The 115343-nt window shown below is 63.3% G+C and carries 99 protein-coding genes, 1 other RNA gene and 1 pseudogene (2 of these 101 cut by a window edge); 35 read left to right on the plus strand and 66 right to left on the minus strand.

Annotated features, from left to right (window positions below):
• The 9 genes from pepB to trmJ all read right to left on the minus strand — a co-directional run.
• Positions 1–802 carry the 5' portion of an aminopeptidase PepB gene (pepB, locus tag OC537_RS07800; RefSeq protein WP_262110674.1) on the minus strand. 503 nt of this gene lie to the left of the window's left edge, so only the first 802 of its 1305 coding nucleotides appear in the window; its start codon is at positions 800–802; the stop codon falls past the left edge of the window.
• Between the two features lie 158 nt (positions 803–960).
• Positions 961–1299 carry an ISC system 2Fe-2S type ferredoxin gene (fdx, locus tag OC537_RS07805; protein ID WP_005324284.1) on the minus strand — a complete coding sequence of 113 codons (339 nt, stop codon included), beginning with the start codon at positions 1297–1299 and terminating at the stop codon, positions 961–963.
• Position 1300: 1 nt separating this feature from the next.
• Complete coding sequence (gene hscA / locus OC537_RS07810) at positions 1301–3163, minus strand: Fe-S protein assembly chaperone HscA (RefSeq protein ID WP_262110678.1); 1863 nt, start codon at positions 3161–3163, stop codon at positions 1301–1303.
• A gap of 28 nt (positions 3164–3191) precedes the next feature.
• Positions 3192–3710, minus strand: a complete 519-nt coding sequence (gene hscB / locus OC537_RS07815) for a co-chaperone HscB (RefSeq protein ID WP_025327239.1) — start codon at positions 3708–3710, stop codon at positions 3192–3194.
• Positions 3711–3796: 86 nt separating this feature from the next.
• Positions 3797–4120: an iron-sulfur cluster assembly protein IscA gene (gene iscA, locus OC537_RS07820; protein ID WP_005324290.1), complete on the minus strand. Its 324-nt coding sequence runs from the start codon at positions 4118–4120 to the stop codon at positions 3797–3799.
• A gap of 15 nt (positions 4121–4135) precedes the next feature.
• Complete coding sequence (gene iscU, locus OC537_RS07825; protein ID WP_005299770.1) at positions 4136–4519, minus strand: Fe-S cluster assembly scaffold IscU; 384 nt, start codon at positions 4517–4519, stop codon at positions 4136–4138.
• Between the two features lie 54 nt (positions 4520–4573).
• Positions 4574–5788 carry an IscS subfamily cysteine desulfurase gene (locus OC537_RS07830; RefSeq protein WP_106886576.1) on the minus strand — a complete coding sequence of 405 codons (1215 nt, stop codon included), beginning with the start codon at positions 5786–5788 and terminating at the stop codon, positions 4574–4576.
• Positions 5789–5840: 52 nt separating this feature from the next.
• Positions 5841–6344 carry a Fe-S cluster assembly transcriptional regulator IscR gene (gene iscR / locus OC537_RS07835; RefSeq protein WP_025327241.1) on the minus strand — a complete coding sequence of 168 codons (504 nt, stop codon included), beginning with the start codon at positions 6342–6344 and terminating at the stop codon, positions 5841–5843.
• 93 nt (positions 6345–6437) lie between these two features.
• Positions 6438–7169, minus strand: a complete 732-nt coding sequence (gene trmJ, locus OC537_RS07840) for a tRNA (cytosine(32)/uridine(32)-2'-O)-methyltransferase TrmJ (RefSeq protein WP_106886575.1) — start codon at positions 7167–7169, stop codon at positions 6438–6440.
• Positions 7170–7353: 184 nt separating this feature from the next.
• Between trmJ and OC537_RS07845 the strand changes: the two genes are divergently transcribed.
• Positions 7354–7770, plus strand: a complete 417-nt coding sequence (locus tag OC537_RS07845; RefSeq protein ID WP_106886574.1) for a hypothetical protein — start codon at positions 7354–7356, stop codon at positions 7768–7770.
• Here OC537_RS07845 and OC537_RS07850 read toward each other — a convergent pair.
• Positions 7735–8250 carry an SCP2 domain-containing protein gene (locus OC537_RS07850; RefSeq protein WP_262110683.1) on the minus strand — a complete coding sequence of 172 codons (516 nt, stop codon included), beginning with the start codon at positions 8248–8250 and terminating at the stop codon, positions 7735–7737. The two genes, OC537_RS07845 and OC537_RS07850, sit on opposite strands and share 36 nt — an antisense overlap.
• Positions 8251–8440: 190 nt before the next feature.
• Here OC537_RS07850 and OC537_RS07855 point away from each other — a divergent pair, with 190 nt between their 5' ends.
• Positions 8441–9436 (plus strand): peptidase U32 family protein, encoded by a 996-nt coding sequence (locus OC537_RS07855; protein WP_262110684.1) that lies wholly within the window; start codon positions 8441–8443, stop codon positions 9434–9436.
• Between the two features lie 12 nt (positions 9437–9448).
• On the plus strand, positions 9449–10321 hold the full coding sequence (locus tag OC537_RS07860) for a U32 family peptidase (protein ID WP_262110685.1): 873 nt from the start codon (positions 9449–9451) through the stop codon (positions 10319–10321).
• A 151-nt stretch (positions 10322–10472) separates the two neighbouring features.
• Here OC537_RS07860 and nlpI read toward each other — a convergent pair whose 3' ends face one another.
• The 7 genes from nlpI to queA form a co-directional block, all read right to left on the minus strand.
• The gene (gene nlpI / locus OC537_RS07865; RefSeq protein ID WP_316044148.1) at positions 10473–11405 is read right to left on the minus strand and encodes a lipoprotein NlpI; all 933 of its coding nucleotides are present in this window, start codon (positions 11403–11405) and stop codon (positions 10473–10475) included.
• Between the two features lie 90 nt (positions 11406–11495).
• Positions 11496–11864 (minus strand): rhodanese-like domain-containing protein, encoded by a 369-nt coding sequence (locus OC537_RS07870; RefSeq protein WP_163137803.1) that lies wholly within the window; start codon positions 11862–11864, stop codon positions 11496–11498.
• 106 nt (positions 11865–11970) lie between these two features.
• On the minus strand, positions 11971–12918 hold the full coding sequence (secF, locus tag OC537_RS07875; protein ID WP_262110686.1) for a protein translocase subunit SecF: 948 nt from the start codon (positions 12916–12918) through the stop codon (positions 11971–11973).
• 9 nt (positions 12919–12927) lie between these two features.
• Complete coding sequence (secD, locus tag OC537_RS07880; protein WP_139745031.1) at positions 12928–14781, minus strand: protein translocase subunit SecD; 1854 nt, start codon at positions 14779–14781, stop codon at positions 12928–12930.
• Positions 14782–14799: 18 nt separating this feature from the next.
• A complete protein-coding gene (gene yajC, locus OC537_RS07885) occupies positions 14800–15135 on the minus strand; it encodes a preprotein translocase subunit YajC (protein WP_025327251.1) in 336 nt (111 codons plus the stop codon).
• Between the two features lie 50 nt (positions 15136–15185).
• Positions 15186–16322: a tRNA guanosine(34) transglycosylase Tgt gene (gene tgt, locus OC537_RS07890; protein WP_025327252.1), complete on the minus strand. Its 1137-nt coding sequence runs from the start codon at positions 16320–16322 to the stop codon at positions 15186–15188.
• Positions 16323–16439: 117 nt separating this feature from the next.
• Positions 16440–17492: a tRNA preQ1(34) S-adenosylmethionine ribosyltransferase-isomerase QueA gene (gene queA, locus OC537_RS07895; RefSeq protein WP_262110687.1), complete on the minus strand. Its 1053-nt coding sequence runs from the start codon at positions 17490–17492 to the stop codon at positions 16440–16442.
• A gap of 276 nt (positions 17493–17768) precedes the next feature.
• Between queA and OC537_RS07900 the strand changes: the two genes are divergently transcribed.
• The 3 genes from OC537_RS07900 (at position 17769) to ahpF (ending at position 21154) form a co-directional block, all read left to right on the plus strand.
• On the plus strand, positions 17769–18215 hold the full coding sequence (locus OC537_RS07900; RefSeq protein ID WP_106886567.1) for a CBS domain-containing protein: 447 nt from the start codon (positions 17769–17771) through the stop codon (positions 18213–18215).
• A gap of 644 nt (positions 18216–18859) precedes the next feature.
• On the plus strand, positions 18860–19426 hold the full coding sequence (gene ahpC / locus OC537_RS07905; protein WP_005324327.1) for an alkyl hydroperoxide reductase subunit C: 567 nt from the start codon (positions 18860–18862) through the stop codon (positions 19424–19426).
• Positions 19427–19567: 141 nt separating this feature from the next.
• Positions 19568–21154, plus strand: a complete 1587-nt coding sequence (gene ahpF, locus OC537_RS07910) for an alkyl hydroperoxide reductase subunit F (RefSeq protein WP_262110689.1) — start codon at positions 19568–19570, stop codon at positions 21152–21154.
• Between the two features lie 76 nt (positions 21155–21230).
• On the opposite strand, the gene OC537_RS07915 is transcribed toward ahpF, so the two are convergent.
• On the minus strand, positions 21231–22523 hold the full coding sequence (locus tag OC537_RS07915) for an MFS transporter (protein WP_262110691.1): 1293 nt from the start codon (positions 22521–22523) through the stop codon (positions 21231–21233).
• A 116-nt stretch (positions 22524–22639) separates the two neighbouring features.
• On the opposite strand from OC537_RS07915, the gene OC537_RS07920 reads away from it, so the two are divergent.
• Positions 22640–22885: a hypothetical protein gene (locus OC537_RS07920; RefSeq protein WP_025327258.1), complete on the plus strand. Its 246-nt coding sequence runs from the start codon at positions 22640–22642 to the stop codon at positions 22883–22885.
• Positions 22886–23013: 128 nt separating this feature from the next.
• Here the strand turns inward: OC537_RS07920 and OC537_RS07925 are convergent, their stop codons facing one another.
• Positions 23014–24570: a sensor domain-containing diguanylate cyclase gene (locus OC537_RS07925; protein WP_262110692.1), complete on the minus strand. Its 1557-nt coding sequence runs from the start codon at positions 24568–24570 to the stop codon at positions 23014–23016.
• Between the two features lie 343 nt (positions 24571–24913).
• Positions 24914–25663 carry a class I SAM-dependent methyltransferase gene (locus OC537_RS07930; protein ID WP_171276311.1) on the minus strand — a complete coding sequence of 250 codons (750 nt, stop codon included), beginning with the start codon at positions 25661–25663 and terminating at the stop codon, positions 24914–24916.
• A gap of 218 nt (positions 25664–25881) precedes the next feature.
• Between OC537_RS07930 and OC537_RS07935 the strand changes: the two genes are divergently transcribed.
• Positions 25882–26367, plus strand: coding sequence for a VOC family protein (locus OC537_RS07935; protein ID WP_262110693.1), 486 nt, complete (start codon positions 25882–25884; stop codon positions 26365–26367).
• 87 nt (positions 26368–26454) lie between these two features.
• On the opposite strand, the gene gcvP is transcribed toward OC537_RS07935, so the two are convergent.
• From gcvP to OC537_RS07965, 6 genes are all read right to left on the minus strand, one after another.
• Complete coding sequence (gene gcvP / locus OC537_RS07940) at positions 26455–29331, minus strand: aminomethyl-transferring glycine dehydrogenase (protein ID WP_262110694.1); 2877 nt, start codon at positions 29329–29331, stop codon at positions 26455–26457.
• Between the two features lie 295 nt (positions 29332–29626).
• Positions 29627–30016 carry a glycine cleavage system protein GcvH gene (gene gcvH, locus OC537_RS07945; protein ID WP_025327266.1) on the minus strand — a complete coding sequence of 130 codons (390 nt, stop codon included), beginning with the start codon at positions 30014–30016 and terminating at the stop codon, positions 29627–29629.
• 77 nt (positions 30017–30093) lie between these two features.
• On the minus strand, positions 30094–31191 hold the full coding sequence (gene gcvT / locus OC537_RS07950; RefSeq protein WP_262110695.1) for a glycine cleavage system aminomethyltransferase GcvT: 1098 nt from the start codon (positions 31189–31191) through the stop codon (positions 30094–30096).
• A 387-nt stretch (positions 31192–31578) separates the two neighbouring features.
• On the minus strand, positions 31579–32799 hold the full coding sequence (locus OC537_RS07955; protein ID WP_262110768.1) for an FAD-dependent 2-octaprenylphenol hydroxylase: 1221 nt from the start codon (positions 32797–32799) through the stop codon (positions 31579–31581).
• Between the two features lie 99 nt (positions 32800–32898).
• Complete coding sequence (gene ubiH / locus OC537_RS07960) at positions 32899–34122, minus strand: 2-octaprenyl-6-methoxyphenyl hydroxylase (RefSeq protein ID WP_262110696.1); 1224 nt, start codon at positions 34120–34122, stop codon at positions 32899–32901.
• A gap of 207 nt (positions 34123–34329) precedes the next feature.
• Positions 34330–34899 (minus strand): UPF0149 family protein, encoded by a 570-nt coding sequence (locus OC537_RS07965; protein ID WP_106886558.1) that lies wholly within the window; start codon positions 34897–34899, stop codon positions 34330–34332.
• A gap of 173 nt (positions 34900–35072) precedes the next feature.
• On the opposite strand from OC537_RS07965, the gene zapA reads away from it, so the two are divergent.
• From zapA to OC537_RS08005, 8 genes are all read left to right on the plus strand, one after another.
• Complete coding sequence (gene zapA, locus OC537_RS07970) at positions 35073–35405, plus strand: cell division protein ZapA (RefSeq protein ID WP_025327271.1); 333 nt, start codon at positions 35073–35075, stop codon at positions 35403–35405.
• Positions 35406–35421: 16 nt separating this feature from the next.
• Positions 35422–35604: non-coding RNA, 6S RNA (ssrS, locus tag OC537_RS07975), on the plus strand.
• 202 nt (positions 35605–35806) lie between these two features.
• Positions 35807–36823, plus strand: coding sequence for a LacI family DNA-binding transcriptional regulator (locus OC537_RS07980; RefSeq protein WP_262110697.1), 1017 nt, complete (start codon positions 35807–35809; stop codon positions 36821–36823).
• Between the two features lie 48 nt (positions 36824–36871).
• Positions 36872–38359, plus strand: a complete 1488-nt coding sequence (locus tag OC537_RS07985) for a sugar ABC transporter ATP-binding protein (RefSeq protein WP_262110698.1) — start codon at positions 36872–36874, stop codon at positions 38357–38359.
• Positions 38340–39332: an ABC transporter permease gene (locus tag OC537_RS07990; RefSeq protein WP_262110699.1), complete on the plus strand. Its 993-nt coding sequence runs from the start codon at positions 38340–38342 to the stop codon at positions 39330–39332. The genes OC537_RS07985 and OC537_RS07990 overlap by 20 nt, the downstream gene beginning before the upstream one ends.
• Positions 39333–39447: 115 nt before the next feature.
• Positions 39448–40416 carry a substrate-binding domain-containing protein gene (locus OC537_RS07995; RefSeq protein WP_216366569.1) on the plus strand — a complete coding sequence of 323 codons (969 nt, stop codon included), beginning with the start codon at positions 39448–39450 and terminating at the stop codon, positions 40414–40416.
• Positions 40417–40566: 150 nt separating this feature from the next.
• Positions 40567–41664 carry a sugar phosphate isomerase/epimerase family protein gene (locus tag OC537_RS08000; RefSeq protein WP_262110700.1) on the plus strand — a complete coding sequence of 366 codons (1098 nt, stop codon included), beginning with the start codon at positions 40567–40569 and terminating at the stop codon, positions 41662–41664.
• Positions 41661–42806 carry a Gfo/Idh/MocA family protein gene (locus tag OC537_RS08005; RefSeq protein ID WP_262110701.1) on the plus strand — a complete coding sequence of 382 codons (1146 nt, stop codon included), beginning with the start codon at positions 41661–41663 and terminating at the stop codon, positions 42804–42806. The genes OC537_RS08000 and OC537_RS08005 overlap by 4 nt, the downstream gene beginning before the upstream one ends.
• Before the next feature lie 118 nt (positions 42807–42924).
• Here the strand turns inward: OC537_RS08005 and emrD are convergent, their stop codons facing one another.
• From emrD to OC537_RS08045, 8 genes are all read right to left on the minus strand, one after another.
• Positions 42925–44124 (minus strand): multidrug efflux MFS transporter EmrD, encoded by a 1200-nt coding sequence (gene emrD, locus OC537_RS08010; RefSeq protein ID WP_106886551.1) that lies wholly within the window; start codon positions 44122–44124, stop codon positions 42925–42927.
• A gap of 288 nt (positions 44125–44412) precedes the next feature.
• Positions 44413–45843, minus strand: coding sequence for an ABC transporter ATP-binding protein (locus tag OC537_RS08015; RefSeq protein ID WP_262110703.1), 1431 nt, complete (start codon positions 45841–45843; stop codon positions 44413–44415).
• Positions 45840–46646 carry an ABC transporter permease gene (locus OC537_RS08020; RefSeq protein WP_262110704.1) on the minus strand — a complete coding sequence of 269 codons (807 nt, stop codon included), beginning with the start codon at positions 46644–46646 and terminating at the stop codon, positions 45840–45842. The genes OC537_RS08015 and OC537_RS08020 overlap by 4 nt, the downstream gene beginning before the upstream one ends.
• 2 nt (positions 46647–46648) lie before the next feature.
• Positions 46649–47611, minus strand: coding sequence for an ABC transporter permease (locus OC537_RS08025; protein WP_262110705.1), 963 nt, complete (start codon positions 47609–47611; stop codon positions 46649–46651).
• The gene (locus tag OC537_RS08030; protein WP_262110706.1) at positions 47608–49134 is read right to left on the minus strand and encodes an ABC transporter substrate-binding protein; all 1527 of its coding nucleotides are present in this window, start codon (positions 49132–49134) and stop codon (positions 47608–47610) included. Before OC537_RS08030 ends, OC537_RS08025 begins: the two co-directional genes overlap by 4 nt.
• 210 nt (positions 49135–49344) lie before the next feature.
• The gene (locus OC537_RS08035; RefSeq protein ID WP_139746263.1) at positions 49345–50007 is read right to left on the minus strand and encodes a glutathione S-transferase family protein; all 663 of its coding nucleotides are present in this window, start codon (positions 50005–50007) and stop codon (positions 49345–49347) included.
• A gap of 31 nt (positions 50008–50038) precedes the next feature.
• The gene (locus OC537_RS08040) at positions 50039–50647 is read right to left on the minus strand and encodes a glutathione S-transferase family protein (RefSeq protein WP_262110707.1); all 609 of its coding nucleotides are present in this window, start codon (positions 50645–50647) and stop codon (positions 50039–50041) included.
• A 177-nt stretch (positions 50648–50824) separates the two neighbouring features.
• A complete protein-coding gene (locus OC537_RS08045) occupies positions 50825–51280 on the minus strand; it encodes a hypothetical protein (protein ID WP_111913227.1) in 456 nt (151 codons plus the stop codon).
• Positions 51281–51480: 200 nt separating this feature from the next.
• Between OC537_RS08045 and suhB the strand changes: the two genes are divergently transcribed.
• Positions 51481–52284 carry an inositol-1-monophosphatase gene (gene suhB, locus OC537_RS08050; RefSeq protein WP_106886543.1) on the plus strand — a complete coding sequence of 268 codons (804 nt, stop codon included), beginning with the start codon at positions 51481–51483 and terminating at the stop codon, positions 52282–52284.
• A 157-nt stretch (positions 52285–52441) separates the two neighbouring features.
• Here the strand turns inward: suhB and OC537_RS08055 are convergent, their stop codons facing one another.
• Positions 52442–53317, minus strand: a complete 876-nt coding sequence (locus OC537_RS08055; RefSeq protein WP_174218704.1) for a flagellar protein MotY — start codon at positions 53315–53317, stop codon at positions 52442–52444.
• 263 nt (positions 53318–53580) lie between these two features.
• Between OC537_RS08055 and rnt the strand changes: the two genes are divergently transcribed.
• On the plus strand, positions 53581–54243 hold the full coding sequence (rnt, locus tag OC537_RS08060; protein ID WP_262110709.1) for a ribonuclease T: 663 nt from the start codon (positions 53581–53583) through the stop codon (positions 54241–54243).
• 273 nt (positions 54244–54516) lie between these two features.
• Positions 54517–55839, plus strand: coding sequence for a Na+/H+ antiporter family protein (locus OC537_RS08065; RefSeq protein WP_262110710.1), 1323 nt, complete (start codon positions 54517–54519; stop codon positions 55837–55839).
• Positions 55840–55904: 65 nt separating this feature from the next.
• Here the strand turns inward: OC537_RS08065 and OC537_RS08070 are convergent, their stop codons facing one another.
• From OC537_RS08070 to OC537_RS08095, 6 genes are all read right to left on the minus strand, one after another.
• Complete coding sequence (locus OC537_RS08070; protein ID WP_262110711.1) at positions 55905–57110, minus strand: MFS transporter; 1206 nt, start codon at positions 57108–57110, stop codon at positions 55905–55907.
• Positions 57111–57214: 104 nt separating this feature from the next.
• Positions 57215–58132 carry a LysR family transcriptional regulator gene (locus tag OC537_RS08075; protein ID WP_262110712.1) on the minus strand — a complete coding sequence of 306 codons (918 nt, stop codon included), beginning with the start codon at positions 58130–58132 and terminating at the stop codon, positions 57215–57217.
• 210 nt (positions 58133–58342) lie between these two features.
• Entirely contained in the window at positions 58343–60223 is a 1881-nt protein-coding gene (locus OC537_RS08080; protein ID WP_162520224.1) for a DEAD/DEAH box helicase, read from the minus strand.
• A 180-nt stretch (positions 60224–60403) separates the two neighbouring features.
• Positions 60404–60865: a hotdog fold thioesterase gene (locus OC537_RS08085; RefSeq protein WP_139746270.1), complete on the minus strand. Its 462-nt coding sequence runs from the start codon at positions 60863–60865 to the stop codon at positions 60404–60406.
• Between the two features lie 108 nt (positions 60866–60973).
• Complete coding sequence (locus OC537_RS08090; protein ID WP_262110714.1) at positions 60974–61462, minus strand: hypothetical protein; 489 nt, start codon at positions 61460–61462, stop codon at positions 60974–60976.
• The gene (locus tag OC537_RS08095) at positions 61462–64524 is read right to left on the minus strand and encodes an FAD-binding and (Fe-S)-binding domain-containing protein (RefSeq protein ID WP_262110715.1); all 3063 of its coding nucleotides are present in this window, start codon (positions 64522–64524) and stop codon (positions 61462–61464) included. The genes OC537_RS08090 and OC537_RS08095 overlap by 1 nt, the downstream gene beginning before the upstream one ends.
• Positions 64525–64706: 182 nt before the next feature.
• Between OC537_RS08095 and OC537_RS08100 the strand changes: the two genes are divergently transcribed.
• The 4 genes from OC537_RS08100 to OC537_RS08115 all read left to right on the plus strand — a co-directional run bounded on the left by OC537_RS08100 (position 64707) and on the right by OC537_RS08115 (position 70006).
• Positions 64707–65633: a cation diffusion facilitator family transporter gene (locus OC537_RS08100; RefSeq protein WP_262110716.1), complete on the plus strand. Its 927-nt coding sequence runs from the start codon at positions 64707–64709 to the stop codon at positions 65631–65633.
• 381 nt (positions 65634–66014) lie between these two features.
• Positions 66015–66530: a hypothetical protein gene (locus OC537_RS08105; RefSeq protein WP_139746274.1), complete on the plus strand. Its 516-nt coding sequence runs from the start codon at positions 66015–66017 to the stop codon at positions 66528–66530.
• A gap of 647 nt (positions 66531–67177) precedes the next feature.
• On the plus strand, positions 67178–68728 hold the full coding sequence (locus tag OC537_RS08110; RefSeq protein WP_262110717.1) for a TerC family protein: 1551 nt from the start codon (positions 67178–67180) through the stop codon (positions 68726–68728).
• A gap of 156 nt (positions 68729–68884) precedes the next feature.
• The gene (locus OC537_RS08115; RefSeq protein WP_262110718.1) at positions 68885–70006 is read left to right on the plus strand and encodes an alkene reductase; all 1122 of its coding nucleotides are present in this window, start codon (positions 68885–68887) and stop codon (positions 70004–70006) included.
• Between the two features lie 70 nt (positions 70007–70076).
• On the opposite strand, the gene OC537_RS08120 is transcribed toward OC537_RS08115, so the two are convergent.
• Complete coding sequence (locus tag OC537_RS08120) at positions 70077–71096, minus strand: adenosine deaminase (protein ID WP_262110719.1); 1020 nt, start codon at positions 71094–71096, stop codon at positions 70077–70079.
• 200 nt (positions 71097–71296) lie between these two features.
• Here OC537_RS08120 and OC537_RS08125 point away from each other — a divergent pair, with 200 nt between their 5' ends.
• The 3 genes from OC537_RS08125 to asnB all read left to right on the plus strand — a co-directional run bounded on the left by OC537_RS08125 (position 71297) and on the right by asnB (position 74390).
• A complete protein-coding gene (locus OC537_RS08125) occupies positions 71297–72046 on the plus strand; it encodes an HAD-IIA family hydrolase (RefSeq protein WP_106886529.1) in 750 nt (249 codons plus the stop codon).
• Positions 72047–72164: 118 nt separating this feature from the next.
• A complete protein-coding gene (locus tag OC537_RS08130) occupies positions 72165–72533 on the plus strand; it encodes a cupin domain-containing protein (protein ID WP_171276342.1) in 369 nt (122 codons plus the stop codon).
• 192 nt (positions 72534–72725) lie between these two features.
• Positions 72726–74390 carry an asparagine synthase B gene (asnB, locus tag OC537_RS08135; RefSeq protein WP_262110720.1) on the plus strand — a complete coding sequence of 555 codons (1665 nt, stop codon included), beginning with the start codon at positions 72726–72728 and terminating at the stop codon, positions 74388–74390.
• Positions 74391–74888: 498 nt separating this feature from the next.
• On the opposite strand, the gene maiA is transcribed toward asnB, so the two are convergent.
• From maiA to OC537_RS08170, 6 genes are all read right to left on the minus strand, one after another.
• Positions 74889–75527, minus strand: coding sequence for a maleylacetoacetate isomerase (gene maiA / locus OC537_RS08145; RefSeq protein ID WP_111911478.1), 639 nt, complete (start codon positions 75525–75527; stop codon positions 74889–74891).
• A 72-nt stretch (positions 75528–75599) separates the two neighbouring features.
• Complete coding sequence (locus OC537_RS08150; RefSeq protein WP_262110721.1) at positions 75600–76598, minus strand: fumarylacetoacetate hydrolase family protein; 999 nt, start codon at positions 76596–76598, stop codon at positions 75600–75602.
• Positions 76599–76608: 10 nt separating this feature from the next.
• Positions 76609–77760, minus strand: a complete 1152-nt coding sequence (locus OC537_RS08155; RefSeq protein ID WP_262110722.1) for a homogentisate 1,2-dioxygenase — start codon at positions 77758–77760, stop codon at positions 76609–76611.
• A 50-nt stretch (positions 77761–77810) separates the two neighbouring features.
• Positions 77811–78944: a 4-hydroxyphenylpyruvate dioxygenase gene (gene hppD / locus OC537_RS08160; RefSeq protein WP_410050464.1), complete on the minus strand. Its 1134-nt coding sequence runs from the start codon at positions 78942–78944 to the stop codon at positions 77811–77813.
• Between the two features lie 236 nt (positions 78945–79180).
• The gene (locus tag OC537_RS08165; RefSeq protein ID WP_262110724.1) at positions 79181–79831 is read right to left on the minus strand and encodes a haloacid dehalogenase-like hydrolase; all 651 of its coding nucleotides are present in this window, start codon (positions 79829–79831) and stop codon (positions 79181–79183) included.
• Complete coding sequence (locus OC537_RS08170) at positions 79828–80472, minus strand: TIGR01621 family pseudouridine synthase (protein WP_262110725.1); 645 nt, start codon at positions 80470–80472, stop codon at positions 79828–79830. Before OC537_RS08170 ends, OC537_RS08165 begins: the two co-directional genes overlap by 4 nt.
• A gap of 87 nt (positions 80473–80559) precedes the next feature.
• Between OC537_RS08170 and OC537_RS08175 the strand changes: the two genes are divergently transcribed.
• On the plus strand, positions 80560–82152 hold the full coding sequence (locus tag OC537_RS08175; RefSeq protein WP_106886519.1) for a GGDEF domain-containing protein: 1593 nt from the start codon (positions 80560–80562) through the stop codon (positions 82150–82152).
• Between the two features lie 95 nt (positions 82153–82247).
• Here OC537_RS08175 and OC537_RS08180 read toward each other — a convergent pair whose 3' ends face one another.
• The 3 genes from OC537_RS08180 to OC537_RS08190 form a co-directional block, all read right to left on the minus strand.
• Positions 82248–83801 carry a methyl-accepting chemotaxis protein gene (locus OC537_RS08180; RefSeq protein WP_262110726.1) on the minus strand — a complete coding sequence of 518 codons (1554 nt, stop codon included), beginning with the start codon at positions 83799–83801 and terminating at the stop codon, positions 82248–82250.
• Positions 83802–83922: 121 nt separating this feature from the next.
• Positions 83923–85581, minus strand: coding sequence for a fatty acid--CoA ligase (locus tag OC537_RS08185; protein ID WP_262110727.1), 1659 nt, complete (start codon positions 85579–85581; stop codon positions 83923–83925).
• A 58-nt stretch (positions 85582–85639) separates the two neighbouring features.
• A complete protein-coding gene (locus tag OC537_RS08190) occupies positions 85640–86224 on the minus strand; it encodes an RBBP9/YdeN family alpha/beta hydrolase (RefSeq protein WP_163157143.1) in 585 nt (194 codons plus the stop codon).
• A gap of 316 nt (positions 86225–86540) precedes the next feature.
• Between OC537_RS08190 and OC537_RS08195 the strand changes: the two genes are divergently transcribed.
• Positions 86541–87593, plus strand: a complete 1053-nt coding sequence (locus OC537_RS08195) for an AraC family transcriptional regulator (protein ID WP_106887921.1) — start codon at positions 86541–86543, stop codon at positions 87591–87593.
• 83 nt (positions 87594–87676) lie between these two features.
• Here OC537_RS08195 and OC537_RS08200 read toward each other — a convergent pair whose 3' ends face one another.
• The 12 genes from OC537_RS08200 to OC537_RS08255 all read right to left on the minus strand — a co-directional run bounded on the left by OC537_RS08200 (position 87677) and on the right by OC537_RS08255 (position 103565).
• Positions 87677–90193 (minus strand): efflux RND transporter permease subunit, encoded by a 2517-nt coding sequence (locus tag OC537_RS08200; protein ID WP_262110728.1) that lies wholly within the window; start codon positions 90191–90193, stop codon positions 87677–87679.
• Between the two features lie 60 nt (positions 90194–90253).
• Positions 90254–91330 (minus strand): WD40/YVTN/BNR-like repeat-containing protein, encoded by a 1077-nt coding sequence (locus OC537_RS08205; RefSeq protein WP_262110729.1) that lies wholly within the window; start codon positions 91328–91330, stop codon positions 90254–90256.
• Positions 91331–91430: 100 nt separating this feature from the next.
• Positions 91431–92789 carry a DUF1329 domain-containing protein gene (locus OC537_RS08210; protein ID WP_262110730.1) on the minus strand — a complete coding sequence of 453 codons (1359 nt, stop codon included), beginning with the start codon at positions 92787–92789 and terminating at the stop codon, positions 91431–91433.
• 33 nt (positions 92790–92822) lie between these two features.
• A complete protein-coding gene (locus tag OC537_RS08215; RefSeq protein WP_262110732.1) occupies positions 92823–94748 on the minus strand; it encodes a DUF1302 domain-containing protein in 1926 nt (641 codons plus the stop codon).
• Positions 94749–95213: 465 nt separating this feature from the next.
• Positions 95214–95843 (minus strand): CoA transferase subunit B, encoded by a 630-nt coding sequence (locus OC537_RS08220; RefSeq protein WP_111911506.1) that lies wholly within the window; start codon positions 95841–95843, stop codon positions 95214–95216.
• A 94-nt stretch (positions 95844–95937) separates the two neighbouring features.
• The gene (locus OC537_RS08225) at positions 95938–96639 is read right to left on the minus strand and encodes a CoA transferase subunit A (RefSeq protein ID WP_262110733.1); all 702 of its coding nucleotides are present in this window, start codon (positions 96637–96639) and stop codon (positions 95938–95940) included.
• An 89-nt stretch (positions 96640–96728) separates the two neighbouring features.
• Entirely contained in the window at positions 96729–97748 is a 1020-nt protein-coding gene (locus OC537_RS08230) for a YeiH family protein (protein ID WP_262110734.1), read from the minus strand.
• Positions 97736–98725 (minus strand): DsbA family protein, encoded by a 990-nt coding sequence (locus tag OC537_RS08235; protein ID WP_197720888.1) that lies wholly within the window; start codon positions 98723–98725, stop codon positions 97736–97738. Before OC537_RS08235 ends, OC537_RS08230 begins: the two co-directional genes overlap by 13 nt.
• 290 nt (positions 98726–99015) lie before the next feature.
• A complete protein-coding gene (locus OC537_RS08240; protein ID WP_042652479.1) occupies positions 99016–100350 on the minus strand; it encodes an MFS transporter in 1335 nt (444 codons plus the stop codon).
• A gap of 189 nt (positions 100351–100539) precedes the next feature.
• Positions 100540–101592: a 3-keto-5-aminohexanoate cleavage protein gene (locus OC537_RS08245; RefSeq protein ID WP_262110735.1), complete on the minus strand. Its 1053-nt coding sequence runs from the start codon at positions 101590–101592 to the stop codon at positions 100540–100542.
• Between the two features lie 58 nt (positions 101593–101650).
• Positions 101651–102499 carry a TauD/TfdA dioxygenase family protein gene (locus tag OC537_RS08250; RefSeq protein WP_218329128.1) on the minus strand — a complete coding sequence of 283 codons (849 nt, stop codon included), beginning with the start codon at positions 102497–102499 and terminating at the stop codon, positions 101651–101653.
• 85 nt (positions 102500–102584) lie between these two features.
• Positions 102585–103565, minus strand: coding sequence for a quinone oxidoreductase family protein (locus OC537_RS08255; RefSeq protein WP_262110736.1), 981 nt, complete (start codon positions 103563–103565; stop codon positions 102585–102587).
• A gap of 356 nt (positions 103566–103921) precedes the next feature.
• Here OC537_RS08255 and prpB point away from each other — a divergent pair, with 356 nt between their 5' ends.
• The 4 genes from prpB (at position 103922) to prpF (ending at position 110030) form a co-directional block, all read left to right on the plus strand.
• Positions 103922–104806, plus strand: coding sequence for a methylisocitrate lyase (gene prpB / locus OC537_RS08260; RefSeq protein WP_262110738.1), 885 nt, complete (start codon positions 103922–103924; stop codon positions 104804–104806).
• Between the two features lie 75 nt (positions 104807–104881).
• A complete protein-coding gene (gene prpC / locus OC537_RS08265; protein ID WP_042652484.1) occupies positions 104882–106045 on the plus strand; it encodes a 2-methylcitrate synthase in 1164 nt (387 codons plus the stop codon).
• Positions 106045–108672 carry a Fe/S-dependent 2-methylisocitrate dehydratase AcnD gene (acnD, locus tag OC537_RS08270; protein ID WP_262110740.1) on the plus strand — a complete coding sequence of 876 codons (2628 nt, stop codon included), beginning with the start codon at positions 106045–106047 and terminating at the stop codon, positions 108670–108672. Before prpC ends, acnD begins: the two co-directional genes overlap by 1 nt.
• A gap of 155 nt (positions 108673–108827) precedes the next feature.
• On the plus strand, positions 108828–110030 hold the full coding sequence (prpF, locus tag OC537_RS08275; protein WP_262110741.1) for a 2-methylaconitate cis-trans isomerase PrpF: 1203 nt from the start codon (positions 108828–108830) through the stop codon (positions 110028–110030).
• Positions 110031–110138: 108 nt separating this feature from the next.
• Here the strand turns inward: prpF and OC537_RS08280 are convergent, their stop codons facing one another.
• Complete coding sequence (locus OC537_RS08280) at positions 110139–110393, minus strand: DUF6719 family protein (protein WP_262110742.1); 255 nt, start codon at positions 110391–110393, stop codon at positions 110139–110141.
• A gap of 339 nt (positions 110394–110732) precedes the next feature.
• On the opposite strand from OC537_RS08280, the gene OC537_RS08285 reads away from it, so the two are divergent.
• The 3 genes and pseudogenes from OC537_RS08285 (at position 110733) to OC537_RS08295 (ending at position 114188) form a co-directional block, all read left to right on the plus strand.
• Positions 110733–111389: a Bax inhibitor-1/YccA family protein gene (locus tag OC537_RS08285; RefSeq protein ID WP_005302492.1), complete on the plus strand. Its 657-nt coding sequence runs from the start codon at positions 110733–110735 to the stop codon at positions 111387–111389.
• Positions 111390–111553: 164 nt separating this feature from the next.
• Positions 111554–113687 (plus strand): annotated as a pseudogene (gene yccS, locus OC537_RS08290) (YccS family putative transporter).
• Positions 113688–113831: 144 nt separating this feature from the next.
• Complete coding sequence (locus OC537_RS08295) at positions 113832–114188, plus strand: TusE/DsrC/DsvC family sulfur relay protein (RefSeq protein WP_262110744.1); 357 nt, start codon at positions 113832–113834, stop codon at positions 114186–114188.
• Positions 114189–114299: 111 nt separating this feature from the next.
• Here OC537_RS08295 and dedD read toward each other — a convergent pair whose 3' ends face one another.
• Together dedD and folC are read right to left on the minus strand one after the other, a co-directional pair.
• A complete protein-coding gene (dedD, locus tag OC537_RS08300; protein ID WP_262110745.1) occupies positions 114300–115085 on the minus strand; it encodes a cell division protein DedD in 786 nt (261 codons plus the stop codon).
• Positions 115086–115231: 146 nt separating this feature from the next.
• Positions 115232–115343: the 3' portion of a bifunctional tetrahydrofolate synthase/dihydrofolate synthase gene (gene folC / locus OC537_RS08305; protein WP_262110747.1), read on the minus strand. Its footprint extends 1145 nt past the window's final position; the window shows 112 of its 1257 coding nt (coding positions 1146–1257); its start codon lies beyond the right edge, outside the window — the gene reads right to left on this strand; its stop codon occupies positions 115232–115234.

Here is a 115343-nt window from a genome sequence, read left to right on the forward strand (position 1 = left end):
TGAGGATGTCGCCGAGCTTGAAGGCGTGGCCGGAGACCAGGTTCTCGGCGCAGCAGAGAATGAGCTTCACCCGCTTGTCGAGGCCACGGCTGATGGCGAGCGCCAGGGCGCCGGTCACCATGGCGGCACCGCCCATGTCGGACTTCATCGGCAGCATGTTGTCAGAGGACTTCATGGAGTAGCCGCCGGAGTCGAAGGTGATGCCCTTGCCCACCAGGGCCGCCACCACGGGGGCGTTGCGATCCCCGGTCGGGTTGTAGTCCAGCTCCAGCAGCACGGGCTCGCGCTCGCTGCCGCGGCCCACCGACCAGATCCCGATATGACCGGCCTCCCGCAGGGCTTCTCCTGCGGTGATGCGGGCGGTGACCTGATCGCCACCCAGGCCGCGGATCAGCAGCAGGGCGGACTCCGCCAGGCTCATGGGGTAGATCTCTTCCGGGCAACCGTTGGTCACCTCGCGCACCCAGCGGGTCGCCTTGACGAGCGCCTCCAGCTCGCGGGCCTGCGCCGCGCTCTGCTCGCCGAAGTCCAGTTCACGCTGCCCCTTGGCGGCATAGAAGCCCTGGGCGAAGGCGTAACGACGCTCCAGATCCCAACCCTCACCGGCCAGGCTCACCCGCTTGATGCCACTCGATTCGAGTCGGCGGGCTGCCCGCTGAATGGTTCGCAAGGCATCCTGCTGCTGGGCGGTGGCGCCCAGGTGGATCAGGGTCTCCTCACCGCTGAAACTGAGCAGGGCGCCTTCACCCCAGACGGCGGCAGCGGCCTGGGCGGATAACAGTACCTTCATCATGTCAGCCATCTTCTCTTGCTTCCTTTTTTCTTGGCACGATTCATTAACAACGCGGGGTAACGGAGACAAAAAAGGCCGTTCCCCCGAGGGGTACGGCCTTCACCATATCATCACTGCACCATGGGATGCTGCACGCGCAATTCACTCATGTGTAATTAGCGGGCCAATCAATGACGCTCGGAGGCGAGGTTGATGGTGTACTTGGGCAGTTCCACCACTAGATCCTCGTCCGCCAGACGGGCCTGGCAGCTCAGGCGGGATTCCGGCTCCAGCCCCCATGCCTTGTCCAGCATGTCATCTTCCAGCTCATCGCTCGGCTCGAGGGAGTCAAAGCCCTCCCGCACCACGCAGTGGCAGGTGGTACAGGCACAGGACTTCTCGCAGGCATGCTCGATCTCGATGCCGTTGCGCAGGGCGATGTCCAGTATGGTCTCACCGGTCGCGCCCTCGAGGGCTGCGCCATCCGGACAGAGTTCGGGGTGAGGCAGAATGATCAGTTTTGGCATATTACACCTTGTTGACGTTTTGGCCGGTCAGCACCTTGCGAATGGAGGCATCCATGCGACGGGCCGCAAACTCGCCACTGACGGCATCCGCCGCCTCGATGGCATCTTTGATTTGGTTGGTTGTGCCTGTGGCACGCATGGCCAGCAGATGATGGATCGCGGTATCGATCTCGGCACGTTCGGCCGCGCTCAACAGCGCCTCGCCATCGGCGGCCAGCGCCGCATTGAGGCTCTCCACCACCCGATCGGCTTCGACCTGCTGCTCCGCCAGCATGCGGGCATCCATGTCCTGCTGGGCATTGGCGATGGAGGCGCTCAGCATGCTGAGGATGTCCTCTTCCGCCAAGCCATAGGAGGGCTTGACCTGGATCTCCGCCTGCACGCCGGAGGATTTCTCCATGGCGCTGACCGACAGCAGCCCGTCCGCATCCACCTGGAAGGTGACGCGAATGTGGGCGGCGCCGGCCGCCATGGGCGGAATGCCGGTCAGGGTGAAGCGGGCCAGGGAGCGGCAATCCGCCACCAGCTCGCGCTCTCCCTGCACCACGTGGATGGCCATGGCAGTCTGGCCATCCTTGAAGGTGGTGAACTCCTGGGCGCGGGCCACCGGTATGGTGGTGTTGCGCGGTATCACCTTCTCGGCGAGCCCTCCCATGGTTTCAAGACCCAGAGAGAGCGGGATCACGTCCAGCAGCAGCATCTCGGCATCGGGCTTGTTGCCCACCAGAATGTCGGCCTGGATGGCGGCGCCGATGGCGACCACCTTGTCCGGATCTATGCTGGTCAGGGGCGTACGCTGGAAGAACTCCCCCACCTGCTCGCGCACCAGCGGCACCCGGGTGGAGCCCCCTACCATCACCACTTCCAGCACTTCCACCTGCTCGAGCCCCGCATCGCGCAGGGCGCGGCGGCAGGCCAGCAGGGTGCGCTTGACCAGCGGCATGATGAGCTCGTCGAACTGGCTGCGGCTCACCTCCCCCTGCCAACCGGCAAAGGTGCAGGAAACGCGGTCGGCATCGGTCAGGCCGTGCTTGACCGCCGCCGCCACGTCCAGCAGCTCGCGCTGGGTGCGGGCATCGAGCTGGCCGCTCAGGCCGGCTTGCGCCTTGATCCAGTCCGCCAGCAGGTGATCGAAGTCATCGCCCCCCAGCGCCGAGTCGCCGCCGGTGGCCATCACCTCGAACACACCGCGATGCAGACGCAGGATGGAGATGTCGAAGGTGCCGCCACCGAGGTCATAGACGGCAATTACCCCTTCCTGACCGGAGTCGAGGCCGTAGGCGATGGCGGCGGCAGTGGGCTCGTTGAGCAGGCGCAGCACGTGCAGGCCGGCCAGACGAGCCGCATCCTTGGTGCCCTGGCGCTGGGCGTCGTCGAAATAGGCGGGCACAGTGATGACCACGCCATCGAGGTCGCCGCCGAGGGAGGCTGCGCCGCGCTCGGCCAGTTTTTTCAGGATCTCGGCCGAGACCTGCACCGGATTGACCAGCCCCTGGCGGGTCTGGATCTGGGGCATGCCGTTGCCGGCGGCCACGAACTCGTAAGGCTGCTGACGGGTATCCATGTCGGCCAGCGCCTTGCCCATCATCCGTTTGACCGAGACTATGGTGTTGTGGGGATCGAGGGCGGCTTCGCGCTTGGCGTCAAAGCCCACCCGGATGGCGTCGGCCTGGCTCCCGGCAGCTTGATAGTGCACCACAGAGGGCAGCAGATCGCGCCCTTGCTCGTCACAGAGGGTGTCGGCCTGGCCGCTGCGGACGGCGGCGACCAGGGAGTTGGTGGTGCCGAGATCGATGCCAACGGCACGTTTGTGCTGATGAGGCGCGGCGCTCTGGCCGGGCTCGGCGATTTGCAGTAATGCCATGGGTAATCACAATTCCAGCGTTAGAGGGTCAAGACTCGAACAGCGAGTCTTCGAATCGTTCCAGCTCCTCGAGGAGCTTGTCGACAAACTTGAGTTTGCGCACGCAATCGGCCGCCGTCAGATCTTCACCCGCGGTGAGGGCGTCGGTCAGCCGTTGCATCAGAGACTGGTGATCATGCCTGATCTCGCGACGAAAATCTTCGATGGCACGCTCAGGACTCGCATTCCCTTTCAGGTCAGCCAGACGCTCGCGCCACTCCAGCTGTTGCATCAGGAAAGAGGTGTCTTGCAGAGTCTGTTGCTCGCCTCGAATGTCGGTGCCGCGCAGGGAGAGCAGGTATTCGGCTCGGCGCAGGGGGGACTTGAGGGTAGTGAAGGCATCGTTGATCTGGGCGGCACGCTGCACCGCGGCCAACTGCTCCCGCTCGGGGGCGGTGGCAAAACGATCGGGGTGGAACCGGGTTTGCAACTGGCGGTAGGTGTCTGCCAGCTGGCGGGTATCGAGCTCGAAGCCCTCTGCCAGCCCGAACAGCTCGAAATGATTCATTCTGTGTCCTCAGACTCGAAGGCTAGTGCCTTGCTCAACATCCATCTTGAACGGCAAAGCCGGCAGCAGGCTGCCGGCTTCATCAATTAGACACTGAAGCTCTCGCCACAACCGCACTCGCCCTTGGCGTTCGGGTTGTTGAACTGGAAGCCCTCGTTGAGGCCCTCCTTGACGAAGTCCAGCTCGGTGCCATCCAGATGGATCAGGCTCTTGGCATCAACGATGATCTTGACACCGTTCTGCTCGAACACCTGATCCTCAGCGGCCAGCTCATCCACAAACTCGAGCACATAGGCAAGGCCAGAACAGCCGGTGGTCTTAACGCCGAGGCGCAGGCCTATGCCCTTGCCCCGGTTGGTTATGAAAGAGGAAACCCGTGCCGCTGCGGCATCTGTCATGGTAATGGCCATACTGCTCTCCGGACCTTAGAGACCTTTCTTCTGCTTGTAATCGGCGATGGCGGCCTTGATGGCATCCTCCGCCAGAATGGAGCAGTGGATCTTCACCGGTGGCAGGGCCAGCTCTTCGGCGATGTCGGTATTCTTGATGCCGGCGGCTTCGTCCAGGGTCTTGCCCTTGACCCACTCGGTCACCAGGGAGCTGGAGGCGATGGCGGAGCCACAGCCGTAGGTCTTGAACTTGGCGTCTTCGATGATGCCGTCGTCGCTGATCTTCAGTTGCAGCTTCATCACGTCGCCACAGGCCGGGGCGCCGACCATGCCGGTCGCGATGCTGGGATCGTTCTTGTCAAAACCACCGACGTTGCGGGGATTCTCGTAGTGGTCGATTACTTTTTCACTGTAAGCCATATCTAACTCCTGCTAATTCCGTTGTTCACCAAACACTTGCCACGCTGGCAAGGATCAGTGATGTGCCCATTCGACCGTGTTCAGATCGACGCCGTCCTTGAACATCTCCCACAGGGGGGACATCTCGCGCAGACGACCGATGGAGTCGCAGATGAGCTTGATTGCGTAGTCGATCTCTTCCTCTGTGGTGAAGCGACCGATGCTGAAACGGATGGAGCTGTGTGCCAGCTCGTCGTTCAGGCCCAGGGCGCGCAACACGTAGGAAGGTTCCAGGCTGGCCGAGGTACAGGCCGAACCGGAAGAGACAGCCAGATCCTTCAGCGCCATGATGAGGGATTCCCCTTCCACATAGGCGAAGCTGACGTTCAGGTTACCCGGGACACGATGGTCCAGATCGCCGTTGATATAGACTTCTTCGATATTCTTGATGCCGTTCCACAGACGCTGACGCAGGGCCATGATGTGCTGGCTCTCGCTCGCCATCTCTTCCTTGGCGATGCGGAAGGCCTCGCCCATGCCGACGATCTGGTGGGTCGCCAGGGTGCCGGAACGCATGCCGCGCTCATGACCACCACCGTGCATCTGGGCTTCCAGGCGGACCCGCGGCTTGCGGCGCACGTACAGGGCACCTATGCCCTTAGGACCGTATACCTTGTGGGCGGACATGGAGAGCAGATCCACTTTCAGCGCTTCCACGTCGACCGGGATCTTGCCCACGCTCTGGACCGCGTCCACGTGCAGCAGGATCTTGCGGGAGCGGCACAGCTCGCCGATGGCGGCGATATCTTGCACCACACCGATCTCGTTGTTGACGTGCATGATGCTGACCAGAATGGTGTCATCGCGCAGGGCGCCTTCGATCTGCTCCAGAGTAAACAGCCCGTTCGGCATCGGCTCGAGGTAGGTCACCTCGTAGCCTTCACGCTCCAGCTGACGGCAGGTGTCGAGCACCGCCTTGTGTTCGGTCTTGGAGGTGATGATGTGCTTGCCCTTGCCAGCATAGAAGTGGGCAATGCCCTTGATGGCCAGGTTGTTGGATTCGGTCGCGCCGGAGGTGAAGACGATCTCACGAGGATCTGCACCGATCAGCTCTGCCACTTGATTACGGGCCAGGTCCACCGCCTCTTCGGCCTGCCAGCCGAAACGGTGAGAGCGGGAGGCAGGATTGCCAAACAGGCCGTCCATGGTGAGGCACTGCATCATTTTTTCTGCGACACGCGGGTCCACCGGACAGGTTGCCGAATAATCAAGGTAAATAGGCAGTTTCATGTTTTTCTCCGTTACGACGGAGTCACACAGCGACTCGTCGTGGAAAGCACGTTTATAGTTGGACTTTCAAGCTCACATCACCGCGTTCTGCCCGGTCAACCAGGGACAACACGGTCTTCATTTGTTCATCTTGCTTGCCGGCGATGCGGCGCACATCGGCCTGGCCGACCAGCTCCGCCAGGGTGATGTCCCCCAGGAAACTGGAAATGCGCTCGCTCAAGTCACGCCACAGGGAGTGAGTCAGACACTGGGTACCGCCATGGCAGCCACCCTTGCCGAGACACTTGGTCGCATCGACCGACTCATCGACCGCAGTGATCACCTGACCCACCGAGATCTCGCCAGGGGCCAGGCCGAGGCGATAACCGCCGCCCGGGCCGCGCACGCTGCTCACCAGTCCATGCTTGCGCAGACGGGCAAACAGTTGTTCCAGATAGGACAAGGAGATGCCCTGGCGCTCTGAAATATCAGCCAGGGGAACGGGCCCCTGCTCTGCATGCAACGCCACGTCTAGCATGGCTGTCACAGCGTAACGTCCTTTTGAGGTCAGTCTCATATGCCTTACCGTCTTGCGAACAAATCAATATGGGCACATGGTCACATACCCGACTAAAACAGTCAAGTATATGGTTGAGTAAATCAGTCGGGATTAATCCTGCGGCCGGGCTTTCTGCACCGAGGTGAGAATGCCCCGCAATATATTCAATTCAACCACTTCCGGCCGGGCGCGATTGAACAGACGACGCAGCTTGCTCATCACATGACCGGGATGATCATCGGCGATGAAACCTGTCTTCTGCAGAGTCTGCTCCAGGTGTTGATAGAAGCCTTCCAACTGCTGCGCGCTGGGGTAATCGACCCGCTCCGCCTCTGCCGCTGTGTCAGTCTCCTGAGTCGCCAGCCAGTGCATGCGCACCTCGTAGCAGAGGGTCTGCACCGCCATGGCCAGATTGAGGGAGCTGTATTCGGGATTGGCCGGGATGGCCACGTGATAGTGGCATTTTTGCAGCTCATCGTTGGTGAGGCCGGTGCGTTCACGGCCAAACACCAGGGCGACCGGGTGCTTCACCCCTTCCGCTACCAGCTTCTCGCCCGCTTCGCGGGGATCCAGCATGGGCCAGCTCAGGGTGCGGGATCGGGCACTGGTGCCGATGACCAGGCCGCAATCGGCGATGGCGTCATCCAGCGTCGGGACTATGCGGGCATTGGCCAGCACATCGCTGGCCCCTGCCGCCAGGGCGATGGCATCGTCATCTGGCAAGGCTTGCGGATCAACCAACACCAGCTGCGTCAGCCCCATGGTCTTCATGGCTCTCGCCGCAGACCCCATGTTGCCGGTGTGAGAGGTGTTTACCAACACGATACGAATCTGATCCAACATGCCCAGTCAATCTTCAGTCAAAAATGGCGCGCAATTGTAACATAACCAATCGCTATTTTGGCACCGCTTCTGACCCTGCATTTCAGAACAAAAGTGATGGTTCGTATAACCAACCGGCCTGAAGGCGGGAAAAGAGAGGGCTAACCTTAGAGGGTCGAGCTGCATTACCCGGAGTCACCCTTTCATGCTGCCCCCCTGGATCTACGAACAACTGCCGCTGCTTTACCTGCTGCTCTCCGCCGTGCTGTGGTCCTTTGCCCACTCCCCACTGCTCTGGCTCGCGGCGACCCTGCTGTTTGCCGTGGGCGCCCTCATCTGGATGATGCGCTCCAACTACAGGCGCACCGATCTGGTCATCTATCCCGCCAAGCGCTGGCTGCAACCGGAGTGGTACTACGAGGCCCTGCCTTTCCTGTGGCTGGCACTCGGGCTGGTGCTGCTGCGCCTGCCTGACACCACGGCCCTGCTCGCCCTGCTCCCCTGCCTCTGGGCTGGCCGCTGCCTGTGGGCCCGGCGGCGTCACCGCCACCATACCCGGGGGCTGGCCCTGCAGCTGAGACGCGGCTCAGGCCATAGACGCGGGCAGCGGATCCTGCGCTGATCGCACCCGCTCTATCAGGGTGGCCAGATCCATCAGGGGATATTTCATCAGCCCGGGCAGCCCATCGAGGTCCAGGCTGTCCATCAGGTTCTTCACCTCAAGGCCCAGCTCGGTATCCCCTTCTATCTTCAGCCTGCGCTGGAAGAAGAGGGAGTCCGGATCCTCCTTGCGACCGGCAATCAGGATGAGATCCTGGCTGTTGCCGCTGAAGCAGACATCGGCTCGCTCGCATTCACGGGCCACCACCAGTTTTCCCGCTCGCTCGCTGACAAACCAGCAGAGCTCGAGATCCGACACCTCGACCTTGAGCCACTTGCCCGCCAGGAAGGCAAAGTCTCCATCCTGGATCGCCTCCTTGAATGCCTGCGCCAGCAAGGCCTCCATCAGGTTTTGCTGCAGGGTGAAGGGCACCAGCTTGAGGGGATGGCGCAAGAGACGAGGGGCCTGTTCGACCAGGCGGCGTTGCAGTTGATGAAACACGATAAACTCCCAGTTTTTTGCCCATTCAAACACAGTGCAATTATCAGGATCCTGTTGAAAATCAAACTTGTGCCGACTTACCTCAAGAAGGGTAAAGCCACCTAAAGCTGCCTCAGGTCAAAAAGCGGGGGCCCAAGCCTGCATACAATCGGGCCACTTTTTGCATTTTTGCCCTCTCGGAGCGTACCCGATGGAATTACTCTGCCCGGCAGGCAGCCTGCCGGCACTGAAGACAGCCGTGGATAACGGGGCCGATGCCGTCTATATCGGCTTCAAGGACGACACCAATGCCCGCCACTTCGCCGGGCTCAACTTCACGGACAGCAAGCTGGAAAGGGCGGTGGACTATGTGCACCAGCACGGTCGCAAGCTGCACATCGCCATCAACACCTTCGCCCACCCGGGCTCGGATGCCAGATGGAAGCAGGCGGTGGACAGAGGGGTGGCGCTCGGTGCCGATGCCCTGATCATCGCCGATCTCGCCGTGCTGGATTACGCCAGCCGCCATCATCCCGACATGGAGCTCCATGTCTCTGTCCAGGCCAGCGCCACCAACGCCGCCGCCATCCGCTTCTACCAGCAGCACTTCAACGTCGGCCGGGTGGTCTTGCCACGGGTGCTCTCCATGCACCAGGTCAGGCAGCTGGCCCGCGAAACCGACGTCGGCCTCGAGGTGTTCGCCTTCGGCAGCCTCTGCATCATGGCGGAGGGGCGCTGCTACCTCTCCTCCTACATGACCGGCGAGAGCCCCAATACCGTAGGCGCCTGCTCCCCCGCCAAGTTCGTGCGCTGGGAAGAGACCCCGAACGGCCTCGAGTCGCGGCTCAACGAGGTGCTGATCGACCGCTACGGCCCCGGGGAAAACGCCGGTTACCCGACCCTGTGCAAGGGGCGTTTCGAGGTGGATGGCCAGACCTATCACGCCCTGGAGGAGCCCACCAGTCTCAACACCCTCGGCTTGTTACCTGAGCTGTTCCAGACCGGGATCCAGTCGGTCAAGATCGAGGGTCGCCAGCGCAGCCCCGCCTACGTCGAACAGGTGACCCGGGTCTGGCGCGCCGCCATCGACGCCTATCAGGCCAACCCGAACGCCTACAGCGTCAAGAGCGAGTGGGACGCCCAGCTTGCCCGCGTCTCCGAGGGAAGCCAGACCACCCTCGGCGCCTATCATCGCCAGTGGCAATAAAAGGAGCACATCATGCAATTCTCTCTCGGGCCCCTGCTCTTCTACTGGCCCAAGGCCGATACCCAGGCCTTCTATGAGGCTGCGGCGCAGAGCCAGGCCGACATCATCTATCTGGGCGAGACGGTGTGCAGCAAGCGCCGTGAACTGAAAGGGGATGACTGGATTGCCCTGGCCCGCCAGGTGGCGAGCTCGGGCAAGCAGGCCGTGCTCTCCACTCTGGCGCTGATCTCGGCGCCGTCGGAACTCAAGGAGGTCAAGCGGCTGGTCGACAATGGCGATCTCATGGTCGAGGCCAACGATCTCGGCACAGTCCAGCTCGCCTGGGAGGCGGGGCTGCCCTTCGTCTGCGGCCCGGCCATCAATGCCTACAACGCCGAAGTGTTGCGCATGCTGCTTAAAAATGGGATGCGACGCTGGGTGATGCCGGTGGAGCTCTCCCGCGACTGGCTGGTGCAGCTCAATGAGGATCTGGGTAGCGCCCGCCAGCAGTTCGAGGTGGAGGTGTTCGCCTACGGCCACCTGCCGCTGGCCTATTCGGCGCGCTGCTTCACCGCCCGCTCCCTCGACAAGCCCAAGGACAACTGCGAGCTCGCCTGCATCCACTACCCCACAGGGCGCCTCGCCAGCAGCCGTGAGGGGCAGAAGGTGTTCAATCTCAACGGCATCCAGACCCAGTCCGGCTACTGCTACAACCTCGGCAACGAGCTCGAAGGCATGGCGGGACTGGTGGACGTGGTGCGCCTCTCCCCAGAAGGGATGGAGACACTCGACATGCTGGCCCGTTTCAAGGCCAACCAGCAGGGTCAGGCAACGCTGCCCCTGCAGCAGGAGCGGGACTGCAACGGTTACTGGCGGCAGATCCCCGGCATGAGCCTGGTGGAGTAATCAGGCGGGGACGGCCGCCACGGCTACCGGCACCAGAGGTCCCCGCATGAGCCTGGTGGAATGACAGTGGAGTGACACCCCGCATCCCCCAGCAACAGACAGCAAAAAGGCCTCATCAAGAGGCCTTTTTCACTGAGGGCTGATGCCCTTCTCACGCTTTGCTGTTTTTGCCCTGGGCACCCGGCGGCAAGGGCTTGCGCGCCATCAGCTCCAGCTCGAGCAGGGCATAGCGATGCTCGATGAAGTCATAGACGTTGTTGGCCAGCGCCAGCTTGAAGTAGCTGATGGCTTCCTTGCGGTTGCCCTTGGCCAGCTCGAACTTGCCGAGGTAGAAGTAGGTCTCGCACAGGCGCTCGGCGAGCTCCCGGTTGTCCTTCACTCCTTTCACCACGTTGCCCATCAGCTGGGTGGCGTTGATATCGCCGGTATAGAGGCGGACCAGATCCCAGTTCCAGGCGTCGTCGTCATACTTGTTCAGCCGCTCGCGCATCCGGCTCATGGCCGCCGGCCCGTTGAGCTTCTGCTCGGCCAGATAGAGCCAGATCACCCGGTAGGGATCTTCCGGCTGCGCCTCGTAGAAACGCTTCATGTCGGCGGTGGCAAGCTCGGGCCTATTGCCGTAATAGAGCGCTATGCCACGGTTGAGGTAGGCGTAATCGTAATCCGGGGCGAGCTCGAGAGCCGAATCGAATGCCTCATAGGCCTCGTCATAGTTCTGTTGCTGAACCAGATAGACACCGATGAAGTTGTAAGCCTCGGCAAAGTCGGGCTTCTCCCGCAGGGCGCGGTTGAAGTCGAGCCGAGCGAGGGAACGAAGGCCAACCCGGTCAAACACCACGGCACGCTCATAGAACAGCTCGGCGCGCTGTTCGGTCGTCAATTCCATTTCACTGAGCATCTGCCCGAGTCGCGCCAAGGCCAACTCGCTCTGGTAGGAGACCTGCAAGGGGGTCGCCAATACCAATGAAGCGGGTTGCGGCTTGGGAACTTGAGGCGCTGTAACCTGACTGCTACTGCTGCATCCCCACATGGGGAGCAACAACAGGATACCGGTGAGGTATCCAATCCCTATCCTGACGTTCAATGAACACTCCGACGCTTACGCTTGACCCCGCATATGGTAAAGGTCAACCGGCCTTTTGTCATGTGGCGCAACCCCTATCCCTCAAATAAATCAGGATTCGACAGGGTATCCGGCGTCACGCCAACCACGAAAGCCTCCATCGACGCTGACCACCCGGGAATACCCCATCTTTTGCAGGTTGTCCGCCGCCAGGATGGAGCGAAATCCCCCACCACAATAGAGGTAGAGTTCGGTGTCGGGATCGGGAAAACGGGTCTCGATGTCCCGCTCCATCACGCCGCGGCCAAGGTGTTCGGCCCCCGGCAGGTGCCCTTTCGCCCACTCGTTATCTTCCCGCACATCGATCAGGTGAAAAACACGGCCTTCTTCCTGCCAGCGCCTGATCTGGTGCACGTCGGTTTCCCGTATCTGCGGGCGAATGGCCTCTACCAGGGCCAGAAAACGGGGATTGTGTTGCATGGCTTGCTCCTTGCATTCTTGCAATGGGTCATGAGGATGGGTACTGGGGAGCATAATGACTCAGCCGCCCCCCAAGAGAAAGGGCGCCTTGTGGCGCCCTTGTCTGTTACGGCAGGATCTCTTGCTGATCCGCCCCTTCTTTTTCCACCTGGGTCGGCAGCATGTGCTCCCGCTTGACCCCGAAGAACATGGCAGAGGCACTCGCCACATAGATGGAGGAGTAGGTCCCGAAGGCCACCCCTATCACCATGGCGATGGCAAAACCGTGGATCAGCGGGCCGCCCTTGAGCAGCAGCGCCACCACCACCACGAAGGTCAACCCCGAGGTGATGATGGTCCGACTCAGGGTCTCGGTCATGGAGAGATCCATGATGAAGGCGGTATCCCCCTTGCGCACCTTGCGGAAGTTCTCCCGCACCCGGTCGAACACCACTATGGTGTCGTTCAGGGAGTAGCCCACCAGGGTCATCAGCGCCGCCAGCACGGTCAGGTCGAACTCGTACTGGAAGTAGGCGAAGATGCCGAGGGTGATGATGACGTCGTGCGCCAGGGAGAGGATGCCCCCCATCGCCAGACGCCATTCGAAGCGCACCGCCACGTAGGCCAGGATACAGAGGATGGAGGCCAGCATGGCCAGGGCACCATCTGTCGCCAGCTCGTCACCCACCGAAGGACCGACGAACTCGACCCGCTTGAGCACGGCGCCCTCGTCGATCAGCTTGGCGGCCGCCAGCACCTCGTTGCCCTGCTGCTCGACCTTGACCCCCTCTTGGGGGGCCATGCGCACCAGCACATCGCGGCTGGAGCCGAAGAATTGCAGGGTCGCCCCTTCAATCTTCTGCTGATCCAGCGCTTCGTGCATCTTGTCCAGGCTCACCGATTGCTGGAACCCCACCTCTATGGTGGTGCCCCCGGTAAAGTCCAGCCCCCAGTTCAGACCCCGATCGAACAGGCAGAACAGGGCAAGCATCGTCAGCAAGGCAGAGAACACCATTCCCGACTTGGCGAAACGCATGAAGGGGATGGGCTTTTCAAAATGTAGAATCTGAAACATGTCTCTTCCTTAGATCGGCAGCTTGTCGATGCGCCGTCCGCCCCAGGCCAGGTTGATGATGGCGCGGGATACAGTAATGGCCGTAAACATGGAGGCGGTCAGACCTATGCCCAGGGTCAGGGCGAAGCCCTTGATGGCGCCGGTGCCGATACCAAACAGGATCACACAGGTGATGAGCGAGGTGACGTTCGAGTCGGCGATGGTCGAGAAGGCGCGGTCGAAGCCCATGTGGATGGCTTGCTGCACCCCGCGGCCGTTGCGGATCTCTTCACGAATACGCTCGTAGATCAGCACGTTCGCATCCACCGCCATGCCCAGCGTCAGCACGATACCGGCGATACCCGGCAGTGTCATGGTGGCCCCGGGTATCATCGACATGATGCCGACGATCAGCACCAGGTTCATGGTGAGGGCCAGGTTGGCCACCCAACCGAACGCACGGTAGTAGATCCCCATGAACAGCACTATCACCAGCATGGCCCAGCCGATGGCTTCCATACCGCTGTCGATGTTCTGCTGACCCAGGCTCGGGCCTATGGTGCGCTCTTCGACTATCTGGATAGGGGCTATCAGGGCACCGGCACGCAGCAGCAGCGCCAGGTTGTGGGCTTCGTTGGCGTTGTCGATGCCGGTGATGCGGAACTGGCTGCCAAGGCGCGACTGGATGGTGGCGACGTTGATCACCTCCTCCTGCTTGCGGAACTTGCGCTTGCCGTCCGGACCGGGTTGACCCACCGGCTTGTACTCGATGAAGACGGTGGCCATGCCCTTACCAACGTTGTCCTTGGTAAAGTTGGCCATCTTGTTGCCACCCTGGCCATCGAGCTTGATGTTGACCTGGGGACGGCTGTATTCATCGAAACCGGACTGGGCACCCACTATGTGGTCACCGGTCAGGATCACGCGCTTTTGCAGCACCACGGGACGACCGTTGCGATCGTTGTAGACCTTGGAGCTCGGCGGCACCCGGCCCGCGGCAGCGGCCTGGATGTCGGCGGCCTCATCGACCATGTGGAACTCCAGGGTGGCGGTGGCCCCCAGGATCTCCTTGGCACGGGCGGTGTCCTGGATACCGGGCAGCTCCACCACGATGCGCTCGGCACCCTGCTGTTGTACCAGCGGCTCGGCCACACCCAGCTCGTTCACCCGGTTACGGATGATGGTGATGTTCTGCTCGAGGGCGTACTTCTTCACTTCCTTGATCTTGGCTTCACTCAGACCAGCCAGCAGGATGAAGTCATCCCCTTTCTGCTCTGTGGTGAAGGTGAGATCCGGATTCTGCCGACGCAGGAAAGAGGCCGCCTTGGCCTGATCGGCCTCCTCGCGGAACACCACCTGCACCTGATCACCGACCCGGCGCACGCCGGAGTAACGGATCTTCTGGGTGCGCAGCTCGGAGCGGAAATCCTGCACCATCTGCTCTTGCTGCTTGGTCAGCGCCTCGGCCATGTCCACTTCCATCAGGAAGTGCACACCACCGCGCAGGTCCAGACCCAGCTTGAGGGGAGCGGCGCCTATGGCTTCGAGCCAGGCAGGAGTGGAAGGTGCCAGGTTGAGGGCAGTGATGAAGTTGTCGCCCAGCTTGTTGGCGACGATGTCACGTGCCTTGAGCTGGTCTTCGGTATTGGTGAACCGGATCAGGATGAAACCGTGTTCGAACGCAGCATGTTTGACCGGGATCTGAGCCGCTTCGAGCGTCTCCTTCACCTGATCGAGCGTCTCTAGTTTGACTTCGGCACCACGACTGGCAGATACCTGCAAGGCCGGGTCTTCGCCGTAAAGATTGGGGGCTGCATATAGAAAACCGATGGCGATCACGACGATCACCATCAGGTATTTCCACAGCGGATAGCGATTTAACACGCTGTGCTCCTCGGGAGATTAAAGGGACTGGATAGAACCCTTGGGCAGAACGGCAGAGACGAAATCACGCTTGATGGTGACTTGGGTCTGATCGTTCAGGGCCAGCACTATGTAGTCGCTATCGGTGGAGACCTTGGCGATCTTGCCGACCAGGCCACCGGAGGTGAGCACTTCGTCACCCTTGGCCAGGGAGCTCATCAGATCGCGATGAGTCTTGGCGCGCTTGGCCTGGGGACGATAGATCATGAAATAGAAGATGAGGCCAAACACGGCCAGCATGATGATCATTTCCATGCCACCACCCTGTGCACCCGGAGCTGCGCCTTCTGCATACGCCTTGGAGATAATGCTCATTTAACAACCTCTTATTGATGTAGATTTGAAAACTAACTTATATGTCGTTGTTATTTCACGTCATTTTCAGTTAACGGAGGCACGGGCTTCCCTTGCCGACGGTAAAACTCAGTTACAAAGTCGTCTAATTTACCCTGCTCGATCGCGTCCCGCAAACCCTGCATCACACGCTGGTAATAACGCAGGTTATGAATGGTATTCAGACGGGCACCGAGGATCTCGTTGCACTTGTCCAGATGGTACAGATAGCTGCGGGTGTAGTTCTTGCAGGTGTAGCAGTCGCAGTCCGCATCCAGGGTGCTGGTATCCTCGCGATACTTGGCGTTGCGGATCTTGACCACGCCGTCCGTGGTGAACAGATGACCGTTGCGGGCGTTGCGGGTCGGCATCACGCAATCAAACATGTCGATGCCGCGGCGCACCCCTTCCACCAGATCTTCGGGCTTGCCCACCCCCATCAGGTAGCGCGGCTTGTCGGCCGGAATTTTCGGGCAGACGTGATCCAGGATGCGGTGCATGTCTTCCTTGGGCTCACCCACAGCCAGACCGCCGACCGCATAGCCGTCGAAGCCTATCTCCAGCAGGCCGTCCAGGGAGACATCCCGCAGCGGCTCGTAGACGGAGCCCTGGATGATGCCGAACAGGGCGTTCTTGTTGCCCAGGGCATCAAACTTGTCGCGGGAGCGCTTGGCCCAGCGCAGGGACATCTCCATGGACTTGCGCGCCTCTTCGTAGGTGGCCGGATAGGGCGTGCACTCGTCGAAGATCATCACGATGTCGGAGCCCAGATCGTACTGGATCTCCATGGATTTCTCGGGGTCGAGGAAGATCTTCTCGCCGTTGATGGGATGACGGAAATGCACCCCCTCTTCGGTTATCTTGCGAATGTGACCCAGGCTGAACACCTGGAAACCACCGGAGTCGGTGAGGATGGGGCCCTGCCAGTTCATGAAGTCATGCAGATCCCCGTGGGCGCGCATCACCGCCTGACCCGGTCGCAGCCAGAGGTGGAAGGTGTTGCCAAGCAGGATCTGGGCGCCGGTCTCGCGCACCTCTTCCGGGGTCATCCCCTTGACGGTGCCGTAAGTACCGACCGGCATGAAGGCCGGGGTCTGGACCACACCGCGCTCGAATACCAGCTGACCGCGACGGGCGCGACCATCTGTGGTTTTCAGTTCAAATTTCATTGCTACCTCGATTCAGTCAGAGAAACAGTCTGACAACGGAGGGCCCCATGGGCCCGATACAAGAAACCGGCCAGGATCCTGACAAGGAGTCCCTGAACGGCTTCTGAAGGGCGAGGCTTATACCTGCGCCCGGCGACGGGTGACGAACATGGCGTCCCCGTAGCTGAAGAAACGGTACTGCTCTTCCACCGCCGCCTGATAGGCCGCCATCACCTGATCGTACCCCGCAAAGGCGCTGACCAGCATGATCAGGGTCGATTCGGGCAGGTGGAAGTTGGTGACCATGGCATCGACAATCTGGAACTCGTAGCCCGGGAAGATGAAGATGTCGGTGTCGCTGAAGAAGGGCGCCAGCGGCTTGCCCTGGGCCAGAGTTACCTTGGCGGCGCTCTCCAGGGAGCGCACCGAGGTAGTGCCCACCGCAATCACTCGGCCACCCCGGGCCCGAGTCGCGTTGATGGCATCCACCACCTCCTGCGGCACTTCGGCATACTCGGAGTGCATGTGGTGATCTTCAATCTTGTCCACCCGCACCGGCTGGAAGGTCCCCGCCCCTACATGCAGGGTGACGAAGGCCGTTTCAACCCCCTTGGCGCGGATCTTTGCCAGCAGGGGCTCATCGAAGTGCAGCCCCGCGGTCGGCGCCGCCACGGCGCCCGGCTTCTGGTTGTAGACGGTCTGGTAGCGCTCCTTGTCGGCATCCTCGTCGGGCCTGTCGATATAGGGCGGCAGCGGCATGTGGCCTATGGCCTCCAGGATCTCAAGCACGGGGCGCGGGTCCAGGAAGTGGATCTCGAACAGGGCGTCGTGGCGGGCGCGCATCTCGGCCTCGACCCCACCATCAAGAATGAGACGGGTGCCGGGCTTGGGGGACTTGGAGGAGCGGACATGGGCAAGCACGCTATGCTCGTCCAGGATACGCTCCACCAGCACCTCCAGCTTGCCGCCGCTGGCCTTCTGGCCAAACATGCGTGCCGGAATGACCCGGGTGTTGTTGAACACCAGCAGGTCGCCCGGGTTGAGCTGGTCCAGCACATCCACAAATTGACCGTGGCGCAGGGCGCCGCTTTGACCATCGAGCTGCAACAGGCGGCTGGCGGTACGCTCTGCCATCGGATAGCGGGCAATCAGCTCGTCTGGCAGATCAAAATGAAAATCGGATACTTGCATCTTTCACCTCGGGGGAATCGGCGGCTAGTCTAGTTATCCCCCTCTTCCAAGGCAACCCAAAAGACCAAAAACCCAAGGCCGGCAAGGGATAGCGCTCTTTTTGTGAGCCTTGTGGGCCCTGGACGCGCCGACACGGGCGCTTGGGCGCCAATTTGTGCCCCGCAGCGCCCACAGCCCCCTGGGTTAATGATTCTTTAATGATCTGTATTGACCCTGATCAGGTTCCACGGCCAGGAGCTGAGCTAGGGTGAGATCAGAGACACAAGGAGGCCCACCATGATGACCCTGACTGAAATCATGACAGAACACCCCTTCACCCTGGGGCCGCAGAACAGCGTCAAGCAGGCGATGGAGCTGATGCAGCAGGAGCAGATCCGCCACATCCCCATCGTCGACGAGCACCAGCATCTGCTGGGACTGGTCACCCTCTCCGACATCCTGGCCACCCGCGAGTCCAAGCTGCTGCTGATCAATCCGGAGCGAGAGGCAGAGTTCACCGACAGCGTCCAGCTCGACGAGATCATGACCCGCCAGGTGGCGAGCGTGGATCCCCACGCCGGCATCAAGGAGGCAGCCCTCTACCTGCAGCGCCACAAATATGGTTGCCTGCCGGTGGTGCGGGGACGCAAGCTGGTGGGCATAGTCACTGAGTCGGATTTCATCACAGTGGCCATCAATCTGCTGGAACTGATGGAAGAGCAGGAGCCGCCCTCCGATTTCTGATCACCAAAAATTGTAATAAAATTACAATAAAAGCGTTTTCAGCCTAATTAACCGGCTAAATAACTGAAACACTTTCAGTTTGATTGAAAAATTACACCACAAACTTGCTTTGTGATCTTCATCACACTATGATGCCGTCCATGCAATAGTTGCCGAAGAGGAGATGAGGATTGTGCACCCGATGTCTTCTCTTCATATGTCTGCAAGTTTGCACACCCCGTAGTTAGTCTTTGCTGTAAAGCATTTTTATATCGCCATTCCTTGTTTGATGACCCGGCCCTGTCTGTGCGACGGCGCCGGGATTTTTTTTGCCCGTCTCTCATGCTCTCTCCCCCCTGTCCCGACGCGCCTTCAATACTCCTCTCGCCCCTCTGGCATAAAACAAGTTCCCATCCGGGACTTGAAAATGTGACATGGAGGACAGAAATTGAACTTCGACAATGAGTTATCTCTGAAGGCCTGAGATATTCATGTTAGGTACAGTTGCGATGGGCTATCTAATAAGTAGATTTAAGTGATTCAAAATTGTGGCTTTGACCGATTAGAGAAAAGCCCTATGATGCCTCCATCGAAAGTTAAGCGCCTCGCCTGGCCAAGCACTTTACGACCAGACGGGCATATGTACATCACCAAGGAGCAAATACATGTCTACCTATATCAACACTGAAATCAAGCCGTTCAACGCTACCGCCTACCACAATGGCAAATTCGTTCAGGTGTCTGACGCTGACCTGAAAGGCAAGTGGTCCGTGGTGTTCTTCTACCCGGCTGACTTCACCTTCGTTTGCCCGACCGAGCTGGGCGATCTGGCTGACAACTACGCTGCCTTCAAGAAGCTGGGCGTCGAGATCTACGCCGTCTCCACCGACACCCACTTCACTCACAAGGCTTGGCACGACACTTCTGACACCATCAAGAAGATCCAGTACCCGATGATCGGCGACCCGACCGGCACCATCACCCGCAACTTCGGCGTGATGATCGAAGAAGCTGGCCTGGCTGACCGCGGTACCTTCGTCATCGACCCGCAAGGCGTCATCCAGATCGTTGAAATCAACGCCGGCGGTATCGGCCGTGACGCTCTGGAACTGCTGCGCAAGGTCAAGGCTGCCCAGTACGTTGCCGCCCACCCGGGTGAAGTGTGCCCGGCCAAATGGCAAGAAGGCGATGCCACCCTGGCCCCGTCCCTGGATCTGGTAGGCAAAATCTAAGCCTCCTGCTCTCCAAGACCGGCCCACTCAAGGGCCGGTCTGCTTTCTGGCCCAGCGCTTCCTGCATTCACTGTTTTTTGCATCCAGTGCTTTCTGTATTCATGAATAGTGCCGACCGCCATAACAAGAAGGAATTCGACCATGTTAGATACCAACCTCAAACAACAACTCAACGGTTACTTGCAGTACATCGTCAATCCCATCGAGATCAGCGTGTCCGGCAATGACAGCGACAAATCCGCAGAGCTCCTGGCATTGGCCAACGAGATAGCCGAGATGTCCCCCAAGATTTCCATGACCGATGGCACCGCCGCTCGCAAGCCTTCCATGAGCGTGGCGCCACAAGGCCAGGCACCGCGCGTGCATTTTGCCGGCATCCCCATGGGTCATGAATTTACCTCCCTGGTGCTCGCCCTGCTGCAAAGCGGCGGTCACCCCTCCAAGGCCGATCCGGCCGTGCTGGAGCAGGTCAAGAACCTGAAGGGCGAGTTCCACTTCGAGACCTATATCTCCCTCTCCTGCCACAACTGCCCGGACGTGGTGCAGGCCCTGAACCTGATGGCCACCCTGAACCCCGGCATCACCCACACCATGATCGACGGTGCCCTGTTCCTGGATGAGGTGAACGAGCGCCAGATCATGGCGGTGCCGAACGTCTACCTGAACGGCCAGCCGTTCAGCCAGGGTCGCACCTCGCTCGAAGAGATAGTCGCCAAGCTCGATACCGGCGCGGCCGAGCGCAAGGCCGCAGAGCTGAGCGAAAAAGCCCCCTATGACGTGCTGGTGGTCGGCGGTGGCCCGGCTGGTGCTGCAGCCGCCATCTATGCCGCCCGCAAGGGGATCCGCACCGCCATCGTCGCCGAGCGCTTCGGCGGCCAGGTGATGGACACCGTCGGCATAGAGAACTTCATCTCAGTGCCCTACACCGAGGGCCCCAAGCTGGCTGCCAGCCTGGAGCAACACGTCAAGCAGTACGGCGTGGAAGTGATCACCGAGCAGCGCGCCGCCGCCATCAGCAAGGATGGCTATGTGAACGTGGAGCTGGCCTCCGGCGCCACCTTGAAGAGCCGCGCCGTGATCCTGGCGACCGGTGCCCGCTGGCGCGATCTGAACGTACCTGGCGAGCTCGAGTACCGCACCAAGGGCGTGGCCTACTGCCCCCACTGCGACGGTCCCTTCTTCAAGGGCAAGCGGGTGGCGGTGATAGGTGGCGGTAACTCCGGCATAGAGGCGGCCATCGACTTGGCCGGCATCGTCGAGCACGTCACAGTGGTGGAGTTCGCCGATACCCTGCGCGCCGACGAGGTGCTGCAGAAGAAGGCTCGCTCCATGGGCAACATCGACATCATCATGAGCGCCCGCACCACCGAAGTGATAGGTGACGGCAGCAAGGTGGTGGGCATGGACTACGAGGATCGCACCACGGGCGAGATCAAGCACCTGGCGGTAGCGGGCATCTTCGTGCAGATAGGTCTGGTACCGAACACCGAGTTCCTGAAGGGGAGCGAGGTGGCCCTGACCCGCTTTGGCGAGATCGAGATCGACACCAAGGGCGCTACCTCCCTGCCCGGCGTCTATGCCGCAGGGGACGCCACCACAGTGCCGTTCAAGCAGATCATCATCTCCATGGGCGCCGGTGCCACCGCAGCCCTGGGTGCCTTCGATTACCTTATCCGCAATGCGGCCCCTGAGGCTCATGCCGTCAAAGCCGACGCCGTGACCGCCTGATAACGGCCTTAGCACCAACAAGAAGCCGACTCCCTGGGAGTCGGCTTTTTTATGCGCGTCTTCGGGCAGGCGGCTCTCAGCGAGCCTGCGGCTCCTCCACATCCTCCACCTCGGGCGTGGCATAGGTCGCGGGCACCGCCTCCCCTTCCAGATCCGTTCTCGGCTCCAGCTCGGCGGTCATGGGGGTATTGGGCGGCACCGGCATGAACACCTGGTGCTCGGCCAGGGGGATGGGCGCCCGCTGCCGCCTGCGCCAGCCCAGATAGCCCGCCAGCAGGGCACCGCACAGGGCGAAGTAGACGAACAGCCCCTCTGACCCGAACTGCAGCATGACGAAGGGGGCCAGCAGCGGCCCTATCATGGCCCCCAGGCTGTAGGCGAGCAGCAGCCCCTGATTGGCCCCCAGCACCTGATCCGGGCGCAGCTCGTCGCAGGCGTGACTCAGGCTCAAGGGATAGATGGAAAACGCCATCCCTCCCAGCAGGAACACCAGGGCCCCCGCGATCGGCTCGCGCCAGCCCTCGGGCAACAACACCATCAGCAGGGCGAGCAGGGTCAGCGCTGCGCACAGCAGCAGGATCACCAGCCGCCTGTCATAGCGGTCAGATATCCGCCCTATGGGGTATTGCAGGCACATGCCCCCCAGGATCACCAGCGCCATCATGTCCGCCACCCGCGAGAGCGAGGCACCGCTGTCGGTAAAATAGAGCGGCAGCAGGCCGTAGATGGCCCCGAGGATGAGGCCCGAGGTGAAGCTGCTACCCATCCCCGCCGGAGTGAGCCGAACAAGCTCCAGCACCCCCACCGGCTGGGGCGCCACCATGGCAGGAGTGGCCACCCGGGAGAGGGCGAGCGGCACCACCGACAGGGTGGCGGCCATGGCGCACAGGGCAAAGGGGGTCAACACCATGGGATCCACCCACTTGAGCAGCAACTGGCCCATGGCCAGGGATCCGTAGAGCAGTATCATGTAGAGGGACATCAGCCGTCCCCGGTTGGCCGGGGTGCTGGAGACCAGCATCCAGGACTCCAGTACCACGAAGAGGCCACCGGTGGCAAAGCCCCCCACCAGCCGCAGCGCCGCCCAAGCGATGGGCTCCACCACCATGCCGTGCAGCAGGAACAGGAAACAGAGCAGGGAGGCGTAGGCCGCATAGGCCCGGATATGGCCCACCCGTATGATGAGGCGGGCGTTGATGAAGGCCCCCAGCACCAGGCCCCCGAAATAGGCCGCCGACACCAGGCCGATGGCCTGCACCGAGACCTGCTCTGCCGAGAGGCGCACCGTCAGCAGGGTATTGAACATGCCGTGACCCAGAATGAAGATCACCAGACTGGTCAGGGGTGACAGCAACCTTGTGAGTGTCATGACGCCTCCTCGTGACGAAAAGATCATGGTAGCGTCTGTTTCTTGCCCGGTTCAACCCAATAGTCCCGGTCCTGTGGGGCTATTCTTAACGGGATCCCATCAAGGAGGTCGTCAAAATGAGACTCATGCTGTTGTTGGCCGCCCTGCTCTTCGCCGGGAGCGCCATCGCCTTTCACTGCCCCATGGACATGAAGAAGATTGATGATGCCCTGGCCACGAACCCCGCCCTCAGTGCCGAGAAACTGGCCGAGGTGAAGCAGCTAAGGGCCGAAGGAGAGACCCTGCATAACGCGGGCAAGCATCAGGAATCCGTCGATACCCTGGCCAAAGCCATGGCCATCCTGGGCATAGACCAGGGCTAAGGTCGCAAGGCCTCCTCGCGACTGTCTGCTTCGCAGCACAGCCAAACTAGGTACCCAGGAAATAACAAAGGCCCTCGCCGTGAACGACGAGGGCCTTGTCATGAGAGAGACGCCAGCAGCCAGGGCGCTCACTCCTCGCTGCGATGAATGCGGTTCTTGCCGGCCCGTTTGGCTTGATACATGGCCTTGTCGACCAGGGTCATCAGCGCCTCGGGGGTACGGCCCCGGCTTTCGCCTATGCCGGCACTGAAGGTGACCCTCATCCCCTTCTCCCGCCATTTCAGCTCACTGAGCCGGCAGCGCCACAGCTCCATCAACCCCTCGGCCTGCGCCAGCGAGTGTTGCTCGAAGAGGGCGACCAGCTCCTCGCCACCGTAACGACACAGGGAAACCCCCTCCCCCAGCAACTCCCGTCCCAGCTCGACACTGCGGCACAGCGCCGCATCACCGCCGGCATGACCATAGACGTCGTTAAGCTGCTTGAAATTGTCCAGATCGACCAAGGCCAGGACGACACTGCGCCCCTCCTGGTGCAACTGGCGCAGCCGCTGATCCAGGAAGCGCCGATTATAGCTGCCGGTGAGCGCGTCCCTGTGGGCCAGGTCAAAGGACTCTTGCAGGTGATCGGACACCTGATCCAGCTCCTGATCCAGCAAGGCCATCTCAGGGAAGGAGGGCAAGGCACTCACCGGCCGGGGCTCGCGCGCACCGGCGCCGAGTCGGCGGATGCGGCTCGCCAGACTGTCGATGAGTACCAGCAAACGCAGGCGAAAGAAGGCCGACATTGTGATGAAGAGGGCGCAGGCAACGGCCAGCAGCCCCAGCGCCAGGCTGCCCCCGATGACGGCAACCGAATCCCGCCTTGGCTGTACAGTGATGGCCATCCAGTGCTCCCTGTCTGGCAGGGTACCGTAAGCCACATATTCGTTGCTCATCTCCTCGTAGAAAGAGCCTGATTGCGCCGTCAGGCGCGCCAGCCAGGGAGCCTGCAAGATCTGGCCGTTGTAGGCCGACTGCGAGCTCACCAGGATCTGGTTGGTGCGGCGGTCAATCACCATGTGGCTCACGGCGTTGTCCCCATAGAGCATGTCCCTGAGCATCTGGGACCACTGTGCGACGTTCACATCGATGCCGATGACCCGCTCACCCTGCTGCTGGTCATCGGGCAGGCGATGGGCCAGGGTCAGAATATGATCGCCCGTCAAAATGTCCTGATAGGCCGGTGTCCAGTAGAAGGCGCGCGACGCCAGCGCTCCCTTGAACCAGGCGCGGGAGTCCACATTGACCTTGGCATTCACCCAGGCCAGATCCGCCTCTTCGCTGCCGGAGAAGAAATAGCCATTCGAATCGGCATGAAAAATCAGCATCACCAGGGGATCCAGGGCCGTCATCTTCCCCCAGCGCTCGCGATAGGCCTCCCGGGTTCTGGAGGAGGAGAGCACTGGGGTCAGTGCATCCGCAGTGACTTCGACAGACATCAGCTGCTCGAGGTGATCGAGCATCCTGGCTTCGGTCACCACCGCCATGCCGTTGAGGCTGACCAGCTTCTGCTCCACCACCACCCCGTGGTTGTAGACGGAGAGGGCGAACATGCCGCCGATCCCGAGCAGCATCGGCAAGGCCAGCAGCCAGAGATAGCCCGTAATGAAGGTGAAATTTTTCTGCGTGCGTCTGAAGGTCAACATACCCTGGGTCCTGCTCAATACCCCGCTGTTTGCCCTGCAAGACAGGCATGGCCACATCGGAAGGCGCGCAGTATGCCGCCAGTCCTTCAGGGAGGGCGACTCTTTTCACGGCCTTGTTCAAGCACGATTCAGGCAGATTTTCGGCGAAATTAGGTTTTATCAGGGGAAACAGAGAGATGCGGTCTATTTTCTGAGCAAAAAAACAGTCGGCAACGCCAGTGTGTCGTTTTCTGCGATTAGAGAACGGGAGCCAAGGGAGCATGCCTTTTGCGCCGACTGTCACCAGTCCACACAACTGGGCATGCCCCCTGCCCCGTCGCCTTCATTTTCTGCATGGGCCCCGTTACACCCGGCCGCTGTAGACCAGGGTGCAATAGTTGAAAGAGACCCTGCCGCCCACCGCATTTCGGCCAAATTCGCGGCGGATGAGCGCCGTCATCTGCTCATGGGCCGGGGTGCCGACGGCGGGGGCATAGGAGGAGGAGTTGAGCCGCCCCAGCACGCCGTCCAGATCGAACAGTTGGCGGTTTTCGAAGCGATCTAGCCGATACTCCCCCTCGAAGAAGGCACTAAAGTCGTGCTCGCCGAGGTTGCGATGATTGACCTCCTCGTAATCCCCGGAATAGGCGTGCAACCCCTCCTCATAGGCCCTGAGAAAGGGGGTGTCGGTCAGCCTGTCATTCCAGATGAGGGCGACCCGGCCACCGGGTCTGAGCAGGCGCTGGCACTCCTGCCGAAAGGCCACGCGATCGAACCAGTGAAACGCCTGGGCGACAGTGACCAGATCCACCGAGCCCGTCGGCAGCCCGGTGGCCTCCGCACTGCCGTGAGACCAGCCGATGTTGCCCACATCCGCCAGCAGTCGCCTCGCGGCGGCTCGCATCTCGTCATTGGGCTCCACCGCCCAGACCCGCGCCACCCGGGGTGCGAGCAGGGCGGTCAGGATGCCGGTGCCCGCCCCTATGTCGGCCACCTGGGCCTCTGGCCCCATGGCAAGCTCGCCAGCCAGAAAGTCCAGCATGGCCGCCGGATAACCGGGGCGGTACTTCACATAGGCCTCGACCCGGGTCGAGAATCGCTGGGTACTGTCCATCGCGCACACCTCTCTTGTCATTGACGGGGCATAGGGTCGCCCTGCCTGTCGCTCTGCACGCCAAACCGGGCGGCCCGGATCCCTATGCCACTACACTTGACGACATCATGCAACTCCCCGGCTGGCAACAGACGGCGCCAGGCGGCAACGCCCAGGCGAGATGAAGAGAGAGCAGGATGACAGACACCAAGATGAGAGCAACCGGCAGGAGCCACGAGATGATGACAGCCGCAAAGAACAGGATCTGCCTCTGGTATGACGGGGATGCCGAAGAGGCGGCACGGTTTTACGCAAGCACCTTCCCCGACTCCGCGGTCGATGCCGTGCACCGCGCCCCGGCCGACGACCCCGCCGGCAAGCGAGGGGATGTGCTGACGGTCGAGTTCAGGGTGATGGGGATCCCCTGCCTCGGGCTCAATGGCGGCCCCGGGGTCAAGCACAGCTGGGCCTTCTCGTTCCAGGTCGCAACGGAGACCCAGGCCGAGACGGATCGCTACTGGCACACCATCATCGATAACGGTGGTCAGGCGAGCGAGTGCGGCTGGTGCCAGGACAAGTGGGGCATCTCCTGGCAGATCACCCCCCTGGCCCTCACCGAGGCGATCACGGATCCCGACCCCGAGGCCGCCAGGCGTGCCTTCGAGGCCATGATGCAGATGGGCAAGATAGATATCGCCGCCATAGAGGCGGCGCGCCTAGGCTGAACACCGTTTGGGGGCGCAACAAACGACAAGGCCACCCGATGGGGTGGCCTTGTGCTTATGGGTTATCAGCCCTTCAGGGCGCCGCGATTACTTGGCGTAATCCTCGGTCGGAACGCAGGAGCAGAACAGGTTGCGATCGCCGTAGACGTCGTCGATGCGGTTGACAGAGGGCCACAGCTTGCTGGCGCGCACGGCGTCGGACGGGAAGACGGCTTCGGCGCGGGTGTAGCCGCGGCTCCACTGCTCGTCCATGACGTCATCCTGGGTGTGCGGCGCATTGACCAGGGGGTTGTCGGTCAGGCTCCAGTGGCCGTCCTGCACCCGGGCTATCTCGGCGCGGATCGCAGTCATGGCTTCCACGAAGCGATCCAGCTCGCGCTTGGATTCGGATTCGGTCGGCTCGACCATCAGGGTACCCGCCACCGGGAAGCTCATGGTCGGCGCATGGAAGCCGTAGTCCATCAGGCGCTTGGCCACGTCCATCTCGCTGATGCCGGAGGCTTCCTTGAGCGGGCGGATGTCCAGGATGCACTCGTGAGCCACCCGGCCGTTGCGCCCGGTATAGAGCACGGGGAAGGATTCCCCCAGCTTCTTGGCCAGGTAGTTGGCGTTGAGGATGGCGACCTGGGTGGATTTTTTCAGCCCCTCATCCCCCAGCATGGCGATGTACATCCAGCTGATGGGCAAAATGCTGGCCGAACCGAAGGGTGCGGCAGACACGGCGCCGTTGTCACGGCTCTCTTTATCTGTCTTGACCACCGCATGACCGGCCACGAAGGGGGCCAGGTGCTGCTTCACGCCTATGGGGCCCATGCCCGGACCGCCACCGCCATGGGGAATGGCGAAGGTCTTGTGCAGGTTGAGGTGCGACACGTCAGCACCGATAAAGCCTGGCGCCGTCAAACCGACTTGCGCGTTCATATTGGCGCCGTCGAGGTACACCTGACCGCCATATTGGTGAACGATGTCGCATACCTCCTTGATGGTCTCCTCGTACACCCCGTGGGTGGAGGGATAGGTCACCATCAGGCAGGAGAGTTGATCCCCCACCTCGGCGGCCTTGGCACGCAGATCGTCCAAGTCCACGTTGCCGAACTTGTCGCAGGCGGTGACGATGACCTTGAGGCCCGCCATCTGGGCGGAGGCCGGGTTGGTACCGTGGGCCGATGCCGGAATGAGACAGACATCGCGATGCCCCTCGCCGCGGGACTCGTGGTACTTCTTGATGGCAAGCAGACCGGCATATTCGCCCTGGGCGCCGGAGTTCGGCTGCATGCAGACGGCGTCATAACCTGTCACCTTCACCAGCCAGTCTTCGAGGTCTGCCAGCAGCAGCTGGTAACCCTGGGTCTGGGCCAGCGGAGCGAAGGGGTGCAGCTTGCCGAACTCGGGCCAGGTCACCGGGATCATCTCGGCGGTGGCGTTGAGCTTCATGGTGCAGGAGCCCAGGGAGATCATGGCGTAGTTCAGGGCCAGATCCTTGGCTTCGAGACGGTGGATGTAGCGCAGCATCTCGGTCTCGGAGTGGTACTTGTTGAACACCTCGTGGGTCAGCACGGCGTCGGTGCGCAGCAGATCCTGCGGGATGCCGTGGTGAGCCTGGGCCTTGGCATCCAGGGCCGCGACATCCAGCCCGTGGCCTTGACCGAGGAACAGATCGAACAGCTCGGCCACGTCATCGCGGGTGGTGGTCTCGGAGAGGGACACGCCGACAGCACCGTCCAGATCGGCGCGCAGGTTGATGCCCAGCCCTTCGGCCTTGGCGATCAGCTCGGATTTGCCCGCGGTCAGCACTGTGAGGGTGTCGAACCAGCTGTCGTGCTTGAGGGTCAGCCCCTTGGCAGTGAGCCCCAGCGCCAGGATGCTGGTCAGGCGATGGACCCGGGAGGCGATGGTCTTCAGCCCCACAGGGCCGTGGTAGACGGCGTAGAAGCTCGCCATGTTGGCCAGAAGTACCTGGGCGGTACAGATGTTGGAGTTCGCCTTCTCGCGGCGGATATGTTGCTCGCGGGTCTGCATCGCCATGCGCAGGGCACTCTTGCCACGGGCATCCTTGGAGACGCCTATGATGCGGCCCGGCATGGAGCGCTTGTAGGCATCGCGGGTGGCGAAGAAGGCCGCGTGCGGGCCACCATAGCCCATGGGCACGCCGAAGCGCTGGGCGGAGCCGAACACCACGTCGGCCCCCAGTTCACCCGGGGATTTGAGCAGCAGCAGGGAGAGCATGTCGGTACCGACGCAGGCCAGTCCCTTCTGGGCCTGGACAGCGGCGATCAGGGAGCGCAGATCGGTCACATTCCCGGTGGTGGACGGGTACTGGAACATGGCACCGAACACCTCCTCGCTCACAGCGTCACAGGCGGGGCCCACGGCCACGTCGAAACCGAAGTGCACGGCGCGCTCCTTGACCACGTCGATCACCTGGGGGTGAACGTCGTCGGCCACGAAGAAGAGATTGGACTTGGACTTGGCCATGCGCTTGGCCAGCGCCATGGCTTCGGCAGCGGCGGTGGCTTCATCGAGCAGGGAGGCGCTCGCCAGATCCATGCCGGTCAAGTCCAGGGTGAGCTGCTGGAAGTTGAGCAGCGCCTCGAGACGGCCCTGGGCCAGCTCCGGCTGATAAGGGGTATAGGCGGTGTACCAGCCCGGGTTTTCCAAGACGTTGCGCAAGATGACGTGGGGCACGTGAGTGTCGTGGTAGCCCATGCCGATGTAGCTCTTGGCGATCTGGTTCTTGGCCGCATAGCCCTTGAGCTTGGCCAGGGCTTCCACTTCGGTCATGGGGGCGCCGATACCGAGCGGGCCCGGGCGGCGGATGGCGGCAGGGACAGTCTGCTCAATCAGATCGTCCAGGCTCTCGGCGCCCACGGTGGCGAGCAGGGCCCGCACTTCTTCCTCACCCGGGCCTATGTGGCGACGGATGAAATCGGTTTTTTGCTCGAGTTCAAACAGTGACTGGGTCATTTCCCTATTTCCTGGTAATAAGTCCTGGCATGAAATCCTGATAACCAAGACCTGATGTTCCTGATCGTCGGCGGATACCGACTCCACTCATGTTCTGGGCCCCGCAGACAGGGTGCGGCGCCGGATGCTGCGACAGCATCGACAGGGGATCGCCTTGTGGCGGAGCTGCCTGCCCCCTGGCGAGGCCAGGTGGGCAAAGGGCAGACGCGGGCGACTTCACCCTTCCGCCGGCCGGCGTGTGCCCGGCTGGCGGTCATACAAAGGGGCCCTGCTGTGTTGGCAGGGCCCGGGGGCATTACTCTTCGTCCACCACGTTCTGGTAGCCTTCGGCATCCAGCAGGTTGGCGAGCTCGCCCGCGTCATCCAGCTTGATGCGGAACAGCCAGCCGGCACCGTAGGGGTCGGAGTTGACCAGCTCGGGGCTGCCTTCCAGCTCTTCGTTGATGGCCAGGATCTCGCCACTCACCGGGCTGTAGATGTCGGAGGCGGCTTTCACCGACTCGGCCACGGCGCAATCTTCGCCGGCACTCACTTGCTTGCCCACTTCCGGCAGATCGACGAACACCATGTCACCCAGCAGATCCTGGGCGTGCTCGGTGATACCGATCACGGCCTCGCCGTTGGCTTCAACACGGACCCACTCGTGGGAGGTGGCATATTTCAGTTCGCTCGGGATATGGCTCATTTGTGCTTCCTTTATGCTCTTGGATCGCTTCAACAAAAATGGGTCGGCGAAGGGACACCCTTCGCCGCAATCAATGATTACACCAGGGGCTGGCCGTTGCGCACGAAGGCCGGCTTGGTGACTTTGACGGTGACCAGCTTCTTGCGGATCTCCACCTGGGCTTCAGCGCCGATGTCGCGGGGCACCCGCGCCAGGGCGATGCTGTAGCCCAGGGTGGGGGAGAAGGAGCCGGAGGTGATCACCCCCTCCCGAGTCTCGCCGCTTGCTGTGGTGAAGGTGACCGGCATGCCGGCACGCAGCACGCCTTTCTCTTCCATCACCAGACCCACCAGCTTAGGGCTAGTGCCGGCGGCCTTCTGGTCTTCCAGGGCGGCGCGACCGATAAACTGGCGGGAGGCCGGCTCCCAGGCCAGGGTCCAGGCCATGTTGGCGGCCAGGGGCGAGATTGACTCGTCCATGTCCTGGCCGTAGAGGTTCATGCCCGCTTCCAGGCGCAGGGTGTCACGGGCGCCGAGGCCGCAGGGGGCCACGCCGTTGTCCAGCAGGGCCTGCCACAGATCGCACGCCTTCTCCTGGGGGACCACGATTTCGTAGCCATCTTCGCCTGTGTAGCCTGTGGTGGCGATGAAGAGATCACCGGCCTGCACACCGAAGAAGGGCTTCATGCCTTCGACAGCCGCATTTTGCTCGGGGGTGAACACCTTGGCCGCCTTGGCCTTGGCGTGGGGGCCCTGCACCGCGATCATGGCAAGCTCCGGGCGCTCGGTCACGCTCACCCCAAAGTCGATGGCGTGGTGACGGATCCAGGCCAGATCCTTCTCGCGGGTGGCGGAGTTCACCACCAGGCGGTAGAAGGTATCGGTCAGGAAATAGGTGATGAGGTCATCGATGACGCCGCCTTCCGGGTTGAGCATGCCGCTGTAGAGGGCCTTGCCGGGGACGGTGAGCTTGGCCACGTCGTTGGCCAGCAGGTGTTGCAGGAAGGCTTTGACCCGCTCGCCGGTCAGGTCGACTATGGTCATGTGGGAGACATCGAACATGCCCGCATCGCTGCGCACCGCGTGGTGCTCTTCCAGCTGGGAGCCGTAGTTGATGGGCATTTCCCAACCGTGGAAGTCCACCATCTTGGCGCCAGCTTCCAGGTGTTTGGGATGCAGTACAGTAGTCTGGATCATCGCTGTGTTTCCTTAAGCGTTCGCGACAAGGCTCGCAATCCGCTCCGGCTCCCCTGCATAGCGGGAGGGCGGACCACAAGGTCTGTGCTCGTTCCCACCCGTGGGGCAGGAGTGATTCCTTGAACGGTGCGGATTATATGACAAGAGCGCCTGGGTGCCGCTCAAAAAAAACTAATACCGCCCCGACAAACTGACACCAGACACTAAGACAAAAACAGTGATAAAAACAGTACAAACCCGGCATGCGCGAGATTTAATGTTGATTTTTACCGTTACGTCACAATTTACAGAAAAACGTTTCGCTTCCCGCCAACATTAAAGGCTGACACCCCGGAGGGGTGTTCAGCCTTGTCAGATTAGTTTTATTGTCAAAACCCGGGAGTAAGATTAGATTTTTTCACCCTTGGCCAGGGCGGGCAGCTCACCCTCTAACCCCATGGCCGCCCGAATAACCCCTTGTTTGAGCGGCGCCAGGCCATCGACGGCCCGCAATCCCACCCCGCGCACCAGCTTCTTGAGAGGGTGGCTGCCACCAAATAGCCGCTTGAGCCCTTCCATCGCCGCCAACATGCGGGCAGCCTCGCTCTTGCGCCAGCGCTCATAGACGCGCAGGTTGGCCAGCAGGCCGATATCCGCCCCCGCGCTCTGACTCTTGAGGAGCTGCTCGGCCAGGGCCGCCGCATCAAGCAGGCCCAGGTTGACCCCCTGCCCCGCCAGCGGGTGTATGGTGTGGGCCGCATCCCCCACCAGCACCAGCCGCTCGCGGGCAAAATCCCGGGCGTAGCGGGCGGTGAGCGGGATGGCGCTGCGGGGCCCCTCCACCTTGCACAGTCCCAGCCGCCCATCAAAGGCGGCGGTGAGCTGGCGATTGAACCCTTCGTCATCCAGGGCACACAGCGCCTCGGCCCGCACGGCGGGTACCGACCAGACGATGGAGCAGAGGTCGGGTTGCCACAGGGGCAGGAAGGCGAGCGGGCCGTCGGGGGTGAAGATCTGGCGGGCCACCGCCTCGTGGGGCTCTTTGCTTCGCACCGTCGCCACCAGGGCGTGGTGGCCGTAATCCCAGCTGGTGAGTGGTATGTCCGCCTGGCGGCGCACCCAGGAGTGGGCACCGTCGGCGGCCACCACCACTCTGGCCGAGAGGGCGCGGCCATCTTCCAGCAGCAACAGGGCCCCCGCGTCGCTCACCTGCAGGCTCTGGGCCCGGGCCGGGGTGAGCAGGCTGATGTTGCTCGCCCCCGCAATGGCATCGAGCAGCGCCAGCTGGATGACCCGGTTTTCGACTATGTGGCCGAGTGCCGGTTGACGCAAGCTGGCGGCATCGAAGCCGATATGGCCGAAGCTGTCCTGCTCCCACACCTCCATGCTGCCATAGGGTTGCAGGCGCCGCGCCACTATCCCGTCCCAGGCCCCGACGCCCTGCAAGATGCGCTGGCTGGCGAGGCTCAGGGCGCTGACCCTGTTGTCCGGCGCCTCCCCGAGCCCGGTGTCGGGCAACTGCCCCTCGACGATGGCGACCTTGAGCGCGCTGTTCTTGAGGGCGGCGGCGAGCCCAAGGCCCACCATGCCGCCCCCCACAATCACCACATCCACATTTTGCATCTGCATCATCTCTATCCTTTAGTGGCTGATCGCCGGGATCAGCAGGGGGACGCCCGCTGGCATCCCCTCATCAAGTTGTCCGCTGCGGCCTCTTCTCGGCACACCTCATTTTCGACACAGGTCGGCGACGAACCCCAGGGTGCGGGAGGCAAGCGGCGCCTGCAGCCAGGGCAGTCGCCCCATCAGGGAGAGCGCCAGATTGCGGCCAACCACCAGGGGCGCATGGCCGTTGGAGAAGAGCTGGGCCAGGGAGGAGGTGAGCCAGATGGTCTGCTCCTGATCCCCCTTGCGCTGCTGCCAGTAAGCGCTCAGCACCTCGAAACTGCCGATGTCCTCCCCGGCCGCGAGGGCCCGGGCCACCGCCTGGGTGAGCAAGTCCAGGTCGCGCATGCCGAGGTTGAAGCCCTGGCCGGCGATGGGGTGCAGCAGATGGGCGGCATTGCCCACCAGCACGGTACGCTGGGCCAGCGGGTAGTCGGCCACCGTCAGCACCAGGGGGTAGAGGTGACGCGCCCCTGTGCGCACGAAGCGCCCGAGCCGCCAGCCAAAGGCCTGTTGCAGGCGGGCCAGAAAGGCGGCGTCATCCAGCGCCATCAGGGCCTGCGCCTCGTCCCGTGCAACGCTCCACACCAGGGAGGAGAGCCCCTCCTGCATGGGCAGCAGCGCCAGCGGGCCCCCTTCGGTGAAACGCTCGAAGGCCCGGCCGGCGGGATCCTCGGCGGTCTTGACCGTGGCGATGATGGCGCTCTGCTCATAGTCATGGCGACTGACCGGCAGCTTGAAATGCTGGCGAACGAAGGAGTTGCCCCCATCGGCCGCCACCAGCAGCCGGGTCTGATAGCGCTCGCCGCTGGCGAGGGTCAGGGTCACCCCCTCCTCCTGCGGCGCTATGGTCGAAAGCTGGGCCGGACAGCACAGCCTGATGTTCGCGGTGGCGTCCATCGCCTGCTGCAGCTCTATGCCGGCGGCAGAGAGTTCGATCACCTGGCCGAGGGCGGGCAGACCAAACTGCGCCGCCGTGAGCCGGGTCTGGCCGCAGTGGCCCCGATCCGAGACATGGATATGGGTGATGGGGGCGCAGTGAGGGGCAAAACGGGACCAGAGACCGTGACGGGCCAGCGCCTCGCAGGTGCCGGCGGAGAGCGCGATGGCGCGGGCATCGAAGCCGGGATGGCGATGAAGTTCGGGGGCGCTCGCCTCCAGCAGCAGGATCTGCAGGGGGGCACCGCTCGGCCCTTTCAGGGCGGCGAGGGAGAGGGCCAGCACGGCACCGCTCATACCACCGCCGACGATAGCCACGTCGACGTGAACCGGATCAGAATGAGACATGAGAAGAGGGCATAGGCTAAAAACGTGGGCCAATGCTATCACAAAGCCGGGGGGCGGGATGCGAGGCCACGGGCAAAAAACCGATTTGGCACCGTCAGTTGGCATGCAAGACGGCGCCGAGCGCCCCCTCCTCCCTGGCAGAGCCGTCACATAAAAAGAGCGCCATCAGGCGCTCTTTTTATGTCAGTGTGGGGACTCTTGCGGGATTCAGTGCAGGGTCGGTGGGGCGCTCGGGGTATCCGGGCGCTTGCCAAACTCCTCGAACGCCATCATGACCCCGAGGCGCACGTGTTCGTAGAGCACCAGGAAGGAGGCTTCGTTCTCGTCATCCTCCTGATCGAACTCCGCGGAGACCTGGGTGATGCTGGCGATGTCCTGGATCATCTCCTGCAGCTCCTCGGAGGCCTTGGAGAGCTCCTGCTGCACCACGCCGAAACCGGCCAGGAAGGCCTGGGACCAGTCCACCAGGGCATCGATGCGCTCGTCGAGGGGCGCCTCGTCGCTTGGCAGCAGCAGCTCGACCCCTTTTTGCGCCATCAGGCTCTCGATGACACCCTGATAGAGATCTGTCATCACCTGGCGCACCGGCGCCGGCAGGCCGAAACCATCGTTGATCAGATCGTTGAAAGGGGGCAGCCAGCTCTTGTCATCCAGTACCACGCCACCGCACACCAGGCCGCAGATCACGCCATGGGCCTCGACAGCCGTCGCCATCAGCTCGTGCTGCTCCATCAGGTCGGCCACGGCCGCGTATTTCAGGGGGTTCGTTTTGCTCATCGAAGATCCGCTCAAAGTTCAGGCAAATATGCAAAAATTATGGCCGAGATCCTAGCATTCTCCCCCTCCCAGAGCCAGCAAGGCCTTGAAACTTCTGCATCTGCGCTATATAGTCCCGCCCAGTTGTCCACGTGGATAAAGGCGGGAATCAGCCCCGCCGTATTGAGGAAGGCATGAGCATAGAGGCCGTAGAAATCGTCATTTTGGGACGTCCCTACAAGGTATCCTGTCCCTTGGGACAACAGGATGCCCTGCGCCAGGCCGCCGACCAGCTGAGTGACAAGCTTATCGAGCTGCGTCAACGCTCCAAGGTCTCCAGCAATGAACAGCTTGCCATCATGGCGGCGCTCAATTTCTGTCATGAGCTCTGCCTTGAAAAAGACAAGAACCACCAATACTCTGAGACCATGGACAAGCGGATCAAGATGCTGCAGCGCACCATAGAAGCGGCCTTGATCGAGCACGGACAATATGGTGATTCCAGCGATGAGGGCCTTAAGCCCTAAGCGCGACCCGTTTTAAAATTCCCTGGGGTGTGCGTCAGCCGGTTCAAGTCCCCGAGCCGATAATCATACCCAACAGGAGTTCTATCTTCTGACTATTGCGCATGCTCGGCCCGACCGAGAAGCCTGCGGCCAGTTTAGGACTCCGCCTTGAACTCACGGTTCAAGGGCCCAAACCGGCAACGGCATCTCCGGGGTACCTAGTGCAAAAGCCCGTCATTGATATGACGGGCTTTTTTTATTCGTTCCCCCACTCAGCCCCTATCGCAGCAAAATCGCCATTAAAAATACGCACAATATCAACGCGATATCTGATTGTTATTTTTTTGTTACTTCTTCCTTGCGAACTCTCCCGGTCTCACCTAAAAATGTAATCGATTACATTTCAACCATAGGAAGCTGGAATGAGCCGCTCCCCCGCCCCCGTCAATCCCGTCTCCATGGCCGCCGTCGCGGCGCGGGCCGGGGTGTCGGTCGCCACCGTGTCAAGGGTGCTGAACCACCAGGAGGGCGTCACCGGCAAGACCCAGGCCAAGGTCAACCGCGCCGTCGAGGAGCTCGGCTATCGCGTCAATCAGCTGGCCAACAGCCTGCGCACCGCCAGAAGCTGGCTGCTGCTCATCATGGTGCCCGACCTCGGCAACCCCTTCTACATCGAGATAGTGCGCGGCATAGACAGGGTGGCCCGCCAGCACGGCTACTTCGTGCTGCTGTGCGACACCGGCGCCGATCCGGGCCGGGAGCGCTCGGCCTTCGAACTGCTGCGCACCCACAGAGCCGACGGCGCCATCTGCCTGGATCCCGACTCCATCCAGCAGGGACTGAGCCAGGAGATCAACGCGCTGCCCTGGATTGCCTGTTGCGAGTTTGACCCCGCCATGCCGGTTCCCTACGTGGGCATAGATAACCAGGGAGCGGCGGCGGAGGCGATCCGCTATCTGCTGAGCCGGGGCCACAGCCGCATCGCGCTCATAGGCGCGGATCCCGCCTACCTCTATGCCCGCCAGCGCGAGGCCGGGGTCCGCCAGGCCCTGGCAGAAGCCGGCCTCGCGCTGGCGGATGAGTGGAATATCCGGGTCACCAGCCTCAGCTTCCTGGCCGGGGCCGAGGCGGCGCAGCAACTGCTCGACTGCCCGCAGCGCCCCACCGCCATCTTCGCCGTCGCCGATGCGCTGGCCATAGGCCTGATGCACCGCTTACAGGAGGCGGGGCTGCGCATCCCGGACGACATTGCCATCATGGGTTTCGATGACATACCCATGGCCGCCCAGCTCAATCCACCGCTCACCACAATGGCGCAACCCATGGAGGAGCTAGGTGCCGAAGCCGCCCAGCTGCTGCTGCAGCGCCTGAACGCCCCAGACACCCCGCTGATCGGGCGCCTGCTCCCCCATCGGCTCGTCAGCAGAGCCAGCGCCTGATGCACGCCACCAGCAGACAGCGCGAGATAAGCATCAAAGGAGAAGCTGATGAGTCTCAGTGTCGAATTTAGCGGCGTCTGCAAGGACTTCGGCCCCATTCGGGTGCTGCACGGGGTCGACTTCAGCCTGGCACCGGGGCGGGTCTACGGCCTGCTGGGGGAGAATGGCGCCGGCAAGTCCACCCTGATGAAGATCCTCGCCGGTTACGAGCCCATCAGCGCCGGGGTGATCCGCATCGATGGCGAGGCGCGCAGCTGGCACTCCTCCCGCGAGGCGGAGCAGGCGGGAATCGTGCTCATTCACCAGGAGCTCAACCTGGCGGAGCACCTGACCCTGACCCAGAACCTCTTCCTCGGCCATGAGCTGACCAGGGGCGGCCTGCTGGACGAGCGCACCATGGCGACCCGGGCCCAGCACTATCTGGAGCTGGTCGGGTTGCAACGCGCCCCTGCCACCAAGGTGCGGCAGCTTATCGTCGCGGAGAAGCAGCTGGTGGAGATCGCCAAGGCGCTGTCACGCCAGGCCCGCCTGCTGATCATGGATGAGCCGACCGCCACCCTGACCCCGGGGGAGACGGCGCGGCTGTTCGCCCTCATCGCCAGGCTCAAGGCCCAGGGCACCACCATCATCTACATCTCCCACAAGCTGGACGAGGTCAAGCAGATCACCGACGAGGTGGTGGTCATGCGCGATGGCCGTTTCGTCAGCCGGGGGGAGACGGCGGCCTTCAGCCGCCAGCAGATGGCCAACCTCATGGTAGGGCGCGAGATGTCGGACATGTTCCCCCCCAGGCTGCCGCCGCCGGAGGGCACCGAGATCGCCCTCGCGGTGAGCGGGCTCTGCGTCCCCGGCTGGGTGACAGACCTCGATTTCGAGGTGCGCAGCGGCGAGATCTATGGCTTCGCGGGACTGGTGGGGGCCGGCCGCACCGAGGCCTTCGAGGCTATCCTCGGCTTGCGCGAGCGCAAGGGGGGCCTCATCCAGCTGGCGGGCAAGGCCGTGCGCATCGACAGTCCGCTCGCCGCCATGCGCCAGGGGCTCACCTATCTGCCGGAGGATCGCAAGGGCAAGGGGCTGCACATCGACCTCGGGCTGGCCGAGAACCTCACCCTGATGACGCTGGCGCGCTATGCCCACCCCTGGCTGGACAAGGGAGCCGAGCAGGCGGCCCTCACCCGGGCCATCAATGATTTCGGCATCAAGGCCGGCTCCCACTCGGCCCGGGCCCGCATGATGTCGGGGGGCAATCAGCAAAAGCTGGCCCTCGCCAAGTTCCTGCACCCGGACCCCAGGGTCATCGTCCTCGACGAGCCCACCCGGGGGGTGGATGTGGGCGCCAAACGTGACATCTATTTCCTGATCCAGCGACTGGCCGCCGAGGGGCGCGCCGTCATCGTCATCTCGAGCGAGCTGATCGAGCTGATCGGCCTGTGCCACAGAGTCGCCGTGCTGCGGGCCGGCCGCCTCCAGGCGGTGCTGCCCGCCCATCATCTGACCGAAGAGGAGTTGATCGCCTATGCAACCGGTACCCACTGACACCCGCAAAGAGCGGTTGCTCTCCCTGCTATCGGCGACTGGCCCGCTGCTGGGGCTGATCCTGCTGTGCCTGCTCGGCGCCCTGCTCAACCCCGACTTCGCCACCCTGGACAACCTGCTCAACGTGCTGACCCGCACCGCCTTCATCGGCATCATAGCGGTGGGCATGACCTTCGTTATCATGTCCGGCGGCATCGATCTCTCGGTCGGCGCCATGGCCGCGCTGATCGCCGGGGCCATGATCCTCATCATGAACCGGCTCGGCGCCGGTGTGCTGGCGGATGCCCCTTTGCTGGTGGTTGTGCTCGGCATAGGGCTGGCCCTGCTGCTCGGCCTGCTGTTTGGCGCCGGTCACGGCCTGCTCATTACCAAAGGCAGGATTGAGCCCTTTATCGTCACCCTGGGCACCCTCGGCATCTTTCGGGCCGTCCTGACCTATCTGGCCGATGGCGGCGCCCTGACCCTGGACGATGCCCTCAGCGATAGCTACAGCCCCGTCTATTACGGCAGCCTGCTGGGGGTGCCCATCCCGGTCTGGGTCCTGCTGCTGGTGGCGCTGGCGGGGGGGCTGCTGCTCAACCGCACCGCTTTCGGCCGCCATGTGCAGGCCATCGGTTCCAACGAGCAGGTGGCGCGCTATGCCGCCATCCGGGTCGATAGGGTCAAGCTGCTCACCTATGCGCTGCTCGGGCTCTGCGTCGGCATCGCCACCCTGCTCTATGTGCCGCGTCTGGGATCCGCCACCCCCACCACAGGGCTCTTGTGGGAGCTGGAGGCCATCGCCGCCGTTGTGGTGGGGGGCACCTCCCTCAAGGGGGGAGAGGGGCGCATCTTCGGCACCCTGGTGGGCGCCATACTGCTGTCGGTCATCAGCAATATCCTCAATCTGACCAGCATCATCAGTGTTTACCTCAATGCCGCCGTGCAGGGCATAGTGATCATCATGGTTGCCTTCATGCAACACAGGCGTTGAGGCTGTTGTGGACAGGAAGACGAAAGCGAAGAAACGGCAATGACACCAGTGGCGGGGTCTCCCCTCGCCTGCGACAAGGAACGGGCAGCAGCCCAACAGTCAAGAGGCTATCAAGATGAACAAGATGCTACACAACTTAACGCTACACACCCTGGGCGCCTGCGCCCTGATGATCGCTGCCGGCAGCGCCTCGGCGGCCGAGAAGATGACCCTGGGGGTCTCCATCCCGACCGCGACCCACAGCTTCACCGCCGGCATCGTCTGGTGGGCCAACAAGGCCAAGGAGGATCTCGAGAAGGCCCATCCCGATCTCAAGGTGATCGTCAAGACCGCCGCCAATGCCCCTGAACAGGCCAACCAGTTGCAGGATCTGCTGACGGTCAACAAGATGGATACCCTGGTCATCTTCCCGTTCGAGTCAGCCTCCCTGACCAAGCCGGTGGCCCAGGTCAAGCAGAAGGGGGTCTATGTCACCGTGGTGGACCGGGGGCTGACCGACACCAGCGCCCAGGATGCCTACGTGGCCGGGGATAACACCGCCTTCGGCAAGCTGCCCGCCGAGTTCATCGCCAAGACCCTCAACGGCAAGGGAGACATAGTCGCCCTGCGCGGCATTCCCACCACCCTGGACAACGAGCGCTTCGATGCCTTCAGCGGGGTGATGAAGCAGCACGGCGGCATCAAGATCCTCGACGCCAAATATGGCAACTGGAACCGGGATGATGCCTTCAAGGTGATGCAGGACTTCCTGACCCGCTTCAAGCACATTGACGCCGTCTGGGCCGCCGATGACGACATGGCGGTGGGGGTGCTCAAGGCCATCGATCAGGCCAAGCGCACCGACATCAAGCTGGTGTTTGGCGGCGCCGGGGCCAAGGGGGCGATCAAGACACTGATGGAGGGCAGCGATCCCCGCATCCAGGCCAACGTCTCCTACTCCCCCAAGTTCATGTATGACGCCATCATGCTGACCGCAGAGGCTCGCCTCAAGGGCGAACGGCTGCCGGCCAACACCATCATCCCCTCTGTGCTGATCACCCCGCAGACGGCCAAGGAGTTCTACTTCCCCGACTCCCCGTTCTAAGGCTGTCATATGTGAGAGCCCCGGCCTCCCCTTCACGGGAGCCCAGACCCCACCCCAACCCTCCCCTTCGCAGGGGAGGGAGTTTTTACTCCTCCTCCTTGTGAAGGGGGAGGCCGGGGGGGGGTTAACTGCCTTTATTCAGGAGTGCCCATGAAGACCATCAAGGGACCGGCCATCTTCCTCGCCCAGTTCATGGGGGAGCAGCCGCCATTCGATACCCTCACCGGCCTGGCGGACTGGGCCGCCGGCCTCGGCTTTCGCGGCCTGCAACTGCCGACGGACCCGCGCCTGTTCGATCTGACCCGGGCGGCGGCCAGCCAGGACTATTGCGACGAGATAAGCGGCCTGCTGGCCGAGCGGGGGCTGGTCATCACAGAGCTCTCCACCCACCTGCAGGGCCAGCTGCTGGCCGTCCATCCCGCCTATGACAGCCTGTTCGATGGCTTCGCCCCCCCGGCGCTGCGCGGCAAGCCCGCCGCCCGCACCCAGTGGGCGGCCGATCAGCTCAAGGCGGCGGCCATTGCCTCCCGAAGGCTTGGCCTCAACGCCCACGTCACCTTCTCAGGCGCCCTCGCCTGGCCCTATCTCTACCCCTGGCCCCAGCGGCCCGCCGGCCTCGTCGAGGAGGCCTTCGCCGAGCTGGCCCGCCGCTGGCTCCCTCTGCTCAATGCCTTTGACGAGGCCGGGGTGGACGTCTGCTACGAGCTGCACCCGGGGGAGGACTTGTTCGATGGCGCCACGCTGGAGCGCTTCCTCGAGGCAACCGGCGATCATCCCCGCGTCAACGTGCTCTACGACCCCAGCCACATGCTGCTGCAGCAGCTCGATTACCTCGCCTTCCTCGACCTCTATCACGAGCGGGTGCGCGCCTTTCACGTGAAGGATGCCGAATTCAGGCCCTCGGGACGCCAGGGGGTCTATGGGGGCTATGCTCCCTGGCTCGGGCGGGCGGGACGCTTTCGCTCCCTGGGGGATGGCCAGATAGACTTTGGCGCCATCTTCAGCAAGCTCGCCCAGTACGACTACCCCGGCTGGGCCGTGCTGGAGTGGGAGTGCGCCCTCAAGCACCCGGAGGATGGCGCCGCCGAGGGGGCCGACTTCATCCGCAATCATATTATCCGGGTCGCCGAGCGCCCCTTCGATGACTTCGCCGGCAGCGGCCTGGCGCGGGAGGCGATCAGAAGCCTGCTTGGCCTCGGCGATGACCTGAGCGGCAGTTCGGGCGGCAAGATGGGAGAGAATAAATGAAAAGACGACTGCGTCTGGGCATGGTCGGCGGCGGCCAGGGAGCCTTCATCGGCGCCGTGCATCGACTGGCGGCCCGCATGGACGATCACTATGAGCTGCTCGCCGCCGCCCTCTCCGCCGATCCCGCCAATGCCCGGGCGAGCGCCCTCGTCCTCGGGCTGGATCCGGCCCGCGCCTACGAGGATTACGCCCGGATGGCCCAAGCCGAGGCGGCCAGACCCGACGGCATAGAGGTGGTGGCCATCACCACCCCCAACCACCTGCACGCCCCGGTGGCGACAGCCTTTCTCGAAGCCGGCATTCACGTTATCTGCGACAAGCCGCTGGCGCTGACCCTGGCCGAGGGGGAGGAACTCGCCCGCCTCGCCCGCCAGCAGCGGCGGCTGTTTGCCCTGACCCACACCTATTCGGGCTACCCCATGGTGCGCCACGCCCGCGAGCTGGTCGCCGCCGGTGAGCTCGGCGAGCTGCGCTACGTTCAGGTGGAATACCTGCAAGATTGGCTCGCCAACCCCATCCCCCCGGGTCAGAACAAACAGGCTGACTGGCGGGCCGATCCGGCCCGCGCCGGGCGAGCCGGTTGCCTCGGCGACATCGGCACCCACGCCTACCAGCTGGCGGCCTTCATCACCGGGCAGTTGCCAAATGAGATCGCTGCCGAACTGCACAGCTTCGTGCCGGGGCGCCAGGTGGACGATCATCTGCAGGTCTGGTTGCGCTACTCCCAGGGGATGCGCGGATCGCTCAACGCCAGCCAGGTCGCCAGCGGCGAGGAGAACCGGTTGCAGATCCGCCTCTATGGCGATAAAGCCAGCCTGATCTTCCGCCAGGAGGCACCCAATGAGCTCTGGCTTACCCCCATTGGCGGCACCAGCCAGCGGCTGACCCGGGGCCGGGTGGCAAGCCCGGCGGCGGCCCATGCCAGCCGGGTACCCGCCGGTCATCCCGAGGGTTATCTGGAGGCCTTTGCCCAGCTCTATACGGACGCGGCCTTGCAGATCCACGCCCTGGCGGCCGGGGAGGCGCCGCCCCCCGAGAGCCTGGCCCTCACCACTGTGGAAGACGGAGTGGCGGGGATGCGCTTCATCGAGACCAGCCTGGCCAGCCACGCCGCCGACGGACGCTGGCTGCCGCTCTCCTGACCCGCCATGGCGGAAGGTGGGGCCCGCCGCAAAACCGGCGGGCGGCCTTCCCCCTTCAGGTGCCGGACAATAAAAAGCCCGCCGACGAGGGCGGGCTCTTCACCTGACCTGGATGCACTCAGACGGCCATCTGCTCGTGGGGGGAGCCATGGTGGCGCAGCCAGAGGAAGCTCAAAGCCACGATCAGCACCATCACCACCATGATGGCCCCCAGGGTTAGCTGCCCCTCCATGGGGAAGCTGGCGGCCAGCAGGGTGACCACACCGGCCCCCAGGTTCTGCATGCCTCCCAGAATGGCCCCGGCGGTGCCCGCCTGACCCGGGAAGGGCTCGATGGCGCAGGAGGTGGCGGTCGGGTAGAGGATGCCGCTGCCGATGAAGTAGACAGCCGCGCCGCCCACCAGAGAGGCCGCACTCACCAGCCCGAACAGGCCGGGCACCAGTATGATGAGGGCCCCCAGCCCCAGGAAGGCGATGCCAAGGCGCATCAGCTTGCCCTGACTCAGCCGGAAGCTCAGGCGAGCGGAGAGCCAGGCGCCGAACAGGTAGCCGGGCAGCGGCAGCACGAACAGCACGCTCACTGTGCGGGCGCTCAGTTTGAGTACGTCGCCGAGCAGCACCCCGGCCGCCGCCTCGAATACCGCGAGCCCCGCGAAGGTCGCCATCAGGCAGAGCAGGTTGCCCTGGAAGCGCGGGTTACCGAGCACGTGGCGGTAGGCGGCGCCGACCCGCAGTGGCTGCTGACGCGCAGTCGCCGGCAGGGTCTCGCCAAACCAGGCCAGCAGGGCCAGGGTGGTCAGGGCACCGAAGCCGAACAGGAACCAGTAACCGGCGCGCCAGTTGAACAGCTCGGTCAGCCAGCCCCCCAGCACGGGGGCCAGCAGAGGGGAGAAGATCACCCCCATGCTCACCAGGCTGTTGGCGCGGTTGAGCTCGGCGCCGCTGTAGCGATCCCGCATCACGGTCCGGCTCATGGCGCCACCGGCCCCCGTGCCCAACCCCTGGATGAAGCTGCCGGCCAGCAGGGCGGCAAAGTGCGGGATCAGCTGAATGGTCAGGGTGCCCACCAGAAACACCATCATGCCGATAAGCAGCACGGGGCGGCGGCCGATGCGATCAGACAGCGGACCGTAGACGAACTGGGAGAGGCCGTACGGGATCAGGTAGCAGGCCATCACCGCCTGCAACTGGCCGGAGGCCACATGAAAGTCCCCCGCCATCATGGGAATGGAGGGCACATAGAGGGTCTGGGTCATCTGGCCCACGGCGACCATCAGAATGGTCAGGAAAAACAGCGGATAAAAACTGTGCCGATACATATCTCAGTCCCGAAAAATCATCGAAAAGCTGCCCGCCTCTGGCAGAAAACCGCAGAGGGGATCCAATAAACAGGGTCGATCAAAGGTGAAACGCAAGGCGGAGGACCCGCACCCGCCAGGAGCAGGACGCTCTTTGGCTTGCGGTGATCTTAGTGATTCATGTCACAAAAAACGAACGAATCTTTATAATCTGCTTTCCCAAGTTTTTCTAATGTGACGGGGCCAGCGGCCCCGTCGAACTGACATCGAAAGGGAGCGGGACGCCTATGCTTCGGCGCCTAGCTCCCTTTAGCTCACCCGCCTCAACCCGGTGGGCGCCAGCCCCTGCTCGGGTGTGCCTGCCGCCCCCAGTCGCAGGCTGCGGCTGGCGACCTTGCCCGCCAGCGCCTCGTCATGGGTCACCAGCAGCAGGGCGCAGCCTATCTCCCCCAGCGCCCCTAGCAGGCAGGCGATGGTCTGCTGCTGGCTCAAGGGATCGAGCCGGGAGCTGGGCTCATCGGCAAAGAGCAGCACGGGGCGCAGCAACAGGGCCCGGATCAGCGACAGCCGTTGCAGCTCTCCCCCCGACACCTGGCTCGGCAGCCGGGTCAGCAGGCGATCATCAAGGCCTAGCCGCGCCAGATAGTCGGTGAGGGGCTGGCGGGGCAGCCTGTGCAGGCGCAGCAGATCGTCAAACTGGGTGGCGAGGCGCACCCGGCTGGCGAAGGCCTGCACCGGATCCTGATAGAGCTTCTGCCAGCGGTGGGGGGCTATGCCCGCCTGGCGCAGCACTCGCCCTCGCAGAGGGCGCTGCAACCCCAGCAGCACATTGCCGAGGGTGCTCTTGCCCGCGCCGCTCGGCGCCATGATGGCGAGCCGCTCCCCTCGGGCCAGTGGCAGATCCAGCCCCTCGAACAGGGTCTGCTCCCCGTAGCCCATGGCAAGCCCCTCCCCCCTGAGCAACCAGTCGCCGGTCGGGGGATGCACCGCCTCGGGCCAGGCGGACGGCTCTGCCGCCAGCAGGGCGCGGCTGTAGGCATGGGAAGGCGTGCGCAGCACCTGCTCGACGGGCCCCTGCTCCACTATCTCACCCCCCTTGACCACCAGCACCCAGCCTCCCAGCGCCCGGGCCAGGGATAGATCATGGGTGATGGTCAGCAGGTGGCGCCCCTCGGTCAGATAGCCCTGCAGCAATTTTTGCAGCCTGGCGCTGGCCCGGCTGTCGAGCCCCTTGGTGGGCTCGTCGGCGATGAGCAAACGGGCCTGCCCCAGGGTGGCGGCGGCAAAGGCGGCGCGCTGGGCCATACCCCCGGAGAGCTGGTGCGGGAAGTGGCGCTCCCGCCCGGCGAGCCCGAGCCGCGCCAGGGCGTCCCGCGCCCGCGAGCGCGCCTCCTTGCCTCCCGCCAGCCAGCCCTCCTCCACCTGGGGCAGCAGCCCCATGGTGGGGTCCAGCGCCAGCACAGGCTCCTGGGGCAGCATGGCCAGCTCCCGCCCCCAGAGGACGCGCAGGGCCTGGGGGTCCGCCAGGCTGTGGCGCCGGCCGCCCATCGCCATCTCACCCCGACCGCGCAGGGGGGCGGGCAGGGTCCCCATCAGGGCATGGGCCAGCAGGGATTTGCCCGAGCCGCTCTCCCCTATCAGGGTCAAAGCACTGCCGCGGAGCAGGGTGAGATCCAGCGCCTGCAACAGGGTCTGCCGGCCGTCATCCACCTGCAGGCCCTTGATATGAATGGTCGTCATGGGGTGACTCCTTGTGGGGATGGGGTGTGAAGAGTGCCCTTCTGATTGAGCAGCACCAGGGCCAGCAGCATCATTCCCATCACCAAGATGGGAGCCAGCAGCAGGCGGGGCGCCTCCTGATAGTGGGGCAGCGCCTCCGTCATCATCAGGCCAAGCTCCGGGGTGGGCGGCTGGATGCCCACCCCGACGAAGCCCAGGGTCGAGAGGGTCAGGATGGCCCCGGCGAGGCCAAAGGCCATCATGGTCAGCAACTGGGGGGCCAGCTCGGGCCAGAGGTGGCGCCGCACTATGTGGGCGTTGCCAAAGCCCAGCAGCCGGGACGCCTCCACCTGGGGCGAGGCAAGCAGCATCCGGCTGCGGGCCCGCACCACCCGGTAGTACTCCACCCACTGGGCCATGGCCAGCCCGAGATAGAGGATGGCGAAGCCCCCCTGGGCCATGGCGGAGAAGAGCAGCACCAGCAGCAGGCTCGGCAGAGCCAGCACGCCGTCGGCCAGGCTACGCAGCAGGCCGTCAACCCAGCCACCGCGCCAGGCGGAGAGCCAGCCCAGCAAGGATCCCAGCAGGGCTGCGGTGATGACGCACAGCATCCCCAGCAGCAAGGAGAGCCGAGTCGCCGCCGCGAGCCGCGCCATCAGGCTGCGGCCCATCTGATCCCGCCCGAGCGGCTCCTGCCAGGAGGGGTCGGCCAGGAACTGCGCCAGATCCTGGGCGGCGGGGTCAGGCCAGAGCATTGGGCCCAGCAGGGCAAACAGCACCACCAGCAGGAGCAGGCTTGCTCCCGCCTTGACAGAGAAAGACATGATCAGGACTCCTTGGGACCGCGGGGATCGATGGCGAGACAGAGCAGATCCGTCAGGGTATTGAGCAGCACGAAGAGCGCCGCCAGCACCAGCACGGTTCCCTGCACCATGGGGATGTCGCGCCAGAAGATGGCGTGCACCAGGGCATGGCCGATGCCGGGCCAGGCGAACAGGCTCTCCACCACCACTACCCCTTCGATCAGCAGCACCAGCTGAACCCCTGTGTAGGCGATGATGCTGACCCCGGTGTTGCGCAGGCCGTGACGCCTGAAGACCCGGGCGGGCGAGAGCCCCTTGGTCAGGGCGAAGCGGTAATAAGCGGACTGCACCACTGTGAGCACGCTCTCGCGCACCACCCGGGAGAGTACCCCCGAGAGCCCCAGCCCCAGGGTGAGGGCGGGCAGCAGCAGGTTGCTCCCCTCCCCGTGACCGGCGGCGCTGACCCAGCCCAACTCCACCGAGAGCAGCATCATGAGCACCAGGCCGAGCAGGAAGGGAGGCAGCGCACGCATCAGCACGCTCCAGCCCAGGGTCAGGCGATCGCACCATGCCCCCGGACGCAGGGCGCTCAGGCTGCCGAGCGGCAACGCCACCACCAGGGCCAGGGCCACGGCGGCCACCGCCAGGGACAGGGTGGCCCCCAGGTGGTGGCCCACCTCGCTGGCCACAGGTGCCCCCGTCACCAGGGAGCTGCCGAGATCCCCCTGCAGCAGGGCCCCCAGCCAGTCAGCGAAGCGAGAGAGCGCAGAGCCGGCCAGCCCCAGCTCGCTTCGCACCGCATTGGCGGCCTCGGCGGTGACATAGTCATAGCCATAGCGGCCCGCGGCGATGCGAAAGGCGAGGTCCCCGGGCAGGGACTGCACCATCAGAAAGCAGAGCCCGGCCACCAGCAGGGCCACCATCAGCGCCTGCACCAGCCGCTGACCCAGGATCCCCATGACGGCAGAGAAGGGCGTCGCTGTCATTGGGCGCTCCATGTCAGTGTGTCCAGACGGTAGCTGCGCTCCTGGGGATCCAGCTCAAAGCCCTTCAGCTCACGGCTGACCGCCGCGCTCTGGCGATACCAGGCGATGGGCAGAAGCGGCAACTCCTGCTGCAGGGTGGTGGCGATGTCACGGCGCAGTGCCGCGGCCTCCCCGGCGGGCAGTGTCTCCTTGCCAAGGCGGGCCAGTGTTTGCTCCATGGCCGGGGATTGCCAGTTCATCACCCCCCAGTCGGCACCGGCGGGGGCCAGGTCCCCCAGCAGGGTGACCAGGGGATCCGGCACCAGGGCATAGTTGCGGGCATAGAGACCGAGCTGGAGCGAGCCATCCTGATGACCGGCCGGGATCTCGCTCGAGTTGCCCACCGCCACCCTGAGATCCACCCCCACCGCCTTCCACTGCGCCTGCAGTGCCGTGGCCAGCAGGGGCAATTCCGGGCGATCCGGGAAGGTGCGCAGAGTCGGGGCGAAACGCTCCTCCCCCTTGTGCAGCACACCATCCGCCCCCAACAGCCAGCCTGCCGCCGCCAAGGCCGCCTGAGCTGCCTTGACGTCATAGGCGAGCGGGGTCAGCCCGGGTTGATGCCACTCCCCCAGGGTGGGGGGGAAGAGCTGGGTCGCCGCCATCTCGGGATCCCGCAGCAGGGCCGCCGCCATGCCACGGCGATCGATGGCGAGACTGAGGGCGCGGCGCACCGCTGGATCCTTCAGAAGGGGATCGGCCCCATTGAGCTTGAGCTGTATGGTGCGCGGTAGAGTGACGGAGGCAATGGCGACCCGGGGCGCCTGCTGCAACCGGCGGATGCTGACCGGATCCAGCCCCCAGGCGATGTCTGCCTGACCGCTCTCGGCCATCAGGGTGCGGCTCTCGGCGCGGCTCACCGTCAGGTAGCTCACCTGCGAGATGGCAGGCTGGGGACCCTGCCAGCCATCGAAGCGCTCGGTTTCGATCCGTTGAGGTTGCTGCAACCGGGTGATGCGATAGGGGCCTGAGCCGATGACCTGGGTCACCTCCCCCTTGGCATCATAGGCATCCTTGGCCAGGATCTGGGTGCTGGGGTGAGCCAGCACGGCGGCCAGGGGGGCGAAGGGGCCGGTGAGGGTGACCAGCAGAGCCCCCTCGCGGGCCTCAATGGACGCTATGGGGGCGCTGGTCATGACGCCGGGCTTGCGCCTGGCCTGCTGCAGGGCAAAGGCGGCCTGCTCGGCGCTCACCTCGCTGCCATCGTGAAACCGGGCCCCGGGGCGCAGGGTGAATCGCCATTGCAAACCATCCCCGGAGCTTGACCACTGGCTGGCGAGTCCGGGTTGCAGATTGCCCTGGCTGTCGACCTCGACCAGAGTCTCCGCCACCTGCATGCGGGTAAAGAAGACCCCGTTGCTGGCAGGGTCGACACTGTGGATCTCCCAGGGCCCCACCATGGCCAGCGGCTTGCCGTGAGCGGCATTCATCCCCACCAGCAGTGCCAGTGCGCACCATCCCGAACAGCTGTGTATTTTTGTCATCCATTCCATCCAAACGATAATGATTACCAACCGAGAGGTTTCGTTATAACATAACAATTAATCGGAATGAATGACTTTCCATATTTGATAAATGGCTTATTTACAGCGGGAAAGGGGTGAACAGGTGAGAAGCCCAGCAGGCGCGAAGGGCAGGCAATGGGGCGGCGATCATAAAAAGAGATGGCCCGTCATCGGGCCATCGTCATCATGCTAGCGGGTCACCATCTGCTGCGCCCGCTTGACCTGATCCTCGGGGCTTTCGTTGCGCGGCGGTATGGTGATGCCCTTCTGGCAGGCGGGTTTGGCCTCCATGCGCGCCATCCAGGCCTGCAGATGCGGCAGGCCCTCGATGGAGATGCCGCTCCAGTCATAGATCCGCACCCAGGGCCAGGTGGCGATGTCGGCGATGCTGTACTCGTCGGCCAGGTACTCATGGTGCGCCAGGTGACCGTCGAGCACTTCGAACAGACGGCGCCCCTCCTTCTGGTAACGCTCTATGGCCGCCGGGATCTTCTCGGGGAAGTAGCGGTAGAAGACGTTGGCCTGCCCCATCATGGGGCCGACGCCGCCCATCTGGAACATCAGCCACTGGATGGCCTGGGAGCGGCGCTTGGGATCTTGCGGCAGCAGCTTGCCGGTTTTTTCCGCCAGGTAGAGCAGGATGGCGCCGGATTCGAACACGGCGAAGTCACCGTTATCCCGATCGACGATGGCAGGGATGCGGCCATTGGGGTTGATGGCCAGAAACTCGGGCTTCTTCTGCTCCATGGTCGAGAAATCCAGCGGGATCACCTTGTAAGGCAACCCCAGCTCCTCGAGGGCGATCGACACCTTGAACCCATTGGGCGTGGCGGCAGTGTACAAATCTATCATCTTGGACTCCTTGGACGTTCAAACGTAATGATCAGGACTGGGCGCTGGGACGGGCACTCACCCGCTCATGCCAGGCCTGCAAGTGATGCTGGTGGGGGGCGATGCGAAGACCGACGACCTTGCCAAAGTCGATGGTGCACAGGGTCAGGATGTCGGCGATGGTGAAGCGATCTCCTGCCACATAGGGCACCTCGGCGAGACGGGCATCGAGCCTGGCAAACCATGCCAGGGCCTGCTGCTTGCACTCCTGCCCCCACTCGGGGAAGACGGTCTCGCGATCCTGGTAAAAGCCGGTGATGTGGCGAAACGCCATGCCGGTGGGCAGCCAGAGATTGAATTCGACGATACGGCTCCACATCTCTATGGTGGCGCGCTCCAGCGCCGTGTTGCCAAACAGGTTGGGCTCGGGGTTGAGCTCCTCGAAGTAGCGGCAGATGGCCACAGTCTCGCTGAGACAGGTGCCATCATCGAGCTCGAGCACAGGAATGCGCCCCGCCGGGTTCTTGGCCAGAAATGCCGGCTCGAGGTTCTCCCCTGCCCCCAGATCCACTTGCTGATAGGTCATCTCGACCCCCTTCTCCGCCAGAAACATCCTGACCCGGCGGGCATTGGGGGCACGTTTCAACTCATAGACCTTCATCTCACCTCCGTTGACGGGAACACCGCGGGCCGCTTCCCATCCCCACGGGGGACAACAGCCAAGCGGCGCAATATCGGTCTGTTGGGACATTTACGCCGATCTATGGCGTAAAACACTACCATCCCACTTATGACAAATATTGCGCCGCTTGAACAGCCCAAAGAAGGGGGGAAGCAATCAGCTGCACAGCACCAGGGGTTGACGCTGACGCAGCAAGATGAGGCGGGAGAGAAGCGGGAAATAGGACTCTAACTTGCTCTGCAGGACCAGGCTGCAGGCGGGATCCGCGAGCTCAGTTTCATCCAGCACTATGCCATTGGATACGAAGTAAAAACGCGGGTCCCTGACATCCGGCCCCTGGGGAGGCGTCTCATATTGTCGATGAACCAGCAGGGGCAGCACGGGCAAGCCCAGGGCAGTGCCGCCAGCGGGCCAGACCGGCTCAGGCCATGCCGCATCATCTTCTTCCAGCAGCAAGATGGCCGCCTCCTCCTTCGACGGTTGCCACCTATCCGGTTGTGCGACCCTCACCTCGGTGAAGTAATCCCCGTATCCGCTGGCGGCACGCAGTGCGGCCAGCACCCCCAATGTCGTCGCTGCCGACGGTTTTTGACTGACTAATGACAGATTCATGGCTCATGTCCCTATGCTCACCACAGCCTGTTCACCGGCTGTCGCGATAAGACTAGCCGATAACAGGTCTTTATTGGAGCCGTCAGATCTGCCAGCACCCGCCATGACCGAATGCGGGTCCCATGGTTGCTATTCCAGAATATCTTGGTAAGATACCGCGTCCTTTTATCCCCCGTTCTTTAACATCCAGTGGTGAACCTATGCATCCGATGCTGAATATCGCCGTGCGCGCTGCGCGCAACGCCGGTCAAGTTGTAGTAAAAGCCTTCTCCCAGCCCGAGAACATCGAGGCTATCCAAAAAGGCAGCCACGACTTCGTGACCAACGTTGACCGTGAAGCCGAAGCGGCCATCATTCACACCATCAAGAAGTCTTACCCGGAACACAGCATAGTGGCTGAAGAATCTGGTGAGATTACCGGTACCAATCCGGATTACCAATGGATCATCGACCCACTGGATGGCACGACCAACCTGGTCAAGGGCATTCCGCACTTTGCCGTCTCCATCGCCTTGCGCGTCAAGGGCAAGACCGAACAAGCCGTCGTTTACGATCCCATTCGTGACGAGCTGTTTACCAGCACCCGTGGCAACGGCGCCCAGCTGAACGGCTACCGCATCCGTGTCGGCAAGGCCAAAGAGATGGCTGGCACCGTACTGGCCACCGGTTTCCCGTTCAAGCAGAAGCACCACATCGAGCCGTACCTGAAGATGTTCCAGAGCATGTTCATCGAATGTGCCGATATCCGCCGCGCCGGCTGCCCCGCGCTGGACCTGGCCTATGTGGCCGCTGGCCGCATCGACGGTTTCTGGGAAATCGGCCTCAAGCCCTGGGAAACGGCCGCCGGTGAGCTGCTGGCCAAGGAAGCCGGTGCCATAGTCACCGACTTCGTGGGTGGTCACAACTACGAAAACTCCGGCAACATAGTGGTTGCCAACCCGCGCGTCCTGAAAGAGATGCTCGGCAAGATCCGCGAAAACCTGCCGGATTCTTTGGCTAAATAAGCTGGCCAAGTAAGTCGCGAAGCCTTGAAAAAAATGCCAGTCGGCCCAGCCGACTGGCATTTTTTTATCTCTGTGATCGGGAAAATGAGCCGCTTCAGCCTGGACCTGGCCCCTGCCCCGTTTCAGATGAGCAGGCTAGAGCGCAGGGTTCTTCACTTTAGATGGTGCCGTTACGCCCCATGTTGATCACTACCCGCCGGTTCTTGGCTCGGCCCGTGTCCGTCTCGTTGGAGGCCACGTGCTGTTTCTCGCCGTGCCCCTCCACCGAGATCTTGCCCTCCTCGATGCCGAGATCCACAAACACCTGCTTGATGGCATCTGCCCGCTTCTCGGAGAGCTTCTGATTGGGCCAGCGCCCGCCGTAGCTGTCGCTGTAGGCGTCGATCACCACCACATCTATGCTCTTGTCCGCCTTCACATAGTCGCCGATCAGCGCTAGCCGCCGCCTGGAGGCAGGCGACAGCTGATCGCTGTTCTTGTCATAGGAGAGCACGCTGAAGGCGATGTCGTTGAAGCTGTAGGGCAGCAGGCCACTCAGGCAATCCATGAAGGCCTGGTACTTGACCCTGAAGTTGACCGAGGAGAGCGACACCCGCACCGGCCTGTCCTGGCGATACCAGTCTCTGTACTGGAAGGTGGGCATGCGCCCCCCCTCCAGCTCGTCCAGCATGGTCCAGGCGGTTTGCCCCGCCACCAGGCCGTCGAACTGCTGATAGAACTGCAGCTGGCTTATCTGGCGTCCGGAGACACCGGGGCGCCAGCTGGGAGGCATGATCCCGAGGCTCACCGTCTGGGTCCTGGCCTGCGGCCGCTGTCCCTTCAGCTCGAAATCCAGGTTGATCTTGCGACCGGCCCGGCTGACGAAGGCGCCCGTGCCCCAGCGGGGAATGGGGTGTTCGAGACGGCACTCCACCTGAGTATCCGAGGTCAACCGCCAGACGGATTGATCCAGGCCGGCACCGAACTCGGTCACTCCCGCCTGCAACTGCATACTCACGGATATGCTGATCAACCCTAACACCCAAGCATTCAACGGCTTGCCCTCCATACTATCTCGGATTAACTATCGGCAGTGGCAAGCCAAGCTTTAGGGCAAAACACGCAAGGGGCGGCAGGCGCCGAGCGCCAGCGATCCCGCCCCTCCAGAAAGTCATTGTCATCAATGTCTGCGCCAAGCCCCATGGCCGGTGCAACTGCTGACAATAGAAGCGGTTGGCGTACTCATGGCGGCGCAGGAGGGACAAGGGCCGGCTTTTTTGCCATAATGCCGCCTCCTTTCACGCCGACCGAGATACCATGACCGACGCCGTTCACACCCTCAAGGGCCGTTTTCGTGGCTTTTACCCCGTCGTCATCGATGTTGAAACCGCCGGATTCAATGCCAAGACCGATGCCCTGCTGGAGATCGCCGCCTATACCCTCAAGATGGATGAGCAGGGCTGGCTCATGCCCGATCAGATCTTCCATTTTCATGTGGCGCCATTCGAAGGGGCCAATCTGGAGAAAGCCGCTCTGGAGTTCACCGGCATAGACCCCTTCAATCCACTGCGCGGCGCCGTGGACGAGAAGGAAGCGCTCACCGAGATCTTCAAGGGGGTGCGCAAGGGCATGAAGGAGAGCGACTGCAGCCGGGCCATCATAGTGGCCCACAACGCCACCTTCGATCACGGCTTCGTGATGGCCGCCGCCGAGCGGGCCGGTCTCAAGCGCAATCCGTTCCACCCCTTCGCCACCTTTGACACCGCGGCCCTCTCCGGCCTGGCCCTGGGGCAGACGGTGCTGGCCAAGGCCTGTCAGAGCGCGAAAATCCCCTTTGACAACAAGGAGGCCCACTCCGCCCTCTATGACACCGAGCGCACCACTGAGCTGTTCTGTCATATCGTCAACCGCTGGAAGAGCCTGGGGGGTTGGCCCCTGGCCACTCCGGAGGACGTGCCCGCCGATGACAACCCCCAGTAGTGCCACTGGGGCATGAGAAAGAGGCTGCCTTGGCAGCCTCTTTCCATGAGGTCGTGTGGGGAACCGCCGCCGGGCATCTGGTTTGACCAGAACGGCATAAACAGGGTCATCCAGCACCGTTTTCAGCATTCCATTCCGACATAGCTGGATAAGCTCGGCAGGAATGCCGTGAAGAGGCCATTTTGCCGTTTTTTTTCTCGACATTTGTCACGTTTTTCGCAAACTAGCTGACTTTCCCCCGACAGACAGCAACACAATCTATAAGGAAATCAAATGAATCCTGTTGTTATCGCGGTGGCGCTGATGCTGGTGCTCAGCCTGCTGCGGATCAATGTGGTGGTCTCTCTCGCCATCGGCGCCATCGTCGGCGGCCTGCTCGGCGGCCTCTCCCTCGAACAGACCCTCAGCACCTTCACCGGCGGACTGGGTGGCGGCGCCGAAATCGCCCTCTCCTACGCCATGCTGGGGGCCTTCGCGGTGGCCATCTCCCGCTCCGGGATCACCGACTTGCTGGCCCGCAAGGTGATCAGCCAACTCGGCAAGGATGCCAGTTCGTCCCGCATCCTCTGGGTCAAGAGCCTGCTGCTCACCTCAGTACTGGGGGTCTCCATCTCCTCCCAGAACCTGATCCCGGTCCACATCGCCTTCATTCCCATCCTGATCCCGCCGCTGTTGCACGTCATGGCCCAGATGCAGATCGATCGCCGCCAGGTGGCCTGCGTCATCACCTTCGGCCTGACCGCGACCTACATGCTGTTGCCGGTAGGTTTTGGTGGCATCTTCCTCAACAACATCCTGGCCAAGAACCTGATCGACAACGGGGTGGCAGTCGAGTTCAGCCAGCTGCCGCTGGCGATGGCCATTCCGGTGCTCGGCATGTTCATTGGGCTGCTGGTCGCCGTGTTCATCACCTACCGCAAGCCGCGCCAGTATGACCTGGAGAAGATCCTGGCCGCCGAGCCGGAAACCGTCGAGCTGAACCTCAACCACATCTGGGTCGCCCTGCTGGCCATCGCCGTCGCCCTGGGGCTGCAGCTGATGACCAACAGCATAGTGCTGGGGGCCCTCGCCGGTTTCATCATCTTCACCTGTGGTGGCGTCATCAAGTTTCGCGAGAGCCAGGATGCCTTCACCCAGGGCGTGCGCATGATGTCCCTCATCGGCTTCATCATGATCTCCGCCGCCGGCTTCGCCGCCGTGATGAAGGAGACCCACGGGGTGGAAAGCCTGGTGCAGTCCGTCTCCGGCATGATGGCGGGTCACAAGGGGCTGGCCGCCTTCCTGATGCTGCTGGTGGGTCTGCTCATCACCATGGGGATAGGTTCCTCCTTCTCCACAGTGCCCATCATCGCCACCATCTATGTGCCCCTGTGCATCCACCTCGGCTTCTCCCCCATGGCGACCATAGCCCTGGTCGGTACCGCAGGTGCGCTGGGGGATGCAGGCTCCCCCGCCTCCGACTCGACGCTCGGCCCCACCTCTGGCCTCAACGCCGATGGTCAGCACGACCATATCTGGGACAGCGTGGTGCCCACTTTTATTCACTACAATATCCCGCTCATCCTCTTTGGCTGGATAGCCGCCATGGTGCTCTGACACGGCACCTCGCAGGCAGACGAAAGGCGACCCCAGGGTCGCCTTTATTGTCTCTGGCACTCGTCTCAGGAGGTCGGTTGCAGACTCCGCTTCCCGGCCAGGGCGGCCAAGCAGGCCATCAGCGCCAGCGCGAGGCCCACCCAACCCACACCGACCCAGCTCCCCTGCTGCCAGGCCAGCATGGCCAGGCTCGAGCCGAGCGTCCCTCCCAGGAACATGCCCGTCATGAAGAGGGTATTGACCCGCCCCCTCGCCTCGGCCCTCAGGCCATAGATGAGCTGCTGATGGGCGACGAGCGCACTCTGCACACCCAGATCCAGCAAGATGACCCCGAGCGCCAGCCCGACCAGGGAGAGCCATGTCTCGAACAGGATCCAGGCCAGCACCGCCAGCAGGGTGCCCACCAGCACCACTGGCCTTGCTCCCAGCCTGTCGGCCATCCTTCCTGCCAGCGGGGCAGCCACCACGCCCGCCACGCCGATCACCCCGAACAGCCCGGCGACCTCGGCCCCGAGTCCGTAGGCGGGATCGGCGAGGTAGAAGGCCAGCACAGTCCAGAAGGCACTGAAGGAGGCAAACAGCAAGGCCTGGGTCAAGGTGGCGCGGCGCAAGGCGGGCTCTTGGCGCCACAAGCCGATGAGGGAGTGCAGCAGGCGGGCATAACTCAGGCTGGAGCGAGGCAACCCCAGCGGGATCATCCGGGCCATCAGCAGCCCCCCCAGCAGGGCCAGCGGCACCCCGAGCCAGAACATGGCCCGCCAGCTTCCATAGGCGGTGACAAGGCCCGCCAGAGTACGGCTGAGCAGGATGCCGCCGAGCAGGCCGCTCATCACGCTGCCGACCACGGCCCCCCGCCTGACCGGATCGGCCAGGGTGGCCGCCACCGGCACTATCTGCTGGGCCGCCGTGGCGCCTATCCCGAGCAGAACTGAGGCCAGCATCAACATGGTCGCCCCCGTGGCCATGGCCGCCATGGTGGAGGCCAATGCAATCAATACGAACTGCCCCAGAATGAGCCAGCGACGCTCGATGACATCCCCGAGCGGTACCAAGAGCAACAGGCCGGCCGCATAACCGAGCTGGGTCAGCATGGCGATCAGGGGGATGGCGGATTGGCCGGGAAAATCCTGCGCCATCACCGCCAGCATGGGCTGGTTGTAATAGATGTTGGCGACCGCCAGACCGCAGGAGAGGGCCATGGCAAAGACAAGGGCGGGGCCGGGTGTGCTGCTCGCCATGGCGGCCCGCTCGGTGGAGACTGATGAACTCATGATGCCATCCTCATAGATGAATGAACCCCGTGCAGACACGGGCTGGATGAGCACAGCCTACCCATGGACACGGGGCAGCAGTAGCAGGCGCCCCGCCATAATACCTATTCCACCCCAGCATGCTCCGGCCCCTGCCCCAAGCTGGGCAGCCCGGCCACGAAGGTCAGGAAGGCGCGCGCCTTGGCGCTGAGTTCGCGACCTGCCGGCAGCAGGGTCCAGAGCTCCAGCGTCGGCAATTGCCACCCCGGCAGCGCCACCACCACCTCCCCCCGGGCAAGCTCGGGAGCGAACATCCACTCGGAGGCGATGCCGAGCCCGAGCCCCGCCAGCACGGCGGCTCGCATCCCCTCGGCGGCCGAGAGCGTCAACCGTCCCCGACCTCGCACCGCAATCCGTTCGTCGCCCCGGCAAAACAGCCACTGCTGCCCCATGCCGGGCTTGGGGCTGTAGAGCACCAGATCGTGATCCTGCAACCCCTGGGGGGAGGCTGGCATGCCCCTGGCAGCAAAGTAGGCCGGGGTGCCCAGCACCCGCATCTCGCAGCGGGAGAGGCGACGGGCCACCAGCGCCGAATCCGCCTGCTCCCCGAGCCGCAAGGCGACATCGATGCCGGCCGAGATGAGATCGACGTTGCCATCATCCAGCAGGATCTCGAGCTCAAGCCCGGGGTGATCCCTGAGAAAATCCGACAGGTGCGGGATGATGTGCAGGCGGGCGAAGGTGACGGGCGCGCTCACCCGCAGGCGACCACTCAGGCCAGCCCGGCACTGCTGCACCATGGCGTCGGCCTCGTTGACCTGCGCCAATATCTCCTTGGCGCGCCTATAATAGGCCTCCCCCGCCTCGGTAGGGGCCAGACCACGGGTCGAGCGCAGCAGCAGGCGGCTGCCAAGACGCTCCTCCAGCTGGGCAATCAGCTTGGAGACAGTGGGTTGACCCAGCCCCAGCCGTCGCCCCACCGCCGAGAAGGAGCCTGTCTCCACCGCCAGCACGAAGACCTCCATCACCCCCAATCTATCCATTCGTCTCTCCCCTGCCCGTCACTGCCCGGCGGCGTCTCACCTTGCGCCGCCGGCATCCAGTGGCACAAGGTAACATCCCGCCCCCTCGACCGCACTCCACGGGTTGGCAGCTTGCCATCCTCCTCGGTGTCTTGAGCGATTGGCCTGTCCGAACGAGGCGCACAAAAAAAGGCCGCTCATGGAGCGGCCTTTCATCAATCAGGTCTGGACTTAGCTGTCGCGGCGCTTGTTGCCACCGAACTTGCGATCCTTGTTGAAGCCACCTTCACGGCGCTCCCCGCTCTTGTTGAACGGACGGTCACCGCTGGGACGGCGATCCTTGTTGAAGGGACGATCGCTGCGGGGCGGACGGGGGGCGGTGTTGCTGCCGGCCGGCACCTCGGTGTAGCGAGTGATCTGCAGCGGACGCTGGCAGACACGGGCCTTCTTGATCACTTCCAGCACATCGGCAGTCATGCCCTTGGGCAGATCGACGGTGGAGAAGTCATCGGCGATGTCGATGTTGCCGATGAAACGGCTCTCGATGTTCGCTTCGTTGGCGATGGCGCCCACGATCTGGCCCGGCTTGACGCCGTGATGGGCACCCACGTCTACGCGGTAACGCTCCATCTCCACGTCAGGATTGTCTTTGAGCGGGCGCGGCTCCAGGGACGGCATGCGACGGGCAGGACGATCGCCACGGTCACCGAAATCACGGGGAGCACGATCACCGAAGTCACGGCGCTCGAACTCACGGCCAGCACGGTCGCTTGCCGGTTCAGTGATGGAGTCATCCAACAGCAGCGGTTGGTCACCCTGTACCAGCTTGGCCAGTGCGGCAGCCAGCTCCAGCGGATCGGCAGAATCTTCTTCGATCAGCTCGTTCACCAGGTTCACGTAGATCTCAAGCTCTTCGCCCATCATGGTTTCCCGGATGCGCTCCTTGAACTTGGTCATGCGGTGCTGGTTGATGTCCTCGGTGCTCGGCATCTTCATCGGCTCGATGGCCTGACGAGTAGCGTGCTCGATGGCGCGCAGCATGCGGCGCTCGCGGGGAGCCACGAACAGGATGGCCTCACCTTTACGACCGGCACGACCGGTACGGCCGATACGGTGAACGTAGGATTCGGTGTCGTAAGGAATGTCGTAGTTCACCACGTGAGTGATGCGCTCGACGTCCAGACCACGGGCGACAACGTCGGTGGCGATCAGGATGTCCAGCTGGCCTTGACGCAGCTTGTCGACGGTACGCTCACGCAGCTTCTGCGGGATGTCACCGTGCAGGGCTTCACAGGCGTGGCCACGGGCGGCCAGCTTGCCGGCCAGCTCTTCGGCGGCATTCTTGGTGCGCACGAAGACCAGTACGGCTTCGTACGGCTCGACTTCCAGCAGACGGGTCATGGCGTCCAGCTTGTGCAGACCGGTTACCTGCCAGTAGCGCTGGCGGATGGTCGGTGCAGTGGACGTCTTGGTGATGATCTTGATCTCTTTGGGCTGCTTCAGGTGCTTCTGGGCAACACGACGGATCTGGTCCGGCATGGTGGCAGAGAACAGGGCAACCTGACGGGTGGCCGGGCACTGTTCCATGATCCAGTCCACGTCGTCGATGAAGCCCATACGCAGCATTTCATCGGCTTCGTCCAGTACCAGGGCTTTCAGGCCGGAGAGGTCCAGGTTCTTGCGACGGATCAGATCCATCACACGACCCGGGGTACCGACGACTACCTGGGCACCACGGCGCAGGGCGCGGGTCTGGGTTTCGTAAGAGGAACCACCGTAGATGGGCAGGACATGGAAGTCAGGCATGTGCTTGGCGTAACGTTGGCACGCCTCGGCAACTTGCAGCGCCAGCTCACGGGTCGGTGCCAGCACCAAAATCTGAGTGTTACGGTTACCAGCTTCCAGACGAGACAACAGAGGCAAGGCAAAAGCAGCGGTCTTCCCTGTACCGGTTTGCGCCTGCCCCAGCAGATCGTGTCCCGCCATCAGGTGGGGAATTGCTGCGGCCTGGATCGGTGACGGGCGCTCATAGCCCACGTCTTGCAGCGCTTTCAATACAGGCGCGGCCAGTCCAAGCTCACTAAAAAGGGGCAGTTGTTCGGTATCAGACATAGATTCTTCCAGATTAAGGCAGGCGGCTAACACCGCGGAATAGCAAAAAGGCGGCGATTATAGCGCCACTTTGTTCTGCTGTCTTGAAAAATGTGATAAGCCTCTCAAGACGTTGGCAATTATAGAGGGATCTCGCGACTATGGCTTGCTTATTTTGCACCCATGGTGCGTTATTGCAGATCACTCCTCGCCGGAGTCCTTGTCCCGCTTGTGTTTGAGCACCGCCATGGTCAGTCTGCTGGTGCACAATAAACGCCCACGTTCATCCCGGATTTCAATCTGCCACACCTGGGTCGTGGCCCCCAGATGCAGTGGCGAGCAACGCCCTGTCACCACCCCTTCACGTTTGGCGCGCAGGTGGTTGGCGTTCACCTCCAGTCCCACGCAGTAGCTCTCCTCCCCCACCGCCATGTTGGCGGCCAGCGACCCCAGCGTCTCCGCCAGCACCACGGAGGCGCCGCCGTGCAGCATGCCGAGGGGTTGATGGGTGCGGTGATCCACCGGCATGCTGGCCTCGAGCCAGTCGGGCCCAAAGGCGGTATAGAGGATACCAAGGTGGGCCATCAGGGTGTTACGGGAGCTGGCATTGAGCCCTTCCAGACTCATGGGCTTACGCCAGATGGGGGCGTTTTCTTGACTCATGGCGAGCAGACTCCTTATGTGATCAATGGGTTGGACACGAGCAGTGTCGGCAAAAAAGACGAAGAAAAAAGATGCCCCGAACCGGGGCATCTTGACAAGTACCTTGCATCACCAGGGGTAGGTCACCCCGGCCCAGTCGGCCCAGGGCAGCTCACGCCCCGGCAGGCGCGGGTGATGCCAGTGCCACACCTTGCCCAGCCAGGCGCGCAGCTCGGCCTCCAGCACGGCGTCAGCGAGGGGAGCCTCGGCCACCTTCCAGAAGAAGAGCTCTACCTCCACCTCAGGCAGCACCGAGGGGTAGAGATAGACACCGCCCCAAAACTCGGGCTCCCGCTCCGGGCTCCAGAGGCCATAGGCAAAGGATCGCTTGGCGAGAAACTCCGAGCGCTGCCACTCCAGATCGGCCTCGTGCTGACTCAGGCTGAACTGGGCCGAGGGCCAGACATCATCCGGGCGAAACAGCCGATGGAGCTGCTCCCGCTCGCGCAGCATGGCGACGAACTCCACCACCGCCTGGCTCGGACTGGCAGGCAGCAGCAGAAAGTCCGGGTGCCGATAGGCTTGCGGCACCCGAAACCGCTTGGGGAAGCGCAGCATCAGAGCAGTTCCAGCAGCGCCTGCAGCGGATGCTTGAGCTTCTCCCCCTCCATCCGCTTGACCTGGCTGCGGCACGAGTAACCTGTGGCCAGACAGCGATCCTTCGGCAAGCGTGCCAGGGGCTCGGCCCAGCTGAGACCATAGATCCCCTTGGAGTTCTCCACCTGTTTGGCGTCGTGACCATAGGTGCCGGCCATGCCGCAGCAGCCCACAGACACAGGCCGCAAGCTGGCCCCAAAACGCTGGAACAAGGTGCCCCAGTCGCCGTGGGTCGAGGGCTTGGCGGTCTTCTCGGTGCAGTGGGCAAACAGATACCAGGGCTCGGCCTGCTCCGGCTCTTTCGCTGCGGCCCTGACTTGCGGAGCCGGAAGAGAGAGCAGCCACTCCTGGGGCAGCAACACCTGGAAGTCGCCGCGGGCGGGGCCCAGGGCTTTCACATACTCATCGCGATAACAGAGCACCAGGGAGGGATCCACCCCCACCATGGGGATGCCCAGCGCCGCCATCTTGTTGAGGAACTGGGCGCCGCTCGCGGCGGTGCGGGCGAAGGCGCGCAGGAAGCCCTTCACGTGCTGGGGCTTGCCGTTGGGCTTGAAGGGCAGCAGGTAGGGCTGATAGCCCAGCTTGCTGGCGAGCTTCACCAGATCCCGCACCACGGGGGCATCGTAATAGCTGGTAAAGGGATCCTGCACGATCAGCACCACTTTTTGGCGCTGCTCTGGGCTCATGGCCTCGAGGCCCGGAAGATCGAAATAGCGGGCCTTGTGATCACGCAGCTCCTCGGCCAGGGTGGGAATGCTCAGAAGCGGCACATCCACCATGCCGATGCTCTTCTCGGTCGCCTTCTGGGCCCACTCTTTCTCCAGGAAGAAGTTGACCAGCTTGGGCGCCTTGGCGAGCAACGGGGCGTAAGCTTCGACGGTGCCGACGAAATAATCCTTGGGGCCGCGCAGATAGCGGCTGTGGTAGAGCTGCATGAAACGGGCGCGGAAGGTGGGCACGTCCACCTTGATGGGGCACTGGCTGGTGCATGCCTTGCAGGCCAGGCACCCCTCCATCGCCTCCATCACCTCGTGGGAGAAGTCATACTGGCCGCGGGCGCGGGCCACCGTATTGCGAAACTTGTCGACGATAGCCTTGAAGCGCAAGCCTCCAGATTGCAGGGCCACCTCTTGCGCGAGCGGGTCGAAGCCCTGCTCCGCCAGCTGGCGCAGCCATTCACGCATCAGCCCGGCCCGCCCCTTGGGGGAGTGGCGGCGGTCGCGGCTTATCTTGACCGAGGGGCACATGGGGGAGTCGGTCTCGAAGGTGAAGCAGAGACCGTTGCCGTTGCAATCCATGGCGCGGGTGTAGCTCTCCCGCACCGCGATCGGGATCTGGCGGTCAAACTTGCCGCGCTTGGGCCCGTCCACCGACACAAGCTCGGCGCCGCTGCCATAGGGAATGCAGATCTTGCCCGGGTTGATGCGGTTGGCGGGATCGAAGGCCCCCTTGACCCGCTGCAGCTCTTCCCACAGCTCGCCGAAGAAGGCGGGGCTGTATTCGGAGCGGAAACCCTTGCCGTGTTCCCCCCACATCAGGCCACCATATTTGGCGGTGAGCGCCACCACCTGATCGGAGATGCGCCGCAGCAGCACCTCCTGCTCGGGGTCGCACAAGTCCAGCGCCGGGCGCACGTGCAGCACCCCCGCATCGACGTGACCAAACATGCCGTAGTCGAGACCGTGGCCGTCCAGCAGGGCGCGAAACTCCATGATGAAATCCGCCAGGGATTCCGGGGGAACGGCGGTGTCTTCGGTGAAGGCCACCGGCTTCTTGCGCCCCTCGGCATTGCCGAGCAGCCCCACCGACTTCTTGCGCATGCCGTAGATGGTCTCGATGCTCGGCAGGTGGCTGCACACCTGGTAGCCGATGATCCCCGCCTCGCCACGCGCCAACAGATCGTCGATACGACGGCACAGCTCGGCCACCTTGGCCTTGTGCTCGGCTTCATCGGTGTCCGCAAACTCGACTATGTTGAGCCCCTGCAAGTCCTTGCCGGGCACCTCCTGAATGAACTCTTTGACCGAATGCCAGATGATGTCGGCGCGAGCCAGCCCCAGCACCCGTGAGTCCACCGTCTCCACCGACAGGGCATGGGCCTCCACCATAAAGGGGGCATTCCTGAGGGCCGAGGGGAAGCTGTCGTACTTGACGTTGACCAGGGTGCGGTAGCGCGGAATGGGGGTGATGTTGAGGCGAGCCTCTGTGATGAAGCCCAGCGACCCTTCAGAGCCGCACAGCACCCGGCTTACATCCAGGGTGTCGGTGTCGGGCTGATAAAGATGCTTGAGATCGTAACCGGTCAAAAAGCGGTTGAGCTTGGGGAAGGTCGCCTCTATGTCGGCGCGCCGCTCGCGGCCGATGCGATAGAGGGTGCGGTAGATCTCCCCCTCGCGGCTCTCGAGGGCCAGCTTGTCTGCCAGGCGCTGGCCGTTCACCGGCTCGGTCGCCATGATGTCGCCGTTTTCCAGCACGGCTTTGAGGCCGAGCACGTGATCCGAGGTCTTGCCGTAGACGAGCGACCCCTGCCCCGAGGCATCTGTGTTGACCATGCCGCCCAGGGTGGCGCGGTTGGAGGTGGAGAGATCCGGCGAGAAGAAGTAGCCGTGAGGTTTGAGGTAGGCGTTGAGCTGATCCTTCACCACCCCGGCCTGGGCGCGCACCCAGCCCTGCTCCAGATTAATTTCCAGGATCTGGTTCATATGGCGCGAGAGATCGACGATAATGCCGCCGCCCAGGGACTGGCCATTGGTGCCGGTGCCGCCGCCGCGAGGGAAGAAACTCAAGGTGGCGTACTCTGGCCCCTGAGCCAGCTTGAGCATCACCGCAATATCATCCGCGCTGCGCGGATAGAGAACCGCCTGAGGTACTACCTGATAGACGCTGTTATCCGTCGCCATCGCCAACCGGCTTGCATAAGACTTTTCGATATCACCACGAAATGCTGATCGCGCCAGCAACTCAAGAAACTGCAGGGTTGTAGGTGACAAACTGTCCTGGTAATCGAGTCTCGGGATCATGAATCCTTGTTCCCATCCTTTGCTTGATGCCGGCATTCCGGCGACAACGACTGGCCTTCCGCCTCTTCGGGGCGCTCTTGTTTTAGAGCCATGGGGCCAGTCCGCTCACATGTGAGCGGGCAGTATATCAGCTAGAAAACCGCTTGCGCGTTCAATCTTCACCATTTGAAAGGAGGACTTTTATGGCTCATTACAGCCATGTTATCAGTACGCTGGTTCGCACCGAGAAACAGGCCCTGACCCTGTCACTGTTCGGCTGCATCAGCTTCGCCATCTTCGGGATCGGCTATGGTCTCTTCGTCGGCTCCAACGCCATCATGCTCGATGGCATCTTCACCCTGTTCAGCATGGGCATGACGGGCCTCGGACTCATCACCGCCTATCTGGTGACCCGCCCATCAGACGCGCGCTTCCAGTATGGCTACGCCCACTTCGAGCCCATCACCAACGTCATCAACGGCACCATCATACTGCTGCTCTGCATCGGCGCCTTCCATAGCGGCATCACCTCCCTGCTCGAAGGGGGACGAGAGATAGATCTCGGCCACGCCCTTATCTACGCCGCCGTCTGCACCTTCTTCTGCGCCATCATCTACCGGATCGAGGCGGGCGTCGCCGAACGTATCGACTCCGAACTGGTGCGGGTCGACTCCAAGGAGTGGCTGGTCGACACCCTGCTCAGCGCCACCCTGCTCATCGGCTTCGTGGTCGCCATCGGCCTCGATGCCCTCGGCTACGGCCACTACAACCGCTACATAGACCCCGTGCTGGTCACCCTGCTCGCCCTGTGCGCCACCCTGATCCCCATCAAGGTGCTCGGCCGCAACCTGCGGGAAGTGTTGAAAATCGCCCCCAAGGGGGATGTCTCGGCGCGGGTCGAGCGCGAGATAGACGCCCTGCGCAAGCGCCATGGCATAGAGTGCTACAGCCATCTGGCGAAAAGCGGCCGCCGCTTCGATCTGGAATTGAACATACTGGTGGCCCCGGATCAGGAGTGGCCCATAGAGCGCCAGGATGCCCTGCGCCAGGAGCTCTGGTCCCGCCTCGGCGATACCCTGGGGGATGCCTGGCTCTCGGTCTGCTTCACCCGCGAGAAACGCTGGCTCTGATCCGGCGCTTGCCATCCTGATGCAACGCGGGGCCCCGTCGCCCCGCGTGATAAATGTCCCAAACAGGGCCTCCGGCAACCCGCCAGCTACTTTCTCCTACGTCACTCTCGCCGCCCCTCTCCTGCCCGTTATTGCTCTGTTTTTTTTAATCTTTAAACCATTGACAGGGAAAACCGTTTGTCGAGTCCCTTGAATCAATAACCATTTTCAGCAGCACAAAAAGTTACGAAAATTTCGTTGCTAAAATTAAGTAGGCCAGCTATTTGTTTTCGCCAAGGACAAACGGCAGACTGCGCGCCGAAATACAGTGATGTTGTTATCCACCAAACAATAAAAACAAATACACTTATTCCACTTTGTTAAACAGTTAAGGTAAGTCCCATGAAAAAGGTGTTGATCACAGTATTTGCATTGACCATGGCGGGCACCGCCAGTGCTGCCCTTCCCCAGCTTAATTACGAGTGCCCGGGTAAGATCCAGATGCACAGCGATGAGGGTGGCCCCGTCTATATCAATGGCAAGGAGGCCAAGCTCAAGAAGTTCAACGACAACTTCTATGAGGCCAAGGGCGCGGGTGTCACCCTCTCCATCAGCAACACCGGGGGCCAGTACGATGTCTCCTACAACAGCAAACAAGGCTCGGGCGTCTGCCAGCCCGCAGCCACGTCCGCAGCGCCTGCGGCCTCGGCAAGCCCTGCCAGCCCTGCGGAGAAAGCCTGTCTGAAGGCAGTCTCCGAGAAGACGAACGTGCCCCAGGCTCAGCTTCAGGTGACTGACGTGATGGACTCCGAAGCCGGGGTCGGCGTCACCATCAAGGTGCCGGGTGCCGATGCTCCCTGGTCCTGTCTCAGTGACAAGAAGGGTCATGTTCAGGGCGCCGCCTACACGGGCCAATGAGGGGTTTCGCACCCTTCAATATGAGATCCCCGTGACATGACGGGATTGACCGACAGGGAGGCAATGCCTCCCTGTCTTCATGTAAAACTCTTTATATTGATACGCCAACGCCCCTGTCTTCGTGTTCACATCTTTATATTTAGGCGCCAGCCGCCCTTCAAATAACCGCCCCTTCCATCGCCCCCATAAACACCCGCTGCCTGTTCGCACCTCCTTATATAACCAAATGAGCTGACATTTATTAAAACAAGCACCAAATGACAGGTACCTGAAATAGGTTGTTACACTTTGGCGAGGTGCAGATATATACAGAGCCTGCGTCTTATGCCTGTCCTCATCCATATGGCGAGAGACCTTCCATGGGCCGACCCAGCAGCGCAGGCGCCTCCTTAGACCCGATGGCCCGCCACCACTTGTGCGCCCGGCGCTTGCCAAATCGGCGATAGCCGTTATCATCAGGGCTCACTTTTGACCCGAGGTTTTATTGCCCATCATGGACAACCCCCGAAGTAGCCCTTCGTTTTTCCCCATCAAAACCTATCTGTACCTGCTCAACCAGCGCCTCTGAAGACACCCGAGCCTTGCCCTGCCACGGCCCCTTGCCGTGACCGACATCCACTGCGTCTGTTTTTATTGAGGTCATCCTAATGGAATTCTTGCTGGACCCGTCTATCTGGGTCGGTCTGTTCACCCTGATCATCCTCGAGATAGTGCTCGGGATAGACAACCTGGTCTTCATCGCCATCCTGGTGAAGAAGCTGCCCCCCGCCCAGCGGGACAAGGCCCGACTCATCGGCCTCTCACTGGCCCTGATCATGCGCCTCGCCCTGCTGAGCGTGATGTCCTGGCTCGTGACTCTCACGACCCCCATACTGCACATCTGGGATCACCCCTTCTCGGGTCGGGATCTCATCCTGATGGGCGGCGGCCTCTTCCTGCTGTTCAAGGCCACCTCAGAGCTGCATGAGCGGCTGGAGGCCAAGCCGGAGGAGCAGGGCCCGGCCGGTGTCTATGCCGGATTCGGGGTAGTGATCGCCCAGATCCTGGTGCTGGATGCCGTCTTCTCCCTGGACTCCATCATCACAGCGGTCGGCATGGTGGAACACCTGGGCGTCATGATGGCGGCCGTGACCATCGCCATGGTGGTGATGGTGATCGCCTCCAAGCCCCTGACCCGCTTCGTCAACGCCCATCCCACAGTGGTGGTGCTCTGCCTGAGCTTCCTGCTGATGATAGGCTTCAGCCTGGTGGCGGAGGGCTTCGGCTTCCACATTCCCAAGGGCTATCTCTATGCGGCCATCGGCTTCTCCGTGCTCATCGAGTTCTTCAACCAGCTCGCCCAGCGCAGTGCCCAGCGCCACGAATCCAGGCAGCCCCTGCGCGAGCGCACCACGGCCGCCATCTTCAAACTGATGGGGGGCAGCCGGGCCAACCAGCACCCGCAGCAGGATGAGGAAGAGGAGCAGGATGCCCCCCGCCCCATCAGCTTCGGGGAAGAGGAGCGCTACATGGTGACCGGGGTACTGTCGCTCGCCGAACGCTCCATCCGCACCATAATGACACCCCGTGCCGAGATGGAGTGGATCGACGTCAATGACTCCCCGGACGAGATCCGGGCTCTGCTGCAGCGGGCCCCCCACAGCCTGTTCCCGGTCTGCGACGGTGAGCTGGACGAGATCATCGGCGTGATGAAGGCGCGGGATCTGCTGTTTGCCCTCAACGAGGGGCAGTCCCTGGCCGAGCTCGCCAGGCAGAACGACCCCATCATAGTGCCCCAGACCATCAACGTGATCCGGCTGCTGGCGGAGCTGCGCAAGGCCAGGGGCAGCCTCATTCTGGTGGCGGACGAGTTCGGCATCATCCAGGGGCTGGTCACCAACCACGATCTGCTGGAGGCCATAGTCGGCGAGTTGCCGGATGAGGATGAGACCCCGGACATAGTCCAGGAGGGGGAGAGCTGGCTCATCAACGGCAGCACCAACATCCACCAGATAGAGCAGACCCTGGGCCATGACGGCCTGGTGAGCGAGAGCGATGAGTACGTGACCCTCGCGGGCATGCTGCTCTCCCACTTCGGCAGCCTGCCCACCTGTGGCCAGCAACTGCGTCTGGGTCAGCTCTGCTTCGAGGTGCTGGCGGTGAGCGAGCGCCGGATAGAGCGGGTGCGGGTCACCCCGATAGGCGCCAGCGCCGCCTGATCTGCCGCGACACTGAAAAGAGGGCCAGAAGGCCCTCTTTTTCATGGCCTCGGGCCCATTGCTGTGCCAATGGCAATTCTCTTCTGCAATTACCCCTCTTTTTCACAATGACAATCCCCTCTAGAGTCGCCTCCATCCCAACACGAGGAATTCACCATGAACCACGATCCCCTGTTCTGCCCCCTTCGCCTCGGCCAGTTGCACCTCTCCAATCGCATCGTCATGCCGCCCATGACCCGCTCCCGCGCCAGCCAGCCCGGTGACGTGGCCAATGCCATGATGGCCACCTATTACGCCCAGCGCGCGGGCGCCGGCCTCATCATAGGCGAGGGCACCCAGATAGACCCCCTTGGCAAGGGCTATGCCTGGACCCCGGGCATCCACAGCGCCGAGCAGGTGGCTGGCTGGAAGGGGGTGACCGAGGCGGTGCACGCCAAGGGGGGCATCATGTTTGCCCAGCTCTGGCACGTGGGCCGGGTCACCCATCCGGACAACATAGGCGGTGCCCAGCCCATCTCCTCGTCGGCCATCAAGGCGCAAGGGGTGAAGGTGTTTGTCGACAACGGCAGTGACGCCCCTGGTTTTGTGGAGACAGTCACTCCCCGTGCCATGACCCAGGCCGACATAGACGCCGTGGTGGGTCAGTTCCGCCAGGCCGCCCGCAATGCCATGGAGGCCGGCTTTGACGGCATAGAGCTGCACGCCGCCAACGGCTACCTCATCAACCAGTTCCTCGACTCCGAATCCAACGCCCGCACCGACAACTACGGCGGCTCCCTGGAGAACCGGCTGCGCTTCTTGAAAGAGGTGACAGAGGCTGTCAGTGACGAGATTGGACCTGACCGGGTCGGGGTGCGTCTCGCGCCGCTGACCACCCTCAACGGCACAGTGGATGCGAACCCGCAGGAGACCTATCTGGCTGCCGCGAAGCTGCTGGGGGAAATAGGCATCGTCTATCTGCATATCGCCGAGGCGGACTGGGACGATGCTCCTCTGATGGCGGAAGGCTTCAAGCAGGGGCTGCGGGATGCCTTCCCCAACACCCTCATCTATGCGGGAAAATATGATGGTGAGCGGGCCAGAGCCGCGCTGCAGGCGGGCTGGGCCGACTTGATTGGCTTCGGTCGCCCCTTCGTGGCGAACCCGGATCTGCCGAACCGGCTGCGTCACGGCTATCCCTTTGCCCCCCATGATCCCGCCACCCTGTTTGGCGGTGGCGAGCAGGGGCTCATCGACTACCCCGTCTATCAGGCCGAGACAGCGTCCCAGCCAGCCTGAGACTGGCAACCGGCATAGCCCTGCGCGCCCGCCCTCATCGGCGGGCGCGCTCTATTTGCACCTCCGGTGGCTAGTAGAGGGCCACCCCGTGGCAGGCGCCATAGCCCCTGATCTCCTGGGTCAGCCTCACCTTGTCGGCAAGACTCAACCAGCTCGCCTCCACCCCATTGAGGGAGAGGCGGCAGAGCTGCTCCCGCGTGGCGCCGAGTCCGTCGGCCAGGGCCCTGAAATTGGCCCCCAGATAGCCGCCGAAATAGGCGGGATCGTCCGAGTTGATGGTGACGCAGAGCCCCTGCTCCAGCAAGGTCAGCACATTGTGTTCCGCCATGGTGCCGAACACCTTGAGCCGCACGTTGGAGAGGGGGCAGACGGTGAGCGGCAGCCGGGTGTCGGCCAGGTAGCGCACCAGCTCGGGATCCTCGGCGCAGCGCACCCCGTGATCGATGCGGCGCACCGCCAGCTCCCGAATCGCCTGCCAGATATAGTCGGCCGGCCCCTCCTCCCCCGCGTGGGCTACCACAGGCAGCCCCATCTCCCTCGCCCGGGCAAAGACCCGGGCAAACTTGGCGGGGGGATTGCCAAGCTCCCCCGAATCGAGGCCGACCCCGTGCAGCCGCGCCAGATAAGGCTCGGCCTCGCGCAGGGTGGCGAAGGCATCCTCTTCGCTCAGGTGGCGCAAAAAGCTCATGATGAGCCGCCAGCTGATGCCAAGCTGCCGCTCCCCCTGCTGCAATGCCCGCTCGATGCCGCCGAGCACAGTGGCAAAGGGCACGCCCCGGGCACTGTGGGTCTGGGGGTCGAAGAAGATCTCCACGTGCACCACCTTGTCGGCGGCACAGCGTTCAAGGTAGGCCCAGGTGAGGTCGAAGAAGTCCTGCTCGGTGACCAGTACGCTGGCCCCCAGGTAATAGAGTTCGAGAAAGGATTGCAGGCAGTCGAACTCATAGGCAGCCCGCAGGCTCTCCACGTCGGGCCAGGGCAGGGTCACCCCGTTGCGTCTGCCCAGGGCAAACATCAGCTCGGGCTCGAGGGTGCCCTCGATATGCAGGTGCAGCTCCAGCTTGGGCAAGCCGGCAATAAAGTTCTCCATGATGACGGCTCCATCGTCAGCGCCTGATGGATCAGGCAGTCCAGGCACCAGCGGCGCCCTCCCTCTGCCGTCATTGTGCACCCATCTGGCGCGTCGGGGGAGACTTGTCATCAAAGCGCCTTATAATGGCGGCACAAAAAAGCCATAAGTGATTGAAGACATTCGAGGTTGGCAACCACCTCCCCCTACAAGGAGTTTCCATGAAGAAAAGCGTCATCTGTGACATCGACGGCGTCATACTGCACAACAACGATCTGGTGCCCGGCGCCGACCGTTTCGTTCACCGCCTGATCGAGCAGGGCAGCAAGCTCTTGTTCCTCACCAACTACCCGGCCCAGACCCAGAAAGATCTGCAAAACCGCTTCCGCTCCGCCGGGATCGAGGTACCCGAGGAGTGCTTCTATACCTCCGCCATGGGCACCGCCGATTTTCTCAAGCGCCAGGATGGCAAGAAGGCCTACGTGATAGGCGAAGGGGCCCTGACCCACGAGCTCTACAAGGCCGGCTTCACCATCACCGACATAGACCCCGACTTCGTGGTGGTAGGGGAGACTCGCAACTACAACTGGACCATGATGCAGCTGGGGGCCAAGTTCGTGGATCAGGGGGCCCGCTTCATCGCCACCAACCCAGACACCCACGGCCCCATGATGCACCCGGCCTGCGGCGCGCTCTGTGCTCCCATAGAACGGATGACCGGCAAGAAGCCGTTTTACGTGGGCAAGCCGAGCGCCTGGATCATTCGCGCGGCGCTGAACCGGATGGAGGCCCACTCCGACGACACCATCATCATCGGCGACAACCTGCGCACCGACATACTGGCGGGCTTCCAGGCCGGCCTCGAGACGGTGCTGGTGCTCTCCGGGGTGAGCAAGGTGGCGGACATAGACCGCATGCCGTTCAGACCGAATCACATCTTCGACTCCGTGGTCGACATCGATATCGTCTGATCCCCCTGATCGGCTCCCCCCCTTGGCAAGGTGACACACATCGTTTAACGTAAGCGCAACATTGTTAAACAAACTAAACGGGAGCAGGACGCTCCCCTCGCCACCCCAAGGACGCACCATGAAGAGCCTGAACGACTGGATCCTGCTGGACCAGCACCCCGTCTCCCCCACCCCGCTGATGCCCGCCCCCGAGCGGATCCGGGCCGGCAAACCGAGCCAGACCCTCTGGAACCACTACTCGGACCCCAGCCAGCAGTTTCATGTGGGCTTCTGGGCCTGCGAGCCGGGGCGCTGGGCCGTGCACTACACAGAGCACGAATACTGCCAGTTGCTGGAGGGCGAGGCGCGGATCCACGACGGCCAGGGGGGCCAGTTGCACCTCAAGCCAGGGGATCAGTTCGTCATACCAGCGGGCTTCGTCGGCGAGTGGGAGACCCTGGTGGCCTGCCGCAAGCTCTATGTGATCTTCGAACCCGCCGCGACCTGACGCGCACGTCAAGCACCCGCCCTTTATTGACACCATTCTCACCCGCCGACTTGACGTTGGCGGCATGATTTTCTGCGGTTTTCCCGCTTGCAAAAGGGTTTTCCGCTAGGCATTGTGATTGGCGAGGAATGTAAATGGAATTTCGAGCCCAAACGTGGGGGGCTCATATAAAAATCAAGAGGATTACCGCCAATGTGTTCTATTTTCGGCATTCTGGACATCAAGACCGACTCCGCTGCCTTGCGCAAATCGGCCCTGGAGATGTCCAAGCGACTGCGTCACCGCGGGCCTGACTGGTCCGGCGTCTACAGCTCCGACAAGGCCATCCTGGTGCACGAGCGCCTGGCCATCGTCGATCCGGGCAATGGCGCCCAGCCGCTCTACAACCCCGAGCGCACTCACGTATTGGCCGTCAACGGCGAGATCTACAACCACAAGGAACTCGAGAAGAACCTCAAGGTCGACTTCAAGTTCCAGACCCACTCCGACTGCGAGGTGCTGCTCGCCCTCTACAAGGAGAAGGGCCCCGCCTTCCTGGACGATCTCAACGGCATCTTCGCCTTCATCCTCTATGACGCCGAGCAGGATGCCTACCTGATTGGCCGCGACCACATGGGGATCATCCCCCTCTATACCGGCCGCGACGAGCACGGCAACTTCTACGTCGCCTCCGAGATGAAAGCCCTGGTGCCGGTGTGCAAGAGCGTCGAGACCTTCCCGCCCGGACATTACCTCTGGAGCAAGGATGGCGAACTCAAGCAGTGGTACAAACGGGACTGGATGGAGTACGGTGCGGTCGAGCACAACGTCAGCGACAAGGCCGAGCTGAAAGCCGCGCTGGAAGCTGCGGTCAAACGCCAGCTGATGTGTGACGTGCCCTACGGCGTGCTGCTCTCCGGCGGGCTGGATTCGTCCGTCATCTCCGCCATCACCAAGATCTATGCCGCCCGCCGGGTGGAAGACGATGGCAAGAGCGAGGCATGGTGGCCGCAGCTGCACTCCTTTGCCGTCGGCCTGGAAGGCTCGCCGGATCTCGCCGCCGCCCGCAAGGTGGCAGACCATCTGGGCACCATTCACCACCAGATCCACTTCACCGTGCAGGAAGGCTTAGATGCCCTGCGGGATGTCATCTATCACCTCGAGACCTATGACGTCACCACCATACGCGCCTCCACGCCGATGTACCTGATGGCCCGCTACATCAAGGCGATGGGCATCAAGATGGTGCTCTCGGGAGAAGGCTCGGACGAGCTGTTCGGCGGCTACCTCTACTTCCACAAGGCCCCCAACGCCCGGGAGTTCCACGAGGAGAACGTGCGCAAGTTGGCCTCCCTGCACCTGTATGACTGCCTGCGGGCCAACAAGTCCATGGCCGCCTGGGGCGTGGAGGGTCGCGTGCCCTTCCTCGACAAGGAGTTCATGGATGTGGCGATGCGCCTGCAGCCCGCCGACAAGATGTGCGGCAACGGCAAGATCGAGAAGCACATACTGCGGGAAGCCTTCGAGGAGCTGCTGCCCCACGAGGTGGCATGGCGTCAGAAGGAGCAGTTCTCCGACGGCGTGGGCTACTCCTGGATTGACAGCCTCAAAGCCATGGTCGAGACCGAGGTGACGGATCAGATGTTCGAGGCGGCCGCATTCCGCTTCCCCATCAACACCCCGCTCACCAAGGAGGCCTACTACTACCGCGCCATCTTCGACGAGCACTTCCCGCTGGAGTCCGCCGCCCGCACAGTGCCCTACGGCAAGTCGGTCGCCTGCTCCACTCCGACCGCACTCGAGTGGGATGCCAAGTTCAAAGAGATGGCCGATCCGTCCGGTCGCGCCGTGATGGATGTGCACCAGCAGAGTTACTGATAATCCCAGCGGACAGTTTCACTGCGAGATAACCAAGCCCCTTTCGAGGGGCTTTGTTTTATGGTTCCCCTCCGCTTCCGCTCCGGCTTTTCGCATATCACCCGCCACTCTTGCCACTTGGCGACAGAGTTCGTTCGTGGCGGCTTGGAAGCTACAAAAACGCCCCAGGAAAGAGGCTATGAGAGGACAGCTATTGCAGAGGCGAGTGGTACAGCGGGTGTCAGGAGATAAACCGCTTCCTGGATCGGGAGCCCGAGTATATTGGGGCGCCCCACTTCTACGTGCAGGGTGCCAGGGGCTGGCTGCTGGAGCCCTTCAATACAGGATTGCTTGAGCAGGGAAAGCGCTACGACGAGGCGACATTCGGCAGCTTTATCGACCATTGTCAGCGCCAGGGGATTCGCATCTGACAAGCGCCGGCCAAGATGAGAAGGCCCCGCACTGTCGGCTGACGGTGCGGGGCCTTTGTTGTTTAACACGGGTTGAGGGTATTGAACCTCAGGCTTGCGCATCCGGCTGATTGGCGGGGGCCGCCTTGATAAAGGCCTGCAACTGCTCGCAGTTGGCGACGATGCGCGCGATGGTGGGGTAGTCGTCCAACGTCATGTTGAAGCGGCGGGCGTTATAGACCTGGGGCACCAGCATGCAGTCCGCCAGAGTCACCTCGTTGCCCACGCAATAGACGCCGGCAGTGGTCATCAGCAACTGCTCCAGGGCGGTGAAGGTCTCGTCAATCCAGTGGCGATACCAGACATCGCGCGCCGTCTTGCTCTGTCCCAGCTCCTGCTCCAGGTAGTTCAGCACCCTCAGGTTGTTGAGGGGGTGAGTGTCGCAGGCGATCATGTTGACTATCTGGCGCACCCTGGCCCGCTCCTCGGGGGCGGAGGGCATCAGGGGGTAGGCCGGATAGGTCTCGTCGAGGTACTCCATGATGGCCACCGACTGACCCAGCTGCACATCCCCGTCGATGAGAAAAGGCACCAGCCCCTGGGGATTGACCCGGCGATAGGCCTTCTCTTTCTGCTCACCCTGTCTCAGATTGACCGGATGCTGCTCATAACCAAGTCCCTTGAGTTGCAGCACCAGACGTACGCGAAAGCTGGCCGATGAACGCCAATATCCAAACAACTGCAGCATATTATGTCCCTATGGTGGCAGGTGTGTGCCACCTGCCGTGTCGCCTGCCGACCTTGGCCGGCCCAGGCTTTCCTAGCTCGTCTGGCTGGCGCCCCCTTGCGTGACCCGTTGCAAAATGGTGCCAAACAGACTCATCCCGTTGCGATCCTGCATCGCGATGGACACTGTATCACCAAAGCGCAGAAAGGGTGTAGTGGCTTGACCTGACTCGATAATTTCCAGCATCCGCCGCTCGGCGAGGCAGGAGGATCCTCGGCTTCTGTCGTAGTTGGAGACGGTGCCCGAGCCTATGATGCAGCCAGCGCCAAGGGGTCTGGTCTTGGCCGCGTGGGCAATCAGCTCGAAGAAGTTGAAGGTCATGTCCAGCCCCGCATCCGGCTCTCCGAACAGGGCGCCGTTGAGCTGGGTCACCAGGGGCAGATGCACCTTGCCCTGCTGCCAGTCGCCGCCGAGCTCGTCCGGGGTGATGGCCACCGGCGAGAAGCTGCTGGAGGGTTTGGACTGGAAGAAGCCAAAGCCCTTGGCGAGCTCCCCGGGAATGAGGTTGCGCAGGCTCACATCGTTGACCAGCATCAGCAGCTTGACGTGCTCCTCTGCCCCCTGCGCGCTGGTGCCCATGGGCACGTCGTCGGTGATGACGGCCACTTCAGATTCAAAGTCGATGCCCCACTCCTCAGACCCCATGACGATGGGGCCGCGCGGCGCCAGGAAGCTGTCGGAGCCCCCCTGGTACATCAGGGGATCGTGCCAGAAGCTGTCCGGCATCTTGGCGCCGCGCGCCTTGCGCACCAGCTCCACGTGGTTGACGTAGGCGCTGCCGTCGGCCCACTGGTAGGCGCGGGGCAGCGGGGAGAGACAGGCCGTCTCATCGAAGGGGAAGGCATCGGGGCAGGCACCGTCGTTGAGGGCCTGATAGACGGCGGTCAGTCGGGGAGCGAGCTCGGCCCACTCGTCCAGCGCCCCTTGCAGGGTGGGGGCTATGTTGGCCACAGCCACAGCCCGAGTCAGGTCCCGGCTGACCACCACCAAGGCACCATCGCGCTTGCCATTGTTCAAGGTTGCCAATTTCATATCGAATTCCTTATTTGCCGGGGGTGCCGTCTGGTCGCTGCCAGCTGGAAACATAGTGGGGATTCTCTATCCCCTCGCAGATCTGGCCGATCCCGAGGGCATCCCGGGTGTCGAGCATCACAGCCACCTCGTCGGTGAAGGTCTTGGCGTGGGCCTGCCCCGCCGCAAAGGCCTTGGGATGGGGGCCGTGGGTGAAACCGGCGGGATGGAAGGTGACCATGCCCCGCTCTATGTTGTCCCGGCTGAAGAAGTCCCCGGCGTGGTAGAAGAGCACCTCGTCAAAATCGTCGTTGCTGTGGTAGAAGGGCACCCGCAGCGCCCCGGGATCGCTCTCTATGGGGCGCGGCACGAAGGTGCAGATGACGAAGCGGCTCGCCACGAAGGTGGAGTGGGCCGAGGGCGGCAGATGGTAGCGGTGGCTCATCAGGGGGCGGATGTCCCGCCAGTTGAGGCGTACCACGCAGAGATCCCCGTGCCAGCCCTGGGCATCCAGGGGGTTGAAGGGCCAGGTGATGACAGAGACCTTATCGTGGCGCTTGACCTGTAGTGACCAGGGATTTTCGTCCTGCTGGGCCAGGAAGCGCTCGTTGATGGCGGGCACCTCCAGCGCCGCCGGATCGAAGATGGCGTGCTGACCCACCAGCCCCTTGTCCGGCAGCTGATAGCTGTCCTCCGTCGCCTCTATCATCAGGATGAAGAGCGGCGCCGTCGGCTCGATGCGCCACATGGTGCCACGGGGGATCACCACATAGTCCCCCTCCCGCAGGCTGAGGTGACCATAGTCGCAGTAGAAGTCACCGCTTCCCTCGTGAATGAACAAAAGCTCGTCGCCGTCGGCGTTTCGCACCAGAAACGGCATCGACTCGGTCAGGCGCCAGATCCGGTAGCGGCAGTGGGGATTGCTGAGCAGATCCGGCATCACCCAGGGGGAGAGAGAGCTCACTTCCTCCTGCAGCCCGTTCAAGTCGAATGCCCGCGGCCGCAGCGGCCCCTCCCAGTGGCTCCAGTCGGTGGGGGCATGCTTGTGGTGCATGTGGGTGGCGGGGCCGAAGAAGCCGCTGCGCCCCAGCTCGCGCTCGTAGATGGCCTGCTCGGGCAGATCGGCGTGGGCCTGGCGAGAGTGAGTCCCCTCCCGGTGGGGAAAACTGATCCAGTTACGCATGGCTGTGTACCTCGTATGAAATAGATACCGACCGACGAGCTCGCATCCCGTTACGCATCGCTCGGCTCCCCCTTCTTCTCGCCCTGCTCGGCCCCGCTCAGCACCCCACGACGGATCTGATCCAGTTCAATGGATTCGAACAGTGCCTGGAAGTTGCCCTCGCCGAAGCCCTCGTTGCCCTTGCGCTGGATGATTTCGAAGAATACCGGGCCTATGACGGTGTCGGTGAAGATCTGCAGCAGAATGCCGTCCTTGGTGGGCGAGCCGTCGATCAGGATACGCAGCGCCTTGAGCGCCTCCAGATCCTCCTGATGCCCCTCCACCCGGCTGTTCACCTTCTCATAGTAGGTGTCCGGGGTCGGCATAAAACCGGTGCCGCGACCACGCAGGGTGCGGATGGTCTGGTAGATGTCGCTGGAGGCCAGGGCTATGTGCTGTATCCCCTCCCCCTTGTACTGGCGCAGGTACTCCTCTATCTGGGACTTGTCGTCGGAGGATTCATTGATGGGGATGCGGATCTTGCTGCAGGGGGCCGTCATGGCGCGGGAATGCAGCCCGGTCAGCTTGCCTTCGATGTCGAAGTAGCGAATTTCCCGGAAGTTGCCGATCCGCTCGTAGAAATTGGACCAGAGGTCCATGTTGCCGCGCTGGACGTTGTGGGTCAGGTGATCGATCTCATAGAGCCCCGCATCCACTTCGGCCATGCGCGTCTGCCAGTCGGGATAGAAGACGAAGTCCACGTCGTAGATGGAGCCCTGCTCGCCGTAGCGGTCCACAAAGGAGAGGGTGCTCTCGCCTATGCCGTAGATGGCGGGGATGTTGAGCTCCATGGGCCCTATCTTGCCGACGAAGGGCTTGGCCCCCTTGGCGATGGCGTACTGCTGGGCACGGCCCGCGTCGCTCACCCGAAATGCCATGCCGCAGACGCTGGGCCCGTGCAAGCTGGCGAACTGCTCCGCCTGGGAGTGGGGCTCGGCGTTGACCACGAAATTGATGTCCCCCTGGCGGTAGAGCCAGCACTGCTTGTGCTTGTGCCTGGCTACCTCGGCAAACCCGAGCGACACAAACAGCGCCTTGAGGGCGGCAATGCCCTTGAGATCCGGGGCCGTGTACTCGACGAATTCGAACCCGTCGGTGCCGAGGGGATTGATGCTGTGGGAAGGGGAAGAAGAGGTCGTCATGATGCGCTCCTTGCGATGGACTGATAACGAAACGAGTCACGCCGACAAGGCTCGACAGGCAGCCCAGACGGCATTGTTAATAACTTGTTTCATTAGAGGCAGGGGCGGGGCAGAAGAGAAGAGGCGGGTTTCAGATAGTTTGGCGAGGACCGCCGTCAGAAGATGTAAATAGATTGTGACATTGCAGCCTGAGCCTTGCGGACAGCCCCACGGCGCTCCGCCGGGCTGTCAGCTTTGCCTTACAGGTGCCAGTTTTTCACCTCGAGATGGGGCAGGTGGCCCCTGGCCTGTTGCAACCTGCGGGCGGTCGGGTTGATGAACCAGGCCTGCTGCCCCAGCGCCAGCAGCGGCAAGTCGTGCAGGCTGTCACTCAAGGCCAGCGTCACCCTGAGGGCGCGGATCTCGGGCTGGATCTTGTGCCGGCCGTGGCAATAAAAACGCGGCACCAGGCCACCGAGGCGATAGCCCATTCGCGAGCCTGTGATGCGATGGGGAAGCCGTGGCAGTTGTCGATGGAGCTGGGCCCGGACCAAAGCCCGGGGGCTGGCGGAGATGACCCAGCAGCGCGCCCTTTCGGCCATCAGCAGGGAGCGGGCCTCCCGAAACAGCCCGGGCCGGGTGTGGCAATAGGCCCGCACCAGCTGGCGCCAACCCAGCGGCGAGAGCCCCAGGGTGATGGCCCACCAGATAAGCGAAATTCCCTGACGCCGCAGGCGGGGCACCAGATACACCAGGCCACCCAGTGCGATCACCGGCAGCAGCAGGAGCGGCCAGCGGCGCTGGCGCAGGATGAAGCGCAGCAGGCCGGCGTGGCTGTCCCCCGGCGCCAGGGTGTCGTCAAAGTCGGCCAGGATCCAGCCCGCGCTGGGCGCCCCGCGGGAGCTTGTCATTCGCTCAATCCCGCGATTGCGGCGTGCAGCTCGGGCAGGAGGAACAGCTCCCCCTCATCCGGCGGGCAGACAAGATCGAAGGCCTCCCCCGCCAGGGTAAACTGCAGGCGCCAGGCGTGCAGATAGCCGCGATCGGCGGCCGTGCCACCGTAGCGCTCGTCCCCGAGGATGGGGGCGCCAATGCTTTTCAAGGCAACCCGGATCTGGTGGGTCTTGCCGGTCTTGGGCTTGATGCGATAGAGCCGCAGCCCCTCTCGCACCGAGACGGAGTCGAACCAGCTGATGGCCGGGTTCTCCTGGGTGCGGGCCAGCATCCAGCTGCCGCCACGCCCTTTCTCCATGTCCCCCTTGACCCAGCCCTGCTTCTTCTTCGGCTTGCGGTCCGAGAGGGCCAGATACTGCTTGCTCACCTCCCGGGCGGCAAAGGCCATGCTGAGAGCCCTGTTCGCCTCCGGGGTCCGCGCCAGCAGCACCAGCCCCGAGGTCATCTTGTCGAGGCGATGAACGGGGTAGAGTGTCAAGCCGGTCTCGGTGCGCAGCCGGTTGACGAGCCCGGGCTCACCGCCCTCGTCATGCATGCCAAGGCCTGGGCCCTTGTTGATCACCATGAAATCTTTGTGCTGCAATTGTATCCGGTACATCTATAACCCTTTAGAATATGGATTGTTAACAAGTTGAATGCGGGCCTGCTGGCCACCCCATGGATCCTCAGCACAAGAATCGCACGGATGAAGAGATACTTGTTTTGGCTGCTATTGCTTGGCGCCAGTTACGCTTCCCCTGTCCTGGCAAGTGACCGTCCCCATGAGCCTCCGGATCGGGTCGTCTTGCAGTTGCGCTGGCTGCATCAACCCCAGTTCGTGGGCTATCACATGGCCAAGGCGAAGGGGTTCTATGCCGATGCCGGACTGGATGTCGAGATAAGGCCGGGCGGCAAGGGGATAAGCCCGGTACAGGAAGTGCTGAGCGGGCGCGCCGACTTTGGCGTCGGCAACACAGAGGTGCTCACCAGCTACGTCAATGGCGAACCCCTATTGGCGCTCGCCTGCGTCTATCAGCACTCCCCCTCCATCTTCCTCGCCCGTCGCGACAGCGGCATTCTCACCGTTGCGGACATGCGTGGCAAACGGATCATGATGTTTCCCGGCCATCAGGATGCCGAGCTGCTCGCCACCCTCTACTATCAGGGGCTGCACGAACGCCAGCTCATCCCTGTGCCCACCTCGGTCAACATAGACGATCTGATCACCGGCAAGATCGACATCTTCAACGCCTATCTCAGCAACGAGCCCTTCTATCTGGAGGAGCACGGCGTCTCTGTCTCCGTCATCAACCCCCGCAACTACGGCATCGATTTTTACAGCGACATCCTGTTCACCACCCAGAACGAGGAGCGCACCAACCCGGAGCGGGTGGCAAAGTTTCGGGCCGCCAGCCTCAAGGGGTGGCGCTACGCCCTCGCCCACCCGACCGAGGCCATCGACCTGCTGCGCAAGGAGTATGCCGTCAACCGCAGTCAGGCCCACATGGAGTACGAGCTGCAGATGAGCAAGGAGATGATACAGCCGCTCTATGTGGAGATCGGGTATATGAATCCGGATCGCTTCGCCCACATCATGCAGCAGCTGGTCGAGATAGGCCTGGTCCCGAGGGCGGTGCCGCTGACCCGTTTTCTCTATCAGGCCCCCTCAGCGCAGTGGATCTTCTGGCGCCCCTGGTTCTTGCTGAGCCTGGGGGTCGGCGCCCTCATCCTGCTGCTCTCCCTCTATCTGCTGGTCAGCAACAAGCGGCTCAATCGGGAAGTGACACTGCGCAAGTTGCGCGAGCAGGAGATACTGCAGCTGGCCCGCATAGATCCTCTCACCGGCCTGCCCAATCGCCTTAGCCTGATGGAGCAGTTGCAGGAGCAAGTGCAGCTCGAGGATCCCGGCTGCCTGCTGTTTTGCGATCTCGATGACTTCAAGCGCATCAATGACAACTTCGGCCACAGCCAGGGAGATGCCATCCTCTGCCAGCTGGCCAACCGGCTCCATGACGCCATCGGTCACCAGTGCTATTTTGCCCGGCTGGCGGGGGATGAATTCATCCTGCTGCTGCCCGGTTACAGTTGCTCCCAGGCGCAGGATGTGACCGAGGTGATCCGGCACGCCATGCGGGCCCCCTTCGTGGTCAATGGCCAGGCCATGCAGGTCGGGATCAGCATAGGGGTCAGCCACTACCAGAGTGGCTGGAGCCCGGAACAATGGCTCATCCAGGCGGACAGGGCCATGTATTGCGACAAGAGCGGCGGCTTCATTGCGCTGGCGGAGCAGACGAGCTGACGGCGGCATAGGCCACGCCTCCACAGGACGCGCTCATGCAACAAGGCCACCCCGGGGTGGCCTTGTTGTCATCTTGTGCCTGCACGACGCGGGCGTCAGCCGAAGGTCTGCCCCAGGGATTTGAGCTGGCGCGCCTTGGTGAGCAGTATGTCGCTCGAGGCATCCATGTCGTGCATCTTGTTGCTGTTGGTGTGGGAGTGCTGGGAGATGGCGTTGACGTTTCGGCTGATGTCCTCCACCACCGCCTGCTGCTCCTCCGCCGCCGCCGAGATCTGGGTCGACAGATCCACCACCCGCTCTATCTCGGCCAGTACCTGATGCAGGCTCTGTGAGCCCTGCCGGGTCAGGGTCACGCAGGACTGGGTCTGCTCCAGGTTCTGCTGCATCATCCCCTTCCAGCCATTCAGGGTGCGCTGGATCTGCCCTATGCTGCCCTGGATCTGCTCGGTCGCCTTGTGGGTCCGGGTTGAGAGGGTGCGCACCTCGTCCGCCACCACGGCGAAACCGCGCCCCTGCTCTCCCGCCCGGGCTGCCTCTATGGCGGCATTGAGGGCCAGCAGATTGGTCTGATCCGCTATGCCCTGGATCTCGTTCATCAGGACCCCGATGCGATCCGACTCCTCCGCCAGCGCCACCGCCGACGTGAAGGCGTGCTCCGCCTGGGTGGCCAGCTCGGTGACCCTGTGCTGGGTATCCTCCAGCTGCTGATTGGTGTGTTGGCAATGTACCTTGGCCTGGGCAATCTGGTTGTCAGTCTCCTGGATGTTGCGGGCTATCTCGTGGGCCGTCGCCGCCATCTCAGTGATGGCGGTCGCCACCTGCTGGGTCTGGATGTCCTGCTCGGCGATGTCGGCGCTCGTCTCGCTGGAGGCGGTCTTGAGATGGACCGCCAGATCCTGCAGGGAGAGGGTGGCATCGTCCACCCGCCCGAGCACGGTGCGGATCCTGGCCTGCAGCAGCTTGATGTGGAAATCGGCGATGGCGCTGGGTTCATCCCCCGAGTAGATGAGCCGGGTCAGGCTGTCGTACTCCTCGCCCAGCTGGCTCAGGTAACGGGGGGTGGTGATGAGGGTGTGACGATAGAGGAGGCCGAGCCACAAGAGGGGCAGCAGCATGAACAGGGCCCCCAGGGGCCCCGTCAGATAGACGCTCGCCGCCAGCATCAGCAGGAGCCCGGCGATGGCCAGCCCATGGCGGACGGGGCGCAGGCTCAGGCCCGCCTTGCGCTCCCCCCGCTCCACCGCCCGCAATCGCCCGTAGGTGCGGGCGGCGACGGCCTTCATCCCGGGCTCGGCCCGGTTGCGCACCGACTGATAGCCGCTGATCCGCCCCTGCTCGAAGATAGGGGTGACATAGGCATCCACCCAGTAGTAGCGACCATCCTTGCAGCGATTCTTCACCATGCCGCGCCAGGGCTTGCCCTGCTTCAGCTTGCCCCAGAGATCGGCGAAGGCCGCCTTGGGCATGTCGGGATGGCGCACCATGTTGTGGTGCTGGCCTATCATCTCTGCCCTGCTGTATCCCGCCACCCGGCAGAAGTGGTCATTGGCATAAGTAATGACCCCCTGCAGATCCGTGGTGGAAACCAACTGTTCACTGGACGGAAAATCCACCTCTTCATCAACGAGATGAATCTGGGTTCTGTTCATGGCGCACGCCTCTTGTGTGATAACTCAGTTATCGTAGTCAAGCCATGGCAGCCCGGCCAACAAGGCCCCTCAGACAGTAGGGATGACTGAGAGGCCGTCCCCTGGATCTATGACGGCGGCCTCACTTCTCCACCGCCGGATAGCATTCACGCTCCCGGATCAGCTTCTTGTTCACCTTGCCGACACTGGTCTTGGGGATCTCCTGCACTATGCGGATCTGGCGCGGTATGGCCCAGCGATTGATGCGACCACTGTCGACGAATCCCTGCAGGTGGGCCTTGATGTCCTGCGCATCCAGATGTGCCCCCTCCTTGCCGACCACCAGGGCCAGAGGGCGCTCCCCCCACTGCGGGTCCGGCACCCCGATCACGGCCACCGCATGGACGGAAGAGTGAGCGCTGATGAGACTCTCCAGCGCCAGGGAGCTTATCCACTCGCCCCCTGTCTTGATCACATCCTTGATGCGATCCTTGATCTCGACCGTGCCGTCCGGGGTGATGGAGGCCATGTCCCCCGTGTGCAGCCAGCCCCCCTCCCAGAGCTCGGCCCCCTTGCCCGGCTCTTTCAGGTAGCCCTGGGCCAGCCAGGGAGCACGCACCACTATCTCCCCCATGGTCTGGCCATCGTGGGCCAGCGCCCGGCCCTGCTCATCTATGATGCGCAAGTCCACCAGCCCGATGGGCTTGCCGGTGCGGATCCGCAGCGGCAGTTGCTCGGCCATGGGCAGCGCCAGCTCCTCGGGAGCCAGGTGCACCACACACAGCAGCGGGCAGGTCTCCGACATGCCGTAACCGGCGTGCACCAGTATCCCCTGGCGATGGGCCTGGGTCGCCAGCCCAAGCGGCAGCGCACTGCCCCCCAGCAGCATCTTCCAGCCAGCAAGGGAGGTCTTTGCCGCCTCCTCGCAGTCGAGGATCATCTGCAATATGGTCGGCACGCAGTGGGAGAAGCTCACCCCCTCGTCGCGATAGAGCCGTACCAGCTTGTCCGGCTCGTAGCGCCCCGGATAGACCTGCTTCACCCCCAGCATGGTCGCCACATAGGGGACGCCCCAGGCATGGACGTGGAACATGGGGGTGATGGGCATGTAGACGTCGTCTGAGCAGAGCAGGGACTGGCCCGCATGGGCCGCCAGGGTGCCCAGTTCGTTGAGGGTATGCAGCACCAGCTGGCGGTGGCTGAAGTAGACCCCCTTGGGATCCCCAGTGGTGCCCGTGGTGTAGAACAGGGTCGCCACCGAATTCTCGTCAAAATCGGGGAAATCGAACTGGTCGTCCGACCCGGCCAGCAGCGTCTCGTACTCCCCGAGCAGGGGCAGTGTGGTGGAGGGCAGCTCCCCATCGGTCAGCCGGATATAGCCGCGCACCGTGGGTAGCTTCTCCTGAATGCTCTCCAGCATGGGCAGGAAGTCGTCATGGACCAGCACCAGATGATCCTCGGCGTGGTGCATGGTGAAGGCGATCTGCTCCGGCGAGAGGCGCACGTTCACCGTGTGCAGCACGGCGCCTATCATGGGCACGGCGAAGAAGCATTCGAGGGAGCGGTGGCTGTCCCAGTCCAGCAGGGCGACCGTGTCCCCCGGCCCTATGCCAGAGGCCGTCAGCAGGTTGGCGAGGCGCTGGATGCGCTGGTTGAGGGTGCGATAGTCATAGCGCAGCCGATCTGCGTAGACGATTTCCCGGCCCGGGTGCTGGCGCACCCCGGACAGCAGCAGGCTCTTGATCAGCAAGGGATAGGCATGGGCTCCCTGGGCTGGCGGTATGATCCTTGTCTTCACCATACGGACTCCTTCCGATTCGTGTCTGGGCGCAGGGAGGCATCCCTCCCTCGCAATGGGGTTAGCGGGCGTCGAGACGCCCGAGCAAGGCCTCGGCCTGGGGCCAGGGGCCAAATCCACTCGCCGGGTTGAGGTGTCCCACGGCCCCGGCGTCCACCAGCTCGCTCCCCCAGTCCAGGGCCAGGGCACGCACGGCCGCCGGGCTCGCCAGGGGATCGTTGTGGCTCATCACCACCAGGCTCGGGAACGGCATCTTCATGCGGGGCAGCGGGTGCCAACCTCCGGCCTGCATGGCCTCCGGGCTCGGGTAATGGGATGGCCAGCTGGCATCCAGATCCGGCGGCGTCACCAGCAGGGCGCCCCGGATGGGGTGGCGATGGCGGGCAGCGCCTTGCTGCGCCACCCAGTGAGCCAGCATCAGCACCCCGGCACTGTGAGCCACCAGGATCACCGGGCCCTGGATGCGCGCCAGCGCCTGCGTTATGGCCTCGACCCTGGCCTGGCAGCTCAGCTTGTCCGAGGTCAAAGGCGGCACTGTCACCACCTTCTCAAGCCCCTCGGCGAGCAGGGTCTGCCAGTGATCCGCCACATGGTCACGCAGGCCGGGCACTATCAGTACTGTGGCCTCGGGCTGAAATGCCTTCATCTCTCTCCCCCTGTTCAGGCGCTCCGGCGACGGCCGGATGACATCAAGACCACAGTAAGGTGCCAGGCCCCCGGCTGCTTTACCTTGGATGCCATGGAGTTGTCTTTATATGACAGCCACCTGGCGCCATGAGCGCCACGGGGCAGGAGAGAGTCGGACTCGAAAGGCCATGAGACGGGCTGGCAGGCAGGGTCATCACATGGCACCTGCGACTAATAGATCAGTTAATAAGCACTTTCCAATTTGTAAACGAAATGATAAAAACCAGTTAACAACAAGCAACCAGCAGATGAGCTGTCGCCATGGGAATTGCATCATGACCCTCCTTGCCAGAGCCGCCACCCTCACCAACTATCTCGATGTTGCCCGCCAACTGGGCCTCAATACCCCCAGCTTGTTGTCGCAAGCCGGCCTCAGCGCCTCCATTCTGGATGTGCCCAATCAGCGCATCCCCGTCTCCACCATAGTCAACCTGCTCGAGCTGTCCGCCCGTACCGGAAACTGCCAGAGCCTGGGTCTGCGCATGGCGGAGCATCGCCAGCTGTCGGACTTTGGCGAGGTCAGCCTGCTGCTGAGCTATCAGCCCAACCTGCGCGAGGCCTTGCAGGTCATAGTGCAGTACATTCACCTGTTCAATAATGCCCTGGCCATCTTCATCGAGGAGGCGGGCAAGGCGGTGATCATTCGCGAGGAGATCATCACGGACGCCCCCATGCCCTCGCGCCAGGCCACCGAGCTGGCTGTCGGCGTCATGTATCGCTTCTGTGCGGCCCAGGTCGGGGTCGGCGCCAACTGGCATCCCATCAGCGTCAACTTCACCCATGACGCGCCGGCGGATCTCTCCATCCACAAGCGGCTGTTCGGCTGTAAGCTGGAGTTTGGCAGCGAGTTCAACGGCATTGTCTGCCAGGCAGCCGATCTGGACATTCCGAACCCCCTGGCCAACCAGGCCATGGCCCGTCATGCCCGCCAGTATCTCGACACCCTGCTGGTGGAGACCCAGCAATCCCTGATGACGGACGTGCGCAAGGCCATCTACCTGCTGCTGCCCATGGGGCGCGCCACCATAGAGCAGATAGCCCGCACCCTGGGAATGAACGTGCGCACCCTGCAGCGCCATCTGGAAGAGAGCGGCGCCACCTTCAGCGAGCTGGTCAACGACGTTCGCCGGGATCTGGTGATGCGCTACCTGCAAAACTCCGGCTACTCGCTGGGCCACATCGCCGACATGCTGGGCTACTCCATGCCGAGCTCCTTCACCCGCTGGTTCAGCGCCCAGTTCGGCATGCCGCCGGCTACCTGGCGCTCCCGCCACAAGGGCGTGCCCAAGGTGGCCCAGCCCGCACGCGCCGGCCTCGCCTACGGCTGAGCACCGGCGCCATTCGCCAGACGAGAGAAGGGAGGCATGGCGCCTCCCTTCTCTTTTTTCGTTTCCGTGTGTGGCGGCTCTGGCTAACTGACGTCGGCCCCCACCGGGGTCCGGCAGGGCTTGCCCCCCTCTTTGGCATCCCCCTCCTGCCGCTCCCGCGCCTGGGCAGGCACCGCCTTAGTCCCGGAAAGCAGGAAGTAGGAGAGCGCCGGCACCCCTATCAGAGCCCCCAGCATGTTCCACAGGAACATGAAGGTGAGCAGTATGCCCATGTCGGCCTGGAACTTGATGGGGGACCAGACCCAGGCCACCACACCGGCGGCCAGGGTGATGCCCACCAGCCCTACCACCCGGCCGGTGAAGGCCACGGCCTGGCGATAGGCATCCACCAGTGACATGCCCTGGCGCTGATGGTGCAGCTGCACGCTCAGCAGGTAGAGGGCGTAGTCCACCCCTATGCCGACCCCCAGCGCAATCACCGGCAGGGTCGCCACCTTGACGCCTATGCCCATGAATACCATCAGCGCCTCGCACAGCACAGAGGTGAGCATCAGGGGCACCAGCGCCACCACGGTCGCCCGCCAGCTACGGAAGGTGATGAGGCAGAACAGGGTCACCGCCAGATAGACGTAGAGCAGCATGGTGCGGTTGGCCTCGTGCACCACCATGTTGGTTGCGGCCTCTATGCCGGCACTGCCTGCGGCCAGCAGGAACTGGCGATCCGCCGTGCTGTTCTCCCGGGCAAACCGCTCGGCGATGGCCACCACGCCGCTCAGGGTCTCGGCCTTGTGATCTTTCAAGTAGGCTATCACCGGCATCAGGGAGCAGTCGGTGTTGAACAGCTCCGGGCTGTTGACCGAGGCCTGCTGGGCGGCATAGTTCAGCACGTTCTGGTTGCGCTGGATGCTGGCGAGCTTGGGGTTGCCCTCATAGGTGCCGGCGGTGATCTGGCGCACCGCATTGACCAGCGAGGTCGTGGCCTGCACCCCGGGATGCTGCTGCAACTCCCACCCCAGGCGATCGGCCAGGATCAGGGTCTGGTAGTCGAGACACCCCTCGGGCGCCGTCTTGATCATGACCGCAAAGAGATCGCTGGAGAGGGCGTAGTGGCCTGTGATGTAGGCGTTGTCCCTGTTGTAGCGCGAATCCGCGCGAAGCTCGGGGGCGCCGCTGTCCAGATCGCCAATCTTGAGTTGCAGGCTCACCAGATAGCCGCCTATGCCCATCGCCAGGCCGAGGATCACCACCACTGTGGCCCACTTGCGCTCGGTGCAGCGATCCAGCAGTGCCCAGAGTCTGCCGAAGCCCTGATTGGCGGCGGCGTGGGTGTCTATCTTGAGCGCTCGCTCGGCCGCCTTGCGGCCCACCCCCACATAGGAGAGGGCCACCGGCATCAGCAGCAGCGAGGTGAAGATGAGCACCGCCACCCCTATGCTGGCGGTGATGGCGAGATCCTGGATGACGGGGATGTCGATCAGCATCAGCACGGCGAAGCCCACCGCATCGGCCAGCAGCGCCGTGACCCCGGCGAGGAAGAGGCGGCGGAAGGTATAGCGCGCCGCTATCTGGCGGTGGGTGCCGCGGGCGATGTCCTGCATGATGCCATTCATCTTCTGGGCCGCGTGGGAGACCCCGATGGCGAAGATGAGGAAGGGCACCAGCACAGAGTAAGGGTCGATGGCGTAGCCGAGCCAGGCGATGATGCCGAGCTGCCAGATCACGGCGACCAGGGAGCAGCCCACCACCAGCAGGGTGCTGCGCACGCAGCGGGTGTAGAGGAAGATGATGAGGAGCGAAGTCGCCACCGCCAGGGCGAAGAAGAGGATCACCTGGATGAGGCCGTCGATGAGATCGCCGACCAGCTTGGCAAAGCCGATCACCCGGATCTTGTACTGGCCCGTCCCCTCCTCCCCCGCCTGATGGGGGGCGCCTGCGAACTCTATCTGGCTGCGCAGCGCCTCGATGCGCTGGGAGAAGTCATGGTAATTGAGGGGCTTGCCGGTGACAGAGGCCTTGTCCAGCAGGGGCACTATCAGCATGCTGGACTTGAAATCGCTCGCCACCAGGCTGCCGACTATGCCGGCTCTGTTGATGTTCTGGCGCAGCTGCTCGATGTCAGAGGCCGAACCCTGATAGGCATCCGGCATCACGGGCCCGCCCTGGAAGCCCTCCTCGGTCACCTCGGTCCAGCGCACCGCCGGGCTCCAGAGGGACTTCATCCAGGCCCTGTCGACCCCTTCGGTCAGGAACAGCTCGTCATTGACCCGCTTGAGGACGCTTAGATAGTTGGGGTCGAAGATGTCCCCCCGGGTATTCTCCACCACCACTCGCACCGAGTTGCCGAGGCCACGCAGGGAGTCCCGGTTCTCCAGGAAGTTTTTGATGTAGGGCTGGCTCTGGGGGATCATCTTCTCGAAGCTGGGCGCCAGCGCCAGACGGGTCGCGCCCATGTAGCCAAGCACCAGGGTTGCCAGCGTCATCGCCAGCATGAAGAGCGCCCTGTGGTTGAACACCAGCCGCTCCAGCAGGTTGCCGGAGTGCCTGTCGAACGCGCTCAGCTCGCGGATCACCGGCATCGAATCTTGCTTCACATGGCCCATGTCTGGATCCTCGTTATCGTTATTGGGCCGTCATCCGGTGACGGCCTGCGTTGACAAACCTTATTTGACGCCAAGGGTGCGCACCCCGCGGCTGCCCACCAGCGCCAGGGTGCCATCCGCGGTCAGGGCGGCGCCCGCCACCGGCGATGGCTCGGCCAGGGGGGCCAGGGTCAGCGGCGCGTTGCCCCGTTGCAGCAGCATATGGCCGGCCTGGGTAAACAGGCGGAACTGGCCATCGGCCCCCTGCATAGCGGCGCTGATGCTGATGGGCAGCGGGCTCACGAGCCGGGTCCAGTTTTCGCCCCCGTCCGTGCTGCGATAGACATGGCCCCGCAGGCCATAGACGATCACCTCATCCGGGCGGCCGATAAGGCCGAAGAAGCTGCCGTCATAGGGGCTGGGCAGTGAAACGAAGCGCTGCGTCTGCGGCTCCCATTTGCGCAGCAGGCCCTGCTCGCCCACCAGATAGAGGGCGTCACCGGCCCGGGTGATGGCATTGAGATGGAGCCCATCCGGGTTGTCGGTGCGATCCTGCATCGGCGTCCAGTGCAGGCCGCCATCCTGGGTGCCCAGTATCAGGTTGAAGACCCCGACCACGTAGCCGACCTTGTCGTCCTCAAACCAGACGTCGAGCAGGGGTTTGTCGGCCCCCTCCTCCACCAGGCGCTGACCCTCTTCCACCCATTGCGGCCAGAGCTCGCTGCCTGGTTCGGCACGGGCCAGGGCCGAGTAATGGCGCAGGACCAGCTCCCCTATCTGGCGGCCATCCAGCTGTTTTTGCCAGCTGGCACCGCCATCCTGACTGTGCAGCACCACCCCATCCCCCCCCACGGCCCAGCCCTGCTCGGGAGTGGGGAAGGTGACGGCGTTCAGATCCGAGCTCACCGGCACCCTGGCCTGCTGCCAGCGCCGCCCCTCGTCGTCGGAATAGAGGATGTGACCCCGCTGCCCCACCGCCACCAGCCGGCTGCCGGCACGGGCCAGATCCAGCAGTGGGCTGCGCTGGGCCAGCGCGCTCGGTTTGGCTGGCAGGTCCAGCACGTCCACATAATCGGTCGCCTGCCCGGCTGTCACCCCTGCGCCTTGCATCAGCAGGGCGCAGCAGATCAATGGCGCCAACGTCTTGAATGAACCCATACCACTTCCTTGTCTCAGAGGGCGGTGGGATGCCAAAAGGCGCCCGACGCCAACATCGAGGAGTCCGGTTCATCAATGACGAACCGGACTCCTGTTACGGCTAGCGGATCCCGGCGCCAGCCAGGGACTCCGGCGACCACTTCGCCTTGGACAAGGAGGCACCGTACTTGATGCCGCCGTAGGGGCCCACCACACCGTTGATGTTGTAGGTGCCCGCCACCAGGTCATAGATCATGAAGGGGGTGGCGTCCGGTGTCTGCTTGTCGTAGCTCTGGCTCAGGAAGGCGAAGGAGCCGCGATAGAGCTGACCACGGGCGTCGTACTGATCGGAGGCCAGCGCCACCCAGCTGTCTTCGTCCAGGTAGAAGCGGCGTTTGGCGTAGATGTGGCGCTCACCGGCCTTGAGGTTGCCCTCCACCACCCAGACCCTGTGCTTCTCCCAGCGCACGTGATCCGGTGACAGGAAGTTGGGGGTGGTCAGTGCCCTGGCATCGGGCTGATAGGTCAGCCGATAGGTGTTGTAGGGGACTATCATTTCCTGCTTGCCCACCAGCTTCCAGTCGAATCTGTCCAGCGCCCCGTTGAAGACGAAGACGTCGTCATAGGTGCCCGCCCCCGAGGTACCCGGGTTCGGGGTGTCGTAGGCCAGGTTGGGTGCCAGCTTGACCCGGCGCTGGCCAGGCAGGTACTGCCAGGCCTTGCGCGGCTGCTCCAGGGGGTTGGCGGCATCGCGCAGCATGATGGCCTCGCCGGCGCGACGGGCCGGGCCCGTGTAATGGAGCTTCATCTGGTAGTAGGTGTCCTTGGCCGAGATGGGCTTGGCCATGTCCTCGTAGATGGCGTAGTTGATGAAGGCCTGCCCCGTGGTGGAGAGGGCCGCCGTGCCGGCGGCGTCCACGTTCCAGGAGTCGTACTTGGTGGCGATGTTCACCCCCTGGTAGCGCAGCAGGAAGTTCCACATCGCCTCGGCCCCGCTCTTGGGGATGGGGAAGGGAATGCCCGGCAGCACCTTGTCCACCGCCATGCCCCCCGCCAGGGTGGTGGCGCTGAGCGCGTTCTTCCTGGTGTTGTCCAGCACCGCCTGTGGCAGCGCCACGCTGCGGTGGGTCGGGTAGAGGTCCACCCTGAAGTCCGGGAAGCGCTTGAGCAGCTCCGCCGTGGTGGCGGTCAGCGCCCCCTGGTATTGGGCCGCATTCTTGCCGGTGATGACCAAAAGCGGCTGCTCACCCGCATAGGGATCCGGGCGCATGCTGTCACCGGCCTTGAAGCTGGCGGGGGGCGTGGTCAGGCCCCCGCTGTAGGCGGGGATGCTGCCATCGGCATTGGCGGCCGCTTCGGCGCCCACCTGGGTCAGACTGGTGCCCAGCTGTGCGGCTTCGCTGCTGGAGACGGCGGCCAGTGCCTGGCCCGCGAGGGCCAGGGTGAGAGAGGCGGCCAGCATGGTCTTGTTGAATGTCATATCTCGTTCTCCGACTCGGTCGCTTGAGGTGACTCAGTAAGTGGTCTTCAGGGTCAGGTAGATGGCGCCTCTGTCTTCCGTGGTGGCACCGCCACCGGAGAAGGAGGCGTAACCACCGGCATAACAGGTGTTGCGCTGGGCCCCATCGAGGGCATTGGGGGTGGCGCCATCCCCGGCACCGTCATTGCACTCGGCAGACTTGCCAAAGGAGTCCACGTATTTCAGATCGACGAAGTACTGGTTGTAGAGGGTGGCGCCTAGCCCCACCGCATAGCTGCCGGTGTCTTTCGCCCCGCCCGCCTGGACCGGGGAGATGCCCGCCAGCCCCCAGTTCACCGAGAGCGGCATGTTCATGTCGACCCCCGGCAGGACCTGATACCAGGTCGGGGTGAAGTTGACCGCCAGCCCCCAGTTGTCCCGGGTGGGCTTGTCGATGCCCTGATAGCTATCTTCTCCCTTGTAGAGCGCCTTGTTGTGGTCATCCAGGCTCAGCAGGTTGCTGTAGTAGAGTTCCCCGAGCAGGGCGGCGCCGTCGAACAGCGCAGTGTCCGCGAAGGTCATCAGGCCGTTGAGGGTCCAGTGCAGGGTATCGCCGGTGGCGCTGTAGCCATCGGAGCCATCGGTGATCACCCCGGTGTCCGGATGACGGGGACCGAGCACGGGCGCCGGGATCCCGAAGCCGTTGGCCAGTCCCCCGGGACCCGTGGCACTGAGCAGGGCCGGGATGCTGGAGAGGGGCATGTGCTGGCGATAGTTGAGGTCGCTGCCGACACTCACCCCGGCCACATCCTTGGAGAGGCTGAGGCCAAAGATGTCGATGTCGTCGCCATAGGCCAGGGCGTAGCTGGTGTTGGCGATGGACTGGCGCAGGTTGGGCACGGCCCCGGCCGGCAGGGGCGCCGCCCCGCGAATGGTCATGCCACGGGCATCGAGCACCGCCTGGGGCAGGATGTCGGCGGTACGGCGGTAGAAGGCCCCCAGGGTCGCATCCAGCGCCTCGGGGGACCACTTGGCCATGATGCCCCAGTCGCCGTGCTTGCCCGGCTCCAGGTCATCCCCCCGGCGAATGTTGCTGAGGGTGCCGCTCGGTCCGGCCAGCCCCGGCCCGCCGGTGTGACCCAGCAGGAAGGACTGGGCACCGAAGCCCACCAGATCGGAGCTGCCGTAATAGGTGCCGGCTTCCGGCAGGCGGGCGGCGTTCCAGTCCAGGAAGTACTGGGCGGCGAAGGTCCACTCCGGGTTCAGGGTGAAGGAGGCGGAGATCTGGTTGCGGGGCACGAACAGCTCTTTCGCTTCCGTCCCCGGGGATGCCGCTAGCTTCGCGAGATCCAGGCCGGACTGGCCATAGCTGAGGGCGTGCACCGGGCTCAGCAGGGTTTCCCCCCAGAAGATGTTGTGCTGGCCTATCTTGACCCCGAGCAGGGATTCGTCACCCACTTCCATGTTGTGGAACACGAAGGCATCGAGCAGCTCGCCGGAGGGGCCATGGTAGTAGCGATCCGCATAGTCGCTCAGATGACGGTTGCCCGCCACCGGGGGCAGCCCGACGATGCCGGAGCTGGCGCTGTTGCCGTTGATGAAGGGGTTCTCGTCAGCGCCGACGTCGCGGTAGGCATAGTCATACCAGCTGGCGGCGCTGATGCGAAAGCCGGTGTTGCCCTTGTTCACCACATCCAGCTCGGTCAGCAGATCGAAGCGGGTGGTGACGGTGTCGCCGGCATCCTTGAAGTTGTAGTCCCCGTCGTTGTTGTTCGGGGTGGCAAGCATCCGCGCATCGGCACTCTCGGTGCGCATGCCGTAGTTGAACTTGCCGGTGTTGTCGAAGCGAACGGACCAGTCTTCACTCTGGGTGTCGACTTCGACCGCCTGAACGCTGGGCATGAGGACGGCCGCGATGGCCGTCGCCAGCAGGCTGAGGCGCAGGGCACCGCAACCATGACTCGTGTGCTTGTAATCCATTACAGTCTCTCCGAGTGTTGTCGTCGTTTTGTTATTTTTGTTGCCGTTTCCGTTGGCTTTTTTATGGCGCTGACCGGGGCGTTTCGCCGGATTTGGCAAGCTGGCCATTGGCCGGTTGCCTCCCCCCTGTTTCGCTTGTCCGAGTGCGCTCTGTGTTCTTAGTGCCGACTGTAAGGCCTAGCTCCAGGGGCGCGCTTGCCATTGAACGTCAGTCACTTTTCATTTGGTGACAGCGGCTGCATCCCGCGGCTGGCGCGGGATTCGCTCGTCGACGACCGGCCCCATACAGCCCTTGTTCAGCTGAGAACAGAGATCCGGGCGACAGAAAAGCCGCGAAGGGAACAGGAGATGGAGACAAGCGGGAGGCGACGGGTCGGTGCAGGATAGCCAAGGGGCAAGAGACGTAGATGGCGAGAAACAATAGCGGGGAGTAGGCGAGCGCCCCTCCCCGTGGATGGCTAAGCGTCAGCGCGCTATGGCGCAGCCGGTGGCGGCTTGCAGCGCCTCGAACTCGATGCCGGGGGCCAGCTCCACCAGGCGAAGGCCGTTCGGGGTCACATCCAGCACGGCGAGATCGCTGATGATGCGATCCACCACGCCGACCCCGGTCAGCGGCAGGGAGCACCACTCCAGTATCTTGTGCTCGCCTCCCTTGGCGCAGTGCTCCATCAGCACCACCACCCGCTTGACCCCGGCCACCAGATCCATGGCTCCCCCCATGCCCTTGACCATCTTGCCCGGGATCATCCAGTTCGCGAGATCGCCGCGTTCGGAGACCTGCATGGCCCCGAGCAGGGCCAGGTTGATGTGGCCGCCGCGGATCATGGCAAAACTCTCGGCGCTGTCGAAGAAGCTGCTGCCGGGCAGTGTGGTGATGGTCTGCTTGCCGGCGTTGATGAGATCCGGATCCAGCTCGGCCTCGCTCGGGAAGGGGCCTATGCCGAGCAGGCCGTTCTCGCTCTGCAGCCACACCTCCATGCCGTCCGGGATGTAGTTGGCCACCAGGGTCGGCAGGCCGATCCCCAGGTTGACGTAGAAGCCGTCTTGCAGCTCCTGTGCGGCGCGCTGCGCCATCTCTTCACGGGTCCAGGCCATGATTTAGTTCCTCGCTGCGCACGGTTGGAAAAAGAAAGCCAATAGAAGCTCCAGGGGGATGTACTGCGCCAACTCTTCACGGGTCCAGAGCATGTCAGTTTTTCTCCATGACGGTGCGCACTTCGATGCGTTTCTCGGGGTTGGGGTTCAAGACCAGCCGCTGTACATAGATGCCGGGCAGGTGAATGTCGTCCGGGGCCAGCTCCCCCACCTCGACTATCTCCTCCACCTCGGCGACGCAGACCCGCCCCGCCTTGGCACAGAGCGGGTTGAAGTTGCGGGCCGTCTTGTTGAACATCAGGTTGCCCGCCTTGTCGGCCTTGGCGCCCTTGATCAGCGCGATGTCGGCGGTCAGGGCGTGCTCCATCACATACCACTCGCCGTCGAACTGGCGGGTCTCCTTGCCCTCAGCGATGAGCGTGCCGTAGCCGGTGCGGGTGAAGAAGGCCGGGATGCCGGCGCCGCCGGCTCTGAGCTTCTCGGCGAGCGTCCCCTGGGGGGTGAACTCAAGCTCAAGTTCCCCCGCGAGATACTGGCGCTCGAACTCCTTGTTGCCCCCCACGTAAGAGGAGATCATCTTCTTTATCTGGCGGCTGTGGAGCAGCGGCCCCAACCCGAAGTCATCCACCCCGCAGTTGTTGCTGATGATGGTGAAGCCGCCCTTGCCGCTCCCCTTCAGCGCCTCGATGAGCCGCTCGGGGATGCCGCACAGGCCGAAGCCCCCCGAGGCTATGGTGATGTCGTCCTGCACCAGGCCGCTCAGGGCGGCCTGGGCGCTGGGATAAAGCTTGTTCATAACTACCTCTCTGCTCTCTGGCTAGTCCGTTGGCCACAGGGGCGCGTTCGTTTTATGGCTGTTTTTTTGATTCGGCATCCATGGCCTTCCTAAGGCTTGATGCCCCAGTGCATCAGCAGCAGGACCAGGGCGGCGAGGAAGGCGGTCTCCCCCACCATCAGCAGGATCGGCTTGATGCCCACCCTGGCCAGCTCCTTGAGCTGCGTCTTCATGCCGATGGCGCTGATGGCGATGACCAGACACCAGCGCGACAGATCGTTGGTCCCCCCCTGCACCACGGCGGGCACCCAGCCGGTGCTGTTGATGCAGGCCAGCACCAGGAAGCCGACGGCGAACAGGGGCAGCAGCGGCGGACGCTTGCCGGAGGCGGGATCCGCCCCCTGCATACGGGTGATCATGGCGGCCACCACTATCACCGGCAGCAGCATGGCGACCCGCATCAGCTTGACCACGGTCGCCACGTCCCCGGTCTCGGTGGACATGCTGTAGCCGGCCCCCACCACCTGGGCGACGTCGTGGATGGTGGCGCCGAGGAAGACCCCGGACTCCACCGGCGTCAGCTCGAAGAAGCGGGCGATCATCGGGTAGAGGATCATCGCCAGGGTCGAGAGCACCGAGACCCCGATCACGGTGAACAGGGTGGCCCGCTCCTTCTGTGGATGGTTGGGCAGGGACGCGGCCAGGGCCAGGGCGGCGGAGGCGCCGCAGATGGCGGTGGCCCCCCCGGTCAGCATGCCGAACAGGCGCTGGAACCCCATCAGCTTGGCCGCCACCACCGAGAGTCCTATGGTGACCACCACCAGGGTGACCACCAGCAGCACCGGCATCCAGCCCAGCTCGGCTATCTGGCCGAGGGTGATGCGCATGCCGAGCAGGGCGACCCCGATGCGCAGCACGCTGCGCGCCGTGAACTCGATGCCCGCCTTGCAGCTCCCTTCGGCGGAGAGGAAGTTGAGCCCCATGCCGAGCAGCAGGGCAAACAGCAGCACGGGGGCGCCGTAGTGTTCGGACAGGAAGGTCGCGGCGGCCGCGACCGTGATGCTGACCGCCATGCCGGGCACCAGTTCGCGCACCCGCTGATAGCGATCTGTCATGGTCAGGGTGTGCATGGGATCGACTCCTGCGGTTCGATGACGATAAACAGGCTCTCACCCTCCTGCTCGACCGGATAACGGCCGACCCTGAGCTGATCCGAGTTGAGCAGATAGCCGGTGTGCAGGTTGAAGCGCAGGCCGTGGGCGCAGCACTGGATCACCGCTCCCTCCAGCCGGCCCCCGCACAGGGAGGCCCCCTGGTGGGGACAGCTGTCATCGATGGCGTGGAACTGGCCGTCGATATTGAACAGCGCCAGGCTCTTGCCTTGCGCCTCGATCAGCGCCCGCTTGCCCGGCGCGGGCACCCGCTCGGCCGGCACGGCGATGCGCCGCCCGCAGGCCGGCGCTTGCCGCGCCAGCGCCTGGTGCAGCGCGGCCAGCAGTTGCTCGGCGGGCTGCGCCCCGGACAGGGTCAGGGCCTCGTCGATGACGAAGCTCGGCACCCCCTGGCTGGCCGCCCCGGCGACGTCGCACAGGAAGGGAGCCCCATCCCCCTGCAGGCTGCTCACCAGCGCGGCGGATGAGAAACCGGCCGCCTCGGCCAGGCCCAGCAGGGTGGCGCCATCCCCCAGATCGGCGCCCCGCTGGAAGTGGGCCACAAAGAGTTGCTCCAGCAGCGCCTCCTGCTGCGCCGCCGTGCCCAGCTGGCTGGCACGCTGCCACAGTCGATGGGCGTCGGCCGTGTTCGGCATGCGGGGAATGTTGCCAAAGTCCAGGCTGAGCCCGACGCTGGCCGCGGCCTGCTGCACCTGGGCCTGGCGCAGCCGCACCGCCTGCGCAGAGCCGAGGCGATGCTGATAGAAGCTGTTGAAGTCCTCCCCCTGCACCGGCAGATAGGGCAGCAACTGCACCCCGCGCCAGCTCACGGCGACCCGCACCTCGGGCCGCTCGACCCGCAGCCGGGCCAGGGCCTGCTCCAGCTGGCGCTTGCCGATGAGGCACCAGGGACAGATAAAATCGAAATAGACTGCAATGTTCAGGGTACGACTCATGCCCTTTCCTCCGGGTTCTCGGTCCCTGTCCGGCGGCCTGCCGCGGGACAGCTCATATCCATCAAATCAAAATAACCCCCTGTGTTCGGGGCACCGCTCATGCCCCTTCCTCCGGGTTCTCGGTCCCTGTCCGGCGGCCTGCCGCGGGACAGCTCATATCCATCAAATCAAAATAGCCCCCTGTGTTCGGGGCACCGCTCATGCCCCTTCCTCCGGGTGCTCGGTCCCTGTCCGGCGGCCAGCCGCAGGACAGGGAAAATCAACATGGTTCCCTGTTGTCAGGGTACGACTCAGGCCCTTGCCTCTGTGGTATGGGCGGCGCCGGTGACGGGGGCGCAGGCAACGGGTGGCTCGGACTCCCCTTCCAGCCTGGCGACATCCTTGTGGTAGTGGCGCTTGCCGTAGAAGAAGACGGCCGCCGCCGCGATGCTGATGAGCGGCACTAGCTGGAAGGCGTTGTCCAAACCGATATGGTCGGAGACGCGGCCGGTGATGAAGGGGCCGGGGGCCAGCCCGAGCAGGTTGTTGGCCAGGGTCAGGGTGGCGAAGGCGGTGCCGTGCACGCTGTAGTGGGTCAGGTTAGCCACCATGGCGCCCGCCGGGCCCGAGGTGCCGGTGGCGATGAACATGCCAAGGCAGATGAGGGCCAGCTGGGGCAACCCGAACGGCAGGGCGAAGGCCAGCGACAGCAGGGCGCAGCTCCCGAGGCAATAGCCAATGGCCAGGCTGATCTTGCGATCCGGTCGATCCCGGCACAGCTTGTCACTGAGCATGCCGCACAGGATCATGCCGGCGCCGCTGCACAGCACTATGATGGCGGCCACCACCCCCGCCCTGTCCGTGTCCATCCCGTAGAAACGGTTCAGGTAGCTCGGCATCCAGACGATCACGGTGCCGCCGACGAACAGCTGCAAGCCGCTGCCGACGTAGGCCGAGAGCACGGAGCGCGTGGAGTAGAGGGTGCGCAGCGGCTTGCCGTGCGCCTTGCCCGCCGCCCTGGCTCCCGCCGGGGCGATCCGCGCCTCCTTGACGATGAGGGGGTAGATGGCCGCCAGCAGCAGGCCGAACAGCGCCATGCCGGCGAAGGCCCAGCGCCAGCCCAGCAGATGGGCCAGCACGCCGCCGGTGGCCATGCCCAGCACAGAGCCGAACATGCCGCCCGAGATGAAGGCGCCGGACAGGGTGGCCCGCATCTCCCGCGGGAACACAGAGACCACCACGGCGATGCCGACGCTGCCATAGGCGGCCTCCCCCACGCCCACCAGGAAGCGGGCGATGAACATCTGCTCGTAACTCTGGGCCAGGGCGCAGCCCAGGGTCGCCAGGCTCCACAGCATGGCCATGATGGCCAGGCTCTTCACCCGACCGAAACGGTCCGCCAGCAGGGAGAGCGGGAAGGTCAGCAGCCCGACCATCAGCGCCACTATGCCGCTGAGCAGGCCAAGCTGGGTATCGGAGAGGGTCCACTCCCCTTTAAGCATAGGGAAGACGGCGTTGAGTACCTGGCGCGACATGTAGTCGGAGATGAGCAGACCAAAGGTCAGCGCAAACACAATCCAGGCATAGCGACGCGGTACGGCAGCCTTGCCAGCGTCGACATCGTCATTGATATGATAGGTAGCCATACAGTCCCTCGTGCTACGACAAATTGGGTGGGGTACTCAAGCAGCGAGCCTGCGAGTCACCCACCGCCTTCCTTTGGTGATAGATGACTCAATTGCCCGCCCCCCGCATGTTGCAAGGGCAAACGTCATTTGGCAAACAGAGTTATAGGGGTCGCAGCCTCTCTTTAGTCGAGCTGCGACCCATCTGGCTCAGACGCCCCGCGGCACGCCTTTCTCCCCGGCACGGCGATTGGGCGCCATGCCGTTGGCCTGCAGCGTCTCTTCGATGCTGTCGTACTGGACGCCGATGCGATAGATGGCGCGGGCCTCCTTGCCGTTCGCCACCTCACGCCCCAGTTCGTGGGCGACCCGCACGCACTGGCGGATCTGCTCGACCGAGCTCATGCGCTGGCCGTGCTGGCCCACTATGGTGTCCTCGATGCCGCAGCGCGGGTGCAGCCCAATGGACATGGCCATCATGTTGAAGGGCAACACGTTCTTGAGCAGGGATTCGGCGGTCAGGGTGCAGCCATCCGGCGCGCGGTGGACGAAGTTCATGAAGTTGAACGGGTTCGGGCCGTCGAAGCCGCCGCCGATACCGATCCAGGTCAGGTTGAGCGGCCCCATGTAGACGCCCCTGCGCACCAGCCGCTCCAGGGTCTCCATGGCGTGCATGCCGGTCAGCTGGAAGTGGGGCTGGATGCCGTTGGCCATCAGTCGCTTGAGGTGCTCGGCCACCCAGGCCGGACCGGCCGGGACCGTCATCTCGCTGTAGGCCGCCTTCAGGGCCGGGTGCTCCAGGGAGGTGCCCGCCAGGTATTCCGGGTAGAGCAGCTCCATGATGTTCATCTGGGTGGTGTTGATGGCGACCGTGACCTGATCCGGCTTCGGCGTCAGCTCGGCCAGCATGTGGCGGGTGTCGTCCGACAGCCACTTGGCCGCCTCCCCCTCGCCTTCCGGCGCGAAGGAGATGGAGCCGCCGACCTGGATGATCATGTCAGGCACCGCCTTGCGCACCCCGGCGATCAGTTCGTTGAACTTGGACAGGCGCTTGGAGCCGGAGCCATCCAGCTCGCGCACATGCAGGTGCAGCACGGTGGCGCCGGCCTCGTAGCAGTCGACCGCCTTCTGGACTTGCTCCTCCATGGTCACCGGGATGTCTTCCGGGAAGTCGCCAGGCGCCCACTCGGGACCGTACGGGGCCACGGTGATCACCACTTTATCCATGTTTTCCGGGTGCAGGGAATCGTCAAAGAATTGCATCTGTTCTCTCCTTGAATGAAGACTGGCTGTGTGCCGGGCAACCCTGCCCGGCGTGATATCAGAAGGGTTGGTCGCCCATGATCCCGGCCCGCTCCATCTTGCGGTGGCAGGGCGGATAGTCCATGGCGGCATAATGCTGGGTGCTGCGGTTGTCCCAGATGGCTATGCTGTTGGGCTGCCAGCGCCAACGCACCTGATACTCGGGGACATAGGCCTGGCTTATCAGATAGCGCAGCAGATCGCTGCCGCCCATGCTGTAGTCCTGCCCGTAGCGCACGTGCTCCGGGGTGTGGTAGTTGGTGAAGTGGGTGGCGAAGGCGTTGACGAACAGGATCTTCTCGTCGGTGTCCGGATGGGTGCGCACCACGGGGTGCTCGGCATCCGGGAACTGGGCCTTGAGCGCCAGCCGCTTCTCGATGGGCATGGCCGCCCCGAAGCTCGCCTCTATGCTGTGGCGGGCACGCAGGCCGGCGATCTTCTGCTTGATCTCCTCCGGCAGCTTCTCATAGGCCACCACCATGTTGGCCCAGAGGGTGTCGCCGCCCACCGGCGGGCACTCCACGCAGCGCAGCACGCAGCCGAAGGGCGGCTTGTCGCGCCAGGTGGCGTCGGTGTGCCAGGCGTTCTCGTAGCGATCGTTGGGCACCTCCGGCGACTTGTAGATGCGCACCAGCCCGGGATGCTCGGGATCGCTGCCCGCCACCGGGTGATCCTCCAGCTCGCCGAAGCGGCGGGCGAAGGCCACGTGATCGCTGCGGCTGATATCCTGCTGCCGCAAGAACAGTACCCTGTGCTTGAGCAGCAGGGAGCGGATCTCGGCGAACAGCCCTTCATCATGAACGGCATCCGCCAGGTTGACGCCACTCAGTTCCGCTCCGATATGGCAGGTCAGTTGTTCTACACGCATGTCATGCACTCCCTCGATGACAAGTCTGTTGCGCCATGCGCCTCGCAGGCCGGCCCCTCCCATGAGAGGCCGCCTCGCGCGCTTGCTAGATAACGAAAACCGATGAGCCCGTGGTCTTGCGCGACTCGAGGTCGCGGTGGGCCTGCACCGCATCCTGCAGTGCATACTTCTGGTTGATCTCGATCTTGATCCGGCCGCTGCCCACGTGGTCGAACAGCTCATTCGCCAGGGCCGTCTTCTCGGCCGGGTCGGCGATGTAGTCGGCCAGGGCCGGCCGGGTCAGATAGAGGGAGCCCTTCATCGCCAGCAGCTGCGGGTTGAAGCCCTCGATGGGGCCTGAGGCGGTGCCGACGCAGACCATGAGGCCGCGGCGTTTGAGGGAATCGAGCGAGCCCAGGAAGGTGCTCTTGCCGACGCTGTCGAACACCACGTCGACGCCGGCGCCCTCGGTCAGCTCGCGCACCCGCTTGGCCACGTCTTCATGGCTGTAGTCGATGGTGAAGTCACAGCCGTGGGCCCTGGCCACCTCGGCCTTGGCGTCGCTCGAGACGGTGCCAATCACGGTCAGGCCGAGCAGCTTGGCCCACTGGGCGACGATCAGCCCCACCCCGCCCGCGGCGGCGTGCAGCAAGATGCTGTCACCGGGTTTGAAGTCGTGGATGCGGCGCATCAGGTAGGCGGACGTCAGGCCCCGCATGGTCATAGCGGCCGCCGTCTCGAACGCGATGTTGTCCGGCAGCTTGATGAGCGGGGCGGCGGGGATCAGGCGCTCGGTCGAGTAAGCGCCGAGGGTGTTGAGGAAACCGGTGTAGGTGACGCGATCGCCCACCGCCACATGAGTGACGCCCTCGCCGATGGCCTCCACCACGCCGGCCCCCTCGACGCCCATGCCATTGGGCATGGGGATGGGGTAGGTGCCGTTGCGAAAATAGGTGTCGGCATAGTTCAGGCCGACCGCGGCATGGCGCAGGCGAACCTGGCCCGGACCGGGTTCACCGACCGCCACCTCTTCGTAGCGCAGCACTTCCGGGCCCCCGGTTTCATAAAAGCGTATGGCGTTGGCCATCTCAGTTCTCCAATCCGTTCGTGAGTGAAACTCTTCGTCCGGATTGAATCTAGGGGGTTACGTAAACGGCCGCTTTTCATCGGGCGACAGCCACTTTTCATCTCATGACAACCCCGCTCGAATTCGTTGCCCCCCCTCGGGGAAGGCGCCAGAATCGGCCCTGACCCACCATGACGGCGGCGCGACGGCAACCGCCCATGTTGTTGGCAATGAGAGATACTTGATTGAATTAAATGGAATTATCCAAGAGGCAGCCGCCTGAGGCTGCCGATTGGCGGGCCTTTGACTTAAGCATAATTGACGTTAACGTCAACGTAGTGTGAGATGGGTATATCCGCAGCATGAAAGGAGTCACTATGTCTAACTTATCCCATTCGGCCGGGGCGCGTTTTCGCACCGCGCTGGCCAACGAGAAACCCCTGCAAATCGTCGGCACCATCAACGCCTACATGGCGCTGATGGCCGAGCGTAGCGGCTTCAAGGCGCTCTATCTGTCCGGTGCCGGGGTGGCCAACGCCTCCTTCGGCCTGCCGGATCTGGGCATGACCTCCATGAACGACGTGCTGATCGATGCCGAGCGGATCACCGCCGCCACCCAGGTGCCGTTGCTGGTGGATATCGACACCGGCTGGGGCGGCGCCTTCAACATAGCCCGCACCATCCGCGCCTTCGAGCGGGGCGGTGTCGCCGCCGTCCACATGGAAGATCAGGTTGCCCAGAAGCGCTGCGGTCACAGACCCAACAAGGCGGTGGTGAGCATGGCCGAGATGGTGGATCGCATCAAGGCGGCGGTGGATGCCCGCACCGACGAGAACTTCGTCATCATGGCCCGCACCGACGCCCTGGCAGTGGAAGGCATTGAATCCGCGCTGGAGCGCGCCGCCGCCTACGTGGCCGCCGGGGCCGACATGATCTTCGCCGAGGCGGTGACCAAACTCGACCAGTACGACCGCTTCAAGCAGGCGGCCGGGGTCCCCATCCTCGCCAACATGACCGAATTCGGCCAGACCGAGCTGTTTGACAAGGGTCACCTCGCCGACCACAGCGTCGACATGGTGCTCTACCCCCTGAGCGCCGCCCGCGCCGCCAACCAGGCCGCCCTCAACGTCTATCAGCAACTGCGCCAGGATGGCCACCAGCGCGCCGTGGTCGACAGCATGCAGACCCGGGAAGCGCTCTACGACTTCCTCGGTTACCACCACTACGAGCAGACACTGGATCGGCTGTTCACCAAGGAATGACAGACCAGTCGGTCGCCCCCTGTGTGACAGGTAACGGGCGGCCGACAGGCTCAAATGTATAAGGAGAGACAAGCAATGAGCGCAATCACCGAGACCACCACCCCCGTCTTCAAGGCCAAGAAATCCGTGGCCCTGAGCGGCACCGCCGCCGGCAACACCGCCCTCTGTACCGTAGGCCTCAGCGGCAACGATCTGCACTACCGTGGTTATGACATCCTCGATGTCGCCACCAGCTGTGAATTCGAGGAGATCGCCCACCTGCTGGTGCATGGCCATCTGCCCAATGTCGCCGAGCTGGCCGCCTACAAGGCCAAGCTCAAGGCCCTGCGCGGCCTGCCCTCCGGTGTCAAGACCGCACTGGAGCAACTGCCCCCCTCCGCCCATCCGATGGACGTGATGCGCAGCGCCGTCTCGGTGCTGGGCTGCGTGTCGCCGGAGAAGGACGACCACAACCACCCGGGTGCCCGCGACATCGCCGACAAGCTGATGGCCTGCCTCGGCTCGGTGCTGCTCTACTGGTACCACTTCAGCCACAACGGCAAGCGCATCGAGGTGGAGACCGACGATGACTCCATCGGCGGCCACTTCCTGCACCTGCTGCACGGACAGACGCCGCGTGATTCCTGGGTGCGCGCCATGCACACCTCGCTGATCCTCTACGCCGAGCACGAGTTCAACGCCTCCACCTTCACCGGTCGGGTGATCGCCGGCACCGGCTCCGACATGTTCTCCTGCATCACAGGTGCCATCGGTGCCCTGCGCGGACCCAAGCACGGCGGCGCCAACGAGGTGGCCTTCGAGATCCAGAAGCGTTACGACAATCCGGACGAGGCGGAGGCCGACATCCGTGCCCGTATCGAGAAGAAGGAAGTGGTCATCGGCTTCGGCCACCCTGTCTACACCGTCTCGGATCCGCGCAACAAGGTGATCAAGGAGGTGGCCCGCGAGCTCAGCAAGGAGCAGCACAACTCCAAGATGTTCGACATCGCCGAGCGACTGGAGTCGACCATGTGGGACGCCAAGAAGATGTTCCCGAACCTCGACTGGTTCAGCGCCGTCAGCTACCACATGATGGGCGTGCCCACCGCCATGTTCACCCCGCTGTTCGTGATCGCCCGCACCTCAGGCTGGTCGGCTCACGTCATCGAGCAGCGCATCGACGGCAAGATCATCCGACCGAGCGCCAACTACGTGGGCCCGGAGGATCTGGTGTTCGTCCCGCTCAAGGATCGCAAGTGATGAACAGCCACTACCGCAAGCCCCTGCCCGGCACGGTGCTGGACTACTTCGACGCCCGTGCGGCGGTCGAAGCCATCCAGCCCGGCGCCTGGGACAAACTCTCTTACACCGCTCGCGTTCATGCCGAGAACCTGGTGCGCAAGTGCGATCCGGCCATCCTCGGCGAGTGCCTCGGCCAGATCGCCTTGAATAAACGCGATCGCGACTTCCCCTGGTTCCCGGCCCGGGTGGTGTGCCACGACATCCTGGGCCAGACCGCGCTGGTGGACTTGGCCGGTCTGCGTGATGCCATCGCCGATCAGGGCGGTGACCCCGCCCAGGTCAACCCCGTGGTGCCGGTGCAGCTGATCGTCGATCACTCGCTCGCCGTGGAGTGTGGCGGCTTCGATCCCGATGCGTTCGCCAAGAACCGCGCCATCGAGGATCGCCGCAACGAGGATCGCTTCCACTTCATCAACTGGACCAAGCAGGCGTTTCGCAACATCGAGGTGATCCAGCCGGGCAACGGCATCATGCACCAGATCAACCTGGAGAAGATGTCGCCGGTCATTCACAACGACAGAGGCATCGCCTACCCGGATACCTGTGTCGGCACCGACAGCCACACCCCCCACGTCGACGCCCTCGGGGTGATCGCGGTGGGCGTGGGCGGTCTGGAAGCCGAGAACGTGATGCTGGGGCGCGCCTCCTGGATGCGCCTGCCGGAGATCGTCGGCGTCGAGCTCAGTGGCAAGCCGCAACCCGGCATCACCGCCACCGACGTGGTGCTCTCCCTGACCGAGTTCCTGCGCAAGGAAAAAGTGGTCGGCGCCTACCTGGAGTTCCGTGGTGAGGGCGCGGGCGCCCTGACCCTCGGCGATCGCGCCACCATCTCCAACATGGCACCGGAATACGGCGCCACCGCGGCCATGTTCTTCATCGACAGCCAAACCATCGACTACCTGCGCCTCACCGGCCGTGACAGCGAGCAGGTCAAGCTGGTGGAGACCTATGCCAAGGAGGCGGGCCTCTGGGCCGACTGCCTGGCGAGCGCCCAGTACGAGCGCGTGCTGCACTTCGATCTGTCCAGCGTGGTGCGCACCCTGGCGGGCCCCTCCAACCCGCACCGCCGCCTGCCGGTTTCCGACCTGGCCGCCCGCGGCATAGCCGTGGATCTGGACAAGGCCCGCGCCCAGGAGGCCGACGGCCTGCTGCCGGACGGCGCCGTGATCATCGCCGCCATCACCAGCTGCACCAACACCAGCAACCCGCGCAACGTGATTGCCGCCGGGCTGCTGGCGCGCAACGCCAACCAGCTTGGCCTTACCCGCAAACCCTGGGTCAAGTCCTCCCTGGCGCCGGGCTCCAAGACGGTGGCACTCTACCTGAAGGAGGCGGGGCTTGACCACGAGCTGGAGCAGCTCGGGTTCGGCATAGTGGCCTTCGCCTGCACCACCTGCAACGGCATGTCCGGCGCACTGGATCCGGTCATCCTGCAGGAGATCATCGAGCGCGATCTCTATGCCACCGCCGTGTTGTCGGGCAACCGCAACTTCGACGGTCGCATCCACCCCTACGCCAAGCAGGCCTTCCTCGCCTCGCCGCCGCTGGTGGTGGCCTACGCCATCGCGGGCACCATCCGCTTCGACATAGAGAAGGATGTGCTGGGAGTGGTGAACGGTAAGGAAATTCGCCTGAAAGACATCTGGCCGTCGGATGACGAGATTGATGCCGTGGTCAGGGCCTCGGTGAAGCCGGAGCAGTTCCGTCAGGTCTATATCCCCATGTTCACCATGGAGGAAGACCATGGCCCCAAGGTCGCGCCTTTGTACGACTGGCGTCCCATGAGCACCTATATCCGTCGCCCACCTTATTGGGATAAAGAGGGGGAAGGGGCGCTGGCGGGTGAACGTACCCTCAAGGGCATGAGGCCGCTGGCGGTGTTGCCGGACAACATCACCACGGATCACCTCTCCCCCTCCAACGCCATCATGCGCAGCAGCGCGGCCGGTGAATACCTGGCGAAGATGGGCCTGCCGGAGGAGGACTTCAACTCCTACGCCACCCACCGCGGCGATCACCTGACCGCCCAGCGCGCCACCTTCGCCAACCCTCAGCTGGTGAACGAGATGGCGGTGGTGAACGGCGCAGTGAAGAAGGGCTCCCTCGCCCGGGTCGAACCGGAGGGCCGGGTCATGCGGATGTGGGAAGCCATCGAAACCTACATGGCCCGCAAGCAGCCGCTGATCATAGTGGCGGGCGCCGACTACGGCCAGGGCTCGTCCCGTGACTGGGCGGCCAAGGGGGTACGGCTGGCGGGGGTGGAGGTGATAGCGGCGGAAGGCTTCGAGCGCATTCACCGCACCAACCTGATCGGCATGGGAGTGCTGCCGCTGGAGTTCAAACCGGGCACCAGCCGTTTGACCTTGGGGCTGGACGGCACCGAGACCTATGACGTCAAGGGGGCACGCACCCCGCGCACCGATCTCGTGCTGGTCATTCACAGGCGCAACGGCGAGACGCTCGAGGTACCCATGACCTGCCGCCTCGACACCGCCGAGGAGGTCTCGGTCTATGAGGCCGGCGGCGTGCTGCAGCGCTTCGCCCAGGACTTCCTGGAAGCGACCACCCACAAGGCCGCCAGCTGATATATGGTATTCCCCCTCCCCTTCACCGGAAGAGGCATGATGTGCTCCCTCTCCCTTTGGGTGAGGGTTGGGGTGAGGGGATCTCCCCTCATCCGCCCTTAGGGCGCCTTCTCCCCGAGGAAGAAGGATCCGTCACTCTTTTCAGGACAAGATTCATGGCCCCACTCTCTTCGACTCACACACCTCAAGTCAGGATCCCGGCCACCTATATGCGCGGCGGCACCAGCAAGGGGGTGTTCTTCCGCTTAGGTGATCTGCCCGAGCGCTGCCAGGTGCAGGGCCCGGCCCGCGATGCGCTCTTCATGCGCGTCATCGGCAGCCCCGATCCCTACTCTGCCCACATGGACGGCATGGGGGGCGCCACCTCCTCCACCTCCAAGTGCGTGATCCTCTCCAAAAGCCAGCAGCCCGATCACGACGTGGACTACCTCTACGGCCAGGTTGCCATCGACAAGCCCTTCGTCGACTGGAGTGGCAACTGCGGCAACCTCTCCACCGCCGCCGGCGCCTTCGCCATCCATGCGGGGCTGGTGGATCCGGCTCGCATTCCCCACGACGGCACCTGCGTGGTGCGAGTCTGGCAGGCCAATATCGGCAAGACCATCATCGCCCAGGTGCCGGTGAGCAACGGTCAGGTGCAGGAGACCGGTGACTTCGAGCTGGACGGGGTCAGCTTCCCCGCCGCCGAAATCGTGCTGGAGTTTCTCGACCCGTCCGAGGATGGCGAGGAGGGCGGCGCCCTCTTCCCCACCGGCAACCTCATCGACGATCTCGAGGTGCCAGGCATAGGAAACATCAAGGCCACCCTGATCAGCGCCGGCATCCCCACCGTCTTCGTCAATGCCGAGGAGATCGGCTATCAGGGCACCGAGCTGCGCGAGGCGATCAACACAGACCCAGAGGCACTGGCGCGCTTCGAGCAGATCCGCATCGCCGGCGCCCTGCGCATGGGGCTCATCAAGACGCCGGAGGAGGCGGCCACCCGCCAGCACACCCCCAAGATTGCCTTCATCGCACCGGCCAGGGAGTACCGCACCTCCAGCGGCAAGGAAGTGTTGGCTGGCGAGATCGACCTGCTGGTGCGGGCCCTCTCCATGGGCAAGCTGCACCACGCCATGATGGGCACCTGCGCGGTGGCCATAGGCACAGCGGCGGCCATTCCCGGCACCCTGGTGAACCTGGCGGCCGGTGGCGGCGAGCGCGAGGCGGTGCGCTTCGGCCATCCGTCCGGCACTCTGCGGGTGGGGGCCGAGGCGCGGCAGGTGAATGGCGAGTGGACGGTCACCAAGGCGGTGATGTCGCGCTCTGCCCGCATCCTGATGGAGGGTTGGGTGCGGGTGCCGGGGGATGCCTTCTAACCAGCAGCAAGCCTGCACACCACCAAAATGAAAAGGCCCGGGCAATTGCCCGGGCCTTCTTGTGGTGACCTTCGTATTGGGGGCTGACCTCCCCTGCTTATCCACCCGTTATTTCGGGCGCGGCACGCACTCTACATGGCGCGGTATGCTCTTCTTCGCATCGCCACCGATCAGCCGCTTCACCTGACCATCCGGGCATTGGCCGTCGTCCACATAGGCAAGCTTCCCATAAGGGAGCGTGCCCGGCGCGGGATCCTGACTCAGATAGCTGATGGGGGCCGGCGCGAAATGGGCGCACCCCGACACCAGGCCCACCAGCAACAACCCCCCTGACAACAGCGCGCTCTTCCATATGACAGCCATAGGCCACTCCCTGTCGTGATCTGATTAGATGCACAGGCACGCAGCTCCCATGCACACTGGCAGTGTGCCAGCCATCCCCCTGGGCCGACAGCCACCCCGGGCGGCGCTGTGACGATTCCAGACACAGCAAGACCGGTACAATCACACTGCCCAGGCCTGGCTGACGGTGCAGCCTCATCCTCTTGTTCATGCGCAATACATCTTTGCTCTGGAATAGTAGAGGCCGACACAGTTGGGGGGCGCTTGAAATCAGCGCTCGTCATCCACACATTCAGTGCATACAATGCGTTAACGAAGCGGAATCTGCCGCCTCACCCCGGAAATCAAGAGGACACCAAGATGGATACCCGTTCTATCTACACTGGCACCCAGAGTGCCGCGCGTGACACCAACAAGGTGCTGCGCAACACCTATATGCTGCTCTCCCTCACTCTTGGCTTCTCTGCCGTGGTGGCCGGGGTCGCCACCGTGATGAACATGCCGCCCCTGCACTGGGCCATCTTCCTCATCGGTGTCTATGGTCTGATGTTCCTGACCGAGAAGAACCGTGACAACGGCATGGGGCTGGTGTTCACCTTCGCCCTGACCGGCCTGCTGGGCTACAGCCTGGGCCCCATCATCAACATGTACATGAACAACGGCGGCGGCGAGATAGTGATGACGGCCCTTGGCGGCACGGCGCTCACCTTCTTCGGTCTGTCGGCCTATGCCCTGACCACCAAGCGTGACCTCTCCTTCATCGGTGGCATGCTGTTCGTCGGTTTCTGGGTGCTGCTGGTGGCCATGGTCGCCAACATCTTCCTGCAGATGAGCGCCCTGAGCCTGGCCCTGTCCGCCATGTTCATGCTGTTCTCCTCCGGTGCCATCCTGCTGACCACCCAGCAGATAGTGCGCGGCGGCGAGACCAACTACATCTCCGCCACAGTGACCCTGTATGTCTCCATCTACAACATCTTCCTGAGTCTGCTGAGCCTGCTTGGCGGCAACCGCAACTGATGAAAAACCCCGCTTCGGCGGGGTTTTTATTGGCACCTGTTTCTGTCAGGATAAGTTGCAAATCAAGGATATGAAGCAAAGTGGCCCTGATCCAAATCAGGGCCACTTCGTTACAGACGAGTTATGCTATCGCTTTCGTTTCGCTCAAGGGTTGCGTCTATCCCATGCCCATGGATTTCTCAGGTTTATTGCGCCGTCTGCTGACCGACAGCCACATCTATTTCGCTCTCAAGGTGCTGCTGGCCATCCTGGGGCTGCTCGCCTTCGCCCTGGTCACAAGGGACATCCAGCTCACCGTGCTGCTCTCCCTCGGGGTAGTGGCAGGGGCCATCGCCGAGACAGATGACAGCCTGTGGGGCCGGGTCAAGAACCTCGCCATGACGCTGGTCTGTTTCCTGTTTGCCTCCCTGTGCGTGCAGTATCTCTTCCCCACCCCCTGGCTGTTTGCCCTAGGGCTGGCGGGCTCCACCTTCATCTTCGTGATGGTGGGGGCGCTCGGTCAGCGCTACGCCACCATCAGCTTCGGCTCCCTGCTTATCGCCATCTACACCATGCTGGGGGCCGCCAAGGCGCCGGATCTCTTCTACCAGCCGCTGGCGCTCGGTGCCGGCGCCCTCTGGTACGGCCTGGTCTCTCTCGTCTGGCTCTGGCTGCTGCCCTACAAGACACTGCACGAGCAGCTCGCCCAGAGCTATTTCGCCCTCGGCCGCTACCTGCTGGAAAAATCCCGCTTCTTCCCGGCGGACGAGCACGGTGCCCAGGCCATTCGCCACAACCTGGCCCAGCTCAACATCAACCTGGTCAATGCCCTGAACCTGACCAAGACGGCGCTCAATGCCCGCCTCAGTACCCGCCATCAGGCGGCGCCCGAGCTCGCCGGCCTGCTGCGGCTCTACCTGCTGGCGCTGGAGATCCAGGAGCGGGCCACCTCCAGCCACTACCCCTACAGCAAGCTGGAGGAAGAGCTAAAGCAGGGTATAGTGCTGGACGGCTTCCAGGAGGTGTTCCTGCAGCTCTCAGAGGCCTGTCAGCGGCTCGGTTACGCCATCCTGGTGCACAAGCCCTATGCCCATCACAAGCGCATCCACTGGACCCTGGAGGCCCTCGGCGATCAGCTGGAGTTCACCCATCTCAAGCAGCACTATCCCAAGACCCTACTGACGCCGATGAAGTTCCTGCGCCGGAACCTGGCCAGCATCAACGAGCTGCTGGCCAGCGCCGAGGAGCTGCAAAACCCGCCTCCCTCCCGCCAGCCTGCCCCCCCTGGCGAGGCCTGCCTCCTTGCCGCTGCTGACCCTGCTAAAACAGCACCTCACCCCGAACTCCATGGTGTTTCGCCACGCCCTGCGGCTGTCACTGGGCCTGGTGGTGGGTTACGGCATCTTGCAGGCCTTCAGTCTGGACAAGGGCTACTGGATACTGCTGACGGTGCTGTTCGTCTGCCAGCCGAGCTACAGCGCCACCCGGCGCCGCCTGGTGCAGCGGATGCTCGGTACCTTCGCCGGCATCTTGATAGGCGTACCCGTGCTCTGGCTCTTCCCCGAGCTGCACCTGCAACTGGGGATCATGGGGCTGGCCGCCTTCCTGTTCTTCACCCAGGTGCGCAGCAACTACAGCGCCGCCGTCTGCTTCATCACCCTCTATGTGCTGATGGCGTTCAACCTGCTGGACGGCATCGGCTTCGCCATCCTGGGGCCGCGCCTGCTCGATACCCTGCTCGGCTGCCTGCTCTCCTACGCCCTGGTGGCCTGGCTCTGGCCGGACTGGCAATACAAGCGGCTGCCGACCCTGATTGCCAACTCCCTCTCCGCCAACGCCCGCTACCTGTCGGCTGTGCTCGCCAGCCTGCACCGCCAGCGCGACGAGTCCCTCGACTACCGGGTGGCCCGCAAGTGTGCCCACCTGGCCGACAGCGAGCTGGCCATGGCCTGGCAGAGCATGCTGGTGGAGCCGAGCAAGCGCCGCCGCTTCCTCGATCTCTGCTTCACCCTCACCTGGCGCAACCATGCCCTGCTCTCCTACATCTCGGCGCTGGGGGCCCATCGCGACAAACTCGAGCCCATCCCCGAGCTCGACGAGATCAGCCGCCACATCAGCCATACCCTGGAGCGGGCCGCCGGTCATCTGGCGGGGGAGATGCCGGCCCAGCTCGAAGGATCATGCCCGGCCATAGCCCCGGACAGCAGCGAGGAGCAGCTGATGCTGACCCAGCAGCTCAATCTCATCAGCCAGCTGGCGGATGAACTGCTGATGCTGGCCAACGACGGCCAACTGCTCACCCGGCAAGGCAACGCCTGACGGCTTAAGGAAGACACCATTCCAGAGAGCGCTCACCAGGCGGGGCGACGGCCCTGCCCGGTGAATTGTGCGCCTTGGCCGGTTGCTCGCCGAAGATCAAGGCGCTACCATGCCCGCCCAATCCCGACAGCCCGAGGAGCCTCCATGTCCGAGCACCCGTCCGAACACCATCAGCTGTATTTCAACGGCCAACTCATCGAGACCGATGCCAAGGGCTATCTGCGCCACAGCGAAGAGTGGAGCGAGGCGCTGGCGCTGGTATTGGCCGAGCAGGAGGGCATAGTGCTGGAGGAGCCGCACTGGGAAGTGGTGCGCTTCGTGCGGGCCTTCTATCTGGAGTTCAACACCTCCCCCGCCATCCGCGCCCTGGTCAAGGCGATGGAGAAGCAGTACGGTCCGGAGAAGGGCAACAGCCGCTATCTCTACAAGCTGTTCCCCGAGGGGCCTGCCAAGCAGGCCACCAAGATTGCCGGCCTGCCCAAGCCGGTGAAGTGCATCTAAAAACCCGCCCCGCCTCTCACAGAGAGACCCTGAGCGGGGGCAAAAAAAATACCGCGCCCATCTGTGAAATGAGGCGCGGTATTTTTTTGTTCGGCGTTCGTCAAACCCGCATCAGGGGTTGTAGGCCACCACTGAGCCGCTCAGCCCCGTCATCTGGCTTATCCTGCTCTGCATGCCCTGCAGCTTGGCCTTGGAGACATCCGGCCCGATAAAGACCCGGTTGATCTGCCCCTGCACCGGGGTTCTCGGCGAGGTCTGGGCCGAGTAGCCGGCCGCCCTCAACTTGCCCACCAAGGCATTGACGCTGTCAGCATTCTTGAAGGCGCCAAGCTGCAGGATCCAGCTGCCCTGGGCCGGGGCTGCCGCCGCGGGTGCAGGGGTCGCCGCCTGGGTCGTCATCTTGCTCGCGATGAGATCGTCCATGGACTTGATCTGACCCACCTGCGGCTTGCTCTCCACCGGCTTCTTCACCTCGACCGGCTTGGGGGGCACCGGTTTGGGCTTGGGTTGCTCCACCGGTTTCTTGGCCACCACCTCTGGCTTGGGCACGGGTTTGGGCTCAGGCTTGGCCGCAACCTGGGTCGCTGGCTGTGCCTGGGTGGCAGCAGAGGCTTGATTGGCGGCCAGGGTAACCGTATCCCCAATCTCTTCTACCTGCCACTGGGTGGCGGCAGAGGCCTGCTGCTGGCTCGCCAGGTGATCGGCCGGCAGGGTACTGGCGGCAGAGACCTGCAAGGCGGGCTTGGCGGGCTCAAGCTCAGGGCGCAGCGGGATCTTGGCGAACGCCTCTTCCTTCTGCTCCAGCTTGTTGCCGTCCATCAGATCCGGCAGAAAAATGACAACCAGGGCGACCAGGATGACGGTCCCCACTAATCTGTTTTGAAACTTCGAAGCCAAGTTAATTTCCACCCATGTTACTTAAACTCAACTGCAATCTTGCGGACATCCACGATGAACGGTCCCCAGCAGCCATGCTGTTTTGCAACCTCAGCGCCAGGCAGCTCCCTGCCCGTGTCGCTGGACCCATGATGCTCAGAAACGGCTCAGGCGCTCGCCGCCAGCACGTCGGCGACAGTGTAAAACGAACCAAAGACGATGACCATATCATCAGGACTCGATACGGCCAGGGCAGCCCGATAAGCCGCGCTCACGCCG

This window comes from Aeromonas sp. Marseille-Q5825, assembly GCF_946892685.1.
Lineage (GTDB): Bacteria > Pseudomonadota > Gammaproteobacteria > Enterobacterales > Aeromonadaceae > Aeromonas > Aeromonas rivipollensis.

Bases quoted from the DNA above. Each gene is read 5' to 3' on its own strand.
- OC537_RS07915 (WP_262110691.1), bottom strand. From the start codon at position 22,523: ATGACACTCACAAGGTTGCTGTCACCCCTGACCAGTCTGGTGATCTTC.
- ahpF (WP_262110689.1), top strand. From the start codon at position 19,568: ATGTTAGATACCAACCTCAAACAACAACTCAACGGTTACTTGCAGTAC.
- asnB (WP_262110720.1), top strand. From the start codon at position 72,726: ATGTGTTCTATTTTCGGCATTCTGGACATCAAGACCGACTCCGCTGCC.
- tgt (WP_025327252.1), bottom strand. From the start codon at position 16,322: ATGAAATTTGAACTGAAAACCACAGATGGTCGCGCCCGTCGCGGTCAG.
- OC537_RS07985 (WP_262110698.1), top strand. From the start codon at position 36,872: ATGAGTCTCAGTGTCGAATTTAGCGGCGTCTGCAAGGACTTCGGCCCC.
- OC537_RS08005 (WP_262110701.1), top strand. From the start codon at position 41,661: ATGAAAAGACGACTGCGTCTGGGCATGGTCGGCGGCGGCCAGGGAGCC.
- OC537_RS08180 (WP_262110726.1), bottom strand. From the start codon at position 83,801: ATGAACAGAACCCAGATTCATCTCGTTGATGAAGAGGTGGATTTTCCG.
- iscR (WP_025327241.1), bottom strand. From the start codon at position 6,344: ATGAGACTGACCTCAAAAGGACGTTACGCTGTGACAGCCATGCTAGAC.
- OC537_RS08240 (WP_042652479.1), bottom strand. From the start codon at position 100,350: ATGGCTACCTATCATATCAATGACGATGTCGACGCTGGCAAGGCTGCC.
- iscA (WP_005324290.1), bottom strand. From the start codon at position 4,120: ATGGCCATTACCATGACAGATGCCGCAGCGGCACGGGTTTCCTCTTTC.
- OC537_RS08025 (WP_262110705.1), bottom strand. From the start codon at position 47,611: ATGACAGCGACGCCCTTCTCTGCCGTCATGGGGATCCTGGGTCAGCGG.
- OC537_RS08285 (WP_005302492.1), top strand. From the start codon at position 110,733: ATGGATACCCGTTCTATCTACACTGGCACCCAGAGTGCCGCGCGTGAC.
- OC537_RS08230 (WP_262110734.1), bottom strand. From the start codon at position 97,748: ATGCACACCCTGACCATGACAGATCGCTATCAGCGGGTGCGCGAACTG.
- OC537_RS08030 (WP_262110706.1), bottom strand. From the start codon at position 49,134: ATGACAAAAATACACAGCTGTTCGGGATGGTGCGCACTGGCACTGCTG.
- acnD (WP_262110740.1), top strand. From the start codon at position 106,045: ATGAACAGCCACTACCGCAAGCCCCTGCCCGGCACGGTGCTGGACTAC.
- OC537_RS08020 (WP_262110704.1), bottom strand. From the start codon at position 46,646: ATGTCTTTCTCTGTCAAGGCGGGAGCAAGCCTGCTCCTGCTGGTGGTG.
- OC537_RS07845 (WP_106886574.1), top strand. From the start codon at position 7,354: ATGCTGCCCCCCTGGATCTACGAACAACTGCCGCTGCTTTACCTGCTG.
- OC537_RS07925 (WP_262110692.1), bottom strand. From the start codon at position 24,570: ATGTTGACCTTCAGACGCACGCAGAAAAATTTCACCTTCATTACGGGC.
- OC537_RS08255 (WP_262110736.1), bottom strand. From the start codon at position 103,565: ATGGCCAACGCCATACGCTTTTATGAAACCGGGGGCCCGGAAGTGCTG.
- OC537_RS08245 (WP_262110735.1), bottom strand. From the start codon at position 101,592: ATGCAATTCTTTGACGATTCCCTGCACCCGGAAAACATGGATAAAGTG.
- OC537_RS08070 (WP_262110711.1), bottom strand. From the start codon at position 57,110: ATGAGTTCATCAGTCTCCACCGAGCGGGCCGCCATGGCGAGCAGCACA.
- fdx (WP_005324284.1), bottom strand. From the start codon at position 1,299: ATGCCAAAACTGATCATTCTGCCTCACCCCGAACTCTGTCCGGATGGC.
- OC537_RS08215 (WP_262110732.1), bottom strand. From the start codon at position 94,748: ATGGATTACAAGCACACGAGTCATGGTTGCGGTGCCCTGCGCCTCAGC.
- hscA (WP_262110678.1), bottom strand. From the start codon at position 3,163: ATGGCATTACTGCAAATCGCCGAGCCCGGCCAGAGCGCCGCGCCTCAT.
- OC537_RS07860 (WP_262110685.1), top strand. From the start codon at position 9,449: ATGCAATTCTCTCTCGGGCCCCTGCTCTTCTACTGGCCCAAGGCCGAT.
- OC537_RS08085 (WP_139746270.1), bottom strand. From the start codon at position 60,865: ATGAGTCAAGAAAACGCCCCCATCTGGCGTAAGCCCATGAGTCTGGAA.
- rnt (WP_262110709.1), top strand. From the start codon at position 53,581: ATGACCGACGCCGTTCACACCCTCAAGGGCCGTTTTCGTGGCTTTTAC.
- gcvP (WP_262110694.1), bottom strand. From the start codon at position 29,331: ATGACCCAGTCACTGTTTGAACTCGAGCAAAAAACCGATTTCATCCGT.
- OC537_RS08170 (WP_262110725.1), bottom strand. From the start codon at position 80,472: ATGTACCGGATACAATTGCAGCACAAAGATTTCATGGTGATCAACAAG.
- yajC (WP_025327251.1), bottom strand. From the start codon at position 15,135: ATGAGCATTATCTCCAAGGCGTATGCAGAAGGCGCAGCTCCGGGTGCA.
- OC537_RS07930 (WP_171276311.1), bottom strand. From the start codon at position 25,663: ATGGACAGTACCCAGCGATTCTCGACCCGGGTCGAGGCCTATGTGAAG.
- OC537_RS08110 (WP_262110717.1), top strand. From the start codon at position 67,178: ATGGAATTCTTGCTGGACCCGTCTATCTGGGTCGGTCTGTTCACCCTG.
- OC537_RS07980 (WP_262110697.1), top strand. From the start codon at position 35,807: ATGAGCCGCTCCCCCGCCCCCGTCAATCCCGTCTCCATGGCCGCCGTC.
- OC537_RS08250 (WP_218329128.1), bottom strand. From the start codon at position 102,499: ATGCGTGTAGAACAACTGACCTGCCATATCGGAGCGGAACTGAGTGGC.
- OC537_RS08095 (WP_262110715.1), bottom strand. From the start codon at position 64,524: ATGATCCCGAGACTCGATTACCAGGACAGTTTGTCACCTACAACCCTG.
- OC537_RS08000 (WP_262110700.1), top strand. From the start codon at position 40,567: ATGAAGACCATCAAGGGACCGGCCATCTTCCTCGCCCAGTTCATGGGG.
- OC537_RS08090 (WP_262110714.1), bottom strand. From the start codon at position 61,462: ATGCTGCGCTTCCCCAAGCGGTTTCGGGTGCCGCAAGCCTATCGGCAC.
- OC537_RS08045 (WP_111913227.1), bottom strand. From the start codon at position 51,280: ATGAATCTGTCATTAGTCAGTCAAAAACCGTCGGCAGCGACGACATTG.
- OC537_RS08115 (WP_262110718.1), top strand. From the start codon at position 68,885: ATGAACCACGATCCCCTGTTCTGCCCCCTTCGCCTCGGCCAGTTGCAC.
- OC537_RS08100 (WP_262110716.1), top strand. From the start codon at position 64,707: ATGGCTCATTACAGCCATGTTATCAGTACGCTGGTTCGCACCGAGAAA.
- hscB (WP_025327239.1), bottom strand. From the start codon at position 3,710: ATGAATCATTTCGAGCTGTTCGGGCTGGCAGAGGGCTTCGAGCTCGAT.
- prpB (WP_262110738.1), top strand. From the start codon at position 103,922: ATGTCTAACTTATCCCATTCGGCCGGGGCGCGTTTTCGCACCGCGCTG.
- OC537_RS08015 (WP_262110703.1), bottom strand. From the start codon at position 45,843: ATGACGACCATTCATATCAAGGGCCTGCAGGTGGATGACGGCCGGCAG.
- OC537_RS08200 (WP_262110728.1), bottom strand. From the start codon at position 90,193: ATGGGCCATGTGAAGCAAGATTCGATGCCGGTGATCCGCGAGCTGAGC.
- OC537_RS07920 (WP_025327258.1), top strand. From the start codon at position 22,640: ATGAGACTCATGCTGTTGTTGGCCGCCCTGCTCTTCGCCGGGAGCGCC.
- OC537_RS08080 (WP_162520224.1), bottom strand. From the start codon at position 60,223: ATGTCTGATACCGAACAACTGCCCCTTTTTAGTGAGCTTGGACTGGCC.
- emrD (WP_106886551.1), bottom strand. From the start codon at position 44,124: ATGTATCGGCACAGTTTTTATCCGCTGTTTTTCCTGACCATTCTGATG.
- OC537_RS07955 (WP_262110768.1), bottom strand. From the start codon at position 32,799: ATGCAGATGCAAAATGTGGATGTGGTGATTGTGGGGGGCGGCATGGTG.
- OC537_RS07870 (WP_163137803.1), bottom strand. From the start codon at position 11,864: ATGCAACACAATCCCCGTTTTCTGGCCCTGGTAGAGGCCATTCGCCCG.
- OC537_RS08185 (WP_262110727.1), bottom strand. From the start codon at position 85,581: ATGGTGAAGACAAGGATCATACCGCCAGCCCAGGGAGCCCATGCCTAT.
- OC537_RS08175 (WP_106886519.1), top strand. From the start codon at position 80,560: ATGAAGAGATACTTGTTTTGGCTGCTATTGCTTGGCGCCAGTTACGCT.
- OC537_RS08125 (WP_106886529.1), top strand. From the start codon at position 71,297: ATGAAGAAAAGCGTCATCTGTGACATCGACGGCGTCATACTGCACAAC.
- OC537_RS07900 (WP_106886567.1), top strand. From the start codon at position 17,769: ATGATGACCCTGACTGAAATCATGACAGAACACCCCTTCACCCTGGGG.
- ahpC (WP_005324327.1), top strand. From the start codon at position 18,860: ATGTCTACCTATATCAACACTGAAATCAAGCCGTTCAACGCTACCGCC.
- queA (WP_262110687.1), bottom strand. From the start codon at position 17,492: ATGCAAGTATCCGATTTTCATTTTGATCTGCCAGACGAGCTGATTGCC.
- OC537_RS08075 (WP_262110712.1), bottom strand. From the start codon at position 58,132: ATGGATAGATTGGGGGTGATGGAGGTCTTCGTGCTGGCGGTGGAGACA.
- secF (WP_262110686.1), bottom strand. From the start codon at position 12,918: ATGTTTCAGATTCTACATTTTGAAAAGCCCATCCCCTTCATGCGTTTC.
- trmJ (WP_106886575.1), bottom strand. From the start codon at position 7,169: ATGTTGGATCAGATTCGTATCGTGTTGGTAAACACCTCTCACACCGGC.
- gcvT (WP_262110695.1), bottom strand. From the start codon at position 31,191: ATGATCCAGACTACTGTACTGCATCCCAAACACCTGGAAGCTGGCGCC.
- OC537_RS08155 (WP_262110722.1), bottom strand. From the start codon at position 77,760: ATGCGTAACTGGATCAGTTTTCCCCACCGGGAGGGGACTCACTCTCGC.
- maiA (WP_111911478.1), bottom strand. From the start codon at position 75,527: ATGCTGCAGTTGTTTGGATATTGGCGTTCATCGGCCAGCTTTCGCGTA.
- OC537_RS08065 (WP_262110710.1), top strand. From the start codon at position 54,517: ATGAATCCTGTTGTTATCGCGGTGGCGCTGATGCTGGTGCTCAGCCTG.
- iscU (WP_005299770.1), bottom strand. From the start codon at position 4,519: ATGGCTTACAGTGAAAAAGTAATCGACCACTACGAGAATCCCCGCAAC.
- OC537_RS07995 (WP_216366569.1), top strand. From the start codon at position 39,448: ATGAACAAGATGCTACACAACTTAACGCTACACACCCTGGGCGCCTGC.
- prpC (WP_042652484.1), top strand. From the start codon at position 104,882: ATGAGCGCAATCACCGAGACCACCACCCCCGTCTTCAAGGCCAAGAAA.
- OC537_RS08280 (WP_262110742.1), bottom strand. From the start codon at position 110,393: ATGGCTGTCATATGGAAGAGCGCGCTGTTGTCAGGGGGGTTGTTGCTG.
- OC537_RS08195 (WP_106887921.1), top strand. From the start codon at position 86,541: ATGACCCTCCTTGCCAGAGCCGCCACCCTCACCAACTATCTCGATGTT.
- OC537_RS08190 (WP_163157143.1), bottom strand. From the start codon at position 86,224: ATGAAGGCATTTCAGCCCGAGGCCACAGTACTGATAGTGCCCGGCCTG.
- zapA (WP_025327271.1), top strand. From the start codon at position 35,073: ATGAGCATAGAGGCCGTAGAAATCGTCATTTTGGGACGTCCCTACAAG.
- OC537_RS08220 (WP_111911506.1), bottom strand. From the start codon at position 95,843: ATGGCCTGGACCCGTGAAGAGATGGCGCAGCGCGCCGCACAGGAGCTG.
- OC537_RS08205 (WP_262110729.1), bottom strand. From the start codon at position 91,330: ATGGGTTCATTCAAGACGTTGGCGCCATTGATCTGCTGCGCCCTGCTG.
- ubiH (WP_262110696.1), bottom strand. From the start codon at position 34,122: ATGTCTCATTCTGATCCGGTTCACGTCGACGTGGCTATCGTCGGCGGT.
- OC537_RS08150 (WP_262110721.1), bottom strand. From the start codon at position 76,598: ATGAAATTGGCAACCTTGAACAATGGCAAGCGCGATGGTGCCTTGGTG.
- OC537_RS08165 (WP_262110724.1), bottom strand. From the start codon at position 79,831: ATGACAAGCTCCCGCGGGGCGCCCAGCGCGGGCTGGATCCTGGCCGAC.
- OC537_RS08130 (WP_171276342.1), top strand. From the start codon at position 72,165: ATGAAGAGCCTGAACGACTGGATCCTGCTGGACCAGCACCCCGTCTCC.
- prpF (WP_262110741.1), top strand. From the start codon at position 108,828: ATGGCCCCACTCTCTTCGACTCACACACCTCAAGTCAGGATCCCGGCC.
- OC537_RS08225 (WP_262110733.1), bottom strand. From the start codon at position 96,639: ATGAACAAGCTTTATCCCAGCGCCCAGGCCGCCCTGAGCGGCCTGGTG.
- OC537_RS08235 (WP_197720888.1), bottom strand. From the start codon at position 98,725: ATGAGTCGTACCCTGAACATTGCAGTCTATTTCGATTTTATCTGTCCC.
- OC537_RS07855 (WP_262110684.1), top strand. From the start codon at position 8,441: ATGGAATTACTCTGCCCGGCAGGCAGCCTGCCGGCACTGAAGACAGCC.
- suhB (WP_106886543.1), top strand. From the start codon at position 51,481: ATGCATCCGATGCTGAATATCGCCGTGCGCGCTGCGCGCAACGCCGGT.
- OC537_RS07830 (WP_106886576.1), bottom strand. From the start codon at position 5,788: ATGAAACTGCCTATTTACCTTGATTATTCGGCAACCTGTCCGGTGGAC.
- OC537_RS08040 (WP_262110707.1), bottom strand. From the start codon at position 50,647: ATGAAGGTCTATGAGTTGAAACGTGCCCCCAATGCCCGCCGGGTCAGG.
- OC537_RS07990 (WP_262110699.1), top strand. From the start codon at position 38,340: ATGCAACCGGTACCCACTGACACCCGCAAAGAGCGGTTGCTCTCCCTG.
- OC537_RS08105 (WP_139746274.1), top strand. From the start codon at position 66,015: ATGAAAAAGGTGTTGATCACAGTATTTGCATTGACCATGGCGGGCACC.
- OC537_RS08210 (WP_262110730.1), bottom strand. From the start codon at position 92,789: ATGACATTCAACAAGACCATGCTGGCCGCCTCTCTCACCCTGGCCCTC.
- OC537_RS07935 (WP_262110693.1), top strand. From the start codon at position 25,882: ATGATGACAGCCGCAAAGAACAGGATCTGCCTCTGGTATGACGGGGAT.
- OC537_RS08295 (WP_262110744.1), top strand. From the start codon at position 113,832: ATGTCCGAGCACCCGTCCGAACACCATCAGCTGTATTTCAACGGCCAA.
- OC537_RS07965 (WP_106886558.1), bottom strand. From the start codon at position 34,899: ATGAGCAAAACGAACCCCCTGAAATACGCGGCCGTGGCCGACCTGATG.
- OC537_RS08120 (WP_262110719.1), bottom strand. From the start codon at position 71,096: ATGGAGAACTTTATTGCCGGCTTGCCCAAGCTGGAGCTGCACCTGCAT.
- OC537_RS08035 (WP_139746263.1), bottom strand. From the start codon at position 50,007: ATGATAGATTTGTACACTGCCGCCACGCCCAATGGGTTCAAGGTGTCG.
- gcvH (WP_025327266.1), bottom strand. From the start codon at position 30,016: ATGAGCCATATCCCGAGCGAACTGAAATATGCCACCTCCCACGAGTGG.